Source organism: Cypionkella sp., assembly GCF_030652235.1.
Classification (GTDB): Bacteria; Pseudomonadota; Alphaproteobacteria; order Rhodobacterales; family Rhodobacteraceae; genus Cypionkella.
In genome coordinates this window covers 55,999-154,525 of record NZ_JAUSBA010000018.1, presented here as the reverse complement: position 1 = coordinate 154,525, position 98,527 = coordinate 55,999, and the positions used below count along the sequence as shown (strand labels likewise).

At 60.0% G+C, this 98,527-nt stretch carries 105 protein-coding genes, 1 other RNA gene, 3 pseudogenes and 1 riboswitch (1 of these 110 cut by a window edge); of the genes and pseudogenes, 81 read left to right on the top strand and 28 right to left on the bottom strand.

Annotated elements, in window-relative coordinates:
* The 10 genes and pseudogenes from Q7V03_RS05340 to Q7V03_RS05295 form a co-directional block, all read left to right on the top strand.
* Positions 1 to 553 (top strand): annotated as a pseudogene (locus Q7V03_RS05340) (DNA cytosine methyltransferase); the annotation flags it as partial.
* Complete coding sequence (locus Q7V03_RS05335) at positions 550 to 1,485, top strand: DUF1376 domain-containing protein (RefSeq protein WP_304924570.1); 936 nt, start codon at positions 550 to 552, stop codon at positions 1,483 to 1,485. The pseudogene Q7V03_RS05340 and the gene Q7V03_RS05335, both read left to right, overlap by 4 nt.
* Positions 1,482 to 1,739 (top strand): hypothetical protein, encoded by a 258-nt coding sequence (locus Q7V03_RS05330; protein WP_304924569.1) that lies wholly within the window; start codon positions 1,482 to 1,484, stop codon positions 1,737 to 1,739. The genes Q7V03_RS05335 and Q7V03_RS05330 overlap by 4 nt, the downstream gene beginning before the upstream one ends.
* Positions 1,736 to 2,104 carry a hypothetical protein gene (locus Q7V03_RS05325; protein WP_304924568.1) on the top strand — a complete coding sequence of 123 codons (369 nt, stop codon included), beginning with the start codon at positions 1,736 to 1,738 and terminating at the stop codon, positions 2,102 to 2,104. Before Q7V03_RS05330 ends, Q7V03_RS05325 begins: the two co-directional genes overlap by 4 nt.
* Complete coding sequence (locus tag Q7V03_RS05320) at positions 2,104 to 3,774, top strand: DEAD/DEAH box helicase (RefSeq protein WP_304924567.1); 1,671 nt, start codon at positions 2,104 to 2,106, stop codon at positions 3,772 to 3,774. The genes Q7V03_RS05325 and Q7V03_RS05320 overlap by 1 nt, the downstream gene beginning before the upstream one ends.
* Positions 3,767 to 4,348: an MT-A70 family methyltransferase gene (locus tag Q7V03_RS05315; protein WP_304924566.1), complete on the top strand. Its 582-nt coding sequence runs from the start codon at positions 3,767 to 3,769 to the stop codon at positions 4,346 to 4,348. The genes Q7V03_RS05320 and Q7V03_RS05315 overlap by 8 nt, the downstream gene beginning before the upstream one ends.
* Positions 4,345 to 5,070: a hypothetical protein gene (locus Q7V03_RS05310; RefSeq protein WP_304924565.1), complete on the top strand. Its 726-nt coding sequence runs from the start codon at positions 4,345 to 4,347 to the stop codon at positions 5,068 to 5,070. The genes Q7V03_RS05315 and Q7V03_RS05310 overlap by 4 nt, the downstream gene beginning before the upstream one ends.
* Positions 5,070 to 5,321: a hypothetical protein gene (locus Q7V03_RS05305; RefSeq protein ID WP_304924564.1), complete on the top strand. Its 252-nt coding sequence runs from the start codon at positions 5,070 to 5,072 to the stop codon at positions 5,319 to 5,321. Before Q7V03_RS05310 ends, Q7V03_RS05305 begins: the two co-directional genes overlap by 1 nt.
* Positions 5,318 to 5,530 (top strand): hypothetical protein, encoded by a 213-nt coding sequence (locus Q7V03_RS05300; protein ID WP_304924563.1) that lies wholly within the window; start codon positions 5,318 to 5,320, stop codon positions 5,528 to 5,530. Before Q7V03_RS05305 ends, Q7V03_RS05300 begins: the two co-directional genes overlap by 4 nt.
* Complete coding sequence (locus Q7V03_RS05295) at positions 5,527 to 5,790, top strand: hypothetical protein (RefSeq protein ID WP_304924562.1); 264 nt, start codon at positions 5,527 to 5,529, stop codon at positions 5,788 to 5,790. Before Q7V03_RS05300 ends, Q7V03_RS05295 begins: the two co-directional genes overlap by 4 nt.
* Here Q7V03_RS05295 and Q7V03_RS05290 read toward each other — a convergent pair whose 3' ends face one another.
* Positions 5,791 to 5,955 carry a hypothetical protein gene (locus Q7V03_RS05290; RefSeq protein ID WP_304924561.1) on the bottom strand — a complete coding sequence of 55 codons (165 nt, stop codon included), beginning with the start codon at positions 5,953 to 5,955 and terminating at the stop codon, positions 5,791 to 5,793.
* A gap of 88 nt (positions 5,956 to 6,043) precedes the next feature.
* Between Q7V03_RS05290 and Q7V03_RS05285 the strand changes: the two genes are divergently transcribed.
* The 29 genes from Q7V03_RS05285 to Q7V03_RS05145 all read left to right on the top strand — a co-directional run bounded on the left by Q7V03_RS05285 (position 6,044) and on the right by Q7V03_RS05145 (position 40,028).
* The gene (locus tag Q7V03_RS05285) at positions 6,044 to 6,439 is read left to right on the top strand and encodes a hypothetical protein (protein WP_304924560.1); all 396 of its coding nucleotides are present in this window, start codon (positions 6,044 to 6,046) and stop codon (positions 6,437 to 6,439) included.
* Positions 6,440 to 6,495: 56 nt separating this feature from the next.
* Complete coding sequence (locus Q7V03_RS05280) at positions 6,496 to 6,804, top strand: hypothetical protein (RefSeq protein WP_304924559.1); 309 nt, start codon at positions 6,496 to 6,498, stop codon at positions 6,802 to 6,804.
* Positions 6,805 to 6,936: 132 nt separating this feature from the next.
* A complete protein-coding gene (locus Q7V03_RS05275) occupies positions 6,937 to 7,152 on the top strand; it encodes a hypothetical protein (protein ID WP_304924558.1) in 216 nt (71 codons plus the stop codon).
* Positions 7,152 to 8,408, top strand: a complete 1,257-nt coding sequence (locus Q7V03_RS05270; protein ID WP_304924557.1) for a hypothetical protein — start codon at positions 7,152 to 7,154, stop codon at positions 8,406 to 8,408. The genes Q7V03_RS05275 and Q7V03_RS05270 overlap by 1 nt, the downstream gene beginning before the upstream one ends.
* A gap of 142 nt (positions 8,409 to 8,550) precedes the next feature.
* Positions 8,551 to 9,276 (top strand): terminase small subunit, encoded by a 726-nt coding sequence (locus Q7V03_RS05265; protein WP_304924556.1) that lies wholly within the window; start codon positions 8,551 to 8,553, stop codon positions 9,274 to 9,276.
* Positions 9,273 to 10,970: a hypothetical protein gene (locus Q7V03_RS05260; protein ID WP_304924555.1), complete on the top strand. Its 1,698-nt coding sequence runs from the start codon at positions 9,273 to 9,275 to the stop codon at positions 10,968 to 10,970. Before Q7V03_RS05265 ends, Q7V03_RS05260 begins: the two co-directional genes overlap by 4 nt.
* Positions 10,967 to 11,440, top strand: coding sequence for a hypothetical protein (locus tag Q7V03_RS05255; RefSeq protein WP_304924554.1), 474 nt, complete (start codon positions 10,967 to 10,969; stop codon positions 11,438 to 11,440). Before Q7V03_RS05260 ends, Q7V03_RS05255 begins: the two co-directional genes overlap by 4 nt.
* Positions 11,433 to 13,700, top strand: coding sequence for a hypothetical protein (locus tag Q7V03_RS05250; RefSeq protein WP_304924553.1), 2,268 nt, complete (start codon positions 11,433 to 11,435; stop codon positions 13,698 to 13,700). The genes Q7V03_RS05255 and Q7V03_RS05250 overlap by 8 nt, the downstream gene beginning before the upstream one ends.
* 8 nt (positions 13,701 to 13,708) lie before the next feature.
* Positions 13,709 to 14,575, top strand: coding sequence for a hypothetical protein (locus Q7V03_RS05245; RefSeq protein WP_304924552.1), 867 nt, complete (start codon positions 13,709 to 13,711; stop codon positions 14,573 to 14,575).
* A 24-nt stretch (positions 14,576 to 14,599) separates the two neighbouring features.
* Complete coding sequence (locus tag Q7V03_RS05240; protein ID WP_304924551.1) at positions 14,600 to 14,770, top strand: hypothetical protein; 171 nt, start codon at positions 14,600 to 14,602, stop codon at positions 14,768 to 14,770.
* 91 nt (positions 14,771 to 14,861) lie between these two features.
* Positions 14,862 to 15,962: a N4-gp56 family major capsid protein gene (locus Q7V03_RS05235; protein ID WP_304924550.1), complete on the top strand. Its 1,101-nt coding sequence runs from the start codon at positions 14,862 to 14,864 to the stop codon at positions 15,960 to 15,962.
* A gap of 84 nt (positions 15,963 to 16,046) precedes the next feature.
* The gene (locus Q7V03_RS05230) at positions 16,047 to 16,490 is read left to right on the top strand and encodes a hypothetical protein (RefSeq protein WP_304924549.1); all 444 of its coding nucleotides are present in this window, start codon (positions 16,047 to 16,049) and stop codon (positions 16,488 to 16,490) included.
* 69 nt (positions 16,491 to 16,559) lie between these two features.
* Positions 16,560 to 17,060, top strand: coding sequence for a hypothetical protein (locus Q7V03_RS05225; RefSeq protein ID WP_304924548.1), 501 nt, complete (start codon positions 16,560 to 16,562; stop codon positions 17,058 to 17,060).
* Positions 17,061 to 17,093: 33 nt separating this feature from the next.
* Positions 17,094 to 17,789, top strand: coding sequence for a DUF6682 family protein (locus tag Q7V03_RS05220; protein ID WP_304924547.1), 696 nt, complete (start codon positions 17,094 to 17,096; stop codon positions 17,787 to 17,789).
* A gap of 18 nt (positions 17,790 to 17,807) precedes the next feature.
* On the top strand, positions 17,808 to 18,470 hold the full coding sequence (locus Q7V03_RS05215; protein WP_304924546.1) for a hypothetical protein: 663 nt from the start codon (positions 17,808 to 17,810) through the stop codon (positions 18,468 to 18,470).
* The gene (locus Q7V03_RS05210; protein ID WP_304924545.1) at positions 18,467 to 20,053 is read left to right on the top strand and encodes a hypothetical protein; all 1,587 of its coding nucleotides are present in this window, start codon (positions 18,467 to 18,469) and stop codon (positions 20,051 to 20,053) included. The genes Q7V03_RS05215 and Q7V03_RS05210 overlap by 4 nt, the downstream gene beginning before the upstream one ends.
* Positions 20,053 to 22,278, top strand: coding sequence for a hypothetical protein (locus Q7V03_RS05205; RefSeq protein ID WP_304924544.1), 2,226 nt, complete (start codon positions 20,053 to 20,055; stop codon positions 22,276 to 22,278). The genes Q7V03_RS05210 and Q7V03_RS05205 overlap by 1 nt, the downstream gene beginning before the upstream one ends.
* Positions 22,275 to 22,904, top strand: coding sequence for a DUF4376 domain-containing protein (locus Q7V03_RS05200; protein WP_304924543.1), 630 nt, complete (start codon positions 22,275 to 22,277; stop codon positions 22,902 to 22,904). Before Q7V03_RS05205 ends, Q7V03_RS05200 begins: the two co-directional genes overlap by 4 nt.
* A 12-nt stretch (positions 22,905 to 22,916) precedes the next feature.
* The gene (locus Q7V03_RS05195) at positions 22,917 to 23,387 is read left to right on the top strand and encodes a GNAT family N-acetyltransferase (protein ID WP_304924542.1); all 471 of its coding nucleotides are present in this window, start codon (positions 22,917 to 22,919) and stop codon (positions 23,385 to 23,387) included.
* On the top strand, positions 23,377 to 24,450 hold the full coding sequence (locus Q7V03_RS05190; protein WP_304924541.1) for a tail fiber domain-containing protein: 1,074 nt from the start codon (positions 23,377 to 23,379) through the stop codon (positions 24,448 to 24,450). The genes Q7V03_RS05195 and Q7V03_RS05190 overlap by 11 nt, the downstream gene beginning before the upstream one ends.
* On the top strand, positions 24,447 to 25,157 hold the full coding sequence (locus Q7V03_RS05185) for a hypothetical protein (RefSeq protein ID WP_304924540.1): 711 nt from the start codon (positions 24,447 to 24,449) through the stop codon (positions 25,155 to 25,157). Before Q7V03_RS05190 ends, Q7V03_RS05185 begins: the two co-directional genes overlap by 4 nt.
* Before the next feature lie 10 nt (positions 25,158 to 25,167).
* Positions 25,168 to 27,204, top strand: a complete 2,037-nt coding sequence (locus Q7V03_RS05180; protein WP_304924539.1) for a hypothetical protein — start codon at positions 25,168 to 25,170, stop codon at positions 27,202 to 27,204.
* 124 nt (positions 27,205 to 27,328) lie between these two features.
* The gene (locus Q7V03_RS05175) at positions 27,329 to 37,138 is read left to right on the top strand and encodes a PLxRFG domain-containing protein (protein WP_304924538.1); all 9,810 of its coding nucleotides are present in this window, start codon (positions 27,329 to 27,331) and stop codon (positions 37,136 to 37,138) included.
* Positions 37,139 to 37,254: 116 nt separating this feature from the next.
* On the top strand, positions 37,255 to 37,503 hold the full coding sequence (locus Q7V03_RS05170; protein WP_304924537.1) for a hypothetical protein: 249 nt from the start codon (positions 37,255 to 37,257) through the stop codon (positions 37,501 to 37,503).
* Between the two features lie 62 nt (positions 37,504 to 37,565).
* Positions 37,566 to 38,330, top strand: a complete 765-nt coding sequence (locus Q7V03_RS05165; protein ID WP_304924536.1) for a hypothetical protein — start codon at positions 37,566 to 37,568, stop codon at positions 38,328 to 38,330.
* Positions 38,327 to 38,725, top strand: coding sequence for a hypothetical protein (locus Q7V03_RS05160; RefSeq protein WP_304924535.1), 399 nt, complete (start codon positions 38,327 to 38,329; stop codon positions 38,723 to 38,725). Before Q7V03_RS05165 ends, Q7V03_RS05160 begins: the two co-directional genes overlap by 4 nt.
* A 39-nt stretch (positions 38,726 to 38,764) precedes the next feature.
* A complete protein-coding gene (locus Q7V03_RS05155) occupies positions 38,765 to 39,139 on the top strand; it encodes a hypothetical protein (RefSeq protein ID WP_304924534.1) in 375 nt (124 codons plus the stop codon).
* A 116-nt stretch (positions 39,140 to 39,255) separates the two neighbouring features.
* The gene (locus tag Q7V03_RS05150) at positions 39,256 to 39,747 is read left to right on the top strand and encodes a TIGR02594 family protein (protein ID WP_304924533.1); all 492 of its coding nucleotides are present in this window, start codon (positions 39,256 to 39,258) and stop codon (positions 39,745 to 39,747) included.
* Positions 39,747 to 40,028 (top strand): hypothetical protein, encoded by a 282-nt coding sequence (locus Q7V03_RS05145; protein WP_304924532.1) that lies wholly within the window; start codon positions 39,747 to 39,749, stop codon positions 40,026 to 40,028. Before Q7V03_RS05150 ends, Q7V03_RS05145 begins: the two co-directional genes overlap by 1 nt.
* 114 nt (positions 40,029 to 40,142) lie before the next feature.
* Here Q7V03_RS05145 and Q7V03_RS05140 read toward each other — a convergent pair whose 3' ends face one another.
* The 12 genes from Q7V03_RS05140 to purD all read right to left on the bottom strand — a co-directional run bounded on the left by Q7V03_RS05140 (position 40,143) and on the right by purD (position 45,559).
* A complete protein-coding gene (locus Q7V03_RS05140; RefSeq protein WP_304924531.1) occupies positions 40,143 to 40,370 on the bottom strand; it encodes a hypothetical protein in 228 nt (75 codons plus the stop codon).
* On the bottom strand, positions 40,370 to 40,564 hold the full coding sequence (locus tag Q7V03_RS05135) for a hypothetical protein (RefSeq protein WP_304924530.1): 195 nt from the start codon (positions 40,562 to 40,564) through the stop codon (positions 40,370 to 40,372). The genes Q7V03_RS05140 and Q7V03_RS05135 overlap by 1 nt, the downstream gene beginning before the upstream one ends.
* Entirely contained in the window at positions 40,561 to 40,683 is a 123-nt protein-coding gene (locus tag Q7V03_RS05130) for a hypothetical protein (protein WP_304924529.1), read from the bottom strand. Before Q7V03_RS05130 ends, Q7V03_RS05135 begins: the two co-directional genes overlap by 4 nt.
* Positions 40,680 to 41,084 (bottom strand): hypothetical protein, encoded by a 405-nt coding sequence (locus tag Q7V03_RS05125; RefSeq protein ID WP_304924528.1) that lies wholly within the window; start codon positions 41,082 to 41,084, stop codon positions 40,680 to 40,682. The genes Q7V03_RS05130 and Q7V03_RS05125 overlap by 4 nt, the downstream gene beginning before the upstream one ends.
* Positions 41,081 to 41,278 carry a hypothetical protein gene (locus tag Q7V03_RS05120; RefSeq protein WP_304924527.1) on the bottom strand — a complete coding sequence of 66 codons (198 nt, stop codon included), beginning with the start codon at positions 41,276 to 41,278 and terminating at the stop codon, positions 41,081 to 41,083. Before Q7V03_RS05120 ends, Q7V03_RS05125 begins: the two co-directional genes overlap by 4 nt.
* The gene (locus Q7V03_RS05115; RefSeq protein WP_304924526.1) at positions 41,275 to 41,703 is read right to left on the bottom strand and encodes an ASCH domain-containing protein; all 429 of its coding nucleotides are present in this window, start codon (positions 41,701 to 41,703) and stop codon (positions 41,275 to 41,277) included. The genes Q7V03_RS05120 and Q7V03_RS05115 overlap by 4 nt, the downstream gene beginning before the upstream one ends.
* Positions 41,700 to 42,365 (bottom strand): hypothetical protein, encoded by a 666-nt coding sequence (locus Q7V03_RS05110; protein WP_304924525.1) that lies wholly within the window; start codon positions 42,363 to 42,365, stop codon positions 41,700 to 41,702. Before Q7V03_RS05110 ends, Q7V03_RS05115 begins: the two co-directional genes overlap by 4 nt.
* A gap of 283 nt (positions 42,366 to 42,648) precedes the next feature.
* Entirely contained in the window at positions 42,649 to 43,497 is an 849-nt protein-coding gene (locus Q7V03_RS05105; RefSeq protein WP_304924524.1) for a phage Gp37/Gp68 family protein, read from the bottom strand.
* Complete coding sequence (locus Q7V03_RS05100; protein ID WP_304924523.1) at positions 43,490 to 43,624, bottom strand: hypothetical protein; 135 nt, start codon at positions 43,622 to 43,624, stop codon at positions 43,490 to 43,492. The genes Q7V03_RS05105 and Q7V03_RS05100 overlap by 8 nt, the downstream gene beginning before the upstream one ends.
* A 151-nt stretch (positions 43,625 to 43,775) precedes the next feature.
* Positions 43,776 to 44,000, bottom strand: a complete 225-nt coding sequence (locus Q7V03_RS05095) for a hypothetical protein (RefSeq protein WP_304924522.1) — start codon at positions 43,998 to 44,000, stop codon at positions 43,776 to 43,778.
* Entirely contained in the window at positions 44,000 to 44,179 is a 180-nt protein-coding gene (locus Q7V03_RS05090; protein WP_304924521.1) for a hypothetical protein, read from the bottom strand. The genes Q7V03_RS05095 and Q7V03_RS05090 overlap by 1 nt, the downstream gene beginning before the upstream one ends.
* A gap of 117 nt (positions 44,180 to 44,296) precedes the next feature.
* Positions 44,297 to 45,559 (bottom strand): phosphoribosylamine--glycine ligase, encoded by a 1,263-nt coding sequence (gene purD, locus Q7V03_RS05085; protein ID WP_304924520.1) that lies wholly within the window; start codon positions 45,557 to 45,559, stop codon positions 44,297 to 44,299.
* Between the two features lie 63 nt (positions 45,560 to 45,622).
* Here purD and Q7V03_RS05080 point away from each other — a divergent pair, with 63 nt between their 5' ends.
* Both Q7V03_RS05080 and xseA read left to right on the top strand, forming a co-directional pair.
* Positions 45,623 to 46,207 carry a hypothetical protein gene (locus Q7V03_RS05080; protein ID WP_304924519.1) on the top strand — a complete coding sequence of 195 codons (585 nt, stop codon included), beginning with the start codon at positions 45,623 to 45,625 and terminating at the stop codon, positions 46,205 to 46,207.
* The gene (xseA, locus tag Q7V03_RS05075) at positions 46,204 to 47,763 is read left to right on the top strand and encodes an exodeoxyribonuclease VII large subunit (protein WP_304924518.1); all 1,560 of its coding nucleotides are present in this window, start codon (positions 46,204 to 46,206) and stop codon (positions 47,761 to 47,763) included. The genes Q7V03_RS05080 and xseA overlap by 4 nt, the downstream gene beginning before the upstream one ends.
* A gap of 268 nt (positions 47,764 to 48,031) precedes the next feature.
* On the opposite strand, the gene Q7V03_RS05070 is transcribed toward xseA, so the two are convergent.
* Positions 48,032 to 48,475, bottom strand: a complete 444-nt coding sequence (locus Q7V03_RS05070) for a hypothetical protein (RefSeq protein WP_304924517.1) — start codon at positions 48,473 to 48,475, stop codon at positions 48,032 to 48,034.
* Positions 48,476 to 48,541: 66 nt separating this feature from the next.
* On the bottom strand, positions 48,542 to 49,585 hold the full coding sequence (locus Q7V03_RS05065) for an alkane 1-monooxygenase (RefSeq protein ID WP_304924516.1): 1,044 nt from the start codon (positions 49,583 to 49,585) through the stop codon (positions 48,542 to 48,544).
* A 157-nt stretch (positions 49,586 to 49,742) separates the two neighbouring features.
* Here Q7V03_RS05065 and Q7V03_RS23800 point away from each other — a divergent pair.
* From Q7V03_RS23800 to Q7V03_RS05040, 6 genes and pseudogenes are all read left to right on the top strand, one after another.
* Positions 49,743 to 50,033 (top strand): annotated as a pseudogene (locus tag Q7V03_RS23800) (lysoplasmalogenase family protein); the annotation flags it as partial.
* 40 nt (positions 50,034 to 50,073) lie between these two features.
* Positions 50,074 to 50,373, top strand: coding sequence for a lysoplasmalogenase family protein (locus tag Q7V03_RS05060; protein ID WP_304924575.1), 300 nt, complete (start codon positions 50,074 to 50,076; stop codon positions 50,371 to 50,373).
* A gap of 75 nt (positions 50,374 to 50,448) precedes the next feature.
* Positions 50,449 to 51,444 carry a signal recognition particle-docking protein FtsY gene (ftsY, locus tag Q7V03_RS05055; protein WP_304924515.1) on the top strand — a complete coding sequence of 332 codons (996 nt, stop codon included), beginning with the start codon at positions 50,449 to 50,451 and terminating at the stop codon, positions 51,442 to 51,444.
* A gap of 73 nt (positions 51,445 to 51,517) precedes the next feature.
* Positions 51,518 to 52,417, top strand: coding sequence for an EamA family transporter (locus Q7V03_RS05050; RefSeq protein WP_304924514.1), 900 nt, complete (start codon positions 51,518 to 51,520; stop codon positions 52,415 to 52,417).
* Positions 52,418 to 52,421: 4 nt separating this feature from the next.
* Positions 52,422 to 53,036, top strand: coding sequence for an inner membrane-spanning protein YciB (locus Q7V03_RS05045; protein ID WP_304924513.1), 615 nt, complete (start codon positions 52,422 to 52,424; stop codon positions 53,034 to 53,036).
* Positions 53,037 to 53,127: 91 nt separating this feature from the next.
* Positions 53,128 to 53,748, top strand: coding sequence for a hypothetical protein (locus Q7V03_RS05040; protein WP_304924512.1), 621 nt, complete (start codon positions 53,128 to 53,130; stop codon positions 53,746 to 53,748).
* Here Q7V03_RS05040 and Q7V03_RS05035 read toward each other — a convergent pair.
* Both Q7V03_RS05035 and Q7V03_RS05030 read right to left on the bottom strand, forming a co-directional pair.
* On the bottom strand, positions 53,745 to 54,662 hold the full coding sequence (locus tag Q7V03_RS05035; RefSeq protein WP_304924511.1) for an alpha/beta hydrolase: 918 nt from the start codon (positions 54,660 to 54,662) through the stop codon (positions 53,745 to 53,747). The two genes, Q7V03_RS05040 and Q7V03_RS05035, sit on opposite strands and share 4 nt — an antisense overlap.
* 81 nt (positions 54,663 to 54,743) lie before the next feature.
* Positions 54,744 to 55,469 (bottom strand): hypothetical protein, encoded by a 726-nt coding sequence (locus Q7V03_RS05030; protein WP_304924510.1) that lies wholly within the window; start codon positions 55,467 to 55,469, stop codon positions 54,744 to 54,746.
* Between the two features lie 111 nt (positions 55,470 to 55,580).
* Positions 55,581 to 55,657: riboswitch (SAM riboswitch) on the top strand.
* Positions 55,658 to 55,707: 50 nt separating this feature from the next.
* Here Q7V03_RS05030 and metZ point away from each other — a divergent pair.
* A complete protein-coding gene (gene metZ, locus Q7V03_RS05025) occupies positions 55,708 to 56,889 on the top strand; it encodes an O-succinylhomoserine sulfhydrylase (protein ID WP_304924509.1) in 1,182 nt (393 codons plus the stop codon).
* Positions 56,890 to 57,042: 153 nt separating this feature from the next.
* Positions 57,043 to 58,149: a GTP cyclohydrolase FolE2 gene (gene folE2 / locus Q7V03_RS05020; RefSeq protein ID WP_304924508.1), complete on the top strand. Its 1,107-nt coding sequence runs from the start codon at positions 57,043 to 57,045 to the stop codon at positions 58,147 to 58,149.
* A gap of 277 nt (positions 58,150 to 58,426) precedes the next feature.
* Here the strand turns inward: folE2 and Q7V03_RS05015 are convergent, their stop codons facing one another.
* Positions 58,427 to 60,166 carry a serine protease gene (locus tag Q7V03_RS05015; RefSeq protein WP_304924507.1) on the bottom strand — a complete coding sequence of 580 codons (1,740 nt, stop codon included), beginning with the start codon at positions 60,164 to 60,166 and terminating at the stop codon, positions 58,427 to 58,429.
* A gap of 156 nt (positions 60,167 to 60,322) precedes the next feature.
* Here Q7V03_RS05015 and Q7V03_RS05010 point away from each other — a divergent pair, with 156 nt between their 5' ends.
* The 8 genes from Q7V03_RS05010 to glmM all read left to right on the top strand — a co-directional run bounded on the left by Q7V03_RS05010 (position 60,323) and on the right by glmM (position 71,005).
* Positions 60,323 to 61,261 (top strand): glycine--tRNA ligase subunit alpha, encoded by a 939-nt coding sequence (locus Q7V03_RS05010; RefSeq protein WP_304924506.1) that lies wholly within the window; start codon positions 60,323 to 60,325, stop codon positions 61,259 to 61,261.
* Complete coding sequence (locus Q7V03_RS05005; protein ID WP_304924505.1) at positions 61,258 to 61,731, top strand: DUF6446 family protein; 474 nt, start codon at positions 61,258 to 61,260, stop codon at positions 61,729 to 61,731. Before Q7V03_RS05010 ends, Q7V03_RS05005 begins: the two co-directional genes overlap by 4 nt.
* Positions 61,732 to 64,005, top strand: coding sequence for a glycine--tRNA ligase subunit beta (glyS, locus tag Q7V03_RS05000; protein ID WP_304924504.1), 2,274 nt, complete (start codon positions 61,732 to 61,734; stop codon positions 64,003 to 64,005).
* A 125-nt stretch (positions 64,006 to 64,130) separates the two neighbouring features.
* A complete protein-coding gene (locus Q7V03_RS04995; RefSeq protein ID WP_304924503.1) occupies positions 64,131 to 66,686 on the top strand; it encodes a putative PEP-binding protein in 2,556 nt (851 codons plus the stop codon).
* 184 nt (positions 66,687 to 66,870) lie between these two features.
* On the top strand, positions 66,871 to 67,584 hold the full coding sequence (locus Q7V03_RS04990; protein ID WP_304924502.1) for a cell wall hydrolase: 714 nt from the start codon (positions 66,871 to 66,873) through the stop codon (positions 67,582 to 67,584).
* A gap of 116 nt (positions 67,585 to 67,700) precedes the next feature.
* Entirely contained in the window at positions 67,701 to 68,609 is a 909-nt protein-coding gene (locus tag Q7V03_RS04985) for a dihydroneopterin aldolase (RefSeq protein ID WP_304924501.1), read from the top strand.
* A 45-nt stretch (positions 68,610 to 68,654) separates the two neighbouring features.
* On the top strand, positions 68,655 to 69,665 hold the full coding sequence (gene folP, locus Q7V03_RS04980) for a dihydropteroate synthase (protein ID WP_304924500.1): 1,011 nt from the start codon (positions 68,655 to 68,657) through the stop codon (positions 69,663 to 69,665).
* Positions 69,662 to 71,005 carry a phosphoglucosamine mutase gene (gene glmM, locus Q7V03_RS04975; protein ID WP_304924499.1) on the top strand — a complete coding sequence of 448 codons (1,344 nt, stop codon included), beginning with the start codon at positions 69,662 to 69,664 and terminating at the stop codon, positions 71,003 to 71,005. The genes folP and glmM overlap by 4 nt, the downstream gene beginning before the upstream one ends.
* 496 nt (positions 71,006 to 71,501) lie before the next feature.
* Here glmM and ilvC read toward each other — a convergent pair whose 3' ends face one another.
* Positions 71,502 to 72,524: a ketol-acid reductoisomerase gene (gene ilvC / locus Q7V03_RS04970; protein WP_304924498.1), complete on the bottom strand. Its 1,023-nt coding sequence runs from the start codon at positions 72,522 to 72,524 to the stop codon at positions 71,502 to 71,504.
* 127 nt (positions 72,525 to 72,651) lie between these two features.
* Here ilvC and Q7V03_RS04965 point away from each other — a divergent pair, with 127 nt between their 5' ends.
* The 3 genes from Q7V03_RS04965 to Q7V03_RS04955 all read left to right on the top strand — a co-directional run bounded on the left by Q7V03_RS04965 (position 72,652) and on the right by Q7V03_RS04955 (position 74,810).
* Positions 72,652 to 73,110, top strand: coding sequence for an Lrp/AsnC family transcriptional regulator (locus Q7V03_RS04965; protein ID WP_304924497.1), 459 nt, complete (start codon positions 72,652 to 72,654; stop codon positions 73,108 to 73,110).
* Positions 73,107 to 73,565 (top strand): Lrp/AsnC family transcriptional regulator, encoded by a 459-nt coding sequence (locus Q7V03_RS04960; RefSeq protein WP_304924496.1) that lies wholly within the window; start codon positions 73,107 to 73,109, stop codon positions 73,563 to 73,565. The genes Q7V03_RS04965 and Q7V03_RS04960 overlap by 4 nt, the downstream gene beginning before the upstream one ends.
* A 123-nt stretch (positions 73,566 to 73,688) precedes the next feature.
* Positions 73,689 to 74,810 (top strand): aminotransferase class V-fold PLP-dependent enzyme, encoded by a 1,122-nt coding sequence (locus Q7V03_RS04955; protein WP_304924495.1) that lies wholly within the window; start codon positions 73,689 to 73,691, stop codon positions 74,808 to 74,810.
* 409 nt (positions 74,811 to 75,219) lie between these two features.
* Here the strand turns inward: Q7V03_RS04955 and tldD are convergent, their stop codons facing one another.
* Positions 75,220 to 76,653 carry a metalloprotease TldD gene (tldD, locus tag Q7V03_RS04950; RefSeq protein ID WP_304924494.1) on the bottom strand — a complete coding sequence of 478 codons (1,434 nt, stop codon included), beginning with the start codon at positions 76,651 to 76,653 and terminating at the stop codon, positions 75,220 to 75,222.
* Between the two features lie 295 nt (positions 76,654 to 76,948).
* Here tldD and coxB point away from each other — a divergent pair, with 295 nt between their 5' ends.
* The 12 genes from coxB to Q7V03_RS04890 all read left to right on the top strand — a co-directional run bounded on the left by coxB (position 76,949) and on the right by Q7V03_RS04890 (position 87,052).
* Positions 76,949 to 77,887 (top strand): cytochrome c oxidase subunit II, encoded by a 939-nt coding sequence (coxB, locus tag Q7V03_RS04945; protein WP_370651076.1) that lies wholly within the window; start codon positions 76,949 to 76,951, stop codon positions 77,885 to 77,887.
* Positions 77,888 to 77,955: 68 nt separating this feature from the next.
* Positions 77,956 to 78,888 (top strand): heme o synthase, encoded by a 933-nt coding sequence (cyoE, locus tag Q7V03_RS04940; protein ID WP_304924493.1) that lies wholly within the window; start codon positions 77,956 to 77,958, stop codon positions 78,886 to 78,888.
* Complete coding sequence (locus tag Q7V03_RS04935; RefSeq protein ID WP_304924492.1) at positions 78,888 to 79,121, top strand: hypothetical protein; 234 nt, start codon at positions 78,888 to 78,890, stop codon at positions 79,119 to 79,121. The genes cyoE and Q7V03_RS04935 overlap by 1 nt, the downstream gene beginning before the upstream one ends.
* Positions 79,118 to 79,717, top strand: a complete 600-nt coding sequence (locus Q7V03_RS04930) for a cytochrome c oxidase assembly protein (RefSeq protein ID WP_304924491.1) — start codon at positions 79,118 to 79,120, stop codon at positions 79,715 to 79,717. The genes Q7V03_RS04935 and Q7V03_RS04930 overlap by 4 nt, the downstream gene beginning before the upstream one ends.
* Positions 79,718 to 79,745: 28 nt before the next feature.
* A complete protein-coding gene (locus Q7V03_RS04925) occupies positions 79,746 to 80,552 on the top strand; it encodes a cytochrome c oxidase subunit 3 (RefSeq protein ID WP_304924490.1) in 807 nt (268 codons plus the stop codon).
* 66 nt (positions 80,553 to 80,618) lie between these two features.
* On the top strand, positions 80,619 to 81,287 hold the full coding sequence (locus Q7V03_RS04920; protein WP_304924489.1) for an SURF1 family protein: 669 nt from the start codon (positions 80,619 to 80,621) through the stop codon (positions 81,285 to 81,287).
* 9 nt (positions 81,288 to 81,296) lie between these two features.
* On the top strand, positions 81,297 to 82,682 hold the full coding sequence (gene thrC, locus Q7V03_RS04915) for a threonine synthase (RefSeq protein WP_304924488.1): 1,386 nt from the start codon (positions 81,297 to 81,299) through the stop codon (positions 82,680 to 82,682).
* Positions 82,679 to 83,953 (top strand): pitrilysin family protein, encoded by a 1,275-nt coding sequence (locus tag Q7V03_RS04910; RefSeq protein WP_304924487.1) that lies wholly within the window; start codon positions 82,679 to 82,681, stop codon positions 83,951 to 83,953. The genes thrC and Q7V03_RS04910 overlap by 4 nt, the downstream gene beginning before the upstream one ends.
* The gene (locus Q7V03_RS04905) at positions 83,953 to 84,537 is read left to right on the top strand and encodes a GNAT family N-acetyltransferase (RefSeq protein WP_304924486.1); all 585 of its coding nucleotides are present in this window, start codon (positions 83,953 to 83,955) and stop codon (positions 84,535 to 84,537) included. The genes Q7V03_RS04910 and Q7V03_RS04905 overlap by 1 nt, the downstream gene beginning before the upstream one ends.
* Positions 84,538 to 84,577: 40 nt before the next feature.
* Entirely contained in the window at positions 84,578 to 85,123 is a 546-nt protein-coding gene (locus Q7V03_RS04900; RefSeq protein WP_304924485.1) for a DUF1697 domain-containing protein, read from the top strand.
* A 33-nt stretch (positions 85,124 to 85,156) separates the two neighbouring features.
* A complete protein-coding gene (locus tag Q7V03_RS04895; protein WP_304924484.1) occupies positions 85,157 to 86,569 on the top strand; it encodes an FAD-binding oxidoreductase in 1,413 nt (470 codons plus the stop codon).
* Positions 86,570 to 86,659: 90 nt separating this feature from the next.
* The gene (locus tag Q7V03_RS04890; protein ID WP_304924483.1) at positions 86,660 to 87,052 is read left to right on the top strand and encodes a DUF1428 domain-containing protein; all 393 of its coding nucleotides are present in this window, start codon (positions 86,660 to 86,662) and stop codon (positions 87,050 to 87,052) included.
* A gap of 249 nt (positions 87,053 to 87,301) precedes the next feature.
* On the opposite strand, the gene Q7V03_RS04885 is transcribed toward Q7V03_RS04890, so the two are convergent.
* The 4 genes from Q7V03_RS04885 to Q7V03_RS04875 are packed head-to-tail and all read right to left on the bottom strand — an operon-like array spanning position 87,302 to position 89,183.
* Positions 87,302 to 87,841 (bottom strand): adenine phosphoribosyltransferase, encoded by a 540-nt coding sequence (locus tag Q7V03_RS04885; protein ID WP_304924573.1) that lies wholly within the window; start codon positions 87,839 to 87,841, stop codon positions 87,302 to 87,304.
* A gap of 4 nt (positions 87,842 to 87,845) precedes the next feature.
* Positions 87,846 to 88,010: a DUF2269 family protein gene (locus tag Q7V03_RS23795; RefSeq protein ID WP_370651075.1), complete on the bottom strand. Its 165-nt coding sequence runs from the start codon at positions 88,008 to 88,010 to the stop codon at positions 87,846 to 87,848.
* 5 nt (positions 88,011 to 88,015) lie between these two features.
* Positions 88,016 to 88,315, bottom strand: a complete 300-nt coding sequence (locus Q7V03_RS04880) for an NAD-dependent epimerase/dehydratase family protein (RefSeq protein WP_304924482.1) — start codon at positions 88,313 to 88,315, stop codon at positions 88,016 to 88,018.
* 1 nt (position 88,316) lies between these two features.
* On the bottom strand, positions 88,317 to 89,183 hold the full coding sequence (locus tag Q7V03_RS04875; protein WP_304924481.1) for an S-methyl-5'-thioadenosine phosphorylase: 867 nt from the start codon (positions 89,181 to 89,183) through the stop codon (positions 88,317 to 88,319).
* Between the two features lie 238 nt (positions 89,184 to 89,421).
* On the opposite strand from Q7V03_RS04875, the gene Q7V03_RS04870 reads away from it, so the two are divergent.
* Entirely contained in the window at positions 89,422 to 89,997 is a 576-nt protein-coding gene (locus tag Q7V03_RS04870; protein ID WP_304924480.1) for a dimethylsulfonioproprionate lyase family protein, read from the top strand.
* 108 nt (positions 89,998 to 90,105) lie between these two features.
* On the opposite strand, the gene Q7V03_RS04865 is transcribed toward Q7V03_RS04870, so the two are convergent.
* Positions 90,106 to 91,074 (bottom strand): phosphotransferase, encoded by a 969-nt coding sequence (locus tag Q7V03_RS04865; protein ID WP_304924479.1) that lies wholly within the window; start codon positions 91,072 to 91,074, stop codon positions 90,106 to 90,108.
* Positions 91,075 to 91,294: 220 nt separating this feature from the next.
* Here Q7V03_RS04865 and gatC point away from each other — a divergent pair, with 220 nt between their 5' ends.
* From gatC to Q7V03_RS04830, 7 genes and pseudogenes are all read left to right on the top strand, one after another.
* Entirely contained in the window at positions 91,295 to 91,582 is a 288-nt protein-coding gene (gatC, locus tag Q7V03_RS04860) for an Asp-tRNA(Asn)/Glu-tRNA(Gln) amidotransferase subunit GatC (protein WP_299474126.1), read from the top strand.
* Entirely contained in the window at positions 91,579 to 93,057 is a 1,479-nt protein-coding gene (gatA, locus tag Q7V03_RS04855) for an Asp-tRNA(Asn)/Glu-tRNA(Gln) amidotransferase subunit GatA (RefSeq protein WP_304924478.1), read from the top strand. Before gatC ends, gatA begins: the two co-directional genes overlap by 4 nt.
* 36 nt (positions 93,058 to 93,093) lie before the next feature.
* Positions 93,094 to 93,897, top strand: a complete 804-nt coding sequence (locus Q7V03_RS04850; protein WP_304924477.1) for a hypothetical protein — start codon at positions 93,094 to 93,096, stop codon at positions 93,895 to 93,897.
* 2 nt (positions 93,898 to 93,899) lie between these two features.
* Complete coding sequence (locus Q7V03_RS04845; protein WP_304924476.1) at positions 93,900 to 94,583, top strand: N-acetylmuramoyl-L-alanine amidase; 684 nt, start codon at positions 93,900 to 93,902, stop codon at positions 94,581 to 94,583.
* Between the two features lie 12 nt (positions 94,584 to 94,595).
* Positions 94,596 to 95,043: RNase P RNA component class A (gene rnpB / locus Q7V03_RS04840), an RNA gene on the top strand.
* Between the two features lie 321 nt (positions 95,044 to 95,364).
* Positions 95,365 to 95,532 carry a 50S ribosomal protein L33 gene (gene rpmG / locus Q7V03_RS04835; protein WP_054005708.1) on the top strand — a complete coding sequence of 56 codons (168 nt, stop codon included), beginning with the start codon at positions 95,365 to 95,367 and terminating at the stop codon, positions 95,530 to 95,532.
* 114 nt (positions 95,533 to 95,646) lie between these two features.
* A pseudogene (locus Q7V03_RS04830) lies at positions 95,647 to 96,092 on the top strand (VIT1/CCC1 transporter family protein).
* 185 nt (positions 96,093 to 96,277) lie between these two features.
* Here the strand turns inward: Q7V03_RS04830 and Q7V03_RS04825 are convergent.
* The 3 genes from Q7V03_RS04825 to Q7V03_RS04815 form a co-directional block, all read right to left on the bottom strand.
* Complete coding sequence (locus Q7V03_RS04825) at positions 96,278 to 96,484, bottom strand: hypothetical protein (protein WP_304924475.1); 207 nt, start codon at positions 96,482 to 96,484, stop codon at positions 96,278 to 96,280.
* A 115-nt stretch (positions 96,485 to 96,599) separates the two neighbouring features.
* Positions 96,600 to 97,391: a Bax inhibitor-1/YccA family protein gene (locus Q7V03_RS04820; RefSeq protein WP_304924474.1), complete on the bottom strand. Its 792-nt coding sequence runs from the start codon at positions 97,389 to 97,391 to the stop codon at positions 96,600 to 96,602.
* 153 nt (positions 97,392 to 97,544) lie between these two features.
* Positions 97,545 to 97,775, bottom strand: coding sequence for a DUF1127 domain-containing protein (locus Q7V03_RS04815; RefSeq protein ID WP_304924473.1), 231 nt, complete (start codon positions 97,773 to 97,775; stop codon positions 97,545 to 97,547).
* 134 nt (positions 97,776 to 97,909) lie between these two features.
* Between Q7V03_RS04815 and Q7V03_RS04810 the strand changes: the two genes are divergently transcribed.
* Positions 97,910 to 98,527 carry the 5' portion of a LysR family transcriptional regulator gene (locus Q7V03_RS04810; protein ID WP_304924472.1) on the top strand. 255 nt of this gene lie beyond the right edge of the window, so 618 of the gene's 873 nt are visible here — the first part of the coding sequence; its start codon is at positions 97,910 to 97,912; its stop codon lies off the right edge, out of view.

The following is a 98,527-nucleotide window of genomic DNA, read 5'->3' as shown; positions in this document are numbered from 1 at the left end:
CCGCATGGGGCAGCACGCGGGCCACGATCTGCGTGACCCCATGTCCACCATCGCAGCCACCGGATCGCAACAGATGCCAGTCGCCGCATGGTTCGCGAAATACTACGGCACCGGCGACGGCGCGCGGATGGATGAGCCGCTGCACACCGTCACAACCAAAGACCGTATGGGCCACATGCAGGCAGCACTGCAAGCCCCGCCATTCGAGCCGCAGCATGAAGCCCGCGCCCGTGCCGTGGCCGACTTCCTGCGCGCCCATGACGCTTGGAAGGGTGGTGAGTTTGTCACCCTGACCATCGACGGCACCACCTTTGTCGTCGTGGACATTGGCATGCGGATGCTCACCCCACGCGAGTTGTTCAACGCCCAAGGCTTCCCGCCTGATTACCAGATCGACGGCCACTGGATCGAGGCCGATGGCGACTGGCACTGGAAGACATTTCCGAAGGACGTGCAGGTCAGCTGCTGCGGAAACAGCGTGTGCCCAGACATTGCCGCCGCGCTTGTCGCCGCCAACTGCGCTCACCTGTTTGAGCAGGTGGTGTCTGCATGAGTATGAATGGTCTGCCTTGGTATCAGCGGTTTCCCCGCGACTTGATCGAAGGCACCGTGGGTATGCCCTACGATGTGAAGATGCAGTATTGGGCGCTGCTGGACCTGATCTACCTCTATAACAATGCCCTTCCAGATGATGCCAATTTCATCTGCGGCACGTTCAATTGTTCTAAACAGCTTTGGCGGAAAGTCCGTGCTGAACTGGTTTCTCGTGAGAAAGTTCAAATAAATAACGGAATTATATCCAACAAACGTGCAGAAAACATTCTGGAAAGTTCCAGAAAATATTCAAATAAACAGGCGAATAATCGCGCCAATCCAAACAAAAACAACACCCTACCAACACCAGAGCCATCACCAGATGCACACCAAAAACGCACCAAAGTCGAACCTCCACAACCACATACACAAGAACAGGAATTAAAAGGGATTCTCCCTTCTAATTCCAAGAAGGAGGAGGAGGGCGCGCAAGCGCGAGCTTCAATCTCGGTTTTTCAAGAAGTGATGCTTGCGGTTGGCGTCGATCCCGACAAGGCGCCGAAGTTCTGGCGGGGATCGGCAGCGACGACGCACGTTCTCGGATGGCAGCTTGTTCACAACCTGACCGATGATGAGCTGGTCGAGGTCGCCCGGCTATCCCGGCGTGACAACCCCGAGCCGCCAGACGGCCCCAAGGCGCTGGATCGGCACATGGCAGCCTTTGCCAAGGCCAAGGCCAGCGCGGGCAGCATCAAGCCTGCCAGCCCATCAAAAGCCGCACCTGTCCACAAGCCAGTAGATCGGCAGGCTGTTGCCGCCTTCTGGGCCGCCGAAATCAACAAAGGGGCCTACGTCTCGGCATCCGCGATCCGGCCCGATGTGGCGCGCGACATGCTCGCCGCCAAGCTCGTAACCCCAGAACAACTCCGCGAGAAAGGCATCGCAGCATGACCGAGCCGACACACTTCAAAGCCATCCCAACGCTGGATAAATCCGCCGTTGTTTTCATATCCGGCACTTGGCGGATGCGCATCGCCGCCGCTGATTTAGCGCGATGGGTGCGCCTGTATCGCGAGTGGCGGGACAGGCTGAGTGGCAAGTATTCCAAGTTCTATGCCCAGCCCACCGAGGCGCTGGAGGCCGCCGCCAAGGCGATGGCGATTCCCGTGCCTGATCTGCGGCCAAAGCCGAAGGCGGTGAAATGAGCGAGGTTTTATTAGCAGCGCGCATTGCCGCGATCATATCTCGCGTTCAAGTCAGTCTGTCGTCGGAGGAAGCCGCACACCGCGATATTCTAGCGGCTTTGACCGCCGAGGGTCTGCCCGCGCGCTCCGAAGTTCGGCTTGATGCTAAGTCCCGCATTGATCTGATGGTCGAAGGTGTTGGTATCGAAATTAAGGTGGGCCGCAGTCATTCCCGCCGTGATGTGTTGGCCCAACTGACGCGTTATGCCGAGTTTCCGCAGGTTTCAGCGATAATCCTTGCTACGGGCAGCCCGTGGCCGAAGTCGATCATCAAGGTAGGGGAAAAGCGTCTTTTCACCGTCGATCTGTCGATGGGGTGGCTCTGATGTATGGCAAGATTGACTTTGCCGGGGAGCAATGGTGGGTTGGCAACCTTCCGGCTCATGTGTCCATCCGCTTCAAGCAGATGTTCAAGGGCATCCCTTTTGCTCAGGTTCCGCCCTTCATTGTAAAGGATCGCGTCTCGTTTGCGCGAGATCTGGAATGGTTTGTCAGCCGCTATCCGATGGAATTTACCGATAGGGCAGCAAAACGTTTTGCAGACCAAACGCAGGCTTGGCGCGACGACATGGCGGCGCTGGAAGTCCTGAAGTCGCCGGATTACCGATCAGGGTTGATCACCGGCTTCCGTGAGCCGGAAGCGGCACGCCCGCACCAGTTGCGCGCCGCCGAAATGCTGCGCCAGCGTAAGAACCTACTGTTGCTGGATGATGTTGGCCTTGGTAAAACCGTGTCCAGCCTAGCGGCGATTGCCGATGGCTGGGGGCTGCCTGCCGCTATTGTGGTGCAACCGCACCTTAGTACCCAATGGATCACAGAGTATATCAACCGTTTCACCCACTTGCGCGCGATTGAGATCAAGGATCGCAACGCCCGCACGCTGCCACCGGCTGATGTTTATGTGTTCCGCTACAGCAATATCGACGGGTGGGTGGATTATTTTGAGCCGCTGGGCCTCAAGACTGCAATCTTTGACGAGGTCCAAGAGCTGCGCCACGGGCGAAGCACCAACAAGGGCGTAGCGGCTCATGTGCTTAGGTCTGTGGTTGAAAACGCAATAGGACTGACGGCCACGCCCATCTACAACTATGGCGGCGAGATATTCCACATTGTCGATCTGCTATCCCCGGGGGCGCTGGGGTCGTGGAGCGAGTTCACAACCAACTGGTGTTCCGTCAGCGGCGGGCATTGGGTTGTGAATGATCCGACCGCCCTTGGCGCTTTCCTTGTCGATGAAGGGATTGCGCTGCGCCGCACGGCTGAATCCGAAGAAGTTGCAATGAGCCTGCCGCCGCTGCGCAAGGTGGTGCTGGAGGTAGGCTGGAACGAAGGCGACGTTGAAACCGACCGCGAGTTGCAGGTCAAGCTTGCCCAACGGGTTTTGCGCGGCTCATTCACCGAGCGCGGGCAGGCGGCACGCGAGCTGGACATTTTGATGCGGCAGGAAACCGGCATCGCCAAGGCGCGGAGCATTGCCGCATATGTTCGCACGCTGGTCGAGGCGGGCGAGTGTGTCTTGTTGGGTGGCTGGCACCGGGAGGTGTATCGCATTTGGAACGCGGCGCTTGCCGATCTGAACCCGCTGATGTTCACGGGATCTGAAACCCAGCCACAGAAGCGGAAAGCCAAGGCCGCGCTGATGGCAGGCGAAAGCAAGCTGCTGATCATGTCGCTTCGCTCCGGTGCTGGCCTCGATGGTTTGCAGAAGGTTGTCAGGCATGTAGTGATCGGCGAGCTGGACTGGTCGCCGCAGGTTCATCGCCAGTTCATCGGTCGCGCGCACCGCGACGGCCAAACCGAACAGGTTACCGCGCATTATCTGCACGTCGATGGCGGTTCCGATCCAGTGATCATGTCCACGCTCGGGCTGAAAGCCTCGCAATCTCACGGCCTGCTGAACCCTTGGGGCGAAGTCTCGCAATCCACTGAAATTGACGAAAGCCGCGTGAAGGCTTTGGCGCGGCGCATATTGGGATTGGGCAAAGCACATGATTGATCTTCGCGCTGTCACGCCTCACCAAATCACCGAGCTTCGCCCCTACGGCGGCTTCCCGATCATCTATGCAGATCCCGCATGGAATTTCAGCGGCAACAGCAAGGCTAAGCCGGGAAAGAACGCCCGCCAGCACTACGACTGCATGTCGCTCAAAGACATTTGCGGAATCCCGGTGCGCAGTTTGGCCTCCGACAACGCCCTGTTGCTGATGTGGGTGACATCGCCTTTCGCCGAGCTGGCCTTTCGTGTCGTGAACGCTTGGGGATTTAAATATAAATCGCAGCTGACATGGCCGAAGAACACCGTGGCGCATGGCTATTGGGCGCGCGGTGCGCATGAAATCCTCTACATCTGCCGTCGCGGCAAATTCCCGTGTGAAATGCCTGCGCTATTCCCAACCTCGATCATCCCCGGCAAGGCCCGCCAGCACTCTCGCAAGCCCGAGTGGGTGGCAGAGGTGGTTGAGAAGCGTTTCCCCGAAATGCCCAAGCTGGAGCTGTTCGCCCGCACCGCGCGCGCCGGCTGGACCGCGCTCGGCAATCAGACCGACAAATTCGCAGGAGCTGCGGAATGATCGAGGCAATCAAAGGCCAGCAAAACGTATGTCTAGCCCTCTGCCGGTGCGACAGTTGCGGCGCAGAAACAAGTTTCAATGCGCTGCATGTGGCAGGCAAGGGCGGCAGCGCCAAGCTCCGAAAACTGGCTCTGCGTGAACCCGGCATGGTTAACAAGTCGCTGATTGATCGCGGCTGGAGCGTCTCCCCCCGTGGTGTCACCTGCCCACAATGCAAGCAAGCCAAGAAAACCCCCCAACCCATCAAGGAGTTCGCAGCTATGGCCGCAAATGTTCACCCCATCGCACAGCCTGGACTCGGAAGCGTGACCGAGCTGCGCACGCCGACGCGCGAACAGAAACGCCAGATCATCGACATGCTCACCGCAGTCTATGACACGAAGGCATCGCGCTACACCGGCGCGGAAACCGATCTGACCGTGGCCGAAGCCATCGGCGGCGGCATCCTGTTCGGTTGGGTCGCCCAGATCCGCGAAGATTTGTTTGGCCCCGCTGGTGGCAACGCCGAAATGGAGGCCCTGCGCGATGATCTTTTGAAGCTGGTCGATACCTACGGCACGCAGCTGGCAAGGGTGAACGCTCAGATCACCGAGGCGACCCGCATCTTGGATGTGCTGCGCATGGATCGCGGCGAGCTGGCAAAGGTGGTGGAGCGGGTGGCGGCGATGTCCACCAAGCTCGAACGCATCTGCAAGTCTGTCGGTCCGAAGGGGGCGCTGTGATGCTCGCGCGCCCCACCGTCACCCACAGATTCCGCGCCAATGCCACAGGCAACCGTGAAATTGACTATCAAAGCATATCCCTGCCGCGCATTCCGGGTGTGGTACTTTGCAGCGATAGGCAAGAGACAGCCCCGACAGCGCCTGCAATCCGCATGGTCAAGCGCAAGCCCACCGGCTGCACAATATTCAAGCCGTCACGCTATGCCATCATCCGCGCTGCGCTGGTCGATATTGCGGAGGATTGGGCATGATCACTTGGACCACACACGCATCAGTCAGGCCCGGCGAAACCGCGTTGCCAAACCTCGCCGCCAGACGCGCAATCCGCGCCCGTCGCGCCGAGGTAGAGGCATCATTTGCTTGGCTGACGACACCCCGCCGCATCGGCGCATTCGTGGGGTTTAAGCAATCCCCCTCATGGGGCCTGCTGGCTGTCTATCGGGTGGATATCGGCGCATGAGCAAACCCCGCCTTGAAGTAAAGCTGCGCCGCAATGACGAATACCCGGCGATCACCGGGTTCCTCGATAAAGTCGGGTTTTCATATGTCCTGCATCGGCCGACCGGAAAGGGGCATCCATTCATCCGCATCCGGCTGCCGGGCGGGGGCGATCTGGATCACTACATAAACTCGACGCCCAAGGCCAACGGCAACCCCCGCGCCGCTCTTGGTAAGCTGCGCCGGGCGCTGCGCGCGGTCGGCTATGACATCGGGCTGTGATCAGGGCTTCGCATCCCTCGCCGCCTTATCCTTGGCGATCAGTTCATTGCACATCTTTTCAAGCAGCGACGACAGCGAGCGCGCGTCTCTGTGGGCGATATCCTCCAGTGCCATCTTCGTCAGGAGCGGCAGCCGGAAGGAAATGGGCTGTGATTTGATTGTCATGTAGTTACCCGTAGTTATTTGTAGTTGACCTAGTTGCGTATAACGACATATAACTACGGACAGTGAAGCAACGCAACGAGGAATCGCCATGACCTATCCGACCAATACCAATGCTACCGAAATCCAGATCATCGACGCCATCATCACCAGCGCCCTGAACGACGGGCTGGTGATCAGCGTTTACGATGGCGAAGTGTGGACCGTGAGCTGCTCCGCTGACCGCGAAGCCATCACCGCCGCCATCGCCACCAGCGATGAAACCCGGCTGGCCCTGCGCCGCCCTGTCGATGGCAAGTTCGAGCGCATCGGCGGTGTGTTCCTCGTCCACGGCAATGATGGCCATGACGTGATCGCCGACCACACCGACAGCCCGGCGATGAACGCGATCTTGGCCGATGCCAACGCGCTTGCTGACAAGCTGGAGGCACACGCCAACCGCATCACGCTCACCCCCGGCTGGGGCTTCGGCGGGCAGACCGTTTAACCCATCGGGGCGCGGCCATCGCCGCGCCTTCCATCCCCCAACAGAAAGCCAATCCAATGAGCCTCGTCCTCGACGCCAACATGACCGCCACCGCGCTTGCCAACCCCGGCGCGATCCTCGACCACACCGCCGATCTTCTGCCCACGGTGATCGGCCAGCCCTTGAGCCAGTTCTATTTGGTGACGGTGCTGAAAGCTGGCGGAGGCGGTGGCGACCTTGCCGCCTATCAGGCGCTGCTTTCCACAGACGACAGCCGCACCGCTGCGAACCTCATGGAAGTCGCCAAGCAAGGCCGCAAGTTGTCCGCCGCCGAAGCCCGCAAGCAGTTCAGTGATCTGGACGCTCGCGGCCATTACCGGCGCTAGAGCGATGCCCGGCACCATCCGCCGCGAAATCAAGTTCATCGTTTGGGTTTACGCCCCGGACGCCATCGCAGCAATCGCACTGTTCGGCCTGTTGTGGGCCGGGCTTGTCGTAACCCTCTAGGAGTGAGAGCCATGACCGAATTTGCCTTCGATATTGCGCTGCGAGTATCCTTGCGGCTCAAGGCCGACACAGTGGAGCAGGCGCTTGCCATGCTGCGCGCTGAACTGGACAGCACCCCCAGCAACTTCGGCGCGTGGCCGGATGGCACCCCGATCTTGGGCGAAGCCAGCCTTGCGCCCGATCTGTATTTCCCCGCGCTGTATGAAGTCGATGGGGAGGCTGTGTGATGAAAATCTGGTCCCTCGTGATCAACGACGACGACAGCAGCTTTGAACCCTCCCTGTTCTTCTCTGAGGCGGATGCAGATGAGGCGGCCTGGGATTGGGTGCTCGGCGCCTGGATCTCGTGGTTCGGTAATGTCGACGCGCCCTCGAACTGGGAGCAAGCCGCCAACAAGCTCTATGAGCAGGTTGGTTTCATGAACAGCATCACGCTAACCGAGCACGACATCAGCGCCCACCCGGCCGCCGTGCAGGCTGATGGCGCGCTGAACAACTGCCTCGACCAGCTGCACCTACTGGCAGACCTCGCAAACTGCCGGGATGAAGACGTGGAAAACGCGATCCTTGATGCGAACACAGCCCTTGATATGCTTGCAGGTAACGACCCAGCCGAGGATGAGCCAGACGCCGCCCAGCTTCACCAGATCGAGCAGGACCGCATCACCGAGGCGTGGTTGGATAAGCCTGCAGTCAAACCCGTGATCACTCTCGATAATATCCGCGACCAACTGCGCGCCCGCTGGTCAGCCAACCTGCCCGTGGTGGACGCCATCCAAGAGCGCGCCGTGCGTGACCCGGAATATGCCGCCGATGTGGCCCTCTGGCTGACCGGCGAAAAAAGCACCGTGCATCTGCGCGACCGCATCGTAGAGCCGATCCGGCAGCTTCCCCACATCGTAGCTATCGGCAAACAGTTCAACCCAACGACAGAGTGGGATAACACATGGGTGCCTCTCGATACCGCCGCGCATCTCGCCCGCAACAGCTTGCCCCACTGCGTCACCCTGCCACACCATGGTTCTGAGGGTGGTGTGGCAGATCAATCCACAGACACCGCCGCCAGCGATGCACTGACCGAGGCAGGGTATTATGAGGGGCCGTGGACAGAGCCAGCGCCCGAAATGAACGAATACCTGTTTGACGTTCAGTTGATCAGCGCAATCCGCGTCAAAGCGAGAAACGAGCAATCAGCGCGTGCTGAAGTGGTGGTTAGCCTAGAATGCACGACGGCCAATCTTGGGGCATTTGGCAACGGCGACCCCATCATCGCGGAGGTCAGTGTCGATAGCATAATCGGTCTGGCAGAGATCAACGGCGAAGAAGTAGGACTGACGCATGAACAGCTTGAAGCGGTCTTAGCAGAGGTCGCTGGCATGTCGCGCAGTGACGCCTTGGATTGGGCGCAAAGGTCCGTAAACGAAAGCCACTCCAAGATGGTCGCAATCTTGAAGGAAACAAATGCTGTGCAGCCTCTCGATTAACCAGCCTAAAACCTAGCAAAACCGAGGCCATCAGATCAACATCTGGTGGCTTTTTTCATAGGTTCACACCAAATATAGCGTCAATCTTGCTTTGTCCTTCGTTTTGCTGCACATGTTGCTGCACATCGGCGGAGTAGGATGCGTGACCGACAAACCTTTTAGTGATCGTCAAAAGGCTTTCGTTAGGGAGTATTTGCTCTCTGGCAACGCTTCAGACGCATATCGCAAGGCAGGTTACTCAGCCAAAGACGCCAATGTGGCAGGCCCGCGACTGTTGGCAAATGTTCGCATCCAAGAGGCTATCGCAAAAAAGCAGGCCAAACGGTTCGATAAGCTCGACATTCAAGCCGACGAGTTGATCGCGCGGTATTACGAGATTGCCACGGCAGACGCTTCAAACCTGACGCAACTGCATGTCGGTGCGTGCCGCCATTGCTACGGCAGGGACTTCAAATACCAGTGGCGCACCGAGCGCGAGTGGATGGAGGAAGTCTCGCAGTCGGCTGATCGCAAGAAGCCAGCGCCAGACTGTGACGGCGGGTTTGGCTACAGGCGCACCGCTGCGGCCAACGTGGACTGCCCGGAGTGCGAAGGGCTTGGCATCCCTTACACCGTGTTCGCCGACACCCGACTGTTGAGCGATCAAGACCGGGCGCTGTTCCGTGGCGTGAAGCAGACGCAGTTCGGTATCGAATACAAGATGGCCGATCAGTCGCACGCGCTGGACCAACTCGCCGAAGCGATCCACTTGTTCAAGAAGCGTGACGAGGGCCAAGCCAGCCTGTTGGCCGAGGCTTGGGCGCAGATCACCGCACGCGGCAGCAAGGCACCCATCCGCCGCGACAAGCCAGCCGGTGACAAGCCATGAGCCTGTCGCTCGACCATAAGGCGCCAGAGGATACCAACCTCTCGCCGCTGGAGCTGGCCGAGCGGAAAGCCGGGATCAAGCTATCGGCCATCCATGAGGACTTTGACCCGCAGAGCGCAGACCAGTTCGCGCTGTGCCTCATGTCGTGGACGTGGCGCATATTCTCGGGGCGGATCTACAAGATCACCACCAAGGGCGACGACAGCCCGGATGATGAGCCAGACATCGTTGTCGATTTCAGGCCCAACAACACCCAGCGCGAGTTTCTCGCAAACCTGCACGAGCGCAACACGATCCTGAAAGCCCGGCAGATGGGGTTTTCGACCTTGATCGAAATCATGGCGCTGGATCACGCCCTGTTCAACGACGATCAGGAAGTCGTGGTGATCGCGCACACCAAGCAGGCGGCGACCAAGCTGTATCGCAAGAAGGTTTGCTTCGCCTACGACAAGCTGCCCCAAGCCATCCGCGATATGTGCCCGACAGTCGAACGCAACCAGACGCAAATGGTTTTCGCCAACGGCAGCTCAATCGAAGTTACATCATCGGCACGCGGCGGCACCCCGCACTTCCTGCACATCAGCGAGTTCGGCAAGATTGCGGCCAAGTATCCCGACAAGGCCGTCGAGATCACCACCGGCGCAATTCAGGGCGTCCCGCGATCCGGCTTCATCTTCATTGAGTCGACAGCCGAGGGTCAGAGCGGCGCGTTCTATGACAACGCCAAGCGTGCGCAGAGCAAGGCCGAGGCCAAGCAGCCTCTCACGCAATCCGATTACCGCTTCCACTTCTTCGCATGGTATCGGATGCCAGAGTATCGCACCATTCCCGAGGAAATCAGGCACGTCCGCATCAATGCCAAAGAACATGAGTACTTCGACACAGTTGAAGGCTTGATGGACTGCGAAATCGACCTTGGACAGCGGGCTTGGTACATCAGCAAGCGCGACAACGATTTCGCCACCACCCCGGATCTGATGTGGCGAGAATACCCGTCGACTCCCGAGGAGTGCTGGCAGGCCAGCAACGAGGGCAAATACTACGCCAAGGCGCTGGCATTGGCCCGCCGCGAAGGCCGTATTGGCCGCGTGCCCCTGCTGCGCCATGTGCCATGCAACACCTTCTGGGACTTGGGCGCATCGGACAGCACCGCGATCTGGGTGCATCAGCGTGTCGGGGTCGAAGATCGGTTCCTGCGCTACTACGAGGAATCCGGGGCCGGGTATCTCGCCTTCACCACATGGCTCGATAGCCTAAACGTGCTGTGGGGGTCGCATTACCTGCCCCACGACGCCGAGCAGAAGCGCCAGAAGCAACAGGCCGATGGCGACGACTTCGCGCTGATTTCACCCGTGATGATCCTGCGCGAGATGAAACCCAGCTGGGATTTCAAAGTCGTGCCCCGCATCCAGAACCTACAGCACGGCATCGACCAGACCCGCCTTTCAATGCAGGGCTGCTATTGGGACGACGAGGGCTGCAAAGAAGGCCTTATGCGTCTCGAAAACTACAGCCGCGAGTGGAACACCCGCTTGCAGTGCTGGCACGACCACCCAAAGCACGACGACGCAAGCCACGGCTCAGATGCCTTCCGGCAGTTCTCGACCGGCTACATCGCGCCAATATCCCCCACCGTCAACAGACGCGCCAGCAAGGCAACTTCTGCCCGCCGCGCAACAGGAATGACCGCATGAGCCGGAAGCTGATCACCCTTGCGCCGCCAGCACTCAATCTCGCCCAACGCCATTTTGAGGCGAACAAGAACGGCATCCATGTGATCGGCACATGGTTACGCGAAGGCCGCCGCAAGTTCGAGCCTTGCCTTGTTCTTTTGCACGGCAGCAGGCCCGTGCAGGCAGGCCGCACCGTGCCAATCATCATCAAGCAGGCAGATGCTTGGAAATGGGCACTGCATGGTGAGGTCGGCGATCCTGCGCACTGTGTCCAAGCCATCATCAGCTGGCTGCACCTTGAGCTGCTACCGGGCGATCCATCCAACAAGCGCGATCACATCCGCATCATGGAGGCCATCAACTCTCGGCTGCCCGATCTGATCGCTATGCCCCCGAAGCCAAAGGGGGATCAGCACATCGTCGCCGACGCAACCATGACCAACACCACGACCGGGGAAACCATCGAGCATGAGGTGAAATTCGATGCCTAATTCCCTGATTAAGCCGTCATATGCCGATGGCATCAACTTCACCGGCAAAAAAACTCAAGCCCCCGGTGATCGCTACCTCGATGAAACCAGCCGCGCGCTGAAACTGCCGAAGGGTTTCACTGGCGACCCGCTTGAAAGCCCATCCGCCGAACGCCTCTACAACCAAGTTATGGGCTGGTATGTCCATGAGCTTGATCGCCAAGCCGATAACCGCATGGAAATGGCGATTGACGACGATTTCTATGACCACATCCAATATTCCGCGACCGAGCTGGCAATACTGGAGGAACGCGGGCAAGCGCCTATCGTTTTCAACCTGACGCAGACCACCGTGAATTGGGTGCTGGGCACTCAGCGCCGGGCACCCACCGATTACCGCATCCTCCCCCGCAAGAAGGAAGGTGCCAAAGCTGCACAGGTCAAAACCGATCTGTTGAAGCATGTCAGCGATGAGAACCGCAGCGACTATGAGCGGGCGGAAGCCTTCGGCATGGCCGTGCGTGTCGGGCTGGGCTGGCTGGAGTGTGGTCAGGGCCGCCCCGAGGAAGGCACGCAGGTCTACGACCGCCACGAGGATTGGCGCAGCATGCTCTGGGATTCGACATCCCGCCGATATGACATGCTCGATGCGAAGTACCAGTTCCGCACCAAATGGCTCGACGTTGATGTTGCAGAAAACCTCTGGTCCAATCGCAGGGGGGTTATCAAGCAAGCCATGAGCGGCACATCCTACGGTCTGTCGCAAAGCGATGGGCTGGGCGATGAAGCGATGGACTCCATCGAGGCCGAGCATTTCAACACCGCCAGCGGACTCGGCCGCAGCCGCAGGTTTGGGCAAAACCGGGACCGCATCCGTGTTGTCGAAAGCTGGTTCAAGATCCCGGTGCCTGATGCGCTGGTGATCAAGGGCGGTCAGTTCAACGGCGAAACCTTTGACGAATGGTCGCCCGGCCACTGGTCAGACGTTCAGCAGGGCTTTTCAACCGTCATTGCCCGCCCGCGCGAAGTGATCCACCTGGCAATTATGACGGATGCAGGGCTGCTCGATCTACGCCGCAGCCCGTATCGCCATAACCGATACCCATTCACACCTGTCTGGGGCAATCGCCGCCGCCGCGATGGCATGCCCTATGGCATGATCCGGGGTATCCGTGACGTGCAGCGCGACTTGAACAAGCGTGCCTCCAAAGCCCTGCATATCCTATCCACAACCCGCGTTATGGTCGAAGAAGGATCAGTTGAAGATATCGAAGTGCTGCGCAACGAAGCTGCACGGCCAGACGGCGTGATCGAATACAAGACCAGCCACCGCGCCCCCGACATCCACACCGATAGCAACCTCGCCGCAGCTCATATCCAGTTGATGGAGCGTGATGCGCAGATGATCCAATCTATCGGCGGCGTCACCGACGAGAACCTTGGCCGCCGCACCAATGCCACCTCTGGCATCGCGATTGAACGCCGTCAGGAGCAGGGCGCGCTGTCCACATCGATCTATTTCGAGAACCTGCGGCAATCGCTCCAGATCCACGGCGAGAAGGTGCTTGTCCTGATCGAGATGTATTACGACGCGGAAGAAGAATTTCGCATCACCGACACACGCGGCAATGCGGACTTCAAAACGATCAACGACGCCGACCCCGACAACAGCATCGCCAACCACAAGGCCAGCTTTGTCATTGGTGAGGAAGATTGGCGCGCAACCATCCGTCAAGCCAACGGCGAGTCGCTGATGGAGCTGGCGAAAGGCTTGTCGGCAACCGCGCCGCAGATTGTTGTGAGCATCCTCGACCTTGTGGTCGAAGCCCTCGATGTTCCCAAGAAGGATGAAATCGTCAAGCGCATCCGGGCAATCACTGGCGTGGACGACCCCGACGCCGATCCGAACAATCCCGACCCAGAAACCCAGAAGCAGAACGCTTCCAAAGAAGCGCAGGCAGCACTTGCCGACCGTGAGGCCAAGGCAGTGCTGTCCGAGTTGGAGGGTAAGGCGCGCAAGATCAACGCCGACGCAGCCAAAGCTGAAAAGAGCTTGGCATCGGATGAAATCGCCCAGCTCAAAGCCGCCTTTGAAGCCGCGTTCCAGATCGCCGGCGCACCCGCCGTTATCGCCGCTGCCGATCAGATCCTGTTGGAAGCTCGCGCATCTGCGCAGCCGATGCCGCAACAGCCCGCGATGCAACAGCCAGCACCGCAGATGCAACCCGACCCGGCCGCAATGCCGCCGATGGCTGATCCTGCCAATCAACCCCCAATGTGAGGCTCAAAATGTCCGTAACCGTCACCCAAACCCCACTTGACCACATCCCCGAAGATTTCACGCTGGAATCTCTGGCCGCATCGCTGACCCCGCAGGAAATCGACGCGCTCAATGCCGGTGAAGATCCGATCATTTCCGAAGCTGATCCAGCAGCCGATGAAATTGCCGCCCAAGCGGTGATTGATCAGGCCGCAGTGGCCGCAGCAGCAAAACCAACGCCGCCGCCAATCCCTGACACCACCGCCGCCGAGGGTTTGATTGCCGATATCGACACCAAGATTGAGGCGCTGAAAACGCAGTTCGATGATGGCGACCTCACACATTCCGAATGGATGTCGCAGCAAACCGTGCTGATCAAGCAGCAGGCACAGGCGCAAGTTCAGATCGAGCGTGCCGCCGTCGCGATTTCGGAGAACGTGGCATCCCGGCGTCAGGATTTCGAAACCACACTGGCGGGCTACAAAACCACCAATGAGTTCCTGTGGGGCGTAGATCACTTGCAGGGCTGGGATCAGGCTTTGCGCACGGTGACGGGCAACGGCCAGTATGCCGCCCTGCCAATGCAGCGCCAGATCGAGTTGGCACATGACCTTTATGCCGCAAACGTAAAGGCCGTCTCGGGCAAAGCGATCAAAGGCACGGAAGCGGCCGCAGCAGCAGAGGCGGTGACACCCAAGCCGGGCCCGCGCACTGATGCCCGCCCCGAAGCGATCCAGACCCTTGGCGGCTTCAATGGCGACGGTGATGCCGCGATTGACGATGGCGGTTTTGCAGCGATTGACCGGCTGTCGCAAACCGACCCGCTGGAGGCCGAACGGCGTGTCGCGGCGATGTCGGCGGACAAGCAGCAGGACTACCTGCGCCGCGGCGTTTAACCCCCAACAGCAGAGCGAGCAGATATGCTGATCAAGAACATCCCGCATGGTCAAAGCCAGCGTATCTGCATCGGCTCAACCGTTGCCTTTGAGATCCATGTGAACCTCAACGGCAAGGTTAGAGTGGCGATTGAGGCACCAAAAGACATGCCAATCACCATGAACGGCAAAGAGGAACCAAAGCCAGTTGTCTAGTGCCTACTAAATGTGGTAGGCGAGAGTCATTCAACCACCACGCATAGGATGTGCTTGGGTCATTTCGTCTTGACCACAAGGAGCAGATTCCATGCAAACGACTGTTGGCGTCAACTCGCCTCTGGCAGTAAAGCGGTGGGCAACCAGCCTCGCCCTCGATGTCGATAAGCAATCCTACTGGAACGGCCGTTTCGTCGGCGATGGTAAAAACTCCATCGTACAGCGCATGGTCGATCTGGAAGAAGATGCTGGCGACACCATCAAATATGACCTTGCCATGCGCCTGCGCGGCGGCATGACCTTCGGCGACAACCTTGTCGAAGGCAACGAAGAACACCTCCAGTTCTACCAAGATCAGGTGTTGATCGACCAAGCCCGCAAAGGTGCATCTGCTGGCGGCCGTATGACCCGCAAGCGCAACCTGCATGACCTGCGCCAGATCGCCAAGGACATGACCGCAGAGTATGTCGCTGAATGGCTGGACGAAGGCTATTTCGTCTACCTGTCGGGCGATGCCTCTCTGTCCGCCGTGAACCAAGATGCGAAGTTCGGGGTCGCCTTCGCTGGCAATCCGATCCAAGCGCCTGATGCTGATCACATCCTCTACGGCGGCTCCGCAACCTCGAAATCCTCTCTGACCACCGCTGACAAAATGTCGGTCGCGTTCCTTGAGCGTGTCGCGGTGAAGCCGACGATGATGAACGCGGTAAACCCTGATGTGGTGCAGCTGTCGCCCGTGTCGGTGGACGGTGCCAAGCGCTTTGTGGTGCTGATGTCGCCGTTCCAAGCCCACTCGCTGCGCACTGAAACCGGCGATCTTAGCTGGTCGAAGATCCAGCAAGCTCTGGCAACCTCCGAAGGCCGCGCCTCGCCGATCTGCAAGGGCGGTCTGGGCATGATCAACGACTTGGTTTTGCACCAACACGCCTCGGTGCGCCGCTTCGCTGACTATGGCGCCGGTTCCAACGTGGGCGCAGCTCGCGCATTGCTGTTGGGCCGTCAGGCTGGTGTCGTCGCCTACGGTGCAGCCGGTAACGGCACCCGTATGACGTGGGTCGAGAAGCTGGCCGATGCTGACAACTTGGTCAACATCTATGCCGGGCTGATCGTGGGTATCAAAAAGACCCAATACAACGGCAAGGATTTTGGCGTCGTGGCGCTCGATACCGCAGCCAAAGACCCGAACACCTAAGCATAACAGGGCGGCTCCACACGGGGCCGCCCATGCTTTCGCCGCCCTGTTTCCATTGGCTGATCCCATCGAAGGACTCCCGAAATGTCTACAAAACAATCCGCCTTCTTCAAGGGTCTCGCACGGACCCCAATGCCTTCGCCGTTCAAGGCCGGTGACGGCCATACCGTTCTGGCATCGCATGTATTCCTCGAAGATGTGCTGACCACCGATGTTCTTGAGCTGATCCCGCTGCCGCCCGGCTGCCGTGTGACCGGCCTTGATTTCGTGACCGAGAACATCGGCGCAATCAACATCAACATTGGCTTTATGAGTGGCGTGTCTGGCGATGCCGTGTCGGTTCGCACCTGCGGCGCAGAGTTCGTAGCGGCAGGAGCAGCCAACGTGGCAGCATCGACAGCCCTGCTGTCGCTGATCAACGCGGGCATCGCATCGGGCGAAATTCGCTCGATTGGGCTGGTTCCTGCTGCAAACATCACCCTTGGCTCTACTAAGAAGATCCACACGCGCCTGCAATTCGCAGCGTAACGCGCCACTGACTGCCTCGGGCCAGCAATGCGCCCGAGGCAGTTTCACATAGATAGAAAGGCATCTGCCATGTCTGCAATCATTATGAAATGTCTCTTGCTGCGCCTCGGCGGCACCAAGATCGATCTGGACGGCACCCACTACCACTTCAGGGATGATGGGCTGGGCAACCATGTCGCCACCATCGACAACATGAAGCATGTTTCGCGGCTGGCAGGTATTCCAGAGGCTTACGAGATTTTCGGAAGCGCCACAGCAACCGATACCGCGATTGGCTTGGGTGTCACGCTCACATCAACGGAGTACGAGGCAAGCACGGCGGCAACGCAAGAGCCTGTGGCCCCGTTGGTTGATGCACCTGTGGCCCCGGTCGCGCCAACGGTTGTAGCGGACGCCCCGGAGCTGAAAACCACAATCAACGCGATTGCAGGATTTCCCGAGAATATGTCCAAGGATGAACTACGCGCGGTGTTCCTTGCCGAAGTCGGCCGCGAACCAAGCGCAAAGGCCAAGCCTGAAACCATGATGGCGACTATCATCGCTGTCCGCGAAGAACGCGCTGGCAAGTAAGCCAGCGCACCACAGCAATCAAGGGCGGGGCCAATGGCATTTCAAGCAAAAGACGTGATGGGGTCGGCATCCACCATCCTGCAAGATGCTGGCACCATCCGCTGGACACCGCCAGAGCTTCTCAACTATCTCAATGAAGGTGTCCGCGAGATTGTCGCGGTCAAGCCCAATGCGGCATCGCAAACCGTCAACATGACGCTGGCTGCTGGCCCAAGGCAAACGCTGGAGGCCACCCATACCGTACTGTCGCGTGCAGTTCGCAACGTGGTTTCCGGCAAGCCGATCCGCGTGCTGGATCGCCGCGAAATCCTCGACAACATGATCCCCGGATGGATGAATACTGCAAACCTGACCTATGCGCTGGATGTAGTCTATATCGTTCAGGATATGACGGACCCACGCACATTCTATGTTGCTCCGGGCGCGCTGGTGACTTCCAGCATTGAAATTGTTGTGGGCGTCATGCCCGCCGTTATTGCGCAAGGCACAAGCGTGTTGGACACCAGCACTTACACCGGGGCCGTTGGCCTGCCTGACCTCTACCGCAACTGTCTGGTGGATTACGTCCTCTACCGCTCGTTTGCCAAGGATGCAGGCATCCCCGGAGCGGCGCAGCGCGCGGTCAGTCATAAAGGGCTGTTTGATGCCGCCCTAGCCAGCATTGCCAACGGTGAAAATGCTATGTCGCTGGCCTCATATGCGCAACGCGGTCCCGGCTCGGGCCAGTAACCTCTGACGGAGGCCACAATGCCGACCACACCGCTTAAATCCTTCCTGCCGCGTGTGCTGCCTTACGTTCCCGGTTGCCCTGAAATTCTGGCGGTCGCACACTTGCGCGATGCCGCCATTGAGTTTTGCGAACGCACCAAATGCTGGCGCGTGATCACCGATGCCTATCTTGTAGAAAACGGCGAGGCGATGGTGACGCCAGCGACGGCGACAATCCATTTGATCGAAGAAGCAACGTGGAACGGGCATATCCTTCAGCCTGTCCAGTACACCGACATTCGCCCGGATGAGCTGACAGGCAACACCACCCAAAGCCCGCCAGCCTATGTCACCCAGATTGAGCCGGGCAAGGTACAGATCTATCCATTTCAGGTGGGAGGCATCCTGCGGATATCGGCGTTTCTAAAACCGCGCGCAGACTCAATCTACAACAGCGATGCCGCCAATCCTTTCGATGATGCAAACGCCGTGGTGCCAGATTTCCTATTCATGCAGGACGCAGAGTCCATCGCCTTTGGGGCCATCGCCCGCATCATGGCCGTGCCCGAACACAGGTTTAGCAACGATCAGAAGTCGCTCTATTACCGGCAGATGTTCAATGAAGCCTGCGACCGTCGATTCTCTCGCCACATGCGCGGCCAACAACGCGCGCCGCTCCGCGTGAAAGCGAGCTGGATGTGAAGCTGGCTTTCAACTCTTTCGCCGGTGAAATTCCACGGATGGAACCGCGCTATTTGCCGGAAACGCATGCGGCGGCGGCATCGGGTGCCCGGCTGAACCGTGGTAATCTTGAGCCGATGAATGAGCCGGTTGTGGTGAATACCTTTGCCAGCGATGCGCAGTCGTTTTTCGTCTATGGGGCGAGTTTCCTGCAATTCAGCACCGATGCAGATTGTGTGCAGGGGCCGGTCGCCTTGGACCGGCTCTACATCACTTATCCGGGCGGTGTTGTGCCAAAGATACTATATTCAGGAACCTACTATAATCTCGCCATTGCAGCACCAGCAGGAACGCCGACCGTGGCGCTTACCTCTGGCACCCTCGATCCCGCCTTGGCCGAAACCGTGCTTTACGCTTGGACGTGGCTTACATCGCTTGGCGAGGAGTCAGCCCCATCGCCGCTGTCGGCTGGTATTTCTTGGTCGCCGGGCTGCACGATCACAGTGACAATGCCGGGCGGGGCACCAGCCAGCCGCCTTGTCACCCTGCGCCGCATCTATCGGTCTGTAACCTCCGCATCAGGGGCGACTGAGCTGTATTTCGTCGCTCAAATCAGTTCGGCTACAACCACCTTTGCGCATGACTTGGCGACCAGCCCGACTGTTGAGGCGATCACCTCCAAAGACTTTGACGAGCCGCCCGCCACGCTGCAAGGCTTGGTGGCAATGCCCAATGGCATGATGGCGGGGTTTTCTGGGCGGGATATCTTTTTCTGCGAGCCGTATCAGCCTCACGCATGGCCCGACAAATACGCCCTGCATGTGAACGACACCATTGTCGGCCTTGCAGCCTTCGGCAGTTCGGTGGCGATCTTGACCACCGGCATGCCATATGTCGCCCAAGGCATCCATCCCGAAAGCATGGCGATGGAGCGCATGGAGGTGATGCTGCCCTGCGTTTCCAAGCGCGGAATCGTGGACATGGGTTATGCGGCGATCTACCCGTCAACCGATGGGCTGGTGCAGATATCGCAGCAGGGCGCAAAGCTGATTTCAGGCGGTCTATGGACCAAGCAGCAATGGCAGAAGCTTATCACGCCCACCACGATCCGGGCTGGCTACATGATGGGCCGCTATGTGATGAGCTATCAGACGGGCGGCACAGGCACCCGCAAGATGGCAATCATCGAGGTGGACGAGGGCGGGCAGTTTGTAATCAATGTCGCCAGCGAAGCCTATGTGGATTTCCACTATGACATTGGCACAGGCCAGCTGTTCGCGTTGCGATCTGATCTGCGCAATGTGGTGAACGTAGATGATCCAACCGGCGCGCTAAAAACTCTGATCTGGAAGTCGAAACCCGTGCGTCTTCCCGGTATCGTCAGTATGGGCGCATACCTTTTCGACACGACACCGCCCGCGGCAGCCCCCGCCTTTTCATGCGCGGTCTATGCAAATGGCGCGCTTCTATTCACCACAACCACGCCCAACGCCATCGGCCGGCTGCCCGCCAATTTGGCCGAGGTCTGGCAAATCGAGATCACCACCAACCATACCGTGACCCGGGCCGTGATCGCTGGATCGCCAGATGAGATATTCCAGTAATGGCTGATATCCGGTGGACAGATATTTTCTTCGGCAAGCTGCAAGTCTTGTTGGGAGAGCGTAGTCCAAAATCTGGAGCCGCTGTGCGGTTCAGTGATCTGGCAGGCGTTTACGATGCATCGGCAACCACGGCAAAAATGGTATTTGTTGAGGCATCCGCTGGTATCGTTACCGATTTAACCGCAGTGGAAGCGGCAGTCGTAGCTAACGTAATTGCAACCGATGCTGCACAGGCGGAGCTGAATGATCTGACCAATGGGCTTGTGATGGGTCTGGATGGGGCGCTGGCCTCGATGGAGGCAACACAAACCACGCTTGCCAAATCCATCGACAGCGTTGCCGAGTCCGTTCAGGGTTATCAGATCATTCTGGATGCTCTCGCTGATGGCTCGGTCGGCTCTGCGGTGACGGTGGCGCTGAATGGGGCCGCCATTGGTCAAGCTGACACCCTGAAAATTACCGAGGGGGCGACAGCCCGCGTAACATCCGCCCCGCCGAATGGTTTCACCATCAATATCCCGCAATCGCGGGCACTGCTGCTGGCTGGACAGCGCGTAAAGATCGGCGTTCTTGCAAAACAGCCCACGACAGGATTTGCGACCAAGTTCGGGATTATCTATACCAGTGCAGACGGGACCAGCACATATTTGCCAGCTTCCGCCAACCTCACTGCGTCTTGGAAATGGTTCACGTTCTTCTATGATATGCCCGCAGCCGTTGCCGGTGGTGCAGGCTATCTCTCGATCTTCGGCGACGATTCCAAGACGGGTAAGTCAACGGTTGTCGCGCGGGCTTACCTTGAAGTTGCGGCTGTAGCGGGCGAGCTGCCCGAGATCACTACACTGCAAGGCTCGATCACCGATATCGAGGCGCTGGACATTTCCGCGCTGGAGGGCACCGCCTTTGCCACATTTCTTACGCAGCTCGGCGTGGTGGCCGGTGGCGCGTCGGCTTTTGTCACAGCAACCGGATCGGCTGTCGCCAAATTGGCTGATGATGCCGCCGCGATGTATAGCTTGCGTGTCGGTGCCGGTGGCGCGTCGGCAGGTATGGAAATAGTTGCCGCCGACAATCCAGTTACTGGCCCTGCCAGCTCGATCAAGCTTTCCGCCAAGCATATTGATATTTTGGCCTCCTCTGTTCGGATTTCAGACAGCGGAAACATTTTCCCTGATTTCGACATGCTCGACCCGCTGTTTTACAGCTCGTCAGATAGCGCGGAGTTTTCATTCATAGGCACAACAACTGCCAGCCTCGGACGGCAGTTTCTCAATATCGCCGCAAACGCTGCGGCCAAGTCAGTAGATACGGGCTGGTTTGGTGTTGAGCCGAACACTGAATATCTCGTTTCCGGGGCAGCGTTTTTGTCATCTACGGCGGCAGGCCAAGGAACCGCAACGCTCACCATCGAAACAGGATTGGTCGATGGAGCAGGAGCCGTATCTGTCGTGACCTCGACCGTGGTGCAGGCCCGCACTGATCTCAACTACGCAGGCATTCTGACCGCGATCAGCCTGCTGACCGGGGCAACAGTACGTCGAGCGCGCTTTAAGCTGACGCGCGCGGCTGGTGGGGCAGGATTGGCCCGTGCAGGTGGATTTAAGGTACAGAAGAAGTCGGGCGCATCTCTGATAGTAAATGGATCCATCACGGCCACGAAGCTTATCCAGACCGAAGCGGTAATCACCAATACCGCACAGATAGCCGATCTGACCGTGGCTCGGATACACATCGGGGTTGGAGCCGTCACGGAGTTCAGCGAAGTCGAAACTACAATTACACACAATGGCCTTAGCACCTACGGTAGCGCTGTGGTCATAGCCGTTGAGCAGTTTACAATAGGAGCGGACGTTCCTGAAAAGCTAATCTTGACTGCCTATGTAGACGGCATTTCGTCCACTGCCAACAATATGGACACTGGACAGATTAGATTTCTCTACGCGCAGATAGTGGATAGGTTACGCGGTGGCGTGTATACGACGCTCCGCTCAGGGTCCAAGGTCGTATGGGAATACAGCACTGATGGAACGCGGATGGTGAGGGTTTTTACGGCTAACCCGTTTTTTGAGCAGTATTCTGTATTGTACAAAGACATTGATTACATTGCTGGAGACGTAATTAGAATAAACTATTTCTACGAGCGTTTCCGAGTGAGTGGCACGACTATTGATGGCTCGATGGCTGCAAGCAATGTCGGTTACACTCTCGAGGAGTTCTATAAATGATCGTGTACTATGAGGCAGCTACTGGCCGCATCGCAAAGACTGTCCGGTCCTTGGGTGCAGTAGGAACCGTTCGGACACCTCCAGAAGGTCTTGCTCAGCTTGACGCTCCTGATGTTGCAAAGCCGTTTGATTTCTACGTCAAAAACGAAACAATGCTGCCATACCCGCCGTCTCCGGGTGATTGGGCCACATTCAACTATGATACCCAAGAGTGGTTCGACCCGCGCACCGTGGATGATTTGTATGACGAGGCGCAGGCATACGTTCGCGCATTTCGTGATGCCGTGAACATCAAACGGCTCAAGGTGATCACCGCAGGCACGGACGTAGATATCACCGGTTACGGCATCGTTGCATTGCAGGGTCGCCCGGAAGATCAAACCAGCCTTCAGGGATTGGCATTTGGTGCGCAGCTTAGGATCAACTCAGGCGATAGCACAACGCTGATAGACTTCATGGATCGCAATAATGCCCATCATCAGCTCACTCCTGCGCAGATACTGGAGCTGTGGCAAAAAGGCGCCGCGTTTATCTCAGCGATCTATGCGCGGTCTTGGGAAATCAAGGAAATGAACCCGGAAACCACGGACCCCAACGACGATACGCTTTGGGAATTGGGGCCATAGGGAGCAACTGCCATGCACTTCACACGCAAAGACCAAGACAAACTGAAACAGATCGCCCTTGCGCCTACCGGATCTACCGGATGGCGCGATGATGCCGTGGCCTTCGGTGCGTCACGCGAGCAGGACGGCGTTCCGGTGGCTGTGGCCGTGTTCCAAGCCTTCACCGGGCGGGAAGCTGAGTTTCACATAGCCATGCTCGATGGCGCACGGATGCAACCAGCAATCGTTGCCTCGATGCTCACCATGTCATTCAGCCCACGTGGGTTAAACCTTGATCGGCTCTGGTGTCAGATTGCCGTGGACAACCCAACAGCGCAGGTCGCAGCGATCAAGGTGGGCTTCCAGATCGAGTATCGCAAACGGGGTGGAATTGCGGGCGGAAAAGATGCTATTGTGTTCTCAATGGCGCGAACCGGGACGGGCCAAGCTGCTGCCAAGCACCCCAACGATGAAGATGCGGATGAGGTGAACCATGGGAGGTAGTGCTCCAGCGGCCGACCCGAATATCGGGATTGCGGCCACGAAGTCGGCAGAAACTGGTCAGAAAATGCTCCAGTGGATGCAGGATCAGGCCAAGGTTACAAATAAATGGGCCGCTGATGACCGCACTCGGGATCAGACGGTATTCAAGCCGCTGCAAGATCAGTTCATCCAAGATGCGCAAGATTTCGCATCACCGGAACGAAAGCAGGCGGCGGCACTCGCAGCAGGCGCTGACGTTCAGTTGCAATCGCGCAATGCCAATGACGCCCGCATCCGGCAGTCTATGGCGATGGGCGTTGATCCAACATCCGGTCGCTTTGCGTCAGCCTCTGCAAAGGGTGCGACCGATACCGCGCTTGCTGCTGCTGGGGCCGGAAATCTGTCAAATCGTGCGATTGAGGATCAGGGGCGGTCGCTCAAAGCCAGCGCCATCAACATGGGTTCCGGCTTGGCGATCAACCCAGCAACCTCAATGGGCATTTCCAACGGTGCAATTCAGGCTGGCGGTAATGCCGCAATGTCTGGCTATAACCAGCAAGGCAATCTGCTGAACACGCAATATAACCAGCAGATGCAGTCATATCAGGCCAATCAGGCTTCTATGAGCGCGCTTGGCGGGTCAATCGGCACGGTCGCGGGCCTGTTCATGTCGTCCAAAGAGATCAAAGAGAACAAGCAGCCGTTTGAGGCTCTTGGCGCGCTTGAGCAAATGCCTGTTGAGAAATGGGATTACAAGCAAGGCCAAGGCGACGGTGGCACGCATGTCGGGCCCTATGCCGAAGACTTCCAAGCCGCGACAGGCATCGGCGATGGCAAGTCCATCGACGCGCTGTCCATGATCGGCGTCACGATGGGCGCGGTGCGCGAGCTGGCGCAGGAGGTCAAAGGCATGAAAGCGCAGATCCTCCAGTTTGCGCCGATGGGGGCTGTTGCTGATCAAAGTGGCGAAGATGAAGCAGCCGAACCGGTTCAAGAGTCCGCTGCTGCCGAAATGGCCGAGCCCATGGGCGCTATCCCGATGCCAGCCCGTAAAGAGAAACCTAAAATGAAGGTGGCAGCATGAGTGTCTCTGGAATCGCCGGGTTCCTCCAAGGCTACGGGGATGTGCGCCAAGATCAAAAGGACCGGGCAGAACGCGCGGCCAGTGGTGCCCGTCAGGACCGCTATATCGAAGCAATGGGCGCGATGCAGGGCGGCATGCCGTCTAGTGGTGGCATGGGCGCTATGGGAGGCGGTGGCGGCACAGGAACCGCAGGACCGGCACAGCCCGGCAGCAGCGGCTTGTTCGGCTTGATTGACCGCACCGAGGGCGGCGGAAACTACAACACCCTGTACGGCAACTCACAGAACGGCGGCCGCTTCGATGGCGTCAACGTATCAGATATGACCCTCGATCAACTTGCCACGTTCTCTGATCCCAGCGGCGCTTACGGCCAGTGGGTCAAAGGGGCCAACCCAAAGGGCGTGGTGGCAACCCCGATGGGGCGGCATCAGATTGTCGGCACCACCATGCGCAACACGGCCAGAGATATGAACCTGCCCGGCAACACAAAGTTTTCGCCCTACATTCAGGACGCAATGGCCGGAAACCTCACCCACAACCGGTTGGCGGGCGCGTCGAGCCCTGCCGCAAAGCGCGCGGCAATGCGTGCGGAGTGGGATGGGTTCAGCAATGTAAGCGATGCCGCTCTTGATACTGCGATTGCGCAGTTTGAAGGCAGCTATGGTCAACCACCCGTTCGCGCCATGGGCGCAACGGGCGCGTATTAAGGGGGCTTAGATGAGCGCGATTTATGGTATTTCCGGGCTGGTGGATGGCTTTGTTCAAGGCCGCAATGTCCGCAACGGCTGGGATGATCGCAAAGACGACAAGGCCCGCCAAAAGCGCATGGATGATCTGACGTTCACCCAAGACGCCCGCTCTGCGGAAGAACACAAGCGCCGCATGACGGTCTATGACGAAAACGCTTCTGATTGGAACCGCAACCGGGCCGACAATGATGCTGTGCGCAAGATCTCCGAAGATGGCAAAGCCGCATACGACGAGGGCCAACAGCAACCACCACAGCCAGCCGATACTTCCGTATCCAGCTCAGGCCCGCCAGCCGCGCCGCCTAACCCGGTTGCCGGTGTTGCTGCAAACCTTGGCATCCCAATGGGAGCGGTGCCTGATCGGTTCTCGGAAAGCATGCCGACTCCCGAAGCCTTGATGGAAAAGTATGCGACAGACCCAGCACCAGTGCGGTCTGATCGCGCCGAGGCTGGAAATAGTGGCCCAACAGCACAGCGTTTCCAATCCGAACGGTCGGAAGCTGGCAACCTTGGTCCGCGTCAGAAGGTTGCGGTGCGCGCTGAAGCATCGGGCAACGCTGGCAGTATGGCTGGCGCGTCCGGTGTTGTGCCTATGGGGGCAATGGAGCCTGAATTTATCGCTTTACCACCGCAGAGCCGTGCGATTGAGGATGAGCTTGCGGCATCCGGCAATGTCGGGCCCAGGTATATCCCGAATCCGAAGTATCAGCCCCCGGCACCGCCCGCTGCGGTCGCGCAGCCCTTTCAACGCAACGCGCCCGGTGGTGATCCCCGCAGCAAGTCGGCAGGCCCGGCCTTGCCGGAAGGGTATGGAGCAGTAGATTACGACCACCAGTATGGATTCCGCGGTGACGGGCTGCTGTCCGATATTCAGGCGGGCTCAAGGCAGACTCTTGCGGGCATCAACAAGATAGCGCCTGAAAACTACAGCCCCGATATGTCTACGTTCAAGGCCGTCACTGATGCCGGGAACAAGGTGGGTGCCTATGTCATGGGCGAGAAGCCCCCGACGATTCCGCTCAAAGATGGGCTTGCCGGTTTGAGCGATACCTACCAAGCAAACTTCCCAGACGGTCAAAGCCCCCGCGTTGCGCCTATGCCTGCACCAGCTGGCACTGCGCCCCCGGCCCAATCCGAAGGCATGGGTATCGGCCCGCGTGTAGGTAAGGCATCCCCAGCGCCTGACAGTGCCATTGTGGCTGCGGCAGATGCAGCACTGGCTACGACCAGCCCCGCCACCCAAGAGGCATTGCAAGCGGCCGCGGTGAAGGCCGGGCCGATGGGCGTAAACCCGACTGAAAAGGCTGGGGCAGAGCATGCCGAGAAGTTTGCCGTATCGTTCAACGATTATTATCTCAAAGAAGTCGCCCCAAAGGTGATGGAAGAATACTTGCGGCAAGGCAACATCGAGAAGGCCACAGGGTTTCAGGAGTTTATTGACCGCAAGGAAACCCGCGCCGGTATGGAGAATTGGGTAAAGGCCGCCCATGCCATCACGCTTGGCGACTATGACAAATTCGCGGAAAACATGCTGGAGGCGTACAACCGGCTCGACTATTTCCCCGATGGCACCACGATTGTCAAAGAACAGTCGGGCATTACCTATGGCAAAGACGGCGAACCAAACGGTGCGCGCGTGACGTTCCGAGACGAAGCGAGCGGCGATACATGGGAAAAAGTCTACGGCAGCGTCGATGATATGGTCAAAGAGGGCATGACCCTGCTAGCGCCGGAAGTGGCCTTTGAGCATTACGCCGCGCAGAATGAAGCGACCAAGTTCAAGCCAGTTGATCCGGTTGCAGCGCAAAAAGACCTAGATAAGCGCGTCGATGATGCGGCCAAGTCGATCTTTGAGAAAAGCATTGGCCTCGATGGGCAGCCGACAATCCCCTACGACGAGGCGCGCAAACAGGCAGAAGCCGCAATTTCTGGCGGCCAAGGCCAGCAACAGCTTCAAGGGCCACCAGCGCCGCCGCCCGTCGCATATCGTCCACCCGGTGCATGAAACCTTGTCCGCTACCCACTAGATGATGTATGACTAACTAAATCGGCTGCCATAGGATGTGTCGGCCATTCTTCTGATCGTGAAAGCCATTGGGCCAAGCGATCCGCATGAATGGATGTAGACCATGGCAGAAGGCATGTTTGGTTTTGGCGCAATGGGCTCAATGCCTGATCAGGCAAAGCCAGATCCAGCGCAACGCCGCCGCTTGATCGAAGCATCTGCAAGCCAACATCAGGTGCCCGCCAATGTGCTGATGGCACTGGACGAGTCCGGGATCAGCGACTTCGACACCGCCGCGCAGAAGATTGCCGCTGACATGAAGGGCGGGAAAACCGTCGATCAGATTGTCGGGACGGATCTGATGAGCCGGGCCTATGATATCGCCGACAAGATATATCCGCGCCAACCTGAGCCAGTGGCCACAGATCGCCCGAAGGACGCGAACATACTTCGGGACACGTTTGGCGCCTTATCAGTCGGGGCATCTGATGGCCTGTCTATGGGGGTAGAGTACCTTGGTTCTTTATCTGACCGTGCAATTTTCGAACCATTCACTGAGGGAGCGCTTGGCCGAAAGGTGCCTATTGCGGCCCCCGTTGCGAAAGTCATCGCTGGTTGGTTGGGCGATGAAGGGCTGTCAGGATATCTCGATGAAAGCCTGATCTCGCAAGCCGCATTGGATTCCGAGCGGGACTTCATGCCAACCGGCGACATTACTGACTTCTCCACGATTGAGTGGGGGAAAGACCCAAGTATCCGGGGTGCCGTGACCGCTGGTGCGCGCGTACTTGGCACCATGGCCCCCATTATCGCTGCTTCATTGCTGAGTAAGAGCCCCGCACTTACTGGCGCCGCAGTTGGCGGCCTTATGGCAGGGGGTGACGGCCAGCGGCTCGCAGAGGATACCATTGAGGCCAAGTGGGCTGAGAAGATGCCTGACGGCAGGTCGGTCCTTGAGTCCGAAACTCCACTGTTTCAGAAATACATCTCTGAGAACATGACTCCAGAGCAGGCAAAAGACCGGATCAAAGCCGATGCAATGGCATGGGCAGGAGATATGCAGGCTATTGTCGGTGCATTTGGAGGCGCTGCAACTGGCAAAATCGCGCATGGAGCGCTCGGTCGCGCTGCGGGTGGAGGAATGGTCCGCCGCGCCGCCGTGTCAGGCATCGGCAGCGCCGCCGAGGAAGGTGCGCAGGAAGTTGTCGAGGGCATATCCGCCCGCGAGGGTATCAACATCGGTGCTGGCACCAACATCAGCACTACCGCAGAATCATTCCCCAACCTTGTCTTGGGTGCAATGGGTGGCGGGCCATTCGGTGCCGTCGCTGGTGCTGCGAACCGTCCTGCGGGCCAACCCGTCACTCAGCCTCCACTCACGACCCCCAATTCCCAACCTCTCGGCGATGGCAGCGCCGGGGGTCAGGAAGCTGCTCCAGCTATGGGCCTCCCCGGACCAGATGCAGGGGCGGCTTCCGCCAATATGCCACCAGCAGCTCCAGCGCCAATGGCCGACGATGGGCTCACCGCAGCCACGATTGCCGCACCAACCGGGCCGATTGGCCGCGCCGCAGCCCTTGCGCCGGATCTCACCCCGCAGCCAGAGGCCGTGCCTCCGCCTTCGTTCTTCCCCGATCAGAAACCGGGCAGCGCAATCAAGCTCTATGACCCCGAAGGTGAAGTCACGCACAACGCTGTTTTCCTTGGTGAAGGCCCAGATGGTGTTTCCGTCCGCGTCAACGGCGAAGAAATCGTGCTTGACCCCCAAGAGTTTGATCAGGCGCGCAATGAGGCACTGCGGCTAGAGGAAGAAGCCAAGGCAGCAGCTAAAGGGGCTGGGAAAAAAGCCCCACAGAAACAGGCAGAAGTGCCTGCCTTGGCACCTGAAAGTGAATTATCGGTTGGTCATGTCGATGATGCGGCACCAGAAGCATTGCGTGAGATGGGCTACTACGATGGGCCGTGGAATGAAGATGCAACCGCACCGCCCGCGCAACCGACAGATGCCGTCACAGGGAAGCAAGATGTCACGCAAAATGTCAGCCCGCCAAGCCCTGAGCCAGTTGCAGCAAATGGGGGAGGTGTCGCCGGAAGTGGCGCAGTCGCTCAGCAAGGCGCTGGACAAGGACTCGACGGAGGTAACGCTTCTCCAGCGCGGGACGCCGGAGTGTCGGGCGGCGATGCTGATATTCCTGCTGCGGGAACCGGCAGCGAGCAACCTTCTGCACTGACCGCCCCGCGCGCGCCAGTCGCGCCCATGCTCGATGATGGCCTTGCTGCTGATCACGTCACCAAGGCCGACGATGACGCGGAACGCGCTCAGGCCGACGCTGAGCAGGAAGCCGCGATCACCAAGGCCGAAGCGGATATGCGCGATGTGGTGATGCCAGACAAGGCGCTAGCATCAAAACCCGTTGCCGACAGCACTAAGGCTGATCCTGCCAGCAAAGAGCAGGCCCGCCGCGAGTGGGGGCAGTTTCTGCCGATTGCAGCCAATGGCAAAAGCGCTTGGGATGGCGAAGTTGCTGGTCGCAATGTCTTGGTGCGTCCCGGCAAGGTTGTGGTTCGTGCCAAGCCGGATGGCCCAAGTGATTTTGACCGGGTGATCGACACCAAGGGCATGTCAGAGGATGATATTGCCGCTGCCACCCAAGGGGCGATGAATGAGCTGGATAAAATTGCGCCTGTGGCGGAATCCGAGCCTGTTGATCAAGTTGTAAAACCTTCTGCCAAGCCGAAGCAAAGCCAGATCGGCGTCAACGCCGAAGGCAATCCGCTGTTTGAGGATGCCGATGGCGTTCGATCTTATCGCCAGAATGGCAACAGGGTTGTTGAGCCATTGGTCAAGGTGAATGGCGAGAACCGCTGGCAACCGAAAGCTGATCGTGGTGCCGGGTTTAAGACCGAAGTGGAGCGTTCGGTTGCCGATCCGGTGAAACCAAACGAAGAAACGGTGGATGCCCCGCTCGCAAAACCCCACACCCCCGCGCCGCCAGCGAAACCAAAGCTGTCGCCCAAAGCCGCCCGCACTGCGCATGACGCCCAGATCGACGCGCACTTCACCCCCGGCAACATCGTGTCGGCTTACGGCGGCGGACATGATAGGGTTGTTGCCTTTGAACGGGATAAAGATGGCGGCCCGAAAGTTACCGTCGAATCCGTGGTGAAGCAGGGTGATAAGTGGGTGAAGAACCCCAGCGATATGCGCGTGCGGAGCCACGGCACCACGCCAAGCGAGCGCGAGCTGCGCGCGGGGCCAGTTGATCGTGAGCAACAGCAAACCGTTGCCAAGGAGCCAACGCCAGCGCCGACCGCCGCAGAAATCGACACTGCCGCCGCAGAGGCCGACAAGAACCCCACAGACGCCCAGAAAGAGGCGGGCAACTACAAAATGGCTCACGCCGCTTGGAACGGCTTGGACATCACCATCGAAACGCCGAAGGGCGCGCTGCGCAAAGGCAAAGATGCCGATGGCAACGAATGGTCGGTGAAGCTGCCAGCGCACTACGGCTACCTGAAGCGCACGGAAGGCGCAGATGGTGATCATCTCGACGTTTACATGGGCGATAATCCCGATAGCGATGTCGTAGTGGTGGTCGATCAGGTCGATGCCGATACGAAGAAATTCGATGAAACCAAGTCGATGCTGGGCTTCACCAACCGCAAAACCGCGCTGGATTTCTATGTGCAGGGCTTTTCTGACGGCAAAGGTGCCGACCGGATGGGCGCGCACAAGGTTATGACTGTCGCCGAGTTCAAGGATTGGGTGGCGAACGGGGATACGACCAAGCCGGTTCGGTTGGAGGGTGCCGCCGTCGCTCCAGCGAAGCCTGCTGGCAAGATCGCTGACTTCGGCGAAAAGCTGGACGGTGCAGCCAAGGATCGTTGGAAGGGCTTTGCGAAACGTCTCGGCGATGTGCCCGATGGCGATGTCGCCAATCATCCGCTGTCGAAGTCGTGGCCGGAACCCAACTATGCGGCGCTGATCGAGGACGGGGCCGATCCTTGGTCAGTGGCATTCATCCGTGCCGCCCGCCAGCATGTGCCGCGCAAGCCGCAGGGCTGGAAACTCAAGGGCTGGGTCGAAGCCGTGAAGTTGCTGCGCACGTTCTCACGCAGCCTTCTGGATGGCGTCATAGATCCGCAAGGCATCCGTGACCGGTTGGAGCAGCCTTCGATGTCGCGTCTGCGTGACGACATCATGGGTGCGGTCGATCTTTATCTTGCCCTCGGCCATGATCGCGATCTGACTGGAATCAAGCTCCAACACTCCACCCCATATCTGTCTGACGGCAAAATGACCCAAGCCCGCTATGAGGTGATCGGCCCCGGCGCGCGCAACTGGCCCAAGGTTTTGGCCTTCGGTGCAACCAAAGAGGCGGCAATTCAGGCTTTCAAAGCCACTGGCACGGATACCACTGCCGAAACCGCCAAAGCCAAGAAAGGCCCGGAGTTCCTGATCTACAGCGCCAAGCCCAAGGGTGGCGAGGCCTATGTGTTCATCGGCGTGAAAGTCGCGGGCAAGCCCGTAGAAGTTCAACGTTTTGCCACCAGTCAGGAGGCGCGCGCCTACCGCACCAACAATCGGGCCGATCTGGAAAAACGATTGGCCGCGATGAAAGAGGTGCCCAGCGAGCGCCGCGACACCAACAGCGAGCGGATCGGCGATGATCACCGCCTTGGCGCAGATGTCACCCCGGAAGCATTCGAGCAGACCTTTGGCTTTCGTGGTGTCCAGTTCGGAAATTATGTCGAGGGCGCGCGCCGTCAGCAGGACTTGAACCAAGCCTATGACGCGCTGATGGATTTGGCAGGCATCATCGGGATTCCGCCCAAGGCTCTTTCCTTGAATGGGCAGATGGGCTTGGCTTTCGGCGCGCGCGGGCGTGGCGGGAAAACCCCGGCAAAGGCGCATTACGAGTCCGGCAATATCGTGATCAATCTGACCAAGGACAAAGGGGCGGGCTCGCTGGCGCATGAATGGTTTCATGCCGTCGATAACTATTTCGAGCGGATGCGGGGGCGGCCTGTCGAATTTGTCACCAACAACCCGGCCCCGCGCAAGACTGGCGAGGCTGCGGACGTGCGGCCAGAGGTGTTGCAGGCCTTCGCCGATCTGCGGGAGGCGTTGCGCACCACGAAGCTGAAACCGCGCTCCGCCGTGATCGACAAGATGCGGTCGACTCCCTATTGGTCCACCGGCGTTGAAATGCACGCGCGGGCGTTTGAAAGCTACGTCATCGCCAAGCTGCGCGATCAGAACGCCGCCAACGATTATCTCGCGAACATCGTTTCCGAGGAATATTGGAAAGCAGCGGCGGCCTTGCAGGGCTTGGAAGGCGATAGCTATCCTTACCTGATCGCCGATGAAGAACCAGCGGTGCGGGCGGCTTTCGACAAGCTGTTCACTGTAATCGAGACGCGGGAAACAGATCGCGGCGTCGAGATGTATTCGCGGTTCCCAGATGGCCAAGAGCCTGCGGATATGGATTCTGCCTTTGCCGCCGAGATCATGGCGGAGTTGGCATCGGTCGATGATCTGTTCCAGAACCCCACGGCACAAGGCACCTCAATCAAGGCGGTGTTTGGCGAGGTTGACCCAAGCGTCACCTATGTTGGTGATGTTGCCACGCAGGGCGAGGCCAGCGCATTTTCGGAACGGGCTGAAAAGCTTGGGGCCGAAAAGATGCACCTTCTTCGCACGGGTGGGCAGGACTTCTTTGTCTATGAAGGCGATGGCAACGTCTGGATGGATGTCAGCAACATGACGGAAGGCGGCGCGGGCAGCGCCGTCTATTCGGCGGTGGCTGATTACGCCTATAACTCGGGTCAGGTGTTCATTGGTGATCCAGAAGGCCTTTCCGACATCGCGTTGCGGCGCAGAACCGAGGCAATGCTTTCTTCGGCGCTTAAGCACGGCACCACCAAGCATTTGGAGCCCCATGAACGGCAAATTAAAGGTGATGCGGCCCTTGGTGTAACCCCGCTGGTCTGGACGGATGGCGATACAGTTGGTAATGTCGAATCACTGATTGATGTCAGTGTGGAAAACCTTATCCATCATGTGCCGGAGGTAGCCGATGCTCGATACGATTTCGCAACAGGCACCTTCCGAGATGGTGAAGGCGAGTCCATTGCTGATGGGCGCTTTAGAGCATGGAGTACCACTGCCGGAGCTAGAGCGGCAGGCGCGGGGCGCAAAACGCTTAAGCGAGGCATTCTCCTCAATACCTTGGCACACACGCCGAGCGGAAAAAGACCCGGACTACTGGAACGATCTCTACAGCAGTCGGATAAACTGGTAGCGCGCGGCCTCGGCAAGATATTCTACAGCCGAGGCGATGTTGCCAATTCCAAACCCATCCCGGTTTCATCCCTACTCGCGATTTCAGAGTCGATTGCTGCCGAAGTAAAATCGGCTGGGCTGGCTGGCAAGGTTTCGCCAATCCTTGTGCGTCGTCTGCTGGATCGCAACGGCATCCCGATCCAAGGGCGGCAGGCCGGGGCGCAGATTGAAATCTCCGCGGACTCGGCTGATCCAGTTGGCGTCATGCGACATGAGATTGTTCACGCCCTGCGGGATGAATCGCTCTGGTCAAAGCCCTATGGCTTGTTCACTGGCGTAGAATGGCGGACGCTGGTGGCGGCGGCGCGTGGTGATGTTGAGATCATGGCGCGGGTGGAGAAGGCATATTCCGATAAATCCCCCGCAGTACAGACCGAAGAAGCCGTGGCCGAGATGTATCGGGAATGGGCAGGCGCTCGGGCTGCGGCGGGGCCGGTGTCGCGGATATTCAACAAGGTTGCGGCGTTCTTCCGCGCGTTTGCTTCGGCGCTGCGCGGTGAAGGTTTCACAGATGCGGCCATGGTCATGGAGCGGATTGCTGGCGGTAAGGTCGGCGGGCGCGGGCAGGATGGTGGCGCTGACATTGGGCCAAAGCCTGATGCCTCGCCCGATGCGGCGGCCTCGGATGAAAAGGAAATGCGCAATCCACTGATCGCAGTGCAGGATAAGTTCAAGGGTTTGGTTGGCTCGCGCCACTGGAAAAACCCCGGCGAATGGGTTTCCAACATCGTCACCGATAAGATGGTGGGCGATAATGGCTACAACGCTCTGTCGCTGGTGCCCGGTCGGGCGCTGTTCGCCGAGTTGGGTAAATATCTGCCCGCAGCCAAGGCCTATCTGCGCCAGAAGGAGGAAATGGATTCCGTGCGCAACGAGTGGCACGCGCGGGCCGATGCCGTGGCGCAGCGCTGGCTGGCCGCCCAGAACAAGAACCCTGACGCCAGCAGCAAAATGTCCGACCTGATGCACAGCTCAACGCTGTCCGGTATCGACCCTTCCGAGCCAGATACCTGGGTGCATGCAATGGATGCGAGGGCGCGGCGTGAGATTGCGGAGAATGGCGATAAAGCAAGCGATTGGGCCAAGGATGCGATGCGCGAGATTGAGGCGCATGAAGGCAGCTACGCCAAGCTGAGGGCTGAATATAAGGCGCTGCCTTTAGAGTTCCGCCAGCTCTATCGCACGGTGAAATCTGGCTATGATGCCATGGGGCAAGCTTCCGAAAAGGCGATCCTCCAGAACATCCAGAACGCCACGAAGATCGGCTTGAAGCGCGCGGTTCGCACCCATGAAAAGGAAATCGCGCGCATCCGCGATGAAGGGCTGGAAGGTGTGGAGCGGGACGAGGCCATTGCCGCCGCCGATGCCAAGTTGAAAGCGGTGAAGATGCGCGGTGGTTTCTCGGCGCGTGCGCGCTTGGCCGCTCTGCGCAAGAAGTTTGAGTTGAACCGGCTCTTGGGCCCATATTTCCCTCTGGCGCGCTTCGGCAACTATTTTGTCACCGTGCGAAATTCCGTGGGGGCCGTCATTTCGTTCAGCAAGTTCGAGAAGGAGAGCCAGCAACAAGCCTTCATCCGTGAGATGAAAGAAAAAGGCGAAACCAAGATCGAGCATGGCACCATGGATGATGCGCAAAAGCTGCGCGGGCAGATCGACCCAAGTTTTGTCGCTGACATCGAGAACATGCTCGCCGAATCCGGCGCCAGCGATGAGGTCATGGATGCGGTATGGCAGCACTGGCTGGGAACCTTGCCGGATATGTCTATCCGCACCTCGAGTATTCACCGCAAAGGCCGGGCTGGCTACAGTGCCGATGCCTTCCGCGCGTTCAGCAATCAGATGTTCCACGGTGGCCACCAGCTCGCGAAGCTGGAGCATGGCCTGCTTATGGAAGAACACCTCAACGACGCAACTGAACAGGCGAAGGTTGCTGATAACCCCAACCGGGCGCTGCAAGTCGTGGCCGAGATGAAGAAGCGCCACGACTTCACCATGAACCCGAAGGGCAATCGTTACGTCGCGTATATGTCCAATGCGGCCTTCATCTGGTATCTCGGTGCCACCCCTGCGGCGGCACTGGCGAACATCACGCAAACCACAGTTGTCGGCATCCCGTTGATGTCGGCACGGTTCGGCAAGGCCGGGGTTGTGGGCGTCACCAAGGCACTCGGCAAAGCCAGCAAGGACTTCGTGGCAGGCCGGGGTAAAGTTTCCAAGCGTGTTGCTGGTGTCCCGGTCTGGACCGATCAGTGGACGGCGGAAAACTCGCCGAACCTGACCACAGAGGAAAAAGCGGCGCTGGCCGAGGCGGTGCGGCGCGGCACCATCGACAAGACGCAGGCGCACGATCTGGCATCTGCGGCGGAACATGGCATCGAATACAATGCCCGCCGTGAGAAATGGATGAAGCGGATCGGCTTCTTCTTCCATCACGCCGAACGCTTTAACCGCGAGGTCACATTCCTTGCCAGCTATCGCTTGGCCAAGGCTGAGGGGCTGGACCATGCTGCGGCGGTGGATGCGGCTGGCGATCTGACGTTCAAAATCCACTTCGACATGCAGAACAACAGCCGCCCGCGCTTCATGCAGGATAACATGGGCAAGGCGCTGACCACGTTCCGCCAGTTCACCGTGAACATGCTGTGGCGGTTGTTCCGCGACACCCACCAGATGCTCAACGGTGCCACCAAAGAGGACCGCCGCGAGGCCCGGTTGCAGCTTGTCGGCCTCACCCTGTCGATGATGGCACATGCAGGTATCCGGGGCGTCTGGGGCTATGGCCTGCTGATGATGCTTATGGGCATGCTTGCCCCCGGTGCTGATGACGACGACATCAAAGAATGGCTGCAAGAGGCGCTCTTGATGCAGGGCGATTCCGCTGGTGTTGCGGCATGGAATTTCACAATGGGTGCCGTGCTAAATGGTGTTCCCGGCCAGATCCTTGGCGTCGATCTGACGGACCGTATCGGCATGCCAAACCTTTGGTGGCGCGATGCGCCGAACGATCTGGAAGGGGCTGACCTCTATACGCACCAAGTAATGAATTTGCTTGGCCCAGCCGTTTCTATTGGTGCAGGAGCTGCCCGTGGCGTGCAGTTGGCGGCGGATGGCGAATGGTGGCGCGGCACAGAAGCGGCCGTTCCCAAGGTAATCCGCGATGGCATGAAGTCGGTTCGATATGTCGGCGATGGCGTCAACACCTTGAAAGGTGACAGCCTGATCGAAGGCGTTTCGCCGTATCAGGCAATCGTGCAAGCCATCGGGTTTACCCCGGCCGAGATTGCGGAGCGGTATGACATCAACAGCCGCCTGAAAGACCGCGAGATGCAGGTGACGGATGAACGCAGCGGCATCCAGAAGGCGGCGGCAAAGGCGATCTTGGCTGGCGATGGGATTCCGGCTGACATTCTGGCCCAGATCGGCGACTTCAACAGCCGCTATCCTGAATATCCGATCACTGGCGAGTCGATCAAGCTGTCAGCTCGCAGCAAGATGCGCGCCTCCGATCGGTCAGAGTTTGGGATTATTCTTAATCCGAGGTTGAATGATCGACTGCGGGCAGAGCGGGCAACACCAATCGGGCGATAGAACGCCACATATATTCTCAGACTAGAACCCAAGCACCAAATCTGGTATCCAGATTTCACTGACGCATAGGATGTGCGCCGATCAACCGGGTTTACCCCCAATGGATCGAGCTTTCTATGGCCCAGAATAATTACACCCTCTCTGCTGCATGGCTTCCGGTCGCTACAGGCCCCGGAAACGCCACCTTTGAAACCGACGATCATCCCGGCGAGTGGACAGTAATCAGCTCTGCCAGCCCAGCTGGTATTGTTGGCGGCGCAAAGGTCGAGCGGGAAAAGGCGGTGTCTTTGGCGCTGGTCGCAGGTGAATACCTTCACTTGCGCGGGCGCGGCGGTGTCTATGTCATTGCTGACACGCTGGTGTAACCATGCGGGTGGGGGCAAACAGAGGAAACGCAAGGCTTGGGCGGATTCTGACAGGCCACGGCTTGCTTCGCAGCGTATCCATCCTCACCCTATTCGCCCTTGGTGAGCCGGGCGCGTGGTATGACCCGTCCGACCTGTCAACGCTGTTTCAAGACGCCGCTGGCACCACTCCTGTTACGGCATCCGGGCAACCTGTTGGGCTGATGCTGGATAAGTCGGGGCGCGGCAATCACGCAACGCAAGCCACAGCAGCGTCACGGCCAACGTATCAAACCAGCGGCGGGCTGAGTTATCTCGCGTTCGACGGCGTTGATGATTTCATGGTCACAGGGACGATCACGCCGGGAACGGATAAGGCACAGGTGTTCGCCGGGGTGCGGAAGCTGTCGGATGCGGCAGTTGGGGTGCTACTGGAAAGCAGCGCAAGTATTGCAGCAAATAACGGTGTGATTGGTATTGTCGCTCCGCTAAACACCACAGGCAGCACGTTCGGGTTTGCTAGTAAGGGTACCCTGTTTAGTGCATGGAGCGTTTCTGGCGCGGGTTTTGCTGCCCCCAGCACCGTGGTTTTGACTGGCTTGGGCGACATAGCCGCTGACAACCAGATTTTGCGGCTAAACGGTGCGCAGATAGCTTCGGCAGTGGCAGACCAAGGCACAGGAAACTACCTCGCCTATCCGATCTACATCGGTCGCCGAGGCGGAACGTCGCTGCCATTCAACGGCAACCTCTACGGCTTAACCTTCCGATTTGGCGCAAACCTGACCGCCGCCCAGATTGCCAGCACTGAAACCTACATGGCCGGAAAGACAGGGGTCGTATTATGATTATCACCATCGCAGTTCCAGCAGCACACATCGCAGACGCCAACCAACTCGCGATGATCCTCGGCTATGGCCCAGCCGACGAACTGACATACCGTGAACCACAATGGCAGGACGCCGCTGGCAACCTCTACGCAGCGGCGTCTCCACTCGTGGGGGATAACTTCATCGCCAACGCACAGGCCACGCTAACCCGCCCCGGATGGGACGTGGAGCCGTATGCGATCAACATGGCCGGGGCAAACCGTGCGCAGGCTCTTGTCGTGCTGTGGCTGGCAGGTTCAGAGACAGCGGCACCACTGGCAGCCAACGAGGCGATCACAGCGATTGGCGGCATGGATGGGCTGGCAGCGCTGGCTCTGATGGGGCTGGTTAGCGTTGTGCAGGATTTGGGCTGATGGAAATGCTCCGCCAGACACATTCAAAACGAGGTCGATATGCCCGCTGAAAACCAATCCTTCTGGGCTGATCTTCTGCAAGCAATCGCTGCGTCCAGCTTGTTCAATCTGGCGGCATGGGGTGCTATCGGCGGGGCCACTTCTGGCCTGATTATCAAGGTAGCCCGCCGCGATCTATTCCGGCACATCGCCATTGGCAGTCTCGTTTCGACAGGCTTGGGGGCGCTGACGTGGCCCTTCCTGATGTGGTCGCTCAAATTGCCGCTTGATGTAATGACGCCTGCCTTTGGGGGCGTAGCTGGGTCAACCGCTTACCTCGGTGGAGTCCTGATCCCCGGCCTTCTGGAAGTCTACCTGAGGGGCATGAAACGGGGGGTTCTGCCCGCCAATGATGGGGGAAAGCCCGATGTTTGATCTGCGCAAGATCCGCCGCGACAGCAGCTCGGACATTGACGATTTCTTGCACCGTCTAACATGGGGATGCGTTTTCTCCCTGATCATCCTTTTCCTGCCCCTGATTGGAGCCTGACATGCAGCAACTTCCTTGGATAACCGAGCTTGAGAAGGTGCTGGGCTGGCATGAGGCCCGCGACCACGACAAGTTGGCGAAGTGGCTGCGGTCGGATGGCAAGACGCTGGGCGATCCTGCAAAGCTGCCGTGGTGCGGCGATGCCGCTGACACCGCGCTTTATCTGGCGCTGCCGAAAGAGCCCCGGCCCGGCGATCTGGGTCGCAACCCGTATTGGGCGCTGAATTGGTCATATCTTGGTGTCTCCTGCATGCCGCTCTATGGTGCGTTCGCCGCGTTCAAGCGACCCACAGGCGGGCACATCGGCGTGCTGGTCGGGCAGGATGCTGACAATTACTGCGTCCTCGGCGGCAATCAGGGTGACAGTATCTCTCGCACTTGGATTGCAAAGGATCGGTGCAAGGCAATCCGCTGGCCCTCGACCTATGCTAACCCCAAGATCCCGCTGCCAGTGCTTAAGCGCGGCGCGGCTGTGTCGAAAAACGAAGCATGATGCGGCCTTGGCTCATTCTGGGCGCGCTGGGGGCCGTTCTGATGGCCTTCGGCGCTGGATACCATAAGGGTGGCTCAGACTGCGAGGCGGGCCATGTAGCCGCCGCTCTGGAATCCGCAGAGCGCACCGCGATCAAACAGCGCGAAATCCTGACCGCAGAGGTGGACGCGCGCCAATTCGCCCTAGCCCTAGAGGATCAAGCCCGTGCTGAACCTGTCCAAAGCCATGCTTGCCTGCCTGCTTCTCGCGTCCTGCGGCTCAACGAATATTCCAAGCCCTGATCTTCCGCCTATCCCCGGCCCGCAAGTGCTACCGCCGCGCGCGATGGACGATGCAGAGATTGAGGTGTTCTGGGGCCGTGATCGGGCTAACCTCGGCATGTGCGTGGCGCGCGGCTAAGGCGTCTCCTGCGGTGTTGGGGGCGGGGCATCGAGCGGCATCCAGCAACGCGGCTGCTTGGGGTGATAGCGGAAATCATCGCCTTCAGCATCATCCCAGCAATCGTGTTCGCAGTTCCAAACCGCAACTTCATATGCGCCATTCACATAGATCAGGCAGCAGATTTGCTCGTAGCTGCTTTTTCCGGGTTTAATTGGCAGCGCGTCAACAGTTTCAGTCCACATCACCGCCCCTCCGTGTCTGCGATCAGGTCAGATAGGCGCAGCATGACAAAACCTGTCGGTCCATCCTGCCGCATGTTAGCCCTCATCTTGGCTGAGTAATCGCGCAGAACGGGGCGCAGTTTGGCCTGCTCAATCCGCATTTCATAGATCATCTGGCGTAGTTCTTGCATCGCGGCGGTCTGTGGGTGGGTCATGGGGTGGCCTCGCTGTTGAAACCGTTACGAACCGATGCAGCCATTCTCCCGAGTGCGGCCGGATCACCGACGAAGTAGAGAAATGTCAGCAGCAGAATTATGGCGATGGTGTCCTTCACAGCGCATCTCCTTTGCGGGCGCGGATGGCATCATCTATGATCTTGGCCCCGGTCGCAAAGCCTTCGAAGCCGTTTGCGCATCGCCATTGATCACGAAGCCCGCGCGCAATCCTTGCACACGCCTCCCGTTCCGCCTCCACCGCCTTCGCCACGGCGGCTTGCACGGCGGCGTTATGCAGATCGACGCGCATGTATTGGATGGCTGCGGATGCTTCCGGCTTATCAACCTCTGCGGCACAAAACCATTCGCCAGCGCCGGGATCGCCTTGCTCGGGGTATATCCAAATCGTTTCCGGATTGATCGCGGCGCGGGTCACAGGTTGTTGCTTCGGGAATTGCTGGATTTTCTCAAGCGCCGACAGGGACCGCGCGGCTAGGGCGGGATCGGGGGTGGAAGTCATGATGGCTTCCTCATTTTCTGAATCGGCCTGCCAACGGCAACCGTGTTTTCGCCGGTCCGCACCGCCAGCTTTCCGTGCATATCGGTGGGTAGGCTTTGGCGGCGCACATCGGCTTCCTCGACGGTCGGCCCTTGTGCGGTGATGCTGCCGGAAAGCTGGACGGTGACGATGGGGTGCCAGGGATCTTCGATCATGCAGCCACCATCTGCTTGCGCCAGTCGAAGAAGCCGAGCGCCCCCTTGACCGGGATAAACTCGACGGGCTGCACATTGCGCAGAACGAAGCCATAGGTGCCAAAGAACCACGGGCTGTCGCTTGCCTCAACGCAGTCCACGATTTCAGCCGTTCCAATGATGCCACCGCGATCTAGCAGAAACTCCGCAGCTGTCACTCCAAGCCAGCGGTTAAGCCATACCTGATCGACGGCCCCCACATTCCGCTGGATGAAGCGATTTGCATCGGAATATTCATCTTTCGTCATGCCCTTGGCGGCATGGATGCAGATCGGCCCGCGCTGCTTGGTCGGCCAAGAGCGGTTCTCGATGTCTTTGCCGGCGTTGATGATCGCCCATGCCCACGGCTGGCGGATCGACAGGGCGAGTTGCGGAAGCGCGCTCATAGCGCATCACTCCGGCCAGCCGGATTATTTCGCACCTCAGCACGGGCCTGATACCTGCCGCCGATGGGCAATCCGTGGTTGATTGAGTTGCCCTCGAGCGCATAGAGATCCTTCGCCACCGACACCTTGACGAAGCTGCGGAATCCGGGGTTTGCGACGGGCCCAACCCTGTGCATCACGGTCTGATCAAGCCGCAGAAGGTGCTTGTTGGAATAGATGTGGTGCCGGAAGCGATCAGTTTCGCAGATCAATTCCATTTCTGGAATCGATCCAACATGATCGGCGATGAAGCTCACCTTCTGCGTTTCGCGCGACCAGAACACAGTCGGATTTCCGTCCGACCAGATGTAATTCAGATCATCGGTCAGGAAACCGTCAGAGTGCCATCCGGGACGATTGCCGGGGCTGTCCGCAGTTACCCAAAGGCGCTTTGCCGTCAGATAGACATAGCTGTCGGGCCACAGATCGGCGTCGGTATCGACCACATCGTCGATCACCGCGTTGATGATCGGCATGAACTGCCACAGATTTGGCGGCATCGTCACCACCAACTGACTGGGCAGCTTGATCGGGCAGTAAAGCCAAGCCATCTGCTCCACTGGCGAAATATCGACCAAGCCCAGATCGACAGGGAGGCTGCCGTAGATTGCATCAGTCCGCATTTGTGAGATCCTCGAAGATGTAGAGCCCCAACTCTTGTTGGACATGGACGGCGCAGAAGCCGCGATAGAACAGGCCGGTCCTCGTCTGGCAGGCGGGTATCCACCACGGCCCAGAGCCAGAACATGCCGCCCTGATCGGCCATGCGGATGATTTCCGCGCCCTTTGGCAGCCTCATGGTGAATTGCTCCAGCACCGGCATCTGATATTTGAAGATCACCTTGCCTGTGGCGGCCGACATTTTCTTGCCGCGCAGGGTTTCATCCCATTGATCGGTTTGCGGGATCATGCGGCCACCACTGGCATTTCATCCCATGTGCGACCGTCGAGCGTTCGGCCGGCAGCCTTCTTGCCGATGTTCATATCTGGCGGCGGGCAGCGACCCTGCATATCGGTGAAGCGCAGGGCGTCAGAATGCCAGTTGCCCCACTGCTTGAAGTGGAATGCCACCCCAGCGGCAACGCATTGATCGCGGATCGGGCGAACCCATTGCGGGTCGCATGGCCGCGCGCCTTTGCCACTCTCGCCGCCGACGATCACCAGATCGACCGGCCACATCGCATTGATGCCATGCGCGACGGTGACACCGCGCAGATCCACCGGACCAAGAAGCGGCTCCATCGAAAGAAAGCGGATGCTGGCTGGCGTGGCGATCAGTTTAGGAATGTCGCGGTCAGCTTCTTCCTGATTGACCACTGTTGCGCCCAGCCAGACGTTTTTGGGAACGCCATTGGGAAACATCATCGCGAGGTATTGGCGGGCATTGCCGATACGCTTGGTCAACAGCATCCAGATCAGGTTGGGTGTTGCTTCGATCAGCGCGCCGAGGTCGCGCCGCCATTGGGGCTGAATGCTGGTGTGGTTGTCGAACACGTCAGCAAGAGACGCGCAGAACACGCGATGAAACTCACCAAGGGCAGCCGCAGCTTTGTTCCAAGCAATCGGTTTCCGCCAGTTGGCTGCGCTGGTGCGGGTGCGCTGCGCATGTGGACCCCAGCGGGTTTCGGCCTGTTGCAGCCCGCGCGCATCCCACACCTCGGCGTAGCAATGATCGCAGCCCGGCCCGACCTTCGTGCAGCCGATGTGGGGATTAAAAGTGTGTTTGGTCCACTCGATGTTTGAGTTCTCAGCCATGACGCGGGCCCACCCCACCAATGCGGACGATCACCCGGTCAAACGGCGACAGTTCAGCCCCTTGCGGGCAAACAGCCAAGCGAGCCTCAAGGCCATCGACGCTAACTCGCGCGCCCTGTGTATCCATGCCCGCCTCCAGTCCGAGAAACTGAAAGGGCAGGCCGCAGTCCGCGCACTTGATGCGAACGTCAGCCGTGAAATAATCGACGGGGGCACCTTCGCTCTTTGTGATCCGACCGACCGAGACATTCGCCCCAAAATTCATATGCTGGCACTGATCAGCCATTGGCCCGCCCCTTCTTTGCTGCCCGCTCTTGGGCGCGGCGCACTTGGCGCGATGGTGCCGAATCGGGATTCGGCTTGGAGGCCTTGTGCCAATCCTGACGCCGCCGATACTGCTGCCCGGCGCTCAGATCGCTTGTGCGCGGCTTTCTCCGGGCGATGGCCGCGACGATCAAAACGACAGCCGCAAGCGCTGCGGTGATCCAATGTCCCGCGTCCATCACCGGCCCTCGATCCAGCGTTTAGCATCCTCGGGCGTGCAGCCGTGATTGGATGCGACACGGCGGTAGAGTCCGTGCGTGTCAGCCTCGGACAGCACGCCACCAACAGCATGGCGGCGCGCGACAGCTGCGCGGGTGTCGAAATCCTCGAAAAGCGGTTTCAGGAGGTAATTGGTCATAAGTTGCCCCGGTTGATTTGAGGCTCATTTTGCATCACAAAGATGGGGCTTGGAATAGTAAAATAATCAATATTTGTTGGTTATTGCTAAGACGACGAAACCCGCATCGGAATTCGCTTACAGGGCCCGCCAGCCGATGTCAGAGCGGCAAAACCCGTCTGGCCAGTGCAGCAGATCAATCATCGCATAGGCCCGGTTGCGCGCATCGGCCAAGCTATCGCCGCGCGCCGTGATGTTCAGCACCCGGCCGCCATTGGCTGTAACCTGACCGTCCTTCATCGCCGTGCCGGCATGGAAAGCCATATGACGGCTGTCTTCGGGCATCCGCTCCAGCCCTTCGATCACCGAGCCCTTCTGATACGCCCCCGGATAACCCTTTGCCGCCATCACCACGGTAATGGCATGATCCTCCGCCCAGTTGACCTGCGCTTTATCCAGCCGCCCCTCAGCACAAGCCAGCAACAAATCCAACGCCTGCGCGCCCAGACGCATCATCAGCACCTGTGTCTCAGGGTCGCCAAACCGCGCGTTATACTCCACCAGCCGACCCTGACCGTCCTTGATCATCAGCCCGGCATAAAGCACCCCCTGATAGGGCGTGCCGCGCCGGGCCATCTCTGTGATCGTCGGCAAAATGATCTCATTCATCGCGCGCTGGGCCACCGCATCGGTCAACACCGGGGCGGGGGAGTAGGCCCCCATGCCACCGGTATTCGGCCCGGTATCGCCATCGCCCACCCGTTTGTGATCCTGCGCCGTGCCAATCGGCAACGCGTGCACGCCATCGGTCAGGATGAAGAAACTGGCCTCCTCGCCGGTCATAAACTCCTCAATCACCACTTCCGCGCCAGCCGCGCCAAACTCGCCGCCGAACATATCGTCAATCGCAGCAAGGGCCTCGGCCTCGGTCTCAGCCACAATCACACCCTTGCCCGCCGCCAAGCCATCGGCCTTGACGACAATCGGGGCCCCCTGCGCCCGGATATAATCCTTCGCGGGCCCCGCTTCGGTAAACCGCGCATATGCCGCTGTAGGCGCGCCGCAAGCGGCGCAGATTTCCTTGGTGAACCCTTTCGAGGCCTCCAACTTTGCCGCCTCAGCACTCGGCCCAAATGTCAGAAATCCTGCCGCCCGCGTCGCATCCGCCACCCCCGCCGCAAGTGGAGCTTCCGGCCCGATAATCACAAAATCAATGGCATTTTCGGCACAGAACGCCACCACCGCAGCCCCGTCGAGAATGTCAAAATCCGCACATTCCGCCAGCATCGCGATCCCAGCGTTCCCCGGAGCCACGATCAAGCGATCCGTCTTCGGGTTCTGCTTCACCGCCCAAGCCAAAGCATGTTCGCGCCCGCCTGACCCCAGAATAAGGATGTTCATAAGCTGCCTCCGCTTGGCTTGTGGATAGGGCCGTCATAAGGTCTGCACCAACAGGAGGCAAGGATGCGTAACGAAACCTTGTGGGCGCGGTTGCAGGCCGTTGATTTGCTCAATGTTGATGATCTTATCTTGCCAACATCATGGCTTTTTGGCGGGAAACCGCTGTCTGACCATGTAAAGCTGGAAATCATTGAGGAACTAAGACGTTTTTTCTATCTCTTAGCCGTCAGCAATGAAGCATTGGTTCCCAGTCACTTTGTCGCACTGGCCCTACAATGCTTGCGCCCGCTACACATGATGATGCTTTCTCAAGCGATTGGCCAGTGCCGCATCTTTTTGACGCCAACAATAGTTCCCGTCGCCCTGCGGGAGGGTTATCGTCGGACCTTAGAATTACGTGCTATGGAATTTGGTCCGGTAGACCCCGAGCATATTTGGCCCCAACCATTTTCAATGAAGTTGCAACTGCTTGGTTGGACCGCATTGGCCGCTGGTATCGCTTTTGGCATTGCCGCTCGTTATGGCTTTCCGACGTTGGCTGTTTCTCTGATCTTGCTTTTGACGGGCGGATTTCTTTGGTTTACCGAAGGCCCTTGGCCAAGGAACCTTCCCTTTCGTAAGGGATTTGTGGCAAAGCTAGGCGCATGACCGATATGTTCGAAGACACCCCCGCGCCCTCCAACTCCCCGGAATTCACCGTCTCGGAACTTTCCGGCGCGGTGAAGAAGGTGATCGAGGGCGAATTTGGCCTTGTCCGGGTGCGCGGCGAGGTTGGCCGGGTCAGCCGCCCCGCCTCGGGCCATCTGTATTTCGCGCTGAAGGACGACCGGGCTTCCTTGGATGCCGTGTCATGGAAGGGCCAGGTCGCCAAGATGCAGGTCCGACCCGAGGAAGGCATGGAGGTGATCGCCACCGGGCGGATGACCACCTTCCCTGGCCAGTCGAAATACCAACTGATCGTCGATGATGTGGCCCTGGCGGGTGCGGGCGCTTTGATGGCGATGCTGGAGAAACGCAAAGCCGCGCTGGGCGCCGAGGGCCTGTTCGACCCCGCCCGCAAAAAGCCGATCCCCTATCTGCCGCACGTCATCGGCGTCGTGACCTCGCCCTCTGGTGCCGTCATCCGCGACATCCTGCACCGCCTGCGTGACCGCTTTCCCCGCCATGTGCTGATCTGGCCCGTCGCCGTGCAAGGCCAGAACTGCGCGGCGGAAGTCGCCGCCGCCATCAAAGGCTTCAACGCCCTGCAACCCGGAGGCCCGATCCCGCGCCCCGACCTGATTATTGTCGCAAGGGGCGGAGGCAGCCTTGAAGACCTTTGGGGCTTCAACGAAGAAATCGTCGTCCGAGCCGCGGCAGCGTCAGAAATACCCCTCATCTCTGCCGTAGGCCACGAAACCGACACCACCCTGATCGATTACGCGTCAGACCTGCGCGCGCCCACCCCCACCGCCGCCGCCGAACTCGCCGTCCCGGTGCGCCTCGACCTGATTGCCACGCTCGATGCGCTGACCGCCCGCCAATCGCGTGGAGTGGCGCAAACCCTGCAACGCCGCGACCAACGCCTGCGCGATCTGACCCGGGCGCTGCCGCGGCTGGAAACCCTGCTCGCCACCCCCCGCCAACGCCTTGATACCGCAAACCAACGCCTTGGCGGCGCACTGGGCATAGCGGCGGCAAAAAAACGCGGCACCTATGCCACGATCGCCTCGCGCCTGCGCCCCGAAGCCCTGCTGGCCCTGATCGCCCGCCGCGCCGAGGCACTCAGCAACGCGGGTCTGCGCCTTCATGACCGCACCGCTCGGGCGCAAGAACGCAAACACGCCAGCTTAGACAAATGGGCCTCGCGGTTAGCTCCCGCGCTCACCCGCCTAATCAGCGATGCCACCCGCAAAACCGCCGAAGGCCGCATCAAACTGGCAGCCCTCGATACCCGCCTGCAAGCCGCCCCGACCCAACGCTTCATCCGCTTGTCGCAACGCCTCGACGCCCTCGACCGCACCCGCACCACACTGGGTTATGCCGAAACCCTCAAACGCGGCTACGCCGTGGTGCGCGGCGACGGTCATGTCATCACCAGCAAAACCGTCGCTGAAAAAGCCCTAACTCTCGAGATCGAATTCGCCGATGGCCGAGTCACCCTAGGTCCGCGCGCGTCAAGAAAACTCAAGCCGGGGGGCTCAGAGCAAGGCAGTTTGTTTTAAGCGCCTGCCCGACAACCGAATTTCAAGCACGAAAGTTGTAGCGCGGAGCCGTATAGGCCTAAGTCTGAAATTAGAAGTATGGCCGCAACGGTGGACCCTCCGGGGGGGGAGTATTTCAGAAAGAGCAATGACTTCAGGCTTGCTCTTTTTGAAATACTCGCGCCGCAGGCATCTAACGCTGCAGCTCAAGATCGAGCTTCAGTATTGATCCCCGGCAGCGCCGCTGAGCGGGGCCTCGATGGCCCCCGAGGCGGCTCCGGTTAAACGGTCAAACCCCGACCTGCGGCCCCATGCAGCCCATAGGTCCAGCGCTTTGCGCCACTTCGGACAGATCAGACCCCGCGCCGTCGCCGATGAATTCAGCCTTCATGCCGGTGCTGCCCAAGAAAAACAGCCAGCATTGCGGATCGTTCGGATCTTCATAGACAAAACAAATCTGCGGGCCTTTGTCATACCAATAACCCTCGCGGCATTCATCCTCGGTGAAGGCCCAGACCACCTTGCGATCCGGTTTATACTGCTCGGTGCCATACACCGTGCCGTCAAGCGCATAGGTCAGGGTTTTGCCCGTCACATAAGCCTCAAACGCCGTCGCCGTCATAGGCGCGCTCGGGCGCACTGGGCTGGGCAGCACAGGGCTTGGCGGTGGCGGCGTTTCGGCCAAAACCGGGGCTGCAAACGCAAGGAAGGCGAGGGCGAGGCAATGGCGCATGAAAATCTCCGTTGCCGCGATCCTGCCCGCAGCCCGGCGAGAAATCCAGTGACAGCTTCGTGTCCGCTACTGCCAGCGCCTCAGATGCGGGCGGATCGCGCGCTTCCAGAGCGGAGGGCAGAGCGCGATCATACAGGCCAGCGGCAGCGGCCAAGGCAGGCGCGGCGCGTCTTCGGCATCCGGCAAGCGCAAGGCAGGGTAGGGGCGGCCGGGATGCGCATGGTGATCGGAATGCCGCGGCGCGTTCAGCATGAAGGCGGCGGAAAACCAATGCGGCGCGTTCCAACTGTGCCGGGCCGAGACTGGCTCAAACCGCCCATCCGCTTGCACTGCCCGCGTAAGCCCATAATGCTGCACATAATCCGACAGCATCAACTGGCTTTGCGCATGAGTTGCCAGCGCCGCCCAAGCCAAAGCCCCCCAAACCCCAGCAATCACGAAACCCAAGGCCAGACACAGCCCCGCCACCCCAATATAAACTGCATAGGGATGCAGCCCGACTTTCCCGCGCTCGCGCAACGCATCCTCCGCCGCCCAGCCGCGCCGAAAACTGCCGCCCCAGGCCCGGATCAAAAACGCATAATAGCCCTCACCTGAGCGCGCCGTATTCGGGTCCTGCGCCGAAGCGGCATGGCGATGATGCACCAAGCGGTGGGCCGAAGTGTGATGGCCAAACAGCAGCCAGCAATACACCAGCGCGCCCAGGCGAAACAGCCCGCGCCCCGGCCGATGGATCAACTCATGTGCCGCAGGGTTCGCCACTTGGCCCAGCCACAGCCCTGCGCCCGCAAACACCGCCACCCGCGCGCCAGCCGAAAGCCCACTCTGCCCGGCAACCGCCCAAACGGCGGCAGGCATCAGTGCCAGCGCGCCAAGCCCCAATACCACCAGCAACGCATCCGCTGCCGGAAACTCCGCTCCCTCGGGCGCATCGCCCAAAAACCAACTGCTAATCTGGTCCAAACAGGCGGCAAAGCCGGTCATATAGGTCAGTCCTGCTACCCCCCACCACCCACCCCATGCCACGCCCGCGCCAAACAGCGCCAAAGGCAGCAACGAGGCCAGCGCGAACAGCGCCATAGGCAGGGGACGTGAGCTAACAGCTTGCATGGTCGGCAATCTAACAGGAGAAATCACAAGGGCCAGAGCCAACAAGGGTCAAAGGCAAGGAGCCGCAGATGCCAGACGACGTGCCCCTGCTGCTGATCCTCGCGGGCTCTGTTTCGGTACCTATTGGGTCATCGGTGCCGCGCGTGATCAAGTCGGCTTGACCGGATCTGTTTTAAAGACAGCATCGACAGGTCTGCTCGCCGTCGTGGCTTTCACCCATCCGACCAGCATTTCTCCGTTGATCGGCCTCGGCCTCGCGTTCGGCGCGCTGGGCGATTTTGCCCTGACCCGGCGCAGGAAGACCGCGTTTCTGCTCGGAATGGCCGCGTTTGCCGCAGGCCATCTCGCCTATAGCGCAGCGTTCTGGCTGCGCGCGCAAACTCTTACCGATACCTTACCACCCGCCGCTCTGTCTGGCCTAAGCCTTGCCGCCCTGATCGCGCTCGCTCTGCTGGTTCTTTCAACCGAAATCTGGCTGGCTCCCCGTACTGGCTCCCCGCACTGGCCCCCTGCGTTGGCCGGTGCGCGGCTATGTCATTGTGATCGGTCTGATGGGCCTGACATCCGTTCTGCTGGTGCCGCATCCCGAAACCGCCGGGGCGACATATTTGCAAATCGGGGCTGCCCTGTTCATCCTGTCCGACCTGCTGCTGGCACTACGGCTGTTCGTGGTCCCCACCGGAAAGACGGCGCAAAAGCTGTCGATTGCACTCTGGCCCGCTTATTGGTGCGGGCAAATGCTTATCTTGCACGGGTCTGGTCTCTATTGGCTGCCTTTCGGCGCTTAAACCCGTACCCGCCCTTTTCCCGACCCGATAAATCCCTTAGGTGAAGGAAACCTCAGCCAAAGGCCAAAACTCGCCATGTCCTTCTTCAAAAAGCTGAAAGACCGGATGTTCCGCTCCTCCGACAAGATCGGTGAGGGGCTGGAGGCTTTGGTGGCAGATCCCGGAACCACCCCGGAAGCCACGCCCGAGGCCAAACCCGGCCTGATCTCGCGCCTGATCGGCCGCAGCGACGAACCCCGCCGCCTGCTTGACGATGCCATGCTCGAAAGCCTTGAGGAATTGCTGATCACCGCCGATATGGGTGTCGATACCGCCACTCGCGTCACCGCCAATATCGCCGAGGGCCGCTTTGGCAAACGCATCTCCACCTCGGAACTGCGCGACGCCCTCGCCTCTGAGATCGCCCGTATCATGGCCCCGGTGGCTCGGCCCCTTCCGCTTTACCCACAAAAACCGCAGGTCGTGCTGGTGGTCGGCGTCAATGGCTCTGGCAAAACCACCACCATTGGCAAACTCGCCGCGCAATTCAAAGCCGCCGGAAAATCCGTGGTGATCGCCGCAGGCGACACGTTTCGCGCGGCGGCGGTCGAGCAGTTGCAAGTCTGGGGCACCCGCGCGGGCGTCCCCGTGCTGACCGCCCCCGAAGGCTCCGACCCCGCCTCGCTTGCCTTCGATGCGCTCACCAAAGCCCAAGCCGATGGCGCTGACCTGCTGCTGATCGACACTGCGGGTCGCTTGCAAAACCGTCAGGATCTGATGGAGGAGCTGTCGAAAATTGTCCGCGTCATCCGCAAGAAAGACCCGACCGCGCCGCACAACACTATCCTTGTGCTGGACGCCACCACCGGGCAAAACGCCATCAACCAAGTCGAAATCTTCCGCAAAATTGCCGATGTCTCAGGCCTTGTGATGACCAAACTCGACGGCACTGCCAAGGGTGGCGTTCTCGTGGCGCTGGCCGATAAATTCGGCCTACCGATCCACGCCATCGGTATCGGCGAGCAAATCGACGACCTCGCGCCGTTCGACCCCGACGATTTCGCCCGCGCCTTGGTAGGCCAACCCGACTAGGTCATCCTCTGTGCTCAAATATCCCGGGGTCCGGGGCTGGCCCCGGCGGTTAACCCCAAGCGCAGAGTGAATAATGTCAAACTGGCTCGTCTCGATCGCCGGCACCCCGACCGGCCAGCACCTCGCCCTTGCGCTGGCCCTGCTGGCCGCCGTCTTGCACGCCATTTTTGGCGCGCTGCAAAAGGGCAAGCACGACCCGTGGCTGTCGCGCGCTGTCATTGACCTGACCTATGGCGTGATCGCCGCCCCGTTTGCCCTATTCGTCGTGCCTTGGCCTGAGCCGCATATGTGGGCGATCTTTGCGGGCGCGTTCGTGATCCACGCGGTCTACAAACTGCTGCAAGCGATGACCTATGACCGCGGCGCTTACACCGTGGTCTACCCAGTTGTCCGAGGCACCGGCCCGCTGTTCACTGTAATTGGCGCTGGGTTGGTGTTCGGTGAAACCTACCATCCGCTGCAATGGTTCGGCGTCTGCCTGCTGGTGGCGGGGATCCTTGGCCTCGCTGTCTACAACCTGCGCCACCTCCAAGCCGAGCGCGACACCCTCGTCTCTGCGCTGACCTTTGCCGCCGCCACTGGCGCTTTCGTCGCGGTCTACACCACCTATGACGCTTGGAGCATCCGCGCCACCGCTGATCCGTTCACCTTCCTTGCATGGTTCTTCATGTTCGACGGCATCTTCATCCCCGCCCTGATGGCCCGCCGCATCGCATCCCTTACCAAAACCCAAGCGATCCCGCTGTTCAAACGCGGCCTGATCGGAGCCTTTGTCGCCTATTTCTCTTTTGGCTCGATCATGATCGCCACCCGGCTTGATCGTGTCGGCGAAGCGGCAGTGCTGCGCGAAACCTCGACCGTTTTCGCCGCCCTGATCGGCTGGCTTGTGCTGGGCGAGAAGGTCGGGCTTGTCCGCACTGGCCTGATGGCGCTGATTGCGTTAGGAGCAGTCGTGATGGAATGGGCGGGGTAGGGCGATGGCAACCAGTAAACTAAATCCAATGGTCAAGCTGGGCCTAGAGCTTGGCCCCATCGTGCTGTTCTTCGCGGGCTTCCGGTTTTTCAAAGACAAAACCTTCCACATCCTTGGCACTGATTATTCCGGCTTCATCCTGATGACGGCGATTTTCGTGGTGCTGATCATCGCCACCACCGCGATCTTGTGGAAACTCACGGGCACGCTGTCAAAGATGCAGTTGATGACGCTGATCTTGGTGATCGTCATGGGGGGCTTGTCGGTCTGGCTGAAAGACGAGCGTTTCATCAAAATGAAGCCGACGCTGCTCTATCTCGCTTTTGCCATCACCCTTGGCATCGGCCTTCTGCGCGGCCAGTCCTACCTGAAACTGGTGATGGAAGAAGCCCTTCCGCTGCAACCCGAGGGTTGGATGATCCTGACGCGTCGCCTCACCGCCTTCTTTTTCGCCCTCGCGATTGCCAACGAGGCGATCTGGCGGATGTTCAGCACCGACACTTGGGTGACCTTCAAAACCTTCGGCCTGACCGCAGCTTTGTTCCTGTTCTTCATCAGCCAAAGCGGTGTGCTCAGCCGCTTTGCGTTGGAACCTGACGCGCCAACCGACAACAGCTGACCGCTGTTGCTGCCGTAAACTCACCACAATCCAGCCCAACCCCGGCCAGATTGCGCCTTGAGAAAGAGCGCGGTCAACCGGGGGATGCGGAATGTTTGAAGCAATACTGGACAACGTCGCGCAGTTTTTCCGCAGCTTTCGCCGTACCTCTCCGTTTCCGGTTGAAATCCTGTTGCCCGGCCTGTTGATCCTGTTTGCATGGCCGCTGCTGCGGATCTGGCTGGACGATGCCAGCACCACCTTCATGGTCGCTTTCGTGCTGGGCATGGGGCTGCGTCTGGCGATGAAATCTCGGCTGATGATCAGCCGCACCCGCGCGCATGTTTCCGCCCCCGTCACCGTCGCGCTGATCCTGCTGGCAGGCCCCGGAGCCCTGGCTTTGCTGATCTGGAGCGCGGAACCTCTGCTGTGTCAACGCTTCCTGAGCCTCTACTTTGTCTTCGCCGCAGCGCTTTACACCATCGACGTGGTGGACGGGTCCTACGCCATCAACCGTCTCCGCTGGCCGCAGCCGGAAATGCGCGGCACCGATGCGGTGATGACCCGGGTGATGGTGATCTATAACCTCGCCATGGTCTTAGTGAATGAGACATTGATCCATCATGCCTCGCAAACCACTTGGCTTTTGTATTTCGGCCTGCTGCCCTTGGTGTCGAACCTGATCCGCACCGCCTTGGTGCGCAGCGTGCAGGAAGGCTACGCTTCGGCTTAAACCCGCTGCATCCGCCCAATCAACGGCCAGCACCACCCCGCCAGCAACCGTGACCACCGTGGATCACGCCGCTCGGGCAGCGCATTCCGCAACACCCCAAGCGGCAGTGAGCCGTCCAAAATCGCCCGATACAGCCCCAAAGCCCCCGGCCGCAGGTAAGGCGACCAATGGCTGATCCGCGCCGGAGCCTCGGGCAAAGCATGGCCCAACCGCGCCAACGCCGCCAAACTCGTGGGCTGATCCAACTGCAGATCGAGCCAATTCGCAGGCGTTTCGCGCAAGCCCTGCCCAATCGCGGTATCCAGACCCGCGCCTGCCAGCCACTCGAACAGAAAATCAAACAGATCATTCTCGCGCGTGGTGACATTGACCACCTGCACACTGCGCCCCGCAGCCGAGGCCATCGCCCGCATCGCCGGACGCCGCGTCTCTGCCGCCGCCAGTAAAATCAACCGCCGCAGAGCGCCGGGGCTGGCATAGGGCAGGGCGGCCAGCGCCACCCTGGCCCCCAAGCTATGCCCCACGACATCAAACGCCCGTCCCGGATCAAGGCTCTGCACCAGCTCCGCCAGTTCCGCCAAAGCCCGCCCCGCAACCCTTGCCCGCACACAGGCCCCGCGAAACCGCCCGCGCGCGGGCCAGCCAAAACCAATCGCCAGCGCCCGCCCGCCACTCAAGCCCAAATGCCGAGGCCAAGAGATCGCCGTCCAGTCCTGCACCGGCGGTTGCAACGAGAAGATATGCCGATGCGGGCAATTCCCGCCCGCAGCCCCCGGTGCAAAGCGATAGCCGTGGATCATCACCACCACTGGCGCGCCCGCAGGCAGGGCTGTCAATGCCGCCGCCAAAGCCGCCCGGTCTACCCGCAACCCCGCGCGGCCCACGTCGACACGCAACACCGCCTGATCCGGCATGACACAGTCTCCTCATGACACCCAAAGGCTGCCACAAGGCTGCAACAAAGCCATGAACGCGGGGTTACAGCAGCGTAACGGCTACTTTTTCTTGCCCCAGAACTCCATTAGATCAAACTGGAACATGATCGTCGTCGGCTTCGCCCCGCTCTGCAAAAATTGCGACTCTGCCTCTACCGTCAGCCCCGGCACCGGCAAAGGCACCGTCACCCCCGCGCCCTCATCCAGCAGCTTGATCTTGTAGCCGTCCAGCCCCGGCACCGGCAGCCATTTGTCCTTGATCAGCCCAAATGCCATCAGCCGCGTGTCGCGCACCGCCAAAATCGGCGCAATGAATGCCCCCGCCACCACGATGGAACTGCTGACCATCAGGACCTTCTCGCCCGTCGGAGCCGCCTTCCACTCGCCCTTCAGCACCCCCCATTGTCGCTTGGCTTCATCCTGCACCAGTCCGACCTGCTTTTGCACGATCGGCAGTTTATAAACCGCCTCCAATACATCTTTGGCCTCACCCGCATGGGGTGTTTCTGGCCCCGGGTTCGGCGCAGTCGGTCCCGCCCCAGCCGGAAGCGGCACAAGCCATGCCGCAGGAGCCCCCGCCACCGGACCCACCAGCACTGGACGCAACGTCGAAAGTTGCAACGTGGGAATGAGATCGGCCCATTTTGGGGCCAGCATCGCCTCTATCCAAGCCCGCGCCGCCATCTTCGCCTCAATCTCGGCAATGATCGCTTGGGTTTCGGGCGAAAGCGCCAGCTTGCCGGTCATCAAATTCATCGGTTTTGGCTGATAGCCATATCCAGACATCGGAATCACCTCGTGGAAAAATATGCGATAATCCGGTCAGCCTACGCGCTTTCTGTCGCAACGCGCGCAAAATCTGCCGCCCGCCGTTGACCTCGCTTCGGCGACAGGCTATCCAACGCTGGTGGTGCTTTATTCCGAATTGCGGGCCACGTTAAACAATCCGCTAAAGAGGGTCCGGGTCAGCAGCCCCGAAGCCCCTTGGTTTCGGGGTTTTTCTTTGGACCGGAGGGTCTTCGCCATGACCAAAGACTGGAAAACGCGCACCAAACTGGTGCATGAGGGTTCGCGCCGCAGCCAATATGGCGAGATGGCCGAGGCGATCTTTCTCACCCAAGGCTTCGTCTACCCCACCGCCGAATCCGCCGAGGAACGCTTTATCAAAGCCGGTGACGACGAATTCATCTACGCCCGCTACGGCAACCCGACCACCCGGATGTTTGAAGAACGCATCGCGGCGCTGGAAGGCACCGAAGACGCCTTCGCCACAGCGAGCGGAATGGCCGCCGTCAACGGCGCACTGGTGTCGATGCTGCGCGCGGGCGACCATGTGGTGTCGTCAAGAGCCCTGTTCGGCTCGTGCCTCTACATCCTCGAAGAAGTGTTGACCCGCTACGGCGTCAGCGTCAGCTTCGTCGATGGCACAGACCTCGATCAATGGCGCGCCGCCTGCACCCCCGCCACCAAGGCGGTGTTTTTCGAGTCAATGTCCAACCCGACGTTAGAGTTGGTCGATATCACCGAAGTCTCAAAAATCGCCCATGCCGTCGGCGCTTTGGTGATCGTCGATAACGTCTTTGCCACCCCAGTGTTCAGCCGCGCGGTCGAGCAAGGCGCCGATGTGGTGGTCTATTCCACCACCAAACACATCGACGGCCAAGGTCGGGCTTTGGGCGGGGTGATCTGCGGCACCAAAGATTTCATCCGCAAAGTGGCCGAGCCTTACCTCAAGCACACCGGTGCGGCGATGAGCCCGTTCACCGCATGGATCATGCTGAACGGTATGGCCACTTTGGACCTGCGCTGTCGTGCAATGGCGGACTCTGCGCTAAAAATCGCCGAAGTGCTGTCAACCGACGACCGCATCTCCAAGGTGATCTTCCCGGCGCTGGCGTCGCATCCGCAACATCAGCTTGCGATGGCGCAGATGGGTTCGGGCGGCACTTTGGTGACGTTTGACATCAAAGGCGGCAAAGAAGCCGCGTTCAAATTCTGCAACGCTTTAGAAATCATCAAGATTTCCAATAACCTCGGCGATGCCAAATCCATCGCCACCCATCCCGCCACCACCACCCACCAGCGCCTGCCACAGCCGCAAAAAGACGCTTTGGGCATCACCCCCGGCCTGATCCGGCTGTCGGTTGGGCTAGAGGACGTGGATGATCTGATCAGCGATCTGCAAAACGCGCTGAGCGCGATCTGACCGAAGGGCGGGGTTGCAAGCCCCGCCAGGCGACAAAAATCTGCTGTTTGTCAATCCAATGTCGCCTTTCACGCGTATTTCTTCGGTCAGGGTTGGATAATGGGGCAACCCCTCTATATGCTATTTTCTGCGACCAACGAGGGGAGCGCTGCTATGAACATCCACATGATCGGTCTTGAGGAAAAATCGGGCCTTGATATCAAACCCGGTCGCGCCGAGGCCGAAGCCGCTTTGGCGACCCTGCGCGCATGGGCGCAGCGGGCAACCGAAGCCGAGATCGCAACCTTGGCTCCCGGCGCAGGTGCGCTGGTTGGCGAAACCTATCCTGTTCTGTCGCGCGAATATCCTGCCGATTTCGTGGTGTCCGACGCCTATAAAGACTCGATGCCTGATCTGCAAAATGGTCCCGCCAGCCTGATCATCGGCGCGAAACAGGTGATCCAGCATGTCGGGATTTCCAACTTCCGCCTGCCGATCCGCTACCGGACCCGCGACAATGGACCGGTGACGCTGGAAACTTCCGTGACAGGCACCGTCAGTCTTGAGGCCGAAAAAAAAGGCATCAACATGAGCCGGATTATACGGTCTTTCTACGGCCATGCCGAGCGTGAGTTTTCCTACCAAGTGATCGAACACGCGCTGGAAGATTACCTGAAAGACCTCGGTAGCTTTGATGCCCGCATCCAAATGCGGTTTTCTTTCCCGATGAAGGTGGAAAGCTTGCGCTCGGGTCTGTCTGGCTGGCAATATTATGATATCGCTTTGGAGCTTGTGGACAAAGCCGGGGTGCGCAAACGCCTGATGCACCTCGATTTCGTTTATTCCAGCACCTGCCCGTGTAGTTTGGAACTGTCGGAGCACGCCCGCCAAACTCGGGGACAGATGGCGACACCGCATTCGCAACGCTCTGTCGCGCGCATCTCGGTGGAACTGACCGGCGACAAATGCGTCTGGTTTGAAGACCTAATTGATATCGCCCGCAAAGCCGTGCCGACAGAGACGCAAGTGATGGTCAAACGCGAAGATGAACAGGCTTTCGCCGAGTTGAACGCCGCCAACCCGATCTTCGTCGAGGACGCCGCGCGCACCTTCTGCCAAGCATTGCAACAAGACGACCGCATCGGCGATTTCCGCATTGTGGCGAGCCATCAGGAAAGTCTGCACAGCCATGATGCGGTGTCCGTGCTGACCGAAGGAGCCACGTTTGCCGCCGACAGTCTGGATCCGAAGCTGTTCGCCAGCCTGTATCACGTCGGCTAGCAGGGGCGGGGTAAACCTATCTTGTCATGGCAAAGACCAATGCCGCAAACTGGAAACTCCGGTTTGCGGCATCGGTGTTTTCAAAGATGAGTATTTCCGAAAGAGCAAATCCTAAACCGCAGTTCTTGGTCCTCCTCTCTGCTCAAAAATCGCAGCCGGAGGCTTCAACACCTCTACAGGCGCAGGGATGCAAAAGTTAAGACTTCCCTAACGACTACCCCGTAACCCATTGAAACTCCATGTGCGCAGCCTTGTGGCCGCGCGTGGGCAGGGTTAGTCATTCCCAGCAAGATACCAGAACCGTCATCCCCAGCCCCGCCGCATTCAAAGCATCCGGTGTCGCCAACGTGGTCGAGGTGGCCGGGCTCACAGCCATCCCCGCCAACGTCAAAGCCTGCCCGATCACCCCAGCTTGCGCGGCAAAAGCCACCCCATCGGGCAGCAGTTTCGCCCCCTTCACCGCTGGTGGCAGCAGCATCCCCAGCACCGCCCCAGTGCCGTCCAGAACGGGCCCGCCCGCATCGCCGGGCATCACCGGAGCCGCCAGCCGAGACAACCCCGCCTCGCCGTTCAATCCCTTTTCGTCCTCCAGCGTGCCGAAAGTCAGCACAGGGGCAGGCAACTTATCCTCGTAAGAATATCCCGCCACGGCGATCTCCGATCCCAACCGCACGACACCGCTGGAAAACCGCGCAAAAGCTTGCGGTGCCAATGGTGTGACCGGCTGCAAAATCGCAATCCCAGTTGCGGCGTCCTGCGCCACCACCCGCGCCTCGGTCGCGTGATCAATCGTCACCCGGCCACATTGCGCCACCGCTTCAACCGTGGTCACCACCGTCCCCGCCGCATCGACAAAAAACCCCGAGCGCGACAGTTTCGGCAGCTTCACTTCCATCCCCGCCAGCAACCCCGACCGTGTCGCTGCATCCATCGGCACCAAGCCGGGGTCCAAAGCCTTTTCGCCCACGCCCCGGAAGCTGGCTTTCAGCGCGGGCAAAATCCGGCTCATCCGCTCTGCATCGATTGGGTTCCACACCACCAGATAGCCCTTCACCATGCCATCTTTCACTTCCGCATACGCATAGCTTTGCACAGTGCTGGACGCCGCATGGATGGTGAAGCTTTTTTCCAACTTGCTGCGTTCCCCTTCGGCTGGCACCACCTCCAAGGTTTGCAGAACATCATATAGTCCTGACAGGCTGTCCTGATTGCCCGGTTCGGAAATCAGGATCACCTTCAGCCCAGAGCCCGACTTTTCAGTGTAATGTACGAACGGCGGCTCGTAATGGTCGAACCGCACCAAGGCCATCGGCAGCGTAATCTCGATCCCCGCCTCCGGTTCCGACACCAAAACAAAGCCAAACTCCGCCTGATCCGCCTGATAATTTGCCACCAAAGCCGTGCGCTGCTTGGTGGACAGCACCCCGGTCGCTTCAAACCCATTCGCCTCTTGCCAAGCCGCCATCGAGTTGCGGGTGCCGGGGCCAAACGCGCCGTCAATGCCGCCGTCGTAAAAGCCATACCATGCCATCGCGGTTTGCAGCGCCATTCGGCCCTCGGCATCCAATTCCGCCTCCGAAGCTTTTGACTCACGCACGGTTTCCTCGGCGGGCATCACCTCGATCACCGGAGCCACCGTCTGAATATCCGGATCAACCAGTACCGGGTCGACCTGCGGCTGGCCAGCAATCGCCCCCACTGGCCAGAATTGTTGGCGATGCGCTTCGCCATCCGTCACAAAGCTGTCGCGCGGAATCGCGCCGGCGCTGCGCAAATCAGCCAGCGCGCCTGCGGCGGCTTCTGCCAAATATGGCCCCAGCACAATCGCATACCAACCTGACGAAAGCTGGTAGCCAGCCACATTCGGAAACGCGGCGGCATAGTCACGGGCGCGGCCCTCGGCCTCAGCCAAACTGGGCTGGGCTTCAACTTGCACCCAAGCTTGCTGTTGCGCCATCACCATTGGGCTAAACCCAAGCACCACCAGCAGCGCCAGCACAACCATCCGAAGTCTCATAGATCCGTCCATTCTCATTTTTCGCAAAGCGCGGCATTTTGGCGAACCTAGCAGAGCACCCCGCAGATGCACGCGGTTTCCGCCCCAAACATAAGCGCCGCATTGACCCTTGGCTGCCTCTTGCCTATGCAGTGGCAACATTTCAAGAGGTTCGTCATGGCTGATGCCCCCAAAGCCCCCCGCAGCTTTCAGGAGATCATCCTGCGTTTGCAGAATTACTGGGCAGCGCAGGGCTGCGCCGTGTTGCAGCCCTATGATATGGAGGTTGGCGCAGGCACCTTCCACCCTGCCACGACCCTGCGTTCATTGGGGTCAAAACCTTGGGCTGCGGCCTATGTGCAGCCCTCGCGCCGCCCAACCGATGGCCGCTATGGCGAAAACCCCAACCGCCTGCAGCATTATTATCAATATCAGGTGATCATCAAACCCTCGCCGCCCGATCTGCAAGACCTCTACCTTGGCTCGCTGAAAGCCATCGGCATCGACGCCTCTCTGCATGACATCCGCTTTGTCGAGGACGACTGGGAATCCCCGACCCTCGGCGCTTGGGGGCTGGGCTGGGAGATTTGGTGTGACGGCATGGAAGTGTCGCAGTTCACCTATTTCCAGCAGGTCGGCGGCCATGATTGCCGCCCGGTTTCTGGCGAGCTCACTTACGGCCTTGAGCGTCTGGCAATGTATGTCTTGGGCGTCGATCACGTCATGGACATGCCGTTCAACGACCCTGCCGCACCCATCCCGCTGACCTATGGCGATATCTTCATGCAGACCGAGGAAGAATACTCGCGACACAACTTCGACGGCGCCGATACCGCTCAATTGTTGCGGCATTTCGAGGATGCCGAGGCCGAATGCCAGCGCCTGCTGGATTTTCCGCCACTCGATCCGAAATCCGGCAAGACCATCATCATGGCCCACCCGGCCTATGACCAGACCATCAAGGCAAGCCACCTGTTCAACCTGCTCGACGCGCGCGGGGTGATTTCCGTCACCGAACGCCAAGCCTATATCGGCCGAGTCCGCGCGCTGGCGAAGAAATGCGCCGACGCCTTCCGGCTGACTCCGGCAGGCCAAGATGCAGAGGTTGCACAGTGAATGGCAAATACGTCGCAGGTTTCATCGTGATCACCGCCGCCCTCGCAGGCATCGCCATGTATTGGCTGCAAGAATACGCCTATTACACTCCGGCCAGCTTCCAGAAGGGGGCGGAAATCGAACTCACCCTGATCGAATCCGGCCAGCCTGAACCGATCTTGGTGGACGGCATCGAAGGCATCACCGCAGACAGCTCGCCCCTGAGGTTCCGTGCCTGCTTCCACACGCCGCTGTCGCAAGCCATGCTGACCGAAACCTACAAACTCTACGAAAAGCCCGTGCCGCTGATCGCCCCCACATGGTTCGGCTGCTTTGATGCCAATAAAATCGGCGCAGCCTTGGAGAAGGGGGAGGCCATCGCCTTCCTGTCCCAAGCCAATATCGCCCCCGAAATCGACCGCGTTGTTGCGGTGTTCCCCGATGGCCGCGCCTATGCGTGGCACCAGCTTTCTCCTGAAGCGGAGCAATAAATGTCCGACCTGCTGATCGAACTGTTTTCCGAGGAAATCCCCGCCCGGATGCAAGCCCGCGCCCGTGATGATCTGAAATCTATGATCACCCATGGCTTGGTGGATGCCGGCCTAACCTATTCTTCGGCTGGTGCGTTCTCGACGCCGCGCCGCTTGGTGCTTTCCATCGAAGGGCTTTCCACCGAAAGCAAACCCGTCCGCGAAGAACGCAAAGGGCCAAGCGCCTCTGCGCCGCCTGCCGCCATCGAAGGTTTCCTGCGCTCCACTGGCCTGACGCCGGATCAGTTGGAACGCCGCGCCGATAAAAAGGGCGAAACCCTTTACGCCGTGGTCGAAAAACCCGGCCGCGCCGCGAGCGTGATCATCGCCGAGGTGCTGGAATCCACCATCCGCACGTTCCCATGGCCGAAATCCATGCGCTGGGGGACGGGCACCCTGCGCTGGGTCCGCCCGCTGCATTCGATCCTCTGCCTGCTGTCCGACGAAGGCGGGGCCGAAGTCGTGTCCCTGAACATCGACGGCATCCAATCCAGCAACACCACCGCAGGCCACCGCTTCCTGTCCCCCGCCCGCTTCCCCGTCACCAGCTTTGACGACTACGCAGTGAAACTGAAACGCGCCCATGTCGTGCTGGACTCTGCCGAGCGGGAAGCCGCAATCTGGCAAGGCGCGCAAAACCTCGCCTTCGCGGCGGGCATGGAAGTGGTTGAGGACAAAGGTCTTCTCACCGAAGTCGCTGGCCTTGTCGAATGGCCCGTCCCCCTGATGGGCCGGATTGCCGAGACGTTCCTTGGCCTGCCGCCCGAGGTTTTGCAGACCAGCATGAAGGAACACCAGAAGTTCTTCTCGGTAAAAAACCCCAAGACGGGCCGCATTGAAGGCTTCATCACCGTCGCCAATACTGAAACCGCCGACCACGGCGAGACCATCCTGAAGGGCAACCAGAAGGTGCTGTCAGCCCGCCTGTCGGATGCGAAATTCTTCTGGGAAAACGATCTGCGCGTGGCGAAAGCGGGCATGACCGAATGGCTGGATGGTCTGAACTCCGTCACCTTCCACAACAAACTCGGCAGCCAAGCCGACCGCATCGCCCGCATTGCCGCATTGGCGCGTGAAATCGCCCCCTTGGTCGGGGCCGATCCCGACACAGCCGAGCAAGCCGCCAAACTCGCCAAAGCCGACCTCCGCTCCGCCATGGTCGGTGAATTCCCCGAACTGCAAGGCCGGATGGGCATGTACTACGCCCGCGAAGCTGGTCTGCCCGAAGCGGTGGCTCTTGCCGCCCGCGACCACTACTCCCCCCTCGGCCCCACCGACACAGTGCCCAGCGACCCAGTTTCCGTCGCCGTGGCGCTGGCCGACAAGATCGACACCCTGACGGGCTTCTGGGCGATTGACGAGAAGCCCACAGGGAGCAAAGACCCGTTTGCGCTGCGCAGGGCCGCTCTGGGGGTTATTCGGTTGGTTTTGGGGAATGGGGTGAAAGTTTGCCTCGTCGATCTTCTGTCGAAAGCCTATGACGAGATAGTCAATGTCAGCGCAAAAACTCGCCAGTTGTACATCGATGGGCATCCCAACTATGGGATTGCTTATCAAATCAATAAAGTCCCATTTGATGAAGACGGTGATGAACCGCGCTATTCGGGCCAACCACTTCTAATAGGCGAATACCTTGGTCGCCCTGCTGGAAAGTCCGTTTCATTTCCCGCAGAAACTACCTATGGGCGATTGGCAGGTCGTGGTGGTGAAGCCGATCTCCTCGCCTTCTTCCACGACCGCCTGAAAGTCTTCCTGAAAGACCAAGGCATCCGCCACGATGTGATCGACGCCTGCCTTGCCATGCCGGGCAACGACGATCTCACCCTGCTGGTCAAACGCGCCGAGGCGCTCGCCGCCTTCCTGAAAACCGAAGACGGCCCCAACATGTTGGCCGGCTTCAAACGCGCCAACACCATCCTGAGCCAAGCGGAAGCCAAAGACGGCGTCGAATACTCCTACGGCGCCGATGCGAAATTCGCCGAAACTGACGAAGAACGCGCCCTGTTCGCAGCCCTCGACACCGCAGAAGCCCAGATCACCCCCGCCATGCGCAGCGAAGATTTCGCCGCCGCGATGGCCGCGATGGCACAACTACGCGCGCCCATCGACGCCTTCTTCACCGCCGTTCAGGTCAACTCGGACAATCCGATCATCCGGCGCAACCGCCTGAACCTGCTGCACCGCATCCGCGCCATCTGCTCGGGCGTGGCTGACCTGACGAAAATTGACGGCTAGCCCATCCTCTGTGCTCAAATATCCTGGGGGTGTGGGGGCGAGCCCCCACCCTTCGCAGACCGCCCATTAAGCTTGCGCCACGCCGCACCAAGTGTATCCTGCGCCCGCAAAGTAAAGGTGCCGCAGTGCAGAAAATCGCCGAGTTCGCCGAGATCACCCCAAGTGCCGACATCCGCACCCAAGCCCATGGTTGGCGTGCAAAATGCCTGCAACGGCTGGTGCGGCTTGACCTGCCGGTGCCCGAAACCGTGGCGCTTCCGGCGCAAACTGTGCGGGCGATTGCGGCGGGCCATCCTGTGGATGTCAGAGCCATTCTGACGCATTTCGGCGCGATGCCGTTGATTTCCGTGCGGCCTTCGCCCGAGAACCCAGATTGGGGCGGCCCCGGCACCGTGCTGAACATCGGCATGAACGCCGCCCAGCATGATCGCCTTGTGGAAACCAATGGCCGCGAAGCCGCCGATGCGCTCTATCTGCGGTTTGTGCAAGCCTACGCCACACATGTTGCTCGCCTCGACCCAGATATGTTCGATTCCGGCAAACCTAACGCCGATAGCCTGCGTGATGCGCTCCGCCATTATGAGCGGGAAATGGAAGAACCCTTCCCCGAAGACCCCGCCCAGCAACTGTCGGAAGTGCTGCGCTCGATGGCCCGCGCATGGGAGGGCACCTCGGCCCGCCTTTTACGTCAAGCCAAGGGTGCGCCCGTCGAGGCCGCTTTGGGTCTTGTGGTGCAGGAAATGGCGCAAGGCATTGGGCAGGGGATTTCCGGCTCGGGTGTGATGCAATTCATTGATCCGGTCACAGGATTGGCTTTGGTGAAGGGGCGTTACTTGGGGCAATCCCAAGGCCGAGATGCGCTGAAAAAGACCGAAGCGATCTACCTGACCCGCGACAAGCGCGGCCCCTCGTTGGAAGACATCGCGCCCGAAATCTTCGCCGATCTGATCCGCCACGGGGCGGTGTGTCGGCAAAAACTGCGCGAAGAAATGCAGATCGAATTCACCATCGAGGATGGCAAACTCTCGGTTCTTGACGCGATTAAAGTGCAACGCTCGGCCCGCGCGGGCCTGAAGATCGCGGTGGCTTTGGCCGATGACGGTGTGATCAGCCGCGAGGAAGCGGTGCTGCGGGTGGAACCCCGGGCGCTTTCGGAACTGTTGCACCCGCAGGTCGATATGCGCTCGGCGCGTGACGTGTTCGCCAAGGGTATCGCCGCTTCTCCCGGTGCTGCGGTGGGCCGCATCGTGTTCTCATCGCAAGCCGCGCAAGCAAGCGCGGCGCGGGGTGAGCCCTGCATCATGGTGCGCCGCGAAACCGCGCCCGAGGATATTCGCGGCATGCACGCGGCGGTGGGGGTTGTCACCGAACGCGGCGGCGTCACCTCGCATGCCGCCGTGATCGCGCGGGGGCTTGGTGTGCCCTGCGTAGTGGGCGCGTCGGGGATGCGCTTGGACACAAAAGAAAAACGCCTTGTCGCCGCCGATGGCCGCACCTTTAGCGAGGGCGATTTGATCACGGTTGATGGCACCACCGGCGATGTGCTGGCGGGCGCTGCGGAAATGCTCGCTCCAGCTTTGGACGATGCCTTCCGCAAGCTTCTGGGTTGGGCCGACAGCTTCCGTGACATTGGCATCCGCGCCAATGCCGATACCCCCGCCGATGCGATCACCGCGCGGCAGTTCGAGGCGCAGGGCATTGGCCTCTGCCGCACCGAGCATATGTTCTTCGAGGAAGATCGCCTTGTGGTGATGCGCGAGATGATTTTCGCCGACACCTCAAAAGACCGCGCCGCTGCCCTTGCCCGCCTGCTGCCGATGCAGCGCGCCGATTTTGTACAACTGTTCGAGATCATGGCGGGCCTGCCGGTTTGCATCCGGCTGTTCGATCCGCCCCTGCACGAATTCCTGCCGCACTCGCGGGAAGGCCTGCGCGAACTGGCCGAGGCGCTGGACAAACCACTGTCCGACGTGGTTCGTCGTGCCGAGGCTTTGGCCGAGTTCAACCCGATGTTGGGGATGCGCGGCGTCCGCTTGGGTGTGGTGTTGCCGGAAATTTACGCCATGCAGGCGCAGGCGATCTTTGAGGCCGCCGTTGTGCTTGCTCGCAAAGGCACGCCCGTGGTGCCAGAAATCATGATTCCGTTGGTTTCGGCGCGGCGCGAGGTGGAACTGGTCAAGACCCATATCGACGCCGTCGCCGCAGCCGTACGGGTGAAATCTGGCGTGGCGTTTGAGTTCAAACTGGGCGTCATGGTGGAAACCCCGCGCGCCGCTTTGCGCGCCGGAGAAATCGCGCAACACGCCGATTTCTTGTCGTTCGGCACCAACGACCTTACGCAGATGACCTATGGCCTGTCCCGCGACGATGCCGGCCGCTTCATGAACACCTATGTGCAGCAGGGGGTTTTCCCGGAAGATCCGTTCCATACTCTCGACGTCGATGGCGTTGGAGAACTGCTGTTGATCGGCAGTGAACGCGGTCGCGCAACCCGCCCTGACCTGACGGTTTCGATCTGCGGCGAGCATGGCGGCAACCCCGAATCGATTGGGTTTTGCCGCAAGGCGGGCTTCGACTATGTCTCTTGCAGCCCCTATCGAGTGCCTTTGGCGCGTCTGGCGGCGGCGCATCTGGCTTTGGCTGATCGTGTGGATATTCGGAAAAAAACCACAATATCATGAATTTGCAGGTTGAAGTGAATGTATCGCTTTAAGGTTTTGCGCGGAAATCCGCTCAAATGTACGAAAATACCGTGGTAATTTTGCCGCGCGGGTGGACCGAGGCAGATTCGTTCTCTAGGCCAATTTCTCGTCGCGTGAGGCTGCTCTCATCCGGCGTTGCTGAAACAGACCGGGATACTGATATATGCGCTTCCACCAAGCCTGGACGAGTGCCGCTGCGGCGCTTTGCGTCCTTAGCGGGGCGGCCTTTGCCGATGTGACGGTAAGCCATTCCAACGACCCCACCTTGCTGATGGGCTCGCAGATGGCGTCCTTGTTTGGGGCGGAACACAAGGCGTTCGATGCGCTGCCCGAGGGTAAACTGACGGCGATGGCGGTGGGGCCGAAAGTGGTTACCCCCGCAGCACCCAAGCCCGTAAAGACTGCGAAGGCTGACAAGAAGACCAAACTGCAAAACCCGGTTCTGGTCAGCTACACCGCCGATTGGCTGCTGGCGCAACCACAGCCTGCGGGCGATGCGCAATGGCAATGTCTGAAAACCGCGATCTACTTTGAAAGCCGGGGCGAAACCCTGCAAGGTCAGTTCGCGGTGGCCGAGGTGGTGCTGAACCGCGTCGACAGCCTGCGTTATCCCAAAACCATCTGCGGCGTCGTGCAGCAGCGTGGTAGCGGGTCTTGCGCGTTTTCTTATTCCTGCGATGGCAACAAAGATGTGATGACCGAACCCGGTCCTGCCGATGTGGCTGGCCGTATCGCCCGCGTGATGCTGGATGGCGCCCCGCGTCAGCTGACCGCTGGGGCCACCTATTTCCACACCCGCGCCGTCAGCCCATCATGGTCACGTAAGTTTGACCGCACCGCAGCTATTGGCTCGCATCTGTTTTACCGTCAGCCGTAAGAGCAAATCACCGACGCTTTGGTCGCGCCCCTTGCGCTTCGTGTCGGGTTCGGACTAGGCGCTGTGCAGGGCGCACGATAGCTTGCCCTGAATGCGTTTTGCCTTTCGGGGGCCCCATGACCAGCGACATCGCCCAAGCCTTCGCCCACCCGGAAGAGCGTTCCATCGCCTCGGCCACCGCCGATCCGCGTGACCGTATCAGTCTGCGCGATCACATCGTCGCGGTGGATATTGGCGCATTCCAGAAAGAACGTGGCCACACCCAGCGCGTGCTGTTCAACATTGTGGTCGAGGTCCGCCCGGCGGTAGAGCCGCTGAACGACGATGTTGATCTGATCCTGTCCTACGACACGCTGACCGAGGCGATTGCCACCGAACTCGCCGCCGAACGGCTGAACCTGCTGGAAACCCTCGCCGAGCGTCTGGCCGAGCGCATCTTGGCCGAGCCGCAGGCGATGCGGGTGTTCGTTCGGATCGAAAAGCTGGATGTTGGCCCTTACAAGTTGGGCGTGGAAATCGTGCGCAGCCGGGCCGAGACCGCCGTCAAGGTGATGGGGCAGGACGGCGAAGAAGCTGCCGTGCATCCGTTGGTGGTCTTCCTCGACAATGCGGCGATCATGGCGGCTGATCTTGAAACCCGGTTGGATCATTGGCAAGCCCAAGGCCGCCCGGTGATCCTGACGGTTGGTCTGCCCGATATGGCCCGCCCGCAGACCGGGCATAAACCGACCCAGCGCCGCGTTGACATGCTGGCCATTGAGCAAAATGCTTGGGTTTTGGCCGCTCGCGATCCGCGCTGCGTGGTGATGGCGACGCGGACAGAGATTGATTGGGCGATCAAGCGCGGTCAGATGGTGGTCTGGGCACCGTCGAAACTGGTGCTGGATGCCGTCGATGGCCCGCACAGCCGCGAGCCGGTGGCGCTGGCTTTGTGGCTGGCCGAACTGATGGCGGCGGATCGCTTGGTGGTTCACGGTGATGTTGCACTTCCGGCGGGAAGCCGCGTGCAGGTCGAACTGGCCTGAAGCTTCCCCCTTGCGACACAAGGGTTAGAGTTTTACCACAGGATCATGACCTATATCCGCCCTATCCCGATGACCGACCCCGCCCGTCCCGCTGGCGCTTTGACGATTGCAGGCGGCTGGTGCTGGTTCTCCCACGTTGAAGTGATCCACCGGGACGCGCCGCCAATGCTGGTGCCCGTGTCGGATCTGGATGATGCAACCCGGCACCGCCTGTCCGCCAAGCGCCCCGATTTCGGCGGCTTGGCGATGGACCGCCCGCGCCTCATGGGTATCCTGAACGTGACACCCGACAGTTTTTCCGATGGCGGACTGTTCCTGCGCCCCGAAGCGGCGTTGATGCAGGCGCGTAAGATGGCTGCGGGGGCGGATATTCTCGACATTGGCGGTGAAAGCACGCGGCCCGGCGCGGTTGAAGTTTTGCCGGATGAAGAAACTGCCCGAACCGCCCCCCTGATTGCGGCGCTGCGCGAGGGTGGCCTTGATGTGCCGATCTCTATCGACACCCGCAAGGCTGCGGTCGCGGGTGCCGCCTTTGTTGCGGGTGCGACGATCCTGAACGATGTGACGGCGCTGCAATTTGATCCGGCGATGGCGGGGGTGGTGGCAGCTTCGGGCCGTCCGGTGATCCTGATGCACTCCATCGCCACACCCGAGACTATGCAGGTGGACCCGCATTATGATGATGTGCTGTTGGATGTGTATGATGCCCTCGCCGCCCGTCTGGTAGAGGCCGAGGCGGCAGGCATCCCGCGCGATAAGCTGGCGATTGACCCCGGCATCGGCTTTGGCAAAACCCTGCAGCACAACCTGACCCTGCTGTCGCGGCTGTCGCTGTTCCATAATCTTGGCGTCCCGGTGCTGCTGGGGGCCTCGCGCAAGCGCTTCATCGGCACGATCAGCGCCGAGGCGGATGCGCAAAAGCGGCTGCCAGGCAGTCTCGCGGTCGCTTTGGCGGGCGTGGCGCAGGGCATGCAGATGATCCGCGTGCATGATGTGGCCGAGACCCGGCAGGCGCTATCCCTATGGCAAGCCGCAACAACAGGAGGGACGCAATGACCCGCAAACTTTTTGGCACCGATGGCGTGCGTGGCACTGCCAACAGCTATCCGATGACTGCCGAGATGGCGTTGAAACTGGGGGCCGCAGCGGGCCAGTTTTTCCGCCGCGATGGTGCCACCGCGCACCGGGTGGTGATCGGCAAGGACACGCGGCTTTCGGGTTATATGCTGGAGAATGCTTTGACGGCGGGGCTGACCTCCACCGGCATGAACGTGCTGCTGCTCGGCCCGGTGCCGACACCTGCAGTGGGGTTCCTGACCCGTTCGATGCGCGCCGATCTGGGCGTGATGATCAGCGCCAGCCACAACCCGCACCACGACAACGGCATCAAGTTCTTCGGCCCGGATGGGTTTAAGCTGTCTGACGCCGCCGAAATCGAGATTGAGGCAATGGTCGAGGCTGATCCCAACCTCGCCCCGCCGGAAAGCATCGGGCGCGCCAAACGGATTGACGATGCGGTGGGGCGCTATCAGGAGTTCGTCAAGACCACCTTCCCGGGTGGGCTGCGGCTGGACGGTCTGAAAGTGGTGATCGACTGCGCCAACGGCGCCGCCTACAAAGCCGCCCCCGAGGTTTTGTGGGAACTGGGGGCCGAGGTGATCCCGGTTGGGGTCAGCCCGAACGGCAAGAACATCAACCAGCGTTGTGGCTCGACCTATACCCAAACGGCGGCAGAGGCTGTGGTGGCGCATGGCGCGCATGTGGGCATCAGTCTGGACGGCGATGCTGACCGGGTGATGATCTTGGATGAAACTGGCCGGGTCGCCGACGGCGATCAGATCATGGCGCTGCTGGCAGGCCGCTGGGCGGATGAGGGGCGGTTGCAGGGCGGCACTCTGGTCGCCACCGTGATGTCCAATCTGGGGCTGGAGCGGTTCATGACGGGGCGCGGTTTGCGGCTGGAGAGGACCTCGGTCGGCGACCGCTATGTCGTCGAGGCGATGCGGCGCGGCGGGTACAATCTGGGTGGCGAGCAGTCGGGGCATATTGTGATGACCGATTATGCCACCACTGGCGATGGGCTGATTGCGGGCTTGCAGTTTCTGGCTGAGATGGCGCGGTCTGGGATGGCCGCAAGCGCGCTGGTGCGGCAGTTTGAAACCGTGCCGCAGATGCTGAAAAATGTGCGCTACGCGCCGGGGTTGGAGCCTTTGAAGGCCGAGGCTGTGAAGGCGGTGATTGCGGCCAAGGAAGCCGAGATCAAGGGCAAGGGGCGGATTTTGATCCGCAAATCCGGCACCGAGCCGTTGATCCGGGTGATGGCGGAATGTGAGGATGAGGCGATGCTGCGCTGCGTGGTGGATGAGATTGTGGGGGCGGTGCAAGCTGCGGTCTGAACATGGTCCCGAGTTGGGACCGTTTTCCGATGTAATGAAATCAATGGTTTATGATTGGATTTTCATAAGGCCTTAATCTTTTTAGCCTTTGCCCAGCCTGTGCCATCCTCGTGTTCCACGCCGCCCCAGACTTGATCCTGGGCCTCACTTCAAGCAGCCATGAGGCCCGGGATCAAGTCCGGGGCGGCGTGGCTCTGGCACTAAGGCGGCACGGTTCGCAAGCAAAAGGCCGGAGGTTTTTCCCCGGTCTTCTTTATTATCATATGGGTGTGATTAGGGGGTTGGCAACGGTATTTGGATTGCCTCCGGTGCAGGATTTCAGACCCGCCCAGTCAAAGCCAATCGTAAAGGCTTGGGCTGCGCTGACGCCAAGAAGGCACAGCTTGCATTAGCGGCTAGAATTACCCGGAGTGTAATTTCTCACTCGAAATGATCTGATAACTGGGGTTGGCTTTCCGCCCCGAAAGCTGAGCGGGGCGGAAAGCCAGTATTATCTTTAGTTCCGCGCTTTATCGACCATCTTGCCTTTGGAAATCCACGGCATCATGTCGCGCAGTTTTTTGCCCACCAGTTCGATCTGATGCTCGTCGTTGGAGCGGCGCGAGGCTTTGATGGTTGGCTGACCGACAGCGTTTTCCAGCATGAAGTCACGCACGAATTTGCCGGATTGGATGTCGGACAGAACCGCTTTCATGCGGGCCTTGGTCTCGTCGTAGGGCAGAATGCGCGGGCCGGAGACATACTGTCCGTATTCAGCGGTGTTGCTGATCGAGTAGTCCATGTTGGCGATGCCGCCTTCATAGATCAGATCGACGATCAGCTTCACTTCATGCAGGCATTCGAAATACGCCATTTCCGGCTCGTAGCCGGCTTCCACCAGCGTCTCAAAACCCATGCGGATCAGCTCAACCAAGCCACCGCAGAGCACGGCTTGTTCGCCGAACAGGTCGGTTTCGCATTCTTGACGGAAGTTGGTCTCGATGATTCCCGAGCGACCGCCACCTATCCCTGAGCAATACGACAGGCCGATTTCCATCGCCTTACCGGTTGCGTCGTTGTGCACGGCCACAAGGCAGGGCACGCCGCCGCCTTTGGTGTATTCGCCGCGCACGGTGTGGCCGGGGCCTTTGGGGGCCATCATGATGATGTCGACACCCTTTTTCGGCTCGATCAGGCCGAAATGGATGTTCAGACCGTGGGCGAAGGCAATCGCGGCCCCTTCACGGATGTTGTCGTGGACGTATTTTTTGTAGGTTTCGGCCTGCAATTCATCAGGCATGGTGAACATGATCAGGTCAGCCCAAGCGGCGGCTTCGGCAATGCCCATCACTTTCAGGCCCTCGGCTTCGGCTTTCTTGGCAGAGGCCGAGCCTTCGCGCAGCGCCACGACAAGGTTTTTCGCGCCCGAATCGCGCAGGTTCAGCGCATGGGCGTGACCTTGGCTGCCGTAGCCGAGGATGGCGACTTTTTTGTCTTTGATGATGTTCACATCGCAGTCACGGTCGTAATAAACGCGCATTTGGGCGCTCCTTCTTGGTTGATAGGTGCAGCATAGGGATTTTTGCGGAGTTTCCCGTGCATTGTTTGACTATTTTTGCGGTTTGGTGGATGGATCATGCGTCATATTACAGATTGGTGATGAGATCATGCAGCTTGACGAAGCCGACCGCAGGATTTTGCGCCATCATCTAAGCGAGCCTACGTTAACGCGCAGCGCATTGGCCGATCGGGCCGGGGTGACTCAGGCCACCTTGTCGCGGCGGTTGGAGCGGTTGACGCAGGCCGGGGTGATTGGGGTGGCGCAGGCGCGGATTGATTGGCGCAAGCTGGGCTATGAGGTGGAGGTCAGCTTGCGCTTCACGCTGGATAAAACCAATCCGCGGGCGTTTGACGAGTTTATCGCCGCTGCGCGTGAGGTGCCGGAGGTGGTGGCGATTGAGACATTCTTAGGCCGGGTGGACGTGCGGCTGAACGTGATCGCAACGGATATGGCGCAGTATCAGGCGGTGTATCGGCAGCGGATTCTGGCCTTGCCACATATTGCTGAGGTCGATGCGCTGATGTTGATTGCGACGATTAAGGATTCCGAGGGGTTGCCGCTGTGATGGATCTTGATGATCTCGACCGCGCGATTTTGCGCAGCCTGGCGTTGGATGCTGGGGTGTCGGCGGGGGAATTGGGGCGGCGGTTGGGGTTATCTCAGCCGGCGGCGTGGCGGCGGGTGAAGCGGCTGGAGGCGGCTGGGGTGATTGCGGGCGCGCGGGTGGATGCGGATCGCGCGGCTTTGGGCTTTGGCGTGACGGTGTTTTTGGGGGTGAAGCTGGCCACCAAGGGGAGGATTTCACTGGAGGATTTTGAGCGCGCGGTGATGGCGATTCCTGAGGTGCAGGTGGTGCAGCATGTGTTGGGGCTATTCGATTACCGCCTGCGGGTGGTGGCGCGGGACATTGCGGATTTTGAGCGGGTGTTGCGGCGGCGGATTATGACCTTGCCGGGGGTGGGGCAGGTCGAGGCGAATGTGTTGTTGACCGAGGAGCGCAGGCCGGGGCCATTGGGGTAACAGACTTTCAGGATTTTTCGAAAGCAGTCTTCTGCGAAAAGCACGACGGAGGTGTCGGTTTTCACGCGGCATTGACGGAAATTAGCGTTAGATTGCGGGCAAAGCTTTGCAAGGAGTGCTGCGATGAAACTGCCACATGCTTATGTTGATCCCGATGGTTTGGAAGAATTCTCGGTGGTGTTCACCGATCGGTCTTTGAACCACATGTCGGCGAAGTTTCAGGGCGTGATGCGTGAGGTCTCGGGGCTGCTGCGTGAGGTTTACAGCGGCGCGGCGGTGGCTTTGGTGCCGGGTGGTGGCACTTATGCGATGGAGTCGGTGGCGCGGCAGTTCGGGCAAGGCTCGGCTTTGATCATCCGCAATGGCTGGTTTTCCTATCGCTGGAGCCAGATTTTTGAGGTGGGCGGGTTTGCCGAGCCTGTGGTGGTGATGGCGCGGGCGAGCGGAAATGGCGCGCAGGCGGCCTTTGCGCCACCGCCGGTCGAGGAAGTTTGTGCGAAGATCCGCGAGACGAAGCCCGATGCGGTGTTTGCGCCGCATGTGGAGACCTCGTCGGGGATCATTCTGCCGGACGACTATATCGCGGCGGTGGCAGAGGCGGCGCATGAGGTGGGCGCGCTGATGGTGCTGGATTGCATCGCGTCGGGCTGCGTTTGGGTGGATATGGCTGCGACTGGCGTGGATGTGCTGATTTCCGCGCCGCAGAAGGGCTGGTCGGCCTCGCCTGCGGTGGGGATCGTGGTGATGAGCGCGCTTGCGGAAGCCCGGTTGACCGAGACCACGTCGAACAGTTTCGCGCTGGATTTGAAGAAATGGCGCAGCATCATGGCGGCTTATGAAGGCGGTGGGCATGCCTATCATGCCACGATGCCGACAGATGCGATCGTGGGGTTCAGAGACGCGATGTTGGAGACGAAGGCGATGGGGTTTGATGTCGCCAAGGCCGCGCAGTGGGAATTGGGGACGGCGGTGCGCGGGCTGCTGGCTGAAAAGGGTGTGGCGTCGGTGGCGGCGGCGGGGTTTCAGGCGCCGGGGGTTGTCGTGAGTTTCACCGAGGATCCGGCGGTGCAGAACGGCGCGAAGTTCCGCGCTTTGGGGATGCAGATTGCTGCCGGCGTGCCGTTGCAGGTGGGCGAGGGAGAGGCGTTTCGCACCTTCCGTCTGGGGCTGTTTGGCTTGGACAAGCTGGCGGATGTTGCGGCCACCGTGGCGCGGTTGCGGCGCGGGGTCGAGGCGGTTTTGTGAAGGGATGAGGTGATGGGGGGCTTGCGGCGGCGCGATTTTGTTCCCAGCTGGGAGTGAGTTGTGGTTAACTCAGGCTATTTGGGCGGATACATACTATATGTAGTGGTTACCTGCTTAAGCCCCCAGCCGAAGCTGAGCGTTGCGCCAGATTTCTGATCTGGACAAGCGAGTCCGCAGGCAAGGCGATTTTCGGACAGGCCGAAAATCGTGGTCTGGTGGGGCGGGTCTGCGGGGTCTGGGCCGTTGTTTTGGATACGGCGGCGGGAGTGCTCCGCACGGGAGTATTTCCAAAAGAGCAAATCTTGGGGTGGTTCTCGATTCGGCAGGCCGGGTGCTGCGGCCTGCCGGATGTGTGGAGCGCTTGGTCCGGGCCACGATTTTCGCGTTGAACATCGTGCTGCAGGCCGTCTTAGGTTTGCGAGCCGCCGACCGTGAGACCGCCGATCAGCAGGGTGGGTTGGCCGACGCCGACGGGCACCCATTGGCCGGCCTTGCCGCAGTTGCCAATGCCGGGGTCGAGTTTCAGATCGTTGCCGATGGCGCGGATTTGCTTAAGAGCGGTGGCGCCGTCGCCGATCAGGGTGGCCCCTTTCACCGCTTCGCCGATCACGCCGTTGCGGACGCGGTAGGCTTCGGTGCAACTGAACACGAATTTACCGTTGGTGATGTCAACTTGGCCGCCGCCGAAGCCGACCGCGTAGATGCCGTCTTTGAGCGACGCCACGATGCCTGCCGGATCGTCTTTGCCCGACAGCATATAGGTGTTGGTCATGCGGGGCATTGGGATATGGGCGTAGCTTTCGCGGCGACCGTTTCCGGTGGCGGCAACCCCCATCAGCCGGGCGTTTTGGCGATCTTGCATGAAGCCGACAAGACGACCGTCTTCGATCAGGGTGTTTTTCTGCGACGGCGTGCCTTCGTCATCGACCGAGATTGAGCCGCGACGGTTGGGGATGGTGCCATCGTCCAGCACCGTGACACCGGGAGCGGCGATCATTTGGCCCATCAGGCCTGCAAAAGCGCTGGTTTTCTTGCGGTTGAAATCGCCTTCCAACCCGTGGCCGATGGCTTCGTGCAGCAAAATACCCGGCCAGCCGGGGCCAAGCACCACATCCATCATGCCAGCAGGGGCGGGGACGGCGTCTAGGTTCACCAGCGCGATGCGCAGGGCTTCTTTCAGCATGGGTTGCCAGTGGCTTGGCTCCATCAGACCTGCAAGGCCATAGCGGCCACCGCCCCCCGTGCCGCCTTGTTCGCGTTTGCCATTGGCTTCGATGATCACCGAGACGTTCATCCGCGCCATCGGCCGCACGTCGGTATAGCGCAGACCTTCGGGGCGCAGGATTTCAACCTCTTGCAGGCCCGCGGCGATGGTGGCCGAGACTTGCACCACGCGGGGGTCAAGCGCGCGGGCATAGGCGTCAATCTCTTTCAGCAGGTCGATTTTCACCGCGAACACCGCGTCGGCCATCGGATCGGCGTCGCTGTACAGTTTGATGTTGGTGCGTTTGGGGGCATCGGCCAAGGTACCGCCGCCATCGCCTACGGCAAGGCGGGCGGTTTCACTTGCGCGTTTCAGCGCGGATTCGGAGATTTCGGTGGAATGGGCATAGCCTGCGACCTCACCGCGCACGGCGCGCAGCCCAAAACCTTCGGAGGCGTCGTAGCTGGCGGTCTTGATGCGGCCGTCATCCAGCACGATGGCTTCGGAACGGCGACGCTCAAAAAACAGCTCGCCGTCATCGGCACCAGCGGTGGCGGCGCGCAGGGTGGCGAGGGCGGTGGCTTCCTCTAAATGCGTTTCAAACGGGCGGAACGGGGCGTCAGTGGATGCGGTGGACATCAGGACAGGGCCTTTCGGGGCGCGATGTGGCCCGGTTGAAGAGAACTTAGGCGGCGGACCGGGGTATCACAAGGCGGGTTTGGGCGTTTCCTAGTGCGCAGTGCCACGATTGCCAGCGGTCTTGCGTGGGGTTTTTGCTTTGATCTTGATCAAGTGGTGCGGTTTTGCCGCAGCTTACTCTTGTCGGGAAGCGGGTAATATGGTTTCACGAACCAGAGATAACGGGATTCTGCCCCCTGTTTGGGCACGGTCAAAAAGGCGGCATGAAAGCTGCCCTTGGATACGGGAAATGAACATGCGTCTTAAGTCCACTTTCAACGCTGTTGCGGCTGCCAGCCTTGGTCTGCTTATGCAGCCTAGCTTCGCTTTGGCCCAGGCTTTGGAAACCGTGGGGGCTCCGGTACCATATGGCACCGAGCATCAGCCAGCGGCGACCAACATCGCCCGTGATCTGCAATGGCTGGATCATATGATCTTGGTCATCATTACGCTGATCGTGGCGTTTGTGACGGTGCTGCTGATTTACATCATGTTCCGGTTCAGCCGGAAGCGGAACCCGGTGCCTGCAACTTTCACCCACAATTCGCCGTTGGAAGTGGCATGGACGATCATTCCGATCCTGATTCTGGTGTTCATCGGCTCGTTTTCATTGCCAGCTCTGTTCGCCCAGCAGGAAATTCCGGTTGCGGACATCACCATCAAGGCGACGGGCAACCAGTGGTACTGGTCCTATGAATACCCGGATGTGAAGGTCGGTGAGACGGATACGCTGAAGTTTGACGCCTTCCGCATTGATGGCGCGATGAAGATTGACGATGAGGCGGCGGGCTGGGGTGATGATCAGCCGATGTCTACGGCGCAAGTGATGAGCGACGTCGCGGTGAAGAAGCTGGCGTATTACGGCTACAAGAAAGAAGATTTCCTGCTGGCCACCGACAACGCCGTGGTGATCCCGGTCGACAAAACCGTGGTGATACAGGTGACGGGCGCGGATGTGATCCACGCTTGGGCGATGCCCGCCTTTGGTGTGATGCAATCGGCGGTTCCCGGTCGTTTGGGCCAGTTGTGGTTCAAGGCTGACCGTGAGGGCATTTACTTTGGTCAGTGCACCACGCTGTGCGGCAAGGATCATGCCTATATGCCGATCACGGTGAAAGTGGTCAGCCAAGCGGCGTATGATGCGTGGATCGCGCAGGCGACGACCACGGGTAATATCCGGCTCGCGGCAAACTAAGATCCCAGTGACGGCACGGCGGGCCTCCGGTTTTGGGGGCCTGCGTTAGACCAGAAAGCCAGGACGTTATGACCGATATCCGGTCTTTTGAGGCCCCGAAAGAAGCGGGATTTGGCGATTTCGTGCAGCTGCTGAAGCCGCGCGTGATGTCGCTTGTGGTGTTCACTGCGATGGTGGGGCTGTTGGTGGCGCCCGTGCATTTGCATCCGGTGGTGGCGTTTACTGCGATTTTGTTCATCGCTTTGGGCGCGGGCGCGTCTGGGGCGCTGAATATGTGGTGGGATGCCGATATTGATGCGATCATGCGGCGCACCAAGGGGCGTCCGGTGCCTGCGGGTCTGGTGCAGCCGGGCGAGGCTTTGGCGATTGGGTTGGCGCTGTCAGGTATCTCGGTGGTGATGCTGGCGCTGGCCACGAATATCTTGGCGGGGGCGCTGCTGGCGTTCACGATTTTCTTCTATGCAGTGGTGTATTCGATGTGGCTGAAGCGCTCGACGCCGCAGAACATCGTGATTGGCGGGGCGGCTGGTGCGTTCCCTCCGATGATCGGTTGGGTGGCGGCGACGGGGTCTGTCTCGGTTGAGGCTGGTCTGATGTTCATGCTGATCTTCATGTGGACGCCGCCGCACTTCTGGGCATTGGCGCTGTTCATGAACGAGGATTATTCCAAGGCGGGCGTGCCGATGCTGACGGTGACGCATGGCAAGAAAGTCACGCGCAATCATGTGCTGGGCTATACTTTGGCGTTGATTCCGTTCGCGTTGGGCCTCGGCTTCACCTCAATCGGTGGGCCGGTCTATTTGGCGGTGTCGGTGTTGTTGAACGCAGAGTTTCTGCGCGGGGCGTATCGGATTTGGAAGCGGGATGAAGTGATGGCCGAGGCCGACAACTATAAGGTTGAGAAAGCGGTGTTCCGGTTCTCGCTGCTGTATCTGTTCCTGCATTTTGGAGCACTTTTGGTTGAGGCTGTGCTGCACAGCTCTGGCATGGGGGGCTGGTGATGGCGTTTCCGGCTCCTGAACATGAGATTCACCGCAGGCGATTTTCGCGCAATCTGGGCGTTGGGCTGACGTTGGTCTGCTTTGTCGCCTTGGTGTTCGCGCTGACCGTGGTGAAAGTGACCAATGGCGATCTGGGCCATGCCAATGACGCGCCGGGGATGCTGGGATCGACCGTGCCGATTGCGCCGGAATTGCCTGCGCCCGCGCCTGCGACTGGGGCGGTGAGCCCATGAGCAAGTCTGTCGCTGCACAAAAGAAAACCGCCGCCATGTTGGCTGGGGTCGCAGTGGTGATGCTGTCTTTGTCCTTCGCGGCGGTGCCGTTTTACAACTGGTTCTGCCGGGTGACGGGCTATGCGGGCACCACGTCGGTCGCGGCAACAGGTGCCGATGAAGTGCTAGAGCAAACCGTGAAAATCCGCTTTGACGCCTCTCTCGAAGCCGGGATGCCGTGGGAATTCCGCGCAGTGCAGCCCTCGATGACCATTCGGATCGGCGAGACCGGGCTTGCGTTCTATGAGGCCTATAACCCGACCGACAAAGCGGTAGGCGGGCAGGCCAGCTATAACGTCACGCCGGATCAGTCGGGCGGCTATTTCACCAAGATTGAGTGTTTTTGCTTCACCGAGCAGATTTTGCAACCCGGTGAACGGGTGCAGATGCCCGTCAGCTTTTACGTCGATCCGTCGATTGTGAAAGATCCGGAAGCCAGCCTGATCAAAGAGATCACGCTGTCTTACACCTTTCACGTTGCCGATATTCCGCAAAAGCAGGCTGCCAATACGGTTGCCCCCGCTCTTGCCGAGACGCCCGTCAAGCTTATAGAATAAAGACAAGAAAAACCGAGGGAACCCAAACATGGCCCACGCCAAGAACCACGACTATCATATCCTGCCGCCGTCGATCTGGCCATTTGCCGGTTCCCTTGGCTCGTTCATCATGCTGTTCGGCTTCGTGCTGTGGATGCATGGCTCTGGCCCGTGGATGGGGCTGATCGGCTTGGCGCTGGTGCTTTACGTCATGTATGCATGGTGGTCGGAAGTGGTGCATGAGGGCCAGACCGGCGATCACACCCCGGTGGTGCGGATCGGCCTGCGCTATGGCTTTATCCTGTTCATCATGTCGGAAGTGATGTTCTTTTCGGCGTGGTTCTGGACGTTCTTCAAACACGCGATGTATCCGATGGGGCCGATGAGCCCGCTGGTCGATGGTGTTTGGCCGCCCGAAGGCATCGTGATGTTCGACCCGTGGCATCTGCCGCTGATCAACACGCTGATTTTGCTGTGCTCGGGCTGTGCCGCGACTTGGGCGCACCATGCTTTGGTGCATGAGAACAACAACCGCGCGGCGATGAAGCAAGGCTTGATTCTGGCGGTGCTGCTGGGCGTGTTGTTCACGTTCTTTCAGGCCTATGAATATAGCCACGCGGCGTTTGGCTTTGCGGGCAATATCTATGGCGCGTCGTTCTTCATGGCGACCGGGTTTCATGGCTTCCATGTGGTGATCGGCACGATCTTTTTGACGGTCTGCCTGATCCGTACCTACAAGGGCCATTTCACGCAGGAACAGCATGTCGGCTTTGAAGCTGCGGCTTGGTACTGGCACTTCGTCGATGTGGTCTGGTTGTTCCTGTTCGCCTCTATCTATATCTGGGGCAGCGCTTAATTTAACGGCAATAAGATCAGCGCGCGGGCCCGATGTGGCCCGCGCTTTGTGTTTCAGGGTTTGGGCATGAAATTCCGTCTGATATCGGCGCTGCTGCTGGGTTTGGCTGGCGTGGGGTTTTTGTGCAGCCTTGGCCTTTGGCAGGTGTCGCGCATGTATGAAAAGCGCGCGCAACTGGATGAGATGACGGCGGGGATTTCTGAACCTGCGGTGGTGGTGCCGGCGGTGTTGGACCCTGAGCGCGACCGCTATCGCCCGGTTGTGGCGGCGGGGCGGTTTACGGGCGAGACATTGTATGTGCTGTCCGGCCAGCCGATGGTGGGGGCGGGCGTGCAGGTGATCTCGGTTTTGCAGATGGCAGATGGGCGACGCTTGCTGGTGGATCGCGGGTTTTTGCCGGATGAGGAAAAGCATAAAAAACTGCATGTCACGGATTTGACCGTGCAGGGCAATCTGATGTGGCCGCGTGATTCCAATCAATACACCCCGCCGCCCGATGCCAAGACCGGGATGTGGTTTGCGCGTGATGCGGTGGCGATGGCGGCGGTTTTGCACACAGAGCCGACATTTATTGTCGCGCGTTTGCCAACCGGTGACGGGATCGAGGCGATGCCGGTGGATACTTCGTCTATTCCCAATGACCATTGGGGTTATGCCATTACTTGGTTTTCGCTGGCCTTGGTGTGGGCGGTGATGACGGCAGGGCTGGTGTGGCGCATCCGGCGGCAGGTTTAGGGGAAGACGATGCGGTATATTTCGACGCGGGGACAGGCCCCGGTTTTGACGTTTAGCGAAGCGATGATGACCGGGCTGGCGCGCGATGGCGGGCTTTATGTGCCGGAAGTGGTGCCGGCTTTGTCCAAGGCCGAAATCGCGGCGATGGCGGGCCAATCCTATGAAGAGATCGCGTTCCGGGTGATGCGGCCCTATCTTGGTTCGACCTTTACCGATGCCGAATTCAAGGGGTTGATTGCCAAGGCTTACGCGGGTTTTGGCCACGCCGCGCGCGCGCCTTTGGTGCAATTGGGGCCGAACCATTTCCTGCTAGAGCTGTTTCACGGCCCGACCTTGGCGTTCAAAGACTTCGCCATGCAGTTGATCGGGCAGATGATGCAGGCGGCATTGGCGAAGACGGGCGAGCGGGTCACCATTGTCGGGGCGACGAGCGGCGATACTGGATCGGCGGCGATGGAGGCGTTTCGGGGTCTGGCCAATGTCGATCTGTTTATCCTGTATCCGCATGGCCGGGTGTCGGATGTGCAACGCCGTCAGATGACCACGCCGTCTGAGGCCAACGTTTATGCTTTGGCGATGGATGGCGATTTTGACGATTGCCAAGCCCGCGTGAAGGATATGTTCAACGATTTCGCCTTCCGCGATGGCGTGCGGTTGGCGGGGGTGAACTCGATCAACTGGGCGCGGGTGTTGGCGCAGGTGGTGTATTATTTCTACGCGGCGGTGGCTTTGGGCGCGCCCGAGCGCAGCGTGAGTTTCACCGTGCCGACGGGCAACTTTGGCGACATTTTCGCGGGCTATATTGCGCGGAAAATGGGGTTACCGATTGAGCAACTGGTGATCGCAACCAATCAGAATGACATTCTGGATCGGGCAATGAAGACCGGAGATTATGTGCAGAACGGGGTGACGCCGACGATTTCGCCTTCGATGGATATTCAGGTCAGCTCGAACTTTGAGCGGGCGTTGTTTGACGCCTACGGGCGCGATGGGACGGCGGTTTCGGTGCTGATGGACGAATTGAAGGCGGGCGGTTTCCACATCAGCCAAGGCGCGATGGGGATGCTGCGTGAGACGTTTGCTTCGGGGCGGTGTTCGGAAGCCGAAACCACGGCGACTATGCAGCGGATCTTTGCGGAAACGGGCGAGATTTTGTGCCCGCATTCGGCGGTGGGCGTCAAGGTGGCCGAGGAACATTTGGGCGATGCGCCGATGATCACCCTTGCCACAGCACATCCGGCGAAGTTTCCCGATGCCGTGGAAGCTGCGATGGGAACCCGTCCGGCATTGCCGCCACGCATGGCGGACTTGTTCGCGCGCCCGGAACGTGTCACGCGTGTGCCGAATGATCTGGGCGCTTTGCAGACCCTGATCCGCGAAAGGATTGCCCGTTGAGCTACGCATCTGCCGGACTGCGCCTGACCACTTTACCGAACGGCTTCCGCATCGTCACCGAACATATGCCGGGGCTGCTGTCTGCCAGCGCTGGCATCTGGGTGATGGCGGGCGGGCGGCACGAGAAGCCCGCACAGAACGGCATTGCGCATTTTCTGGAACATATGGCGTTCAAGGGCACCAAGCGGCGCACCAGTTTACAAATTGCCGAGGAAATTGAGGATGTTGGCGGTTACATCAACGCCTATACCTCACGCGAGATGACGGCTTATTATGCGCGGGTGTTGCAGGCTGATGTTGGCCTCGCGTTGGATGTGATCGGTGATATTGTGCTGAACCCGGCCTTTGACAAGAAGGAAATAGAGGTAGAGCGGCATGTGATCTTGCAGGAAATCGGGCAGGCGTTGGATACGCCCGACGATATCGTGTTCGATTGGCTGCAAGAGGCGTCTTATCCCGATCAGGCGTTTGGCCGCACGATTCTGGGGCCAGAGGAGCGGGTTTCTTCGTTCGGCCGCAAGGATTTGCAGGGTTTTGTCGCCGAGCATTACGGGCCGGGGCAGATGATTTTGGCCGCCGCGGGCGCGGTCGATCACGATGCGATTGTGAAGCAAGCCGAGGCGATGTTTGGCAGCATGAAGGCCAAACCCGCAACCACGTTCCAAGCGGCGACCTTCAAAGGCTCGGAACGCCGCGAAGTGAAAGATCTGGAGCAGGTGCATTTCGCCATGGCGTTTGACGCGCCGGGCTATCGGCACCCGGATGTTTATACGGCGCAGGTCTATGCGATGACGATGGGCGGCGGGATGTCCTCGCGGCTTTTCCAGAAAGTGCGCGAAGAACGCGGGCTGTGCTATTCAATCTTCGCGCAGTCTGGCGCTTATGAGGATGCAGGGCAGATCACGCTTTATGCCGGGACTTCAGCGGAAGAAATCGACCAGTTGACCCAGATCACCGTGGATGAGCTGAAGCGCGCGGCGGATGATATGTCCGAGGCCGAAGTGGCCCGCGCCCGGACGCAGATCAAGGCCGGGATGTTGATGGGGCTGGAAAGCCCGTCGTCTCGTGCCGAGCGCATCGCGCGGCTGCTGGCGATTTATGACCGGGTGCCGGGGGTCGATGAGGCGGTGGCGCGGATTGATGCGGTGACGGTGGCGGATGTGCGGCGCTATGCGGGAGAACTGTCAGAGGCGGACTCGGCTTTGGCTTTGTATGGTCCGGTTGCGGATGCCCCCTCGCTGGACGATATTCGCAAGCGTTTGGCGGCGTAATGTTATCCTTCCGCCGTAGGCCCACGGTTGAAACCGAGCGGATGACTTTGCGGTTGCCTGCGCACAGCGATTACAGAGCTTGGGCAGGTTTGCGCGAGGCTTCCGTGGCGCATCTTACCCCGTGGGAGCCAGTTTGGGCGCATGATCATTTGTCGCGCAAAGCGTTTACCAACCGGGTGTATTGGGCGGGGCGGGCCGAGGCCACGGGCACGGCGCTGCCGATGCTGATGTTTCGGCGCGAGGATCGGCAGTTGTTGGGCGCGGTGACGCTGGACAATATCCGGCGTGGCCCGGTGCAGGCGGGCACGATGGGCTATTGGATTGGCGCGCCCTTCGCGCGGCGGGGCTATATGAAGGAAGCGGTGCAGGCTTTGGTGCATTTTTCCTTCGCTCAGCTTGACCTAAGCCGGATTGAAAGCGCCTGTTTGCCGGAAAACATCGCTTCGCGTGGGGTTTTGGAGAAATCCGGCTTTAAATATGAGGGCGTGGCCCAATCTTATTTGCAAATCAACGGGCGCTGGCGGAACCATGTGTTATACGCCAACTTACGGAACGACCGACGTGGTCGCACGGACGTGGGCTAATCCTACGCCGGAGCGGGCGGGGTCTTGTCTGGAGAGCCCAATGAGTGAAGTCAAAGTCCTGTTGTTGCGCGGCGTGAACGTGTCGGGCGCCAATCGCCTGCCAATGCCGGAGTTCCGGCAAATGCTGCTGGAACAAGGGCTTCAGCAAATCCACACCCATCTGCAAAGTGGCAATGCGGTGTATCTTGATCCGGGCGTCGCCGGGGTTGAGACGAAAATTACCACCGCGATGAAAGAGCGTTTCGGCTTTGCGCCGCCGATGTTCGTGATGACGCTGAAAGAATACGATGCGATTTTGGCGGCGAACCCGTTCAAAAAACAGGGCGAGGCTGATGGCACTGGTGTGCATATCTATTTCCTCGCCAGCCCCGCGGCGGCCACGGCGGTGCAGGCTTTGTCGGTTCATGCGGCGAATGGCGAGCAGATCTTGTTTTCTGACAAGGCGGTTTATCTGTTAGCTCCGAACGGAATCGGGCGATCTGTGTTGGCGACCAAACTGGAGGCGGGTTTGAGCATGGTGAAGACCGCGCGCAACCAAACTTCGGCCACGGCGATTGCGGCTTTGGCGCGCACAATCACCGTCTGAACCGCGGCTTGAAGCCTTGAGTGAGATGTGACGATGCTGAACCCTGCCGATCCTGCGTTTGTTGAAATGCTGCGCGGGCTGCTGCCCGACGGTGCTTTGCACGTGCCCGAGCCGCGTTATCTGGAAGAACCGCGTGGCCGTTGGCAGGGTTTGGCGGCGGTGGTGGCGCTGCCCCGGACCTTGGCCGAGGTGTCGGTTGTGGTGCGGGCTTGTGCGCAGGCGCGGGTCGGTATCGTGCCTTGGGGCGGTGGCACTGGGCTTGTCGGCGGGCAGTTGCTGACCGAAGGCCCGCTGCCGGTGGTGCTGTCGCTGGAGCGGATGGCGGCGTTGCGCGGCAGCTATCCTGACGAAAACGTGTTGGTGGTCGAGGCTGGGATGATCCTTGCCGATGTCCAGCGCCATGCGTCAAGCATGGGCCGGGTGTTTCCGCTGGCTTTGGCGTCGGAAGGCACCTGCCGGATTGGTGGCAATCTATCGACCAATGCCGGGGGGCTGAACGTGCTGCGGTATGGCAATGCGCGGGATTTGTGCTTGGGCGTTGAGGCGGTTTTGCCGGATGGCAGCGTTTTCAATGGTTTGAAGCGGCTGCGCAAGGACAACACCGGCTATGATCTGCGGCACCTGCTGATCGGGGCCGAGGGCACTTTGGGCGTGATCACCGCCGCCAGCCTGCGGTTGTTCCCGCAGCCTGCGGTGGTGGGAACGGCTTTGCTTGCGGTGGAAAGCCCGGCGGCTGCGTTAAAATTGCTGTCGCTGGCGCAAGAGCGGCTGTCGGGGCTGGTGAGCGCGTTTGAGTTGATCGGGCGGATGGGGTTGGAATTTCTGGCCGAGCGTATCCCCGAGGTGAAGCTGCCCTTGGGGATGCCAGAGTGGATGGTGCTGATTGAAATTGGCCTGCCTGCGGGCTTTGGCGTGGCCGAAGATCACTTGGGCGGGTTGTTTGAGGCGGGGCTAGAGGCGGGTTTGGTGTCTGATGGCGTCATTGCAACCTCGGAAGCGCAGCGGGCGGGGCTGTGGCGGATTCGTGAGGCGATCCCGGAAGCCAACCGGATGATCGGCGCGGTCAGCAGCCATGATATTTCAGTACCGCTGGGGCTGGTGGCAGAGTTTATCGCGAAAGCGGGGCCTCGGCTGGCGGCGATGGGCGATTTTCGGGTGAACTGTTTTGGCCATTTGGGCGATGGGAATTTACATTACAACGTGTTCCCGGCGTTGGGGCGCAATCGGAAAGACTATGAACATCAACGTGATGCGGTGAAAATCTGCGTGCATGATCTGGTCGATGAATTGGGCGGATCAATGTCGGCAGAGCATGGTTTGGGGCGGCTGAAGGTGGAGGATCTGGAACGTTACGGCGATCCGGGTAAGCTGGCCGCGATGCGGGCGATCAAGGCAGCGCTGGATCCTTTTGGCATTATGAATCCGGGTGCTGTGCTGCGCGCATAGGCGGCGATTGGTTGATCTGCTGGCTGATCGCGGAACGGAGCGCATTTTTGGCGGTTTGAGCGTTACCATCCCGAAACAGGATGGCGAATCATGAGCTACGTTCAAGGATTTCTCGTCGCGGTGCCAAAAGCCAAAAAGCAGGCCTACATTCAATCTGCGCAGGCAGCGGTCCCGATCTTTCAGGAATACGGCGCGCTGCGGGTTGTCGAGACGTGGAGCGAAACGATTACCGATGGCAAAGTCACCGACTTCAAAATGGCGGTGAAGGCCACGCCGGATGAAGCCGTGGTGTTTTCCTGGATCGAATGGCCGGATCAGCAGACCTACGAGGCGGCGCATGCCAGAATGCAAACCGACGCGCGTTGGCAAAACATGCCCGAGATGCCGTTTGACGGCAAGCGCATGGTCTGGGGCGGGTTTGAGCCGATCTTTGATACGCAGAGCGAGCCATGGGCTGGGGCGGGCTTTTCAAGTTCAACCTGACGTCGGGACATAGGGCGGGACATTTGGCGATCAGAAACGCCCTGCCGGAAAACCGACAGGGCGCTGGGGTTGGGTGGGTCACGTGTTGCAAGCAGCGTCACCCTAAGGCTGGGTTGGCCTTAGTAAGTTTGGTGTAGGATGATTCGGTAAACAGGCCGTTAATGTTGATGCGAATTGGCGTTTGGGCTGATGAAACGCGCCTGAACCCTGAGGCCCCGGCTTAGGGCCGAGGCGGCGTGGGCTGCGGGCCTAATGACCTTCAAAGGCGCAGAGGGCGTGGACTTCCATACCCATGCTAACCAGTTTTTCACGCCCACCCAAGTCGGGCAGATCCACCACAAAGGCGCAGCCGATCACCTGTGCGCCAAGACGCTCGATCAGTTTGATGCCAGCCTCGGCCGTGCCCCCGGTTGCCAGCAGATCATCGACCAGCAGGATTTTCTCACCGGGTTGCATGGCGTCTTCGTGGACCTCGACCACCGCCTCGCCATATTCCAGCGTATAGGCTTGGGAAATGGTCTGCCCCGGCAGTTTGCCCTTTTTGCGGATCGGCACAAAGCCCGTGGAAAGCTGGTGCGCGACCGCTCCGCCAAGGATGAAACCGCGCGCTTCCAACCCGACCACCTTGTCAATCCGCATCCCGGCATAGGGGGCGAGCAGTTGATCCACGCACATGCGAAACCCGCGCGGATCGGCGAACAAAGTGGTGACATCGCGGAACAGGATGCCTTCATGCGGGAAATCAATGATGGTGCGGATGTAGTCTTTAACGGTTTTTGCCATCGCTATCCCCTTAGAATTGCGGCTTGTTTACCATCAGCCAGAACACCGCGACAAGGGCTGCGAAAGCGGGCCAGCCCAAGGCGAGCCAACTGCGGCAGAGTTTTTGAGCCTGCGGTGGCAGACGTGCACGATTGGCGACAGCCTGCGCCGCAAGGTCACGGATTTTGCGGCGCAGTTTCTTCAGAGGTGGGCTTGGGTGCCCGGTTGGCGAGCGGCATAGGCGGTGAGGGCTTCGAAACGGCCCGCGGTTCCAGTCAGCGGGCCTGCGGCGTTGATGCCATGGGTGTCTGGGTCGCCGTGCGCCTGCCAGAAGGCGGGGGTATGGGTGGCGCGGTTGGTGAAATCGGCTTGCGGGGGGGCAAAGCCGATGCGTTTCAGGCGGGCGGGGTTGCGGGCTTGGGCGATGACTTGCACGCCGGCGCGGCGCAGGTGGAAGGCGATGTGGCGACCGATGAACCCATCGGCCCCCAGCAGCAGCACCTTATTTCAACACGCGGCCTGCGATGGCGTCGAGTTTGGCCAGCAGGTCTGGGTCGCGTTTGTCGGGAGCGGTCATCAATGCGTGAGTGAGGGCGTGGTCGCAGCCATGCGGGCAGGTCGGGTGATTTGGCAGCAGGGCGGGCAGATTGGTGACAAGATTGCGGGCGGAGTTCGCGTTGGCGGTGAGGGTTTGAATCACCTGTGCGACGTCCACGGCGCCGTGGTCTTGGTGCCAGCAATCGAAATCGGTGATCATGGCGAGCGAGGCGTAGCAAAGCTCGGCCTCACGCGCGAGTTTGGCTTCGGGCATGCCGGTCATGCCGATCACATCAGCGCCCCAGCTGCGGTAGAGGCGGGATTCCGCGAGGGTGGAGAATTGCGGGCCTTCCATCGCAAGGTAGGTGGCGGTGGCGTGGGTTTTGATGCCCGCCTGTTGCGCGGCGTGCAGGCAGGCAGCGCCGAGGCGGGGGCAGGTGGGGTGGGCGAGGCTGACATGGGCAACGCAGCCCTCGCCGAAAAAGGATTTCTCGCGGGCGAAGGTGCGGTCGATGTATTGGTCGACCAGTACGAAATCGCCTGGCGCGTAATCGGGGCGCAGCGATCCTACGGCGGAGACGGCGATGATGTCGGTGCAGCCGAGGCGTTTCAGCGCGTCGATATTGGCGCGGTAAGGCACGGATGTGGGGGAGTGGACGTGGCCGCGGCCGTGGCGGGGCAGAAAGGCCATCGGGGTGCCGTTCAGCCGGCCCAGCAGGATTTCATCCGAGGGCTTGCCCCAAGGCGTGCTGACTTTGACCCAGCTTGCGCCCTCTAGCCCGTCAATCTGATAGACGCCGGAGCCGCCGATTACGCCGATCATGGGGGGCATTTGGAGGTCCTTGGGCTGGGGGTTGGGGGCAGTTTAGGCGGGGATTGGGGGGAGGGGAAGGGGGTGTTTGGGGAAGGTCCCAACTTGGGGCCATTGTTTTCATGGGGGAATTTTAGGGAGGTGAGGGGTATGGTTAATCGGGGGTTAAGATTGGGAAGCGGGCAAAAGGGTGCACCCGGTTGCAAGCGGTACGGGCGCAAGGCAATGTGGGGATACAGGGTTTCGGAGTACGGGCTGGATGGATCGGTTGTTGGCGTTGTTGAGACGGGCGTTTGCGCCTGTGCCGGAGGCGGCGGCGTTTTTGGTGGATTGGCCTGCTGTGGGTGAACGACGCGAGACTGTGGCGGGGGCTTTGCCGGTTTGCGACTGGATGCCGGAGTTGCAGGCAGGGGCGGGCCCGGTTGATACGGCGGCGGTGGTGGCAGAGTTGCAGCGGGTGGCTGCGAATTTGGCATGGCGGCAGACCTATGGCGCGGGCGATTTTGGGGCGGATTTTTTGCGCGGCTATGGTTGGAGCGAGTTTATCGGGCTGCGCGGACCCGTGCCGAGTGCGCGGTTGGCTTGCGGCGTGCTGTTGTTGGCCCCGGGCATAAGCTATCCATCGCACGCCCATGCGGCAGAGGAGGTTTATCTGCCAATTTCTGGTGTGGCCGAATGGCAAAAGGGCGCGGGCGATTATGCCGCCGTACCTGTGGGGCAGGCGATCCATCATCCAAGCTGGACGCCGCATGCGATGCGGACGGGGGATCAGCCGCTGGCGGCGCTGTATTTGTGGCGCGGTGGGGATTTGGCGGCGAAATCGGTTATTTTGTAGGGACGTTGGGGAGCGCTCCGCGCGGGAGTATTTGAGAAAGAGCAATTTGGAGCGCTGGGTGTCTGGCGGGCATGTTCACGCCTGACATTACGCGCCTGAAATGTGCTGTCAGCGCGTAAGGCCTAGGAGGGAGGTTTGAGCCAAGAGCTTTAAACACGTCAGCCTGTGTCGCTTACTTTGATTTGCAAGGTCACGGTCATTTAGGCCGGACCATCCGTTTAAGGCGGAGAATTTCTGAAAAAACGCGAACACCACGGGCGGAGTTGCGGGGTCGGCGTATCCGGCCAAAAAGGCAGCGGCGGCGGTTTGAAGGCTGTCAAACGCCGTGGCGCTACTGGGCCATTTTATCGCAAAATCGAACAGGAACGAGATGACGTCCCGCAGCGCGTCATCTTCTTTTTTGTTTTCAAAATCTATGCCATAGACCGCGCCTTTGCGGCCAAACAGCAGGTTGCCGAGATGAAAGTCTTTGTGCGTCACGCAGCGTGTACTCGGCAATCCTTGGGCTGCGGCAGCGCGTTGCTCAAGCTGGTGAAACTCCATCATGAAGGCGTCGTGGTCAGGAATAACGATCAGTTTTTCGTCGTGGCGTTGGAGTTTTTTCAGCAACCAATTCATGTGCGGCTTGGCGTCAAATGCGGCAGGGTGCATCGTTGGCTGTTGAAAGCTGGATATCCAGCGGCCTGCGTTTTGCAGATGGGTGTTGGCCTCGGCGAGATTGGAAAACTGCAGCAGCAGGTGTTGCAGCGAGTCACCTTTCACATGCTGCATGATCAGGGCGCAGTCTTTTTCCACAAAAGCGAGGGCTTGCGGTGTGGTTAAAAGCGGGTCTTTCATCGCGGCATGGGTCGATTTGAGGCGTTGATATTGGTTCAGGATTTTGGCACGACCTGCCGCGTCTGGTGTGCTGAGTTTGCAGACGAATGTGGAGTTCTTGCCGCGAGTTTTGCAGCGAAACACCCATGTGCCATAAAGCTTTGTCGGATCTTTGAGCGAGGCCAGCGCGAATTCTTCGTCTGGCAGAAATGCGTGCAACGCCCGTCGTGCAGCTTTTACGCTATAGTCTGCATCGAGCATAATTGCCAAATTCCAACGGGTTATCGGGTGGTTTGTGGAGTGTCTCGCTGAAACTTGGGCGAATTGTGTTGGGCAGGCAAGCGGTATTCGGGCGGATGGGGGCGGTGGGGTGGAACTTCACACTCCGAAAATTGCGGGCGTGGCGGCGTGAAGCCCACCCTACTTGCGGCACCGGGGCTTGGCGGGTAAACGTCAGCCAATCAATTTGCGGAGAGACCCCATGTCCATCGACATCGACACCGCGCGCAAGGTGGCTAAGCTGGCGCGTATCCGGGTGGAGGAAGCGGCTTTGCCGAAACTGGCAGAGCAGTTGTCTGGAATCCTTGGGTTTATGGAGCAGCTGAATGAGGTCGATGTGACGGGCATCGAGCCGATGGTGTCGGTGACGCCAATGCGTTTGGTGCGCCGGGCGGATGTGGTCACGGATGGCAATCAGCAACGGGCGGTTCTGGCCAATGCGCCGGATGCGCGGGAAGGGTTTTTTGCAGTGCCGAAGGTGGTGGAATGAACGCGAACACTTGGACCATTGCGGCGGCGCGGGATGCGTTGCGCAAGGGGGAGATTTCGGCGGTTGATCTGACGATGTCTTGTTTGACGGCGATCGACGCGGGCGATGCGCTGAACGCCTTTGTGCACAAGACGCCGGAGCTGGCTTTGGCGCAGGCGCGGGCGGCTGATCTGCGGATTGCGGGCGGCGATGCGCCGGATATGTGCGGGATTCCTGTGGGGATCAAGGATGTGTTCTGCACCAAGGGCGTGCCTTCGCAAGCGGCGTCGCACATCCTGAAGGGGTTTGTGCCGGAGTATGAATCCACCGTGACCGCGAAGTTGTTTGGCGCAGGCGCAGTGATGCTCGGCAAGCTGAACATGGACGAATTCGCCATGGGTTCGTCGACCGAGAGCAGTTGCTATGGCCCTGCGGTGAACCCGTGGAAGGTCGATGATGTGCTGCGCACGCCGGGAGGGTCTTCGGGCGGCTCGGCTGCGGCGGTGGCGGCGGATTTGTGTCTGGCTGCGACCGGCACGGATACCGGCGGATCGATCCGGCAACCTGCGGCGTTTACCGGGACGGTGGGGATCAAGCCAACCTATGGCCGGGTCAGCCGCTGGGGGATCATCGCCTATGCCTCGTCTCTGGACCAAGCCGGGCCGATGACGAAATCGGTGCGCGATGCGGCGATTTTCTTGGCCGCGATGGCGGGCCATGACCCAAAAGATTCAACCAGCGCCAATATGGCGGTGCCGGATTTTGAAGCTGCCCTGACTGGGGATATTCGCGGCAAGAAGATCGGCATTCCGCGCGAGTATCGGATTGAGGGCATCCCTGCCGAGATTGATGCGTTGTGGACGCAGGGGCGCGAGATGCTGCGCGATGCGGGGGCCGAGATTGTCGATATCTCGTTGCCGCATGCGAAATATGCTTTGCCTGCGTATTATGTGATTGCGCCCGCAGAGGCATCGAGCAACCTCGCGCGCTATGATGGGGTGCGCTACGGCCATCGCGCCAGCTTGGCGGCTGGCGATGGCATCACCGAGATGTACGAAAAGACCCGGGCGGAAGGCTTTGGGCCAGAGACGCAGCGGCGGATCATGGTTGGCACCTATGTGCTGTCGGCGGGGTTCTATGACGCCTATTACAACCGGGCGCGCAAGGTGCGCGCACTGATCAAGCGCGACTTTGAGCAGGCGTTTGCGGCGGGGATTGAGGCGATCTTGGCACCCGCCACGCCGACCTCGGCCTTTGGGCTGGGCGAGATGGATCAGGCGACCCCGGTGGAGGTGTATCTGAACGATGTGTTCACCGTGACGGCAAACTTGGCGGGATTGCCGGGGGTGGCGGTGCCCATGGGGCTTGATGGCAAAGGCCTGCCGATCGGGCTGCAACTGCTGGGGCGGCCCTGGGATGAGGCTGGATTGCTCAATCACGCTTATGTTTTGGAGCGCGCGGCGGGCTTTGTGGCCAAGCCAGATAAATGGTGGTAAGCGCCAATATCAGAATAAACCGCCGAGGCAGAGACGATGCGTAGCGCAGTGATGATTTTGGCCGCTCTTGGGCTGGCTGGGTGTGGAACCGCTGTCCCCGATTCGGGTGCGGGCGTGGGGTTTCAGGATTATAATGCTTATACCGCGCCTGCGCCGGTGGCTGCGGCACCAAGTTCTGGCTTCACCCCGAGTGCTGGCTTCACACCGGGCGGGGCGCTGGCGGCGATTGACAAGGCCGAGGGCAAGACGACCGATACCGCGCTGACGCCGACCAATGTGCCGCTCAGCGCGCAGGCGGCCAGTTCGCCCTATGCCGCACCTGCCGCGCAGCCTTACGGGCAAACGCAGGGCGCGGTGATTGGCGGCGCGGATCGCCCGCGCGGCAACGCGCCTGCGGGGATTGCGGAAACCACCTCGGAGATGGCGAACATTCCCGGCTCGGCGGCCAATACGGGGGTCTCGGATGAACAGGATTTCCAAGCGGTAAGCGCGCGCGAAACCATCCAAAGCGACAAAGCCCGGATCGAGCGCAACCGCGCGCAGTACCAGGTCGATCAACCGACGGCTTTGCCGCAGCGCTCTGGCAGCGACGCGCCGAATATCGTGCAGTTTGCGATTTCGACCAACCACCCCAAGGGCACGCAGATGTACAAGCGTGGTGGCTTACGGTTGACCAGCTACAATGCGGCCTGCGGCAAGTTCCCCTCGCCGGACCTTGCGCAAGAGGCGTTTCTGGCGGCGGGCGGACCGGATCGCGACCGCAAGGGGCTTGACCCGGATGGTGACGGCTATGCCTGCGCTTGGGATCCGACGCCGTTCCGGGCTGCCGTTCAGAATTGAGTGTGCGTGCAGACACGCCGCCTTGGCCCTCGCCCAACTATGGTGATCGGCGGGGCGGCGTTTTGCCGTCGCTTATCGTCCTCCATTACACCGCTATGGCGTCTTGTGCTGAAGCGCGGGCGCGGCTGTGCGATCCGGCGTTTGAAGTTTCAGCGCATTGGTTGATCTCGGAAACCGGAATGGCTGAGGCGCTGGTGCCAGAGGCGTCGCGTGCGTGGCACGCAGGCGCGGGCGCATGGGCTGGTGTGACGGATGTGAATTCGGCCTCGATCGGGATCGAATTGGCGAACACCGGGCGGCAGCCATTTGCCGAGCCGCAGATGGCGGCGTTGGAGGTCTTGCTGGCGGGCATCCTGCAGCGCTGGGGCATTCCGGCGCACCGGGTGATTGCGCATTCGGATATGGCCCCCAGCCGCAAGCGCGATCCCGGCGCAAAGTTTGATTGGCGCAGGTTGGCCGTGCAGGGGCTGTCGGTGTGGCCTGAGGCTGGCGAGGCTGATGTTGCGGCCTTCCTGCCCGCGCTAAGCCAGTTCGGCTATCCAAAGGCAACTGAGGCTGATCTGCTTGCAGGCTTTCGCTTGCGGTTTCGACCGATGGCGCGCGGGCCGCTCGACCGTGTGGATGCGGGCCTTGCTTTCGATCTGGCGGCACGCTTCCCGGTTGACGCCGCGGGCAGGTCCGCGTAAGCCGCCCCTCGCGCGGATGGCTGGATGACCGCGGGGTGCAAACCCCGAGGAAAGTCCGGACTCCATGAAGGAAGGGTGCCGGGTAACGCCCGGCGGGGGTAACCCCAGGGAAAGCGCCACAGAGAAAAGACTGCCATGGTGCCGGGTTCGCCCGGTGGGTCCATGGTGATGGTGAAACGGTGGGGTAAGAGCCCACCACGGTCTTGGTAACAAGAACGGTATGGCAAGCCCCACCCGGAGCAATGCCGAATAGGGGCCTCGCGTGGTAAGGTCCGCGACTGGGATCGGTGCAAGCCGAAACCGACAGCGGAGACCACCACAGGGACCTTTCAGCCCAGAGGCCCGGGTTGGCAGCTTGACTGCCCGTGGTAACACGGGTGGCAGAGGAATGGTCATCCATGGGGCCCCGCCGCAAGGTAGGGCCCTGGGACAAAATCCGGCTTATAGGCCATCCGCGCAACCTGATCTGTGCCTCGCAGATCTGCCTCCAACACTGCCCCCTACCGCCAAAAGCTTGCAGCCGCTTTGAGTTGCTCTTTTGGAAATACTCAAATTCTTAGGCGCGCGGCAAATCCTTCGCTTGAAATCGAACGGAACTGCCGGCTCAAGCACCCACCGCGCGTAAGCGCTGATAGACTTGCGCGGCACGCGCGCAATTAGATCACCGCTAGATCGCCGAACTTGTGGTTTGGCTGTTGACTCTGCCCCGTTGATCCGTAAAAGGCAGGCTTCAAGAGATTTCGCGGGGCAACGGTGTTGCCTTGATGCAGGAGAGACGACTATGGCCAAACCGGCGACGATCAAGATCCGTCTGAACTCGACGGCTGGCACCGGGCACTTCTATGTGACCAAGAAGAATGCTCGGACCATGACCGAGAAAATGACGGTCAACAAGTATGACCCCGTCAAACGTCAGCACGTTGAATACAAAGAAGGCAAGATCAAGTAAGATCTTGCGCTTCGTTGTGCGGAAGTGCCGCGCCCTTTGGGCGCGGTTTTTCGTTATGCGTGGTGTGGGTTCCACGCGTTAAGCGGACTGTGCTGGGCAAGTGGTGAAGGTGCGATGGAACGTAACCATTGTGAAGAACATGATGTCGCGCGGGTCGGCTGGCTGCGCGCGGCGGTGCGGGGGGCGAATGACGGCATCATCTCGACCGCCTCGCTGATCATGGGGGTGGCGGCGGCCTCTGGTCGGGCCGAGGTGCTGGTGGCAGGGATGGCGGGATTGGTCGCCGGAGCGCTGTCGATGGCGGCGGGGGCTTCGGCGGCAAGTTTCGCGGTGGGGGCGGCTTTGCCGATGGCAACGGCGGCACTGGTGCCAGAAGCCGGGATCAGCCTGTGGGTGACGGTGTTGTCGCTGATTTTTCTTGCTGTGCTGGGCGCGATTGGCGCCAAGGCGGGCGGCGCGCCGATGGCGCGCGCGGTGGCGCGGGTGACGTTCTGGGGGGGGCTGTAGCGATGGCAGTGACGGCACTGGTCGGCACGGTGTTTGCGCGCGCGGTGGTTTAGAGGGCTGCTTGCTCGGTTTGAAGAAGCCCGCCGCGTCGTTTGAAAGAGGGGGGCTGCCGCCCCCCGGCGCGAAGGGCGCCTCCCCCTGCGAGTATTTCCAAAAGAGCAACGCAAATTTTAGATAAGTTTTAGGCAGTTTGCGCAAAGCGAAAGGCCGGGGATTTTCCCGGCCCTGCTGCTCAGCTTTATGCGCCGCCGTTGGTGGCGCGGTCGTTTTGGCGGGCTTTGCGGTCGCCGGCTTCGCGGTTCTGGCCACCAGCGTTGGGTTCGGTGTTGCCGGGGATTTTATGGGCGTGTTTGGTCGCTGCCGCGTCCATCTTGTGCTTTTGCGCCGCGGCTTGCACGGTGACCTTGGTGTCGGCGGCTGGCTTGGTCGGATCGAGTTTGCTCATATCGCGACCTTCTGTGCCACGTCAACACGCAGCATCGGCAGGGGTTCCGACAAAGAAAAACCCTGCCAGCGATGGTCGCTGGCAGGGTTTGACTGTTTAGCGCTGTTGCTGCGGCTTAGCGGCGGTCGCCCAAGAATTGCAGCAGGAACATGAACATGTTGATGAAGTCGAGGTACAGGTTCAACGCGCCCATGATCGCCGATTTGCCCAGCCATTCGCTGTCACCGGTCTGCGCATGTTGCAGGTAGGTGTTTTTGATCGTCTGGGTGTCATAGGCTGTCAGGCCTGCGAAGACCAAAACACCGATTGCCGAGATTGCGAAGGCCAGCGCCGAGGAGGCCAAGAAGATGTTGATGACCGAGGCCACGACCAGCCCGATCACGCCCATCATCAGGAACGTGCCCATCGCCGACAGGTCTTTCTTGGTGGTGTAGCCGTAGAGCGACAGCGAGGCGAAGGCGATTGCGGTCACAAGGAACGTGGTCACAACCGAAGCGCCGGTGAACACCAGCAGGATCGAGCTAAGCGAAATGCCCATCGCCGCGGCAAAGACGTAGAAGAACAGTTGTGCTGCTGCGACCGACAGGCGAGGGATCAGCGCACCAAACGCAAACACCATCACCAGCGGCGCGAACATCAGCACCCATTTCAGCGGCGACATGTAGATCGCCGAGCCGAAGCTGGTGAGATAGGTGTGATCGCCAATCTGTCCCACCGCTTGCGACGGAACATCCGTGACAGCAAGCCCGGCGACCGCCCAAGCGGCAAGGGCGGTGATCAGCATCGCCACGGACATCAGCCCGTAGACTTTATTCATATGTGCCCGCAAACCTGCGTCAATGTCGGCGCTCCGCGCACCAACGCCGGCGGTCTGGCCCGAGGGGCGGATCGTCTGATAGTCAGCCATGGAAGCCTCCGATTATGGACTGAAGGTCATACGCGGATGTCCGCGCTGCCTAATGCTGTCAATATCGGCACTGTTGGCGGCGATTTCAAGGATTTCCGCTGCGGAAATCCTTGAGGTGTAGATCTCGCATCAACCGGGGTTAACGCAGACTGATCAGCGCAGCCAAGTGCTGGGAACATCCCATGCCGGGCGGGCAGATTCGGTTGCGGCTTGGCGCGGCGTGATGCCGATATCGGCCAGCATATTGTCGTCAAGGCGCGCCAGTTGCGCGCGCTGGCGGCGGGCGGTCATCGCCAAACGCAGGCGTTTGACAAGATCAGCGAGAGTGCCGCGCGACTGCACGTGGGCGACAGCCAACGTGGAGGTGTGGAGCGAGGCGAACATGGTGGTATCCTTTCAGGGTGCATCGGCGTCGGTGATGTGAGTCGTTTGTTTCATCACAGCACTTGATCCTTATGCCTGAATCGATGACATTAGGAAAATGAATGGTTTTGACTTAACGCATCAAGGATTGTGATATGTCTCGGAATCTCGACCTCACCTCATTGCGCTCTTTCGTGGCGATTGCCGATGCGGGCGGTGTGACCCGTGCGGCGGGGTTTTTGAACCTGACGCAATCGGCGGTGTCGATGCAGATCAAGCGGCTGGAGGAGATGCTGGATACCCAGTTGCTGGACCGCTCGGCGCGGCAGGTTGGGCTGACGGCCTCGGGTGAGCAGCTTTTGGGCTATGCGCGGCGGATGCTGGCACTGAACGACGAGGTGTTCGGGCGGTTGACGCAGGATCAGCACGAGGGCGAGATCGTGCTGGGGGTGCCACATGACATTGTCTATCCGGCTATTCCGCAGGTGCTTAGGCGGTTTGCCAAGGAATACCCGAAGATGAAAGTGTCGCTGACGTCGTCGTTTACGCGGGTGTTGAAGGCGCAATTTGCGCGTGGCGAATGCGATGTGATTTTGACCACCGAGGAATCTGTGGGGGTGGATGGCCAAACCTTGGCAGAATTGCCGTTGGTTTGGGTGGGGGCACCGGACGGCGCGGTGTGGAAGGGGCGGCCGTTGCGGCTGGCGTTCGCACACAACTGCATCTTCCGCCAAGGCGTGCAGGCGGCGTTGAACGCGGCGGGTATGCCATGG

What these genes read in the sequence shown, in the direction of transcription:
- Q7V03_RS05280 (WP_304924559.1), top strand. Translation starts at nt 6,496, where the DNA reads ATGAGCCTCGTCCTCGACGCCAACATGACCGCCACCGCGCTTGCCAAC.
- glyS (WP_304924504.1), top strand. Translation starts at nt 61,732, where the DNA reads ATGTCCGACCTGCTGATCGAACTGTTTTCCGAGGAAATCCCCGCCCGG.
- Q7V03_RS04955 (WP_304924495.1), top strand. Translation starts at nt 73,689, where the DNA reads ATGAAACTGCCACATGCTTATGTTGATCCCGATGGTTTGGAAGAATTC.
- Q7V03_RS05150 (WP_304924533.1), top strand. Translation starts at nt 39,256, where the DNA reads ATGCAGCAACTTCCTTGGATAACCGAGCTTGAGAAGGTGCTGGGCTGG.
- Q7V03_RS05305 (WP_304924564.1), top strand. Translation starts at nt 5,070, where the DNA reads ATGCTCGCGCGCCCCACCGTCACCCACAGATTCCGCGCCAATGCCACA.
- Q7V03_RS04870 (WP_304924480.1), top strand. Translation starts at nt 89,422, where the DNA reads ATGGATCGGTTGTTGGCGTTGTTGAGACGGGCGTTTGCGCCTGTGCCG.
- Q7V03_RS05295 (WP_304924562.1), top strand. Translation starts at nt 5,527, where the DNA reads ATGAGCAAACCCCGCCTTGAAGTAAAGCTGCGCCGCAATGACGAATAC.
- folE2 (WP_304924508.1), top strand. Translation starts at nt 57,043, where the DNA reads ATGAACATCCACATGATCGGTCTTGAGGAAAAATCGGGCCTTGATATC.
- Q7V03_RS04930 (WP_304924491.1), top strand. Translation starts at nt 79,118, where the DNA reads ATGAGCAAGTCTGTCGCTGCACAAAAGAAAACCGCCGCCATGTTGGCT.
- Q7V03_RS04820 (WP_304924474.1), bottom strand. Translation starts at nt 97,391, where the DNA reads ATGGCTGACTATCAGACGATCCGCCCCTCGGGCCAGACCGCCGGCGTT.
- Q7V03_RS05135 (WP_304924530.1), bottom strand. Translation starts at nt 40,564, where the DNA reads ATGACCCACCCACAGACCGCCGCGATGCAAGAACTACGCCAGATGATC.
- Q7V03_RS04900 (WP_304924485.1), top strand. Translation starts at nt 84,578, where the DNA reads ATGAGTGAAGTCAAAGTCCTGTTGTTGCGCGGCGTGAACGTGTCGGGC.
- Q7V03_RS04875 (WP_304924481.1), bottom strand. Translation starts at nt 89,183, where the DNA reads ATGCCCCCCATGATCGGCGTAATCGGCGGCTCCGGCGTCTATCAGATT.
- thrC (WP_304924488.1), top strand. Translation starts at nt 81,297, where the DNA reads ATGCGGTATATTTCGACGCGGGGACAGGCCCCGGTTTTGACGTTTAGC.
- Q7V03_RS05070 (WP_304924517.1), bottom strand. Translation starts at nt 48,475, where the DNA reads ATGCGCCATTGCCTCGCCCTCGCCTTCCTTGCGTTTGCAGCCCCGGTT.
- Q7V03_RS05090 (WP_304924521.1), bottom strand. Translation starts at nt 44,179, where the DNA reads ATGACCAATTACCTCCTGAAACCGCTTTTCGAGGATTTCGACACCCGC.
- Q7V03_RS04935 (WP_304924492.1), top strand. Translation starts at nt 78,888, where the DNA reads ATGGCGTTTCCGGCTCCTGAACATGAGATTCACCGCAGGCGATTTTCG.
- Q7V03_RS05240 (WP_304924551.1), top strand. Translation starts at nt 14,600, where the DNA reads ATGCTGATCAAGAACATCCCGCATGGTCAAAGCCAGCGTATCTGCATC.
- Q7V03_RS04920 (WP_304924489.1), top strand. Translation starts at nt 80,619, where the DNA reads ATGAAATTCCGTCTGATATCGGCGCTGCTGCTGGGTTTGGCTGGCGTG.
- Q7V03_RS05285 (WP_304924560.1), top strand. Translation starts at nt 6,044, where the DNA reads ATGACCTATCCGACCAATACCAATGCTACCGAAATCCAGATCATCGAC.
- Q7V03_RS05125 (WP_304924528.1), bottom strand. Translation starts at nt 41,084, where the DNA reads ATGACTTCCACCCCCGATCCCGCCCTAGCCGCGCGGTCCCTGTCGGCG.
- Q7V03_RS05320 (WP_304924567.1), top strand. Translation starts at nt 2,104, where the DNA reads ATGTATGGCAAGATTGACTTTGCCGGGGAGCAATGGTGGGTTGGCAAC.
- Q7V03_RS05180 (WP_304924539.1), top strand. Translation starts at nt 25,168, where the DNA reads ATGAGCGCGATTTATGGTATTTCCGGGCTGGTGGATGGCTTTGTTCAA.
- metZ (WP_304924509.1), top strand. Translation starts at nt 55,708, where the DNA reads ATGACCAAAGACTGGAAAACGCGCACCAAACTGGTGCATGAGGGTTCG.
- coxB (WP_370651076.1), top strand. Translation starts at nt 76,949, where the DNA reads ATGCGTCTTAAGTCCACTTTCAACGCTGTTGCGGCTGCCAGCCTTGGT.
- Q7V03_RS05080 (WP_304924519.1), top strand. Translation starts at nt 45,623, where the DNA reads ATGCGTAACGAAACCTTGTGGGCGCGGTTGCAGGCCGTTGATTTGCTC.
- Q7V03_RS04890 (WP_304924483.1), top strand. Translation starts at nt 86,660, where the DNA reads ATGAGCTACGTTCAAGGATTTCTCGTCGCGGTGCCAAAAGCCAAAAAG.
- Q7V03_RS05245 (WP_304924552.1), top strand. Translation starts at nt 13,709, where the DNA reads ATGTCCGTAACCGTCACCCAAACCCCACTTGACCACATCCCCGAAGAT.
- Q7V03_RS05015 (WP_304924507.1), bottom strand. Translation starts at nt 60,166, where the DNA reads ATGAGACTTCGGATGGTTGTGCTGGCGCTGCTGGTGGTGCTTGGGTTT.
- Q7V03_RS05325 (WP_304924568.1), top strand. Translation starts at nt 1,736, where the DNA reads ATGAGCGAGGTTTTATTAGCAGCGCGCATTGCCGCGATCATATCTCGC.
- Q7V03_RS05190 (WP_304924541.1), top strand. Translation starts at nt 23,377, where the DNA reads ATGGGAGGTAGTGCTCCAGCGGCCGACCCGAATATCGGGATTGCGGCC.
- ftsY (WP_304924515.1), top strand. Translation starts at nt 50,449, where the DNA reads ATGTCCTTCTTCAAAAAGCTGAAAGACCGGATGTTCCGCTCCTCCGAC.
- Q7V03_RS05270 (WP_304924557.1), top strand. Translation starts at nt 7,152, where the DNA reads ATGAAAATCTGGTCCCTCGTGATCAACGACGACGACAGCAGCTTTGAA.
- Q7V03_RS05200 (WP_304924543.1), top strand. Translation starts at nt 22,275, where the DNA reads ATGATCGTGTACTATGAGGCAGCTACTGGCCGCATCGCAAAGACTGTC.
- Q7V03_RS05095 (WP_304924522.1), bottom strand. Translation starts at nt 44,000, where the DNA reads ATGGACGCGGGACATTGGATCACCGCAGCGCTTGCGGCTGTCGTTTTG.
- Q7V03_RS05300 (WP_304924563.1), top strand. Translation starts at nt 5,318, where the DNA reads ATGATCACTTGGACCACACACGCATCAGTCAGGCCCGGCGAAACCGCG.
- Q7V03_RS05215 (WP_304924546.1), top strand. Translation starts at nt 17,808, where the DNA reads ATGCCGACCACACCGCTTAAATCCTTCCTGCCGCGTGTGCTGCCTTAC.
- Q7V03_RS05100 (WP_304924523.1), bottom strand. Translation starts at nt 43,624, where the DNA reads ATGGATACACAGGGCGCGCGAGTTAGCGTCGATGGCCTTGAGGCTCGC.
- Q7V03_RS05115 (WP_304924526.1), bottom strand. Translation starts at nt 41,703, where the DNA reads ATGAGCGCGCTTCCGCAACTCGCCCTGTCGATCCGCCAGCCGTGGGCA.
- Q7V03_RS05230 (WP_304924549.1), top strand. Translation starts at nt 16,047, where the DNA reads ATGTCTACAAAACAATCCGCCTTCTTCAAGGGTCTCGCACGGACCCCA.
- Q7V03_RS05035 (WP_304924511.1), bottom strand. Translation starts at nt 54,662, where the DNA reads ATGCCGGATCAGGCGGTGTTGCGTGTCGACGTGGGCCGCGCGGGGTTG.
- Q7V03_RS05110 (WP_304924525.1), bottom strand. Translation starts at nt 42,365, where the DNA reads ATGCGGACTGATGCAATCTACGGCAGCCTCCCTGTCGATCTGGGCTTG.
- gatA (WP_304924478.1), top strand. Translation starts at nt 91,579, where the DNA reads ATGAACGCGAACACTTGGACCATTGCGGCGGCGCGGGATGCGTTGCGC.
- Q7V03_RS05045 (WP_304924513.1), top strand. Translation starts at nt 52,422, where the DNA reads ATGGCAACCAGTAAACTAAATCCAATGGTCAAGCTGGGCCTAGAGCTT.
- Q7V03_RS05160 (WP_304924535.1), top strand. Translation starts at nt 38,327, where the DNA reads ATGATTATCACCATCGCAGTTCCAGCAGCACACATCGCAGACGCCAAC.
- Q7V03_RS05170 (WP_304924537.1), top strand. Translation starts at nt 37,255, where the DNA reads ATGGCCCAGAATAATTACACCCTCTCTGCTGCATGGCTTCCGGTCGCT.
- Q7V03_RS04865 (WP_304924479.1), bottom strand. Translation starts at nt 91,074, where the DNA reads ATGCTCGATGCAGACTATAGCGTAAAAGCTGCACGACGGGCGTTGCAC.
- Q7V03_RS05260 (WP_304924555.1), top strand. Translation starts at nt 9,273, where the DNA reads ATGAGCCTGTCGCTCGACCATAAGGCGCCAGAGGATACCAACCTCTCG.
- glmM (WP_304924499.1), top strand. Translation starts at nt 69,662, where the DNA reads ATGACCCGCAAACTTTTTGGCACCGATGGCGTGCGTGGCACTGCCAAC.
- Q7V03_RS04815 (WP_304924473.1), bottom strand. Translation starts at nt 97,775, where the DNA reads ATGTTCGCCTCGCTCCACACCTCCACGTTGGCTGTCGCCCACGTGCAG.
- Q7V03_RS05220 (WP_304924547.1), top strand. Translation starts at nt 17,094, where the DNA reads ATGGCATTTCAAGCAAAAGACGTGATGGGGTCGGCATCCACCATCCTG.
- gatC (WP_299474126.1), top strand. Translation starts at nt 91,295, where the DNA reads ATGTCCATCGACATCGACACCGCGCGCAAGGTGGCTAAGCTGGCGCGT.
- purD (WP_304924520.1), bottom strand. Translation starts at nt 45,559, where the DNA reads ATGAACATCCTTATTCTGGGGTCAGGCGGGCGCGAACATGCTTTGGCT.
- Q7V03_RS04895 (WP_304924484.1), top strand. Translation starts at nt 85,157, where the DNA reads ATGCTGAACCCTGCCGATCCTGCGTTTGTTGAAATGCTGCGCGGGCTG.
- Q7V03_RS04965 (WP_304924497.1), top strand. Translation starts at nt 72,652, where the DNA reads ATGCAGCTTGACGAAGCCGACCGCAGGATTTTGCGCCATCATCTAAGC.
- Q7V03_RS05185 (WP_304924540.1), top strand. Translation starts at nt 24,447, where the DNA reads ATGAGTGTCTCTGGAATCGCCGGGTTCCTCCAAGGCTACGGGGATGTG.
- Q7V03_RS05140 (WP_304924531.1), bottom strand. Translation starts at nt 40,370, where the DNA reads ATGTGGACTGAAACTGTTGACGCGCTGCCAATTAAACCCGGAAAAAGC.
- Q7V03_RS05330 (WP_304924569.1), top strand. Translation starts at nt 1,482, where the DNA reads ATGACCGAGCCGACACACTTCAAAGCCATCCCAACGCTGGATAAATCC.
- tldD (WP_304924494.1), bottom strand. Translation starts at nt 76,653, where the DNA reads ATGTCCACCGCATCCACTGACGCCCCGTTCCGCCCGTTTGAAACGCAT.
- Q7V03_RS04850 (WP_304924477.1), top strand. Translation starts at nt 93,094, where the DNA reads ATGCGTAGCGCAGTGATGATTTTGGCCGCTCTTGGGCTGGCTGGGTGT.
- Q7V03_RS05105 (WP_304924524.1), bottom strand. Translation starts at nt 43,497, where the DNA reads ATGGCTGAGAACTCAAACATCGAGTGGACCAAACACACTTTTAATCCC.
- Q7V03_RS05255 (WP_304924554.1), top strand. Translation starts at nt 10,967, where the DNA reads ATGAGCCGGAAGCTGATCACCCTTGCGCCGCCAGCACTCAATCTCGCC.
- Q7V03_RS05275 (WP_304924558.1), top strand. Translation starts at nt 6,937, where the DNA reads ATGACCGAATTTGCCTTCGATATTGCGCTGCGAGTATCCTTGCGGCTC.
- Q7V03_RS05050 (WP_304924514.1), top strand. Translation starts at nt 51,518, where the DNA reads ATGTCAAACTGGCTCGTCTCGATCGCCGGCACCCCGACCGGCCAGCAC.
- Q7V03_RS05290 (WP_304924561.1), bottom strand. Translation starts at nt 5,955, where the DNA reads ATGACAATCAAATCACAGCCCATTTCCTTCCGGCTGCCGCTCCTGACG.
- Q7V03_RS04825 (WP_304924475.1), bottom strand. Translation starts at nt 96,484, where the DNA reads ATGAGCAAACTCGATCCGACCAAGCCAGCCGCCGACACCAAGGTCACC.
- folP (WP_304924500.1), top strand. Translation starts at nt 68,655, where the DNA reads ATGACCTATATCCGCCCTATCCCGATGACCGACCCCGCCCGTCCCGCT.
- Q7V03_RS05310 (WP_304924565.1), top strand. Translation starts at nt 4,345, where the DNA reads ATGATCGAGGCAATCAAAGGCCAGCAAAACGTATGTCTAGCCCTCTGC.
- Q7V03_RS05065 (WP_304924516.1), bottom strand. Translation starts at nt 49,585, where the DNA reads ATGCAAGCTGTTAGCTCACGTCCCCTGCCTATGGCGCTGTTCGCGCTG.
- Q7V03_RS05205 (WP_304924544.1), top strand. Translation starts at nt 20,053, where the DNA reads ATGGCTGATATCCGGTGGACAGATATTTTCTTCGGCAAGCTGCAAGTC.
- Q7V03_RS05315 (WP_304924566.1), top strand. Translation starts at nt 3,767, where the DNA reads ATGATTGATCTTCGCGCTGTCACGCCTCACCAAATCACCGAGCTTCGC.
- Q7V03_RS05145 (WP_304924532.1), top strand. Translation starts at nt 39,747, where the DNA reads ATGCGGCCTTGGCTCATTCTGGGCGCGCTGGGGGCCGTTCTGATGGCC.
- Q7V03_RS05250 (WP_304924553.1), top strand. Translation starts at nt 11,433, where the DNA reads ATGCCTAATTCCCTGATTAAGCCGTCATATGCCGATGGCATCAACTTC.
- Q7V03_RS04990 (WP_304924502.1), top strand. Translation starts at nt 66,871, where the DNA reads ATGCGCTTCCACCAAGCCTGGACGAGTGCCGCTGCGGCGCTTTGCGTC.
- Q7V03_RS05225 (WP_304924548.1), top strand. Translation starts at nt 16,560, where the DNA reads ATGTCTGCAATCATTATGAAATGTCTCTTGCTGCGCCTCGGCGGCACC.
- Q7V03_RS05030 (WP_304924510.1), bottom strand. Translation starts at nt 55,469, where the DNA reads ATGTCTGGATATGGCTATCAGCCAAAACCGATGAATTTGATGACCGGC.
- xseA (WP_304924518.1), top strand. Translation starts at nt 46,204, where the DNA reads ATGACCGATATGTTCGAAGACACCCCCGCGCCCTCCAACTCCCCGGAA.
- Q7V03_RS04925 (WP_304924490.1), top strand. Translation starts at nt 79,746, where the DNA reads ATGGCCCACGCCAAGAACCACGACTATCATATCCTGCCGCCGTCGATC.
- ilvC (WP_304924498.1), bottom strand. Translation starts at nt 72,524, where the DNA reads ATGCGCGTTTATTACGACCGTGACTGCGATGTGAACATCATCAAAGAC.
- Q7V03_RS05155 (WP_304924534.1), top strand. Translation starts at nt 38,765, where the DNA reads ATGCCCGCTGAAAACCAATCCTTCTGGGCTGATCTTCTGCAAGCAATC.
- Q7V03_RS04985 (WP_304924501.1), top strand. Translation starts at nt 67,701, where the DNA reads ATGACCAGCGACATCGCCCAAGCCTTCGCCCACCCGGAAGAGCGTTCC.
- Q7V03_RS05195 (WP_304924542.1), top strand. Translation starts at nt 22,917, where the DNA reads ATGCACTTCACACGCAAAGACCAAGACAAACTGAAACAGATCGCCCTT.
- rpmG (WP_054005708.1), top strand. Translation starts at nt 95,365, where the DNA reads ATGGCCAAACCGGCGACGATCAAGATCCGTCTGAACTCGACGGCTGGC.
- Q7V03_RS05235 (WP_304924550.1), top strand. Translation starts at nt 14,862, where the DNA reads ATGCAAACGACTGTTGGCGTCAACTCGCCTCTGGCAGTAAAGCGGTGG.
- Q7V03_RS05335 (WP_304924570.1), top strand. Translation starts at nt 550, where the DNA reads ATGAGTATGAATGGTCTGCCTTGGTATCAGCGGTTTCCCCGCGACTTG.
- cyoE (WP_304924493.1), top strand. Translation starts at nt 77,956, where the DNA reads ATGACCGATATCCGGTCTTTTGAGGCCCCGAAAGAAGCGGGATTTGGC.
- Q7V03_RS05040 (WP_304924512.1), top strand. Translation starts at nt 53,128, where the DNA reads ATGTTTGAAGCAATACTGGACAACGTCGCGCAGTTTTTCCGCAGCTTT.
- Q7V03_RS05175 (WP_304924538.1), top strand. Translation starts at nt 27,329, where the DNA reads ATGGCAGAAGGCATGTTTGGTTTTGGCGCAATGGGCTCAATGCCTGAT.
- Q7V03_RS05120 (WP_304924527.1), bottom strand. Translation starts at nt 41,278, where the DNA reads ATGATCGAAGATCCCTGGCACCCCATCGTCACCGTCCAGCTTTCCGGC.
- Q7V03_RS05010 (WP_304924506.1), top strand. Translation starts at nt 60,323, where the DNA reads ATGGCTGATGCCCCCAAAGCCCCCCGCAGCTTTCAGGAGATCATCCTG.
- Q7V03_RS04905 (WP_304924486.1), top strand. Translation starts at nt 83,953, where the DNA reads ATGTTATCCTTCCGCCGTAGGCCCACGGTTGAAACCGAGCGGATGACT.